Source organism: Mycoplasmopsis fermentans PG18 (assembly GCF_000209735.1).
GTDB classification, from domain to species: Bacteria; Bacillota_I; Bacilli_A; order Mycoplasmatales; family Metamycoplasmataceae; genus Mycoplasmopsis; species Mycoplasmopsis fermentans.
In genome coordinates this window covers 453,837-546,104 of the sequence record NC_021002.1, presented here as the reverse complement: position 1 = coordinate 546,104, position 92,268 = coordinate 453,837, and the positions used below count along the sequence as shown (strand labels likewise).

The 92,268-nt window shown below is 26.9% G+C and carries 85 protein-coding genes, 1 tRNA gene and 1 pseudogene; 58 read left to right on the top strand and 29 right to left on the bottom strand.

The features are described 5' to 3' along the window. The first annotated feature begins 18 nt into the window (after positions 1-18). Positions 19-1,014 (top strand): restriction endonuclease subunit S, encoded by a 996-nt coding sequence (locus tag MBIO_RS02490; RefSeq protein WP_063870548.1) that lies wholly within the window; start codon positions 19-21, stop codon positions 1,012-1,014. On the opposite strand, the gene MBIO_RS02485 is transcribed toward MBIO_RS02490, so the two are convergent. Continuing rightward, entirely contained in the window at positions 976-2,232 is a 1,257-nt protein-coding gene (locus tag MBIO_RS02485) for a restriction endonuclease subunit S (protein WP_158305109.1), read from the bottom strand. The genes MBIO_RS02490 and MBIO_RS02485 overlap by 39 nt on opposite strands. 264 nt (positions 2,233-2,496) lie before the next feature. Here MBIO_RS02485 and MBIO_RS02480 point away from each other — a divergent pair, with 264 nt between their 5' ends. From MBIO_RS02480 to MBIO_RS02450, 7 genes are all read left to right on the top strand, one after another. Then, complete coding sequence (locus MBIO_RS02480) at positions 2,497-3,132, top strand: GIY-YIG nuclease family protein (protein WP_013526923.1); 636 nt, start codon at positions 2,497-2,499, stop codon at positions 3,130-3,132. 372 nt (positions 3,133-3,504) lie between these two features. Next, on the top strand, positions 3,505-3,849 hold the full coding sequence (locus tag MBIO_RS02475; RefSeq protein WP_013526922.1) for a hypothetical protein: 345 nt from the start codon (positions 3,505-3,507) through the stop codon (positions 3,847-3,849). Positions 3,850-4,028: 179 nt separating this feature from the next. Next, the gene (locus tag MBIO_RS02470; RefSeq protein WP_013526921.1) at positions 4,029-5,186 is read left to right on the top strand and encodes a hypothetical protein; all 1,158 of its coding nucleotides are present in this window, start codon (positions 4,029-4,031) and stop codon (positions 5,184-5,186) included. A gap of 42 nt (positions 5,187-5,228) precedes the next feature. Next, positions 5,229-5,903, top strand: a complete 675-nt coding sequence (locus MBIO_RS02465; protein ID WP_013526920.1) for a hypothetical protein — start codon at positions 5,229-5,231, stop codon at positions 5,901-5,903. Between the two features lie 174 nt (positions 5,904-6,077). Then, entirely contained in the window at positions 6,078-6,878 is an 801-nt protein-coding gene (locus MBIO_RS02460) for a Cof-type HAD-IIB family hydrolase (RefSeq protein WP_013526919.1), read from the top strand. A gap of 62 nt (positions 6,879-6,940) precedes the next feature. Continuing rightward, positions 6,941-7,025: transfer RNA gene (locus tag MBIO_RS02455), tRNA-Leu, on the top strand. 175 nt (positions 7,026-7,200) lie between these two features. Continuing rightward, on the top strand, positions 7,201-8,451 hold the full coding sequence (locus MBIO_RS02450) for an ATP-binding protein (protein WP_013526918.1): 1,251 nt from the start codon (positions 7,201-7,203) through the stop codon (positions 8,449-8,451). A gap of 36 nt (positions 8,452-8,487) precedes the next feature. Here the strand turns inward: MBIO_RS02450 and MBIO_RS02445 are convergent, their stop codons facing one another. From MBIO_RS02445 to MBIO_RS04675, 4 genes are read right to left on the bottom strand one after another with little or no spacing between them, the layout of a single operon-like run. Then, a complete protein-coding gene (locus tag MBIO_RS02445) occupies positions 8,488-9,750 on the bottom strand; it encodes an ABC transporter ATP-binding protein (RefSeq protein WP_258408929.1) in 1,263 nt (420 codons plus the stop codon). A gap of 5 nt (positions 9,751-9,755) precedes the next feature. Beyond that, positions 9,756-10,319: an ABC transporter transmembrane domain-containing protein gene (locus tag MBIO_RS05075; protein WP_258408928.1), complete on the bottom strand. Its 564-nt coding sequence runs from the start codon at positions 10,317-10,319 to the stop codon at positions 9,756-9,758. Then, complete coding sequence (locus MBIO_RS04680) at positions 10,319-10,954, bottom strand: ATP-binding cassette domain-containing protein (protein ID WP_129622038.1); 636 nt, start codon at positions 10,952-10,954, stop codon at positions 10,319-10,321. The genes MBIO_RS05075 and MBIO_RS04680 overlap by 1 nt, the downstream gene beginning before the upstream one ends. 12 nt (positions 10,955-10,966) lie before the next feature. Continuing rightward, entirely contained in the window at positions 10,967-12,136 is a 1,170-nt protein-coding gene (locus MBIO_RS04675; RefSeq protein ID WP_015510978.1) for an ABC transporter transmembrane domain-containing protein, read from the bottom strand. A gap of 297 nt (positions 12,137-12,433) precedes the next feature. On the opposite strand from MBIO_RS04675, the gene MBIO_RS02435 reads away from it, so the two are divergent. The 6 genes from MBIO_RS02435 (at position 12,434) to MBIO_RS02410 (ending at position 17,903) form a co-directional block, all read left to right on the top strand. Next, positions 12,434-13,630, top strand: coding sequence for an ATP-binding protein (locus MBIO_RS02435; RefSeq protein ID WP_013526912.1), 1,197 nt, complete (start codon positions 12,434-12,436; stop codon positions 13,628-13,630). Between the two features lie 902 nt (positions 13,631-14,532). Further along, positions 14,533-15,084, top strand: coding sequence for a hypothetical protein (locus tag MBIO_RS05070; protein ID WP_258408927.1), 552 nt, complete (start codon positions 14,533-14,535; stop codon positions 15,082-15,084). Positions 15,085-15,358: 274 nt separating this feature from the next. Then, complete coding sequence (locus MBIO_RS02425; RefSeq protein WP_013526910.1) at positions 15,359-15,661, top strand: hypothetical protein; 303 nt, start codon at positions 15,359-15,361, stop codon at positions 15,659-15,661. Positions 15,662-15,742: 81 nt separating this feature from the next. After that, positions 15,743-16,252 carry a diadenylate cyclase gene (locus tag MBIO_RS02420; RefSeq protein WP_408634334.1) on the top strand — a complete coding sequence of 170 codons (510 nt, stop codon included), beginning with the start codon at positions 15,743-15,745 and terminating at the stop codon, positions 16,250-16,252. 1 nt (position 16,253) lies between these two features. Next, the gene (gene mgtE, locus MBIO_RS02415) at positions 16,254-17,696 is read left to right on the top strand and encodes a magnesium transporter (protein ID WP_013526909.1); all 1,443 of its coding nucleotides are present in this window, start codon (positions 16,254-16,256) and stop codon (positions 17,694-17,696) included. Between the two features lie 9 nt (positions 17,697-17,705). Beyond that, positions 17,706-17,903 carry a hypothetical protein gene (locus MBIO_RS02410; RefSeq protein ID WP_013526908.1) on the top strand — a complete coding sequence of 66 codons (198 nt, stop codon included), beginning with the start codon at positions 17,706-17,708 and terminating at the stop codon, positions 17,901-17,903. Positions 17,904-17,948: 45 nt separating this feature from the next. On the opposite strand, the gene MBIO_RS02405 is transcribed toward MBIO_RS02410, so the two are convergent. Together MBIO_RS02405 and MBIO_RS02400 are read right to left on the bottom strand one after the other, a co-directional pair. After that, entirely contained in the window at positions 17,949-19,268 is a 1,320-nt protein-coding gene (locus MBIO_RS02405) for a C1 family peptidase (protein WP_258408926.1), read from the bottom strand. A 103-nt stretch (positions 19,269-19,371) separates the two neighbouring features. Further along, on the bottom strand, positions 19,372-20,106 hold the full coding sequence (locus MBIO_RS02400; protein ID WP_013354681.1) for a PQ-loop repeat-containing protein: 735 nt from the start codon (positions 20,104-20,106) through the stop codon (positions 19,372-19,374). Positions 20,107-20,395: 289 nt separating this feature from the next. Between MBIO_RS02400 and asnS the strand changes: the two genes are divergently transcribed. The 7 genes from asnS to MBIO_RS02365 all read left to right on the top strand — a co-directional run bounded on the left by asnS (position 20,396) and on the right by MBIO_RS02365 (position 28,848). Further along, on the top strand, positions 20,396-21,754 hold the full coding sequence (gene asnS, locus MBIO_RS02395) for an asparagine--tRNA ligase (protein WP_041594218.1): 1,359 nt from the start codon (positions 20,396-20,398) through the stop codon (positions 21,752-21,754). A 9-nt stretch (positions 21,755-21,763) separates the two neighbouring features. Further along, positions 21,764-22,771, top strand: a complete 1,008-nt coding sequence (locus MBIO_RS02390) for a glycosyltransferase family 2 protein (RefSeq protein ID WP_015510971.1) — start codon at positions 21,764-21,766, stop codon at positions 22,769-22,771. Positions 22,772-22,779: 8 nt separating this feature from the next. Then, positions 22,780-23,430 carry an RDD family protein gene (locus MBIO_RS02385; RefSeq protein ID WP_013526904.1) on the top strand — a complete coding sequence of 217 codons (651 nt, stop codon included), beginning with the start codon at positions 22,780-22,782 and terminating at the stop codon, positions 23,428-23,430. Between the two features lie 12 nt (positions 23,431-23,442). Further along, the gene (locus tag MBIO_RS02380) at positions 23,443-25,614 is read left to right on the top strand and encodes an ATP-dependent helicase (protein WP_015510970.1); all 2,172 of its coding nucleotides are present in this window, start codon (positions 23,443-23,445) and stop codon (positions 25,612-25,614) included. 43 nt (positions 25,615-25,657) lie between these two features. Then, positions 25,658-27,274, top strand: coding sequence for an MHO_4530 family protein (locus MBIO_RS02375; RefSeq protein ID WP_013526902.1), 1,617 nt, complete (start codon positions 25,658-25,660; stop codon positions 27,272-27,274). A 192-nt stretch (positions 27,275-27,466) separates the two neighbouring features. Then, positions 27,467-28,348, top strand: a complete 882-nt coding sequence (locus tag MBIO_RS02370) for a DegV family protein (protein WP_013354675.1) — start codon at positions 27,467-27,469, stop codon at positions 28,346-28,348. 20 nt (positions 28,349-28,368) lie between these two features. Continuing rightward, positions 28,369-28,848: a PTS sugar transporter subunit IIA gene (locus MBIO_RS02365; protein ID WP_013354674.1), complete on the top strand. Its 480-nt coding sequence runs from the start codon at positions 28,369-28,371 to the stop codon at positions 28,846-28,848. A 94-nt stretch (positions 28,849-28,942) separates the two neighbouring features. On the opposite strand, the gene MBIO_RS02360 is transcribed toward MBIO_RS02365, so the two are convergent. The 4 genes from MBIO_RS02360 to MBIO_RS02345 form a co-directional block, all read right to left on the bottom strand. Beyond that, positions 28,943-29,470, bottom strand: coding sequence for a hypothetical protein (locus tag MBIO_RS02360; protein WP_013526901.1), 528 nt, complete (start codon positions 29,468-29,470; stop codon positions 28,943-28,945). A gap of 233 nt (positions 29,471-29,703) precedes the next feature. After that, positions 29,704-30,576, bottom strand: a complete 873-nt coding sequence (gene tsf / locus MBIO_RS02355; RefSeq protein ID WP_013526900.1) for a translation elongation factor Ts — start codon at positions 30,574-30,576, stop codon at positions 29,704-29,706. An 8-nt stretch (positions 30,577-30,584) separates the two neighbouring features. Next, positions 30,585-31,577, bottom strand: a complete 993-nt coding sequence (rpsB, locus tag MBIO_RS02350; RefSeq protein WP_013526899.1) for a 30S ribosomal protein S2 — start codon at positions 31,575-31,577, stop codon at positions 30,585-30,587. Positions 31,578-31,808: 231 nt separating this feature from the next. After that, a complete protein-coding gene (locus MBIO_RS02345) occupies positions 31,809-32,555 on the bottom strand; it encodes a copper homeostasis protein CutC (RefSeq protein WP_013526898.1) in 747 nt (248 codons plus the stop codon). 231 nt (positions 32,556-32,786) lie between these two features. On the opposite strand from MBIO_RS02345, the gene MBIO_RS02340 reads away from it, so the two are divergent. Both MBIO_RS02340 and MBIO_RS02335 read left to right on the top strand, forming a co-directional pair. Next, positions 32,787-34,568 carry a PTS transporter subunit EIIC gene (locus MBIO_RS02340; RefSeq protein WP_015510963.1) on the top strand — a complete coding sequence of 594 codons (1,782 nt, stop codon included), beginning with the start codon at positions 32,787-32,789 and terminating at the stop codon, positions 34,566-34,568. Continuing rightward, complete coding sequence (locus tag MBIO_RS02335) at positions 34,558-35,253, top strand: N-acetylmannosamine-6-phosphate 2-epimerase (protein ID WP_013354668.1); 696 nt, start codon at positions 34,558-34,560, stop codon at positions 35,251-35,253. The genes MBIO_RS02340 and MBIO_RS02335 overlap by 11 nt, the downstream gene beginning before the upstream one ends. 29 nt (positions 35,254-35,282) lie before the next feature. On the opposite strand, the gene MBIO_RS02330 is transcribed toward MBIO_RS02335, so the two are convergent. The 3 genes from MBIO_RS02330 to MBIO_RS05065 form a co-directional block, all read right to left on the bottom strand. Then, positions 35,283-36,077, bottom strand: coding sequence for a MurR/RpiR family transcriptional regulator (locus tag MBIO_RS02330; protein WP_258408925.1), 795 nt, complete (start codon positions 36,075-36,077; stop codon positions 35,283-35,285). 78 nt (positions 36,078-36,155) lie between these two features. Then, complete coding sequence (locus MBIO_RS02325; protein WP_013354666.1) at positions 36,156-36,608, bottom strand: MAG0130/MAG3770 family membrane protein; 453 nt, start codon at positions 36,606-36,608, stop codon at positions 36,156-36,158. Positions 36,609-36,612: 4 nt separating this feature from the next. After that, complete coding sequence (locus MBIO_RS05065) at positions 36,613-37,137, bottom strand: potassium transporter TrkG (protein WP_258408947.1); 525 nt, start codon at positions 37,135-37,137, stop codon at positions 36,613-36,615. On the opposite strand from MBIO_RS05065, the gene MBIO_RS05060 reads away from it, so the two are divergent. Next, positions 37,079-37,240 (top strand): hypothetical protein, encoded by a 162-nt coding sequence (locus MBIO_RS05060; protein ID WP_258408924.1) that lies wholly within the window; start codon positions 37,079-37,081, stop codon positions 37,238-37,240. The genes MBIO_RS05065 and MBIO_RS05060 overlap by 59 nt on opposite strands. 70 nt (positions 37,241-37,310) lie before the next feature. Here MBIO_RS05060 and MBIO_RS05055 read toward each other — a convergent pair whose 3' ends face one another. Beyond that, complete coding sequence (locus tag MBIO_RS05055) at positions 37,311-38,153, bottom strand: potassium transporter TrkG (RefSeq protein WP_015510958.1); 843 nt, start codon at positions 38,151-38,153, stop codon at positions 37,311-37,313. Positions 38,154-38,335: 182 nt separating this feature from the next. On the opposite strand from MBIO_RS05055, the gene MBIO_RS02315 reads away from it, so the two are divergent. From MBIO_RS02315 to hpt, 25 genes are all read left to right on the top strand, one after another. Next, a complete protein-coding gene (locus MBIO_RS02315; RefSeq protein ID WP_041594217.1) occupies positions 38,336-39,013 on the top strand; it encodes a potassium channel family protein in 678 nt (225 codons plus the stop codon). Positions 39,014-39,256: 243 nt separating this feature from the next. Continuing rightward, positions 39,257-39,691: a division/cell wall cluster transcriptional repressor MraZ gene (locus MBIO_RS02310; protein WP_013354663.1), complete on the top strand. Its 435-nt coding sequence runs from the start codon at positions 39,257-39,259 to the stop codon at positions 39,689-39,691. Position 39,692: 1 nt separating this feature from the next. Then, positions 39,693-40,598, top strand: coding sequence for a 16S rRNA (cytosine(1402)-N(4))-methyltransferase RsmH (gene rsmH, locus MBIO_RS02305; RefSeq protein ID WP_013354662.1), 906 nt, complete (start codon positions 39,693-39,695; stop codon positions 40,596-40,598). A gap of 49 nt (positions 40,599-40,647) precedes the next feature. Then, entirely contained in the window at positions 40,648-41,829 is a 1,182-nt protein-coding gene (locus MBIO_RS02300) for an MAG3720 family protein (protein ID WP_013354661.1), read from the top strand. A gap of 36 nt (positions 41,830-41,865) precedes the next feature. Further along, positions 41,866-43,014, top strand: a complete 1,149-nt coding sequence (locus MBIO_RS02295; RefSeq protein ID WP_013354660.1) for a cell division protein FtsZ — start codon at positions 41,866-41,868, stop codon at positions 43,012-43,014. Between the two features lie 164 nt (positions 43,015-43,178). Then, positions 43,179-43,859: a 16S rRNA (uracil(1498)-N(3))-methyltransferase gene (locus tag MBIO_RS02290; RefSeq protein WP_013354659.1), complete on the top strand. Its 681-nt coding sequence runs from the start codon at positions 43,179-43,181 to the stop codon at positions 43,857-43,859. Positions 43,860-43,925: 66 nt separating this feature from the next. Continuing rightward, entirely contained in the window at positions 43,926-45,842 is a 1,917-nt protein-coding gene (locus MBIO_RS02285) for a M13-type metalloendopeptidase (RefSeq protein WP_013526893.1), read from the top strand. 238 nt (positions 45,843-46,080) lie between these two features. Then, positions 46,081-47,790 (top strand): phosphoenolpyruvate--protein phosphotransferase, encoded by a 1,710-nt coding sequence (gene ptsP / locus MBIO_RS02280; RefSeq protein ID WP_013526892.1) that lies wholly within the window; start codon positions 46,081-46,083, stop codon positions 47,788-47,790. Positions 47,791-47,905: 115 nt separating this feature from the next. Beyond that, positions 47,906-49,261: a hypothetical protein gene (locus tag MBIO_RS02275; RefSeq protein WP_013354656.1), complete on the top strand. Its 1,356-nt coding sequence runs from the start codon at positions 47,906-47,908 to the stop codon at positions 49,259-49,261. A 12-nt stretch (positions 49,262-49,273) separates the two neighbouring features. Next, positions 49,274-50,182, top strand: a complete 909-nt coding sequence (locus MBIO_RS02270) for an MAGa7180 family putative nuclease (RefSeq protein ID WP_013354655.1) — start codon at positions 49,274-49,276, stop codon at positions 50,180-50,182. Then, on the top strand, positions 50,160-52,415 hold the full coding sequence (locus MBIO_RS02265; protein WP_041594216.1) for a UU173 family protein: 2,256 nt from the start codon (positions 50,160-50,162) through the stop codon (positions 52,413-52,415). Before MBIO_RS02270 ends, MBIO_RS02265 begins: the two co-directional genes overlap by 23 nt. 295 nt (positions 52,416-52,710) lie before the next feature. Further along, positions 52,711-53,925, top strand: a complete 1,215-nt coding sequence (locus MBIO_RS02260; protein ID WP_013526891.1) for an arginine deiminase family protein — start codon at positions 52,711-52,713, stop codon at positions 53,923-53,925. A 90-nt stretch (positions 53,926-54,015) separates the two neighbouring features. Next, the gene (gene argF / locus MBIO_RS02255) at positions 54,016-55,059 is read left to right on the top strand and encodes an ornithine carbamoyltransferase (protein WP_013354652.1); all 1,044 of its coding nucleotides are present in this window, start codon (positions 54,016-54,018) and stop codon (positions 55,057-55,059) included. A 56-nt stretch (positions 55,060-55,115) separates the two neighbouring features. Beyond that, positions 55,116-56,048, top strand: a complete 933-nt coding sequence (gene arcC, locus MBIO_RS02250) for a carbamate kinase (protein WP_013354651.1) — start codon at positions 55,116-55,118, stop codon at positions 56,046-56,048. A gap of 53 nt (positions 56,049-56,101) precedes the next feature. Further along, a complete protein-coding gene (locus MBIO_RS02245; RefSeq protein ID WP_041594215.1) occupies positions 56,102-57,871 on the top strand; it encodes an APC family permease in 1,770 nt (589 codons plus the stop codon). A gap of 16 nt (positions 57,872-57,887) precedes the next feature. Then, on the top strand, positions 57,888-58,271 hold the full coding sequence (locus tag MBIO_RS02240; protein ID WP_013354649.1) for a hypothetical protein: 384 nt from the start codon (positions 57,888-57,890) through the stop codon (positions 58,269-58,271). Positions 58,272-58,494: 223 nt separating this feature from the next. Continuing rightward, the gene (gene argS, locus MBIO_RS02235) at positions 58,495-60,123 is read left to right on the top strand and encodes an arginine--tRNA ligase (protein ID WP_013354648.1); all 1,629 of its coding nucleotides are present in this window, start codon (positions 58,495-58,497) and stop codon (positions 60,121-60,123) included. A gap of 691 nt (positions 60,124-60,814) precedes the next feature. Beyond that, positions 60,815-61,933: a tRNA 2-thiouridine(34) synthase MnmA gene (gene mnmA / locus MBIO_RS02230; protein WP_013354647.1), complete on the top strand. Its 1,119-nt coding sequence runs from the start codon at positions 60,815-60,817 to the stop codon at positions 61,931-61,933. Positions 61,934-61,942: 9 nt separating this feature from the next. Continuing rightward, positions 61,943-64,564, top strand: a complete 2,622-nt coding sequence (gene alaS, locus MBIO_RS02225; protein ID WP_013526890.1) for an alanine--tRNA ligase — start codon at positions 61,943-61,945, stop codon at positions 64,562-64,564. Continuing rightward, complete coding sequence (ruvX, locus tag MBIO_RS02220) at positions 64,564-64,998, top strand: Holliday junction resolvase RuvX (RefSeq protein WP_013354645.1); 435 nt, start codon at positions 64,564-64,566, stop codon at positions 64,996-64,998. The genes alaS and ruvX overlap by 1 nt, the downstream gene beginning before the upstream one ends. Next, positions 64,991-65,719, top strand: coding sequence for a BC85_0335 family putative methyltransferase (locus MBIO_RS02215; protein WP_013354644.1), 729 nt, complete (start codon positions 64,991-64,993; stop codon positions 65,717-65,719). The genes ruvX and MBIO_RS02215 overlap by 8 nt, the downstream gene beginning before the upstream one ends. Before the next feature lie 517 nt (positions 65,720-66,236). Continuing rightward, entirely contained in the window at positions 66,237-66,728 is a 492-nt protein-coding gene (gene greA, locus MBIO_RS02210; RefSeq protein WP_013354643.1) for a transcription elongation factor GreA, read from the top strand. A gap of 108 nt (positions 66,729-66,836) precedes the next feature. Next, complete coding sequence (locus tag MBIO_RS02205) at positions 66,837-67,508, top strand: deoxynucleoside kinase (protein WP_041594214.1); 672 nt, start codon at positions 66,837-66,839, stop codon at positions 67,506-67,508. Positions 67,509-67,516: 8 nt separating this feature from the next. Next, entirely contained in the window at positions 67,517-68,188 is a 672-nt protein-coding gene (locus MBIO_RS02200; RefSeq protein ID WP_013354641.1) for a deoxynucleoside kinase, read from the top strand. Further along, a complete protein-coding gene (hpt, locus tag MBIO_RS02195; protein WP_013354640.1) occupies positions 68,181-68,738 on the top strand; it encodes a hypoxanthine phosphoribosyltransferase in 558 nt (185 codons plus the stop codon). The genes MBIO_RS02200 and hpt overlap by 8 nt, the downstream gene beginning before the upstream one ends. A gap of 33 nt (positions 68,739-68,771) precedes the next feature. On the opposite strand, the gene MBIO_RS02190 is transcribed toward hpt, so the two are convergent. From MBIO_RS02190 to pfkA, 5 genes are all read right to left on the bottom strand, one after another. Beyond that, positions 68,772-69,509, bottom strand: a complete 738-nt coding sequence (locus MBIO_RS02190; protein ID WP_013354639.1) for a sugar phosphate isomerase family — start codon at positions 69,507-69,509, stop codon at positions 68,772-68,774. A 95-nt stretch (positions 69,510-69,604) separates the two neighbouring features. Then, positions 69,605-70,873, bottom strand: a complete 1,269-nt coding sequence (obgE, locus tag MBIO_RS02185; RefSeq protein ID WP_013354638.1) for a GTPase ObgE — start codon at positions 70,871-70,873, stop codon at positions 69,605-69,607. 314 nt (positions 70,874-71,187) lie between these two features. Continuing rightward, positions 71,188-72,156 carry an ATP-binding protein gene (locus tag MBIO_RS02180; RefSeq protein ID WP_013354637.1) on the bottom strand — a complete coding sequence of 323 codons (969 nt, stop codon included), beginning with the start codon at positions 72,154-72,156 and terminating at the stop codon, positions 71,188-71,190. Positions 72,157-72,342: 186 nt separating this feature from the next. Continuing rightward, positions 72,343-73,167 (bottom strand): Cof-type HAD-IIB family hydrolase, encoded by an 825-nt coding sequence (locus MBIO_RS02175; protein WP_013354636.1) that lies wholly within the window; start codon positions 73,165-73,167, stop codon positions 72,343-72,345. A 226-nt stretch (positions 73,168-73,393) separates the two neighbouring features. Further along, a complete protein-coding gene (pfkA, locus tag MBIO_RS02170) occupies positions 73,394-74,386 on the bottom strand; it encodes a 6-phosphofructokinase (protein WP_013526886.1) in 993 nt (330 codons plus the stop codon). Positions 74,387-74,775: 389 nt separating this feature from the next. Here pfkA and deoD point away from each other — a divergent pair, with 389 nt between their 5' ends. The 4 genes and pseudogenes from deoD to MBIO_RS02150 all read left to right on the top strand — a co-directional run bounded on the left by deoD (position 74,776) and on the right by MBIO_RS02150 (position 78,920). Beyond that, positions 74,776-75,480: a purine-nucleoside phosphorylase gene (gene deoD / locus MBIO_RS02165; RefSeq protein ID WP_013526885.1), complete on the top strand. Its 705-nt coding sequence runs from the start codon at positions 74,776-74,778 to the stop codon at positions 75,478-75,480. A 13-nt stretch (positions 75,481-75,493) separates the two neighbouring features. Beyond that, entirely contained in the window at positions 75,494-76,789 is a 1,296-nt protein-coding gene (locus MBIO_RS02160; RefSeq protein ID WP_041594213.1) for a pyrimidine-nucleoside phosphorylase, read from the top strand. Between the two features lie 22 nt (positions 76,790-76,811). Next, a pseudogene (deoC, locus tag MBIO_RS02155) lies at positions 76,812-77,480 on the top strand (deoxyribose-phosphate aldolase). A 126-nt stretch (positions 77,481-77,606) separates the two neighbouring features. Continuing rightward, complete coding sequence (locus tag MBIO_RS02150; RefSeq protein ID WP_013354631.1) at positions 77,607-78,920, top strand: MAG2810 family protein; 1,314 nt, start codon at positions 77,607-77,609, stop codon at positions 78,918-78,920. A gap of 54 nt (positions 78,921-78,974) precedes the next feature. On the opposite strand, the gene MBIO_RS02145 is transcribed toward MBIO_RS02150, so the two are convergent. From MBIO_RS02145 to trpS, 6 genes are all read right to left on the bottom strand, one after another. Then, positions 78,975-79,256, bottom strand: a complete 282-nt coding sequence (locus MBIO_RS02145) for a Smr/MutS family protein (protein ID WP_013354630.1) — start codon at positions 79,254-79,256, stop codon at positions 78,975-78,977. 2 nt (positions 79,257-79,258) lie between these two features. Beyond that, positions 79,259-79,786, bottom strand: coding sequence for a cysteine hydrolase family protein (locus tag MBIO_RS02140; RefSeq protein ID WP_013354629.1), 528 nt, complete (start codon positions 79,784-79,786; stop codon positions 79,259-79,261). Between the two features lie 95 nt (positions 79,787-79,881). After that, a complete protein-coding gene (locus tag MBIO_RS02135) occupies positions 79,882-80,349 on the bottom strand; it encodes an MAG3450 family membrane protein (RefSeq protein ID WP_013354628.1) in 468 nt (155 codons plus the stop codon). Continuing rightward, positions 80,342-82,090 (bottom strand): threonine--tRNA ligase, encoded by a 1,749-nt coding sequence (gene thrS, locus MBIO_RS02130; protein WP_013354627.1) that lies wholly within the window; start codon positions 82,088-82,090, stop codon positions 80,342-80,344. The genes MBIO_RS02135 and thrS overlap by 8 nt, the downstream gene beginning before the upstream one ends. A 30-nt stretch (positions 82,091-82,120) precedes the next feature. Next, positions 82,121-82,342, bottom strand: coding sequence for a cysteine hydrolase family protein (locus tag MBIO_RS05320; protein WP_408634333.1), 222 nt, complete (start codon positions 82,340-82,342; stop codon positions 82,121-82,123). 11 nt (positions 82,343-82,353) lie between these two features. Further along, positions 82,354-83,355, bottom strand: coding sequence for a tryptophan--tRNA ligase (trpS, locus tag MBIO_RS02125; protein WP_013354626.1), 1,002 nt, complete (start codon positions 83,353-83,355; stop codon positions 82,354-82,356). 151 nt (positions 83,356-83,506) lie between these two features. Here trpS and MBIO_RS02120 point away from each other — a divergent pair, with 151 nt between their 5' ends. Next, entirely contained in the window at positions 83,507-83,881 is a 375-nt protein-coding gene (locus MBIO_RS02120; protein WP_013354625.1) for a PTS sugar transporter subunit IIB, read from the top strand. Positions 83,882-83,935: 54 nt separating this feature from the next. On the opposite strand, the gene MBIO_RS02115 is transcribed toward MBIO_RS02120, so the two are convergent. Further along, positions 83,936-85,120 carry a phosphoglycerate kinase gene (locus tag MBIO_RS02115; RefSeq protein WP_013354624.1) on the bottom strand — a complete coding sequence of 395 codons (1,185 nt, stop codon included), beginning with the start codon at positions 85,118-85,120 and terminating at the stop codon, positions 83,936-83,938. Positions 85,121-85,352: 232 nt separating this feature from the next. On the opposite strand from MBIO_RS02115, the gene nagA reads away from it, so the two are divergent. Both nagA and nagB read left to right on the top strand, forming a co-directional pair. Continuing rightward, positions 85,353-86,450 carry an N-acetylglucosamine-6-phosphate deacetylase gene (nagA, locus tag MBIO_RS02110; protein ID WP_013354623.1) on the top strand — a complete coding sequence of 366 codons (1,098 nt, stop codon included), beginning with the start codon at positions 85,353-85,355 and terminating at the stop codon, positions 86,448-86,450. Between the two features lie 12 nt (positions 86,451-86,462). Beyond that, complete coding sequence (gene nagB, locus MBIO_RS02105) at positions 86,463-87,200, top strand: glucosamine-6-phosphate deaminase (protein WP_013354622.1); 738 nt, start codon at positions 86,463-86,465, stop codon at positions 87,198-87,200. A gap of 90 nt (positions 87,201-87,290) precedes the next feature. Here nagB and tpiA read toward each other — a convergent pair whose 3' ends face one another. Further along, positions 87,291-88,040, bottom strand: a complete 750-nt coding sequence (tpiA, locus tag MBIO_RS02100; protein ID WP_041593979.1) for a triose-phosphate isomerase — start codon at positions 88,038-88,040, stop codon at positions 87,291-87,293. 99 nt (positions 88,041-88,139) lie between these two features. Then, positions 88,140-90,122 (bottom strand): NAD-dependent DNA ligase LigA, encoded by a 1,983-nt coding sequence (ligA, locus tag MBIO_RS02095; protein ID WP_013526880.1) that lies wholly within the window; start codon positions 90,120-90,122, stop codon positions 88,140-88,142. Positions 90,123-90,604: 482 nt separating this feature from the next. On the opposite strand from ligA, the gene MBIO_RS02090 reads away from it, so the two are divergent. Together MBIO_RS02090 and MBIO_RS02085 are read left to right on the top strand one after the other, a co-directional pair. Then, positions 90,605-91,720, top strand: a complete 1,116-nt coding sequence (locus tag MBIO_RS02090) for an MAG5150 family histidine triad lipoprotein (RefSeq protein WP_013354619.1) — start codon at positions 90,605-90,607, stop codon at positions 91,718-91,720. 156 nt (positions 91,721-91,876) lie between these two features. Then, entirely contained in the window at positions 91,877-92,155 is a 279-nt protein-coding gene (locus MBIO_RS02085; RefSeq protein ID WP_258408923.1) for a hypothetical protein, read from the top strand. Positions 92,156-92,268 lie beyond the last annotated feature (113 nt).

Here is a 92,268-nt window from a genome sequence, read left to right as displayed (position 1 = left end):
TTTTATCTATTTATATAAATAAAATATTTAAAACTGTTTATAGAGTCTCCTTATTATCAAATTTTAAAAGATTCTTTTTGCAGTGGAGTAACTCAAAAATCAATTAATGATGAAAAATTGCTAAATATTTTAATTGCTATTCCGCCAATAAATGAACAAGAAAAAATCATTAACAAATTAATATCATTAGATAAATTTATGAAGAAATATTTAGAAAAAGAAAATCAATTATTCAAACTAGATTCTGAAATTAAAGACAAATTACAAAAATCTATCTTACAATATGCAATTCAAGGAAAATTAGTTAAACAAGATCCTAATGATGAACCAGCATCAAAATTATTAGAAGCTATACAAATTGAAAAAAACAAACTAATTAAAGAAGGAAAAATAAAGAAAGATAAACATGAATCTTTCATTTTTCAAGGTGAAGATAAAAATTATTATGAGAAGATTGGTTCGAAAGTAATAAATATTACAAATGAAATACCTTTCGAAATACCAATAAATTGAGCTTGAACTCGTTTTAAAAATATCGCAAATTTGGTATTAGGTAAATCACCAGAAACAAATAATATTAATTATTGAAAAAATGGTGTAATAAATTGATTCACAATTGCAGATATGAAAGATAAACAAATTATTGAAGATTCTAAGAAAAAAATATCTCTCCAAGCAAAAAAAGAAATATTTAATAATCAAATGTCCAAAAAAGGAACTTTATTATTGAGTTTTAAATTAACAATAGGTAAAACATCAATAATTAATCAAGATTCAGTTCATAATGAAGCAATTGTTTCAATAAATTTTTACAAAGATAATAATATAACAAAAATGTTTCTATTAATATTTTTAGGATTATTGATCAATAATTGTGAAAAAATTAATGCTATCAAAGGAAAAACATTAAATAAGGAAAAATTGCAAAAAATGTTAATTCCTATACCCCCTATCAAAAATCAAAATAATATTTTATTAATAACTAATAAAATTATCGATCTTTTTAAGTTTTAAAATGATTTCTTTTTGTTCTTTTATGTTTGGAATAGCCAAAAGTAAATTATTGAAAATGTCTATATTTAAATGTGGTATTGCAGCTCCTTTTTTATTTTTCTTGAATAATTCTTTATAAAATTTTAATAACATTAAAACATATTCCTGATCTATTTTGTTATTTATTTTTAATAGTTTAAATGTACTACCCATATAACCAGTTTGGTCTAGAACAAATGTTTCACCTGAATTCTCACCATCAACCAAAATAACAATATCTCCTTTATTTATTAAAACCCCATTATTAATAATTTTCGGTTTAATAATTTTTCTTAGTACCTTTGCTTCTAGATAAGGGTAATTTCCATTTTTAGAAGCTTCATTTTTTGTCAATTTTAAAATGTTTTTTTGTCTAACCCAAGCCCATTTTTTTGGTATTTCGAAAGGTATTTCATTTGTAATATTTATTACTTTCGAACCAATCTTCTCATAATAATTTTTATCTTCACCTTGAAAAATGAAAGATTCTTGTTTATCTTTCTTTATTTTTCCTTCTTTAATTAGCTCATTTTTTTCAATTTGTATAGCTTCTAATAATTTAGAAGCTGGTTCGTCATTGGGATCTTGTTTAACTAATTTACCCTGAATTGCATATTGCAAAATAGATTTTTGCAATTTATCTTTAATTTTGGAATCAAGTTTAAATAGTTGATTTTCTTTATTTTCATATTCATTAATTAATTTATTTAAATCGTTTCATTTACTTACAATTCTTGACGATTCATTTAAAGAAGGAATTGGCATAAAAAGATTTTTTAAATCGTCTTTATTAAATCCGGCTTGCGCACTTCTTGAATTATTTTTAACTAATGTTTGATAAATACTTGATTTATAAAAAATAAACATAAACTCTTTGTTTATTCAATCATTAATAAACATTTTTTTAACTTTTGCTAAAGCTACATTATAAGCGCCATTTTCTGCAAAAAATACCTTACCAATTGATGCTCCATATCTGGCCAACAAAATATCATTTTTTTCTGATTGTTTAAAAGCAAATTTTGAGGGTATGTAAACTGGATTTGGATTTTCACCATAATCACGTATTTGATAAAGTCTAATATATCCTTGTTTTTCATGTTCTATAAATTTGCTCTTAGGAGGTTGAGAACCACCAATTATTTCAAAAATGTTGTTATGTCTAACTCAAGCTCAATTCTCTGGTATTTCAAAAGGCAATTCTTCAGTAATATCTTTAATATTTTTGCCTATCTTCTCATAATAATGATTATGGTATTAGCCTAAAGCGCTATCGTTTTAACAAAACTTGATATTGAAATGAAAAGCTAAATTTACAAATACTTCTTACTTCTAGTTACAAATACTAGATTATTCATATTTAAAGATATATATAATAGTTTTATAATTCTTTGGATGAAGTAAATACTTTTTAAACCCCACCTTAAGTTGTAAAATTATTGATAATGTTACAAAGGAGATAAAATGCCAGAAAAAGGATATGTTTATGTTTTAACTAACCCAAGTTTTAGAGATGATTGGGTTAAAATTGGTAAAAGCAGTAGAATGCCTGAAGTTAGAGGTCGTGAATTATATAATACAGCTGTTCCACTTCCTTATGAAATCTATGCCACTTTACAAACTGAAAAATATAATGAAGTTGAAAAAATGATTCACAAAAGTATTGATCGAATTTCAAAATTAAGAATAAACAAAAATAGAGAATTTTTTAATATACCACCTGAAAAAGCTTATGACATTTTACTTGATATTAAGGAATTATTAGGAAATGAAGCTAAATTAGAATTAATGGGTGATAATGTCGAAGTACATACTAAAGAAAAAACAAAAAGAGGTGAACCATTTGACTTTTATAGTAGAGGTTTAAAAGATGGAGATGTTGTTTCATTCATAGAAAATTCAAACATAAAAGCAATTGTTGAATCAAATAAAACTGTATATTTTGAAAATCAAAGTTGATCATTGTCTGGATTAACAAGAGAAATTTATACTAGAAAAGGTAAAGTTAATAGTAGTGGAGCTTATCAAGGACCTAAATATTTCCAATTTAATGGTAAAAGGCTTACTGAATTGCCAATAATTGAAGAATGCCAATCTTAATAAAATAATTCAAAGAAATTGTTTAGAATTTTGTGTAAAGTCTCTTTTTATCTCAACAGAAAGGAATTGACTTTACATTAATACCTAATAATATTGTAGAACAAAATAAGATAATGCCTAAAAAACATTATCTTATTTTTAAAACTTACCACCCTCACTTTCGGAAATAATATTTTACATAAATATAACCATAAAAGAGATAAATGAAAATATAGGTAAAAATGACGGAAAAGTCTATAAAGAAGACAAATACTAAAAGTTAGAGACTATTTAACAACTAAATTTCCTAATGTAAACAAGATTGCTGTTTATAGACTAAAAAGCCAAAAAGAAGAATTAAAATTATTTGTTATAAATGGAGAAACAACTTCTTTGAATAATGAATTTACTAATTTTATTTTTAAAGAAAAAATAATTACCAATTTATATGACAATGACAATAAACTCACTAAAGAATTAAAAAATAAAAATATTTGAGATATTTTGAATTACAAAATGTTCAAAAATGTTAATATCGATTTTCTCCCTTATTACATTGTTGATGGCCAAGGTTATAAGAGCTTAATTAGAAAATATCAAGTAATAACTTCTTCTAAGAATGCAAAATTTGAAATAGTCTATGGTTACTTATTACTAGTAGCAAGCATTAACTTAATTTTATTAGATTATTTAAATCAAAATAGTATTAATAATTCTGCTTTTGAATATGAAGTTTAGATCAAGAATACTTCTCATACTTAACAATCAATAGTCTTAAAAAAGATGCACTTAAAAATACAAAATAATATTTTTAGCATATTTTAGAATATCTAGGATATGTTTTTATTGCACAATTTCCAATAATATACATTATTGAATACTCCTTTTATATAATTAAATAGCTAATAAAGGAGATTATGAAATTAGATATAACAATTACACAAATGCAATTTAATGAATATTTATATGATTATAGTCAAGATCAAGAAAAGAAAATTCGTTTAGATGATTGGACTGCTTTTGATGAATATTATTATGAATTATTAAAAAAATATATCAAAGAGAAAGTTACTAATACTAATGAGAAAATAAGAATTTATTTCTTGCCTCGTTATGATAATAAATATTATGCTTTTAGACTTAAATATGAAAGTGAAAAAGAAGCTGAAAAAGAATTAGGCAAAGAAGAATGATTTAGAAACCTAATGTGATTAGAAGATAATCAATTTTCATTTTGAATTTGACATGTAGATTATTATCTATTTTTCGCTAAAGGTTTAAATAATGCTACTAATTTAGAAGCATTTAAAATCTGATTTAATAATGCTAACAAATATGAAAAGAATAAGAATAGTAAAGACAACAATGAAGATAGTGAAGCAATTGATTATTTAATTAAGCATTCATTTTATAAATTTATTCAGTCTTTACAAGACTCAATTGCTAAAGCATTAAATGACAAATTAAATAAAGTGGATATTTTAGTATTCAAAAATAAATATGTTGATTATCAAGATACTGAAAATTACAATTTTGAAACTGTTTCAAATAATAGTTTCCAAAAGTTGGCAAAAGAAAAATATAATGAATTTTTAGCTAAATTTCAAGATTTAAAAATTAATAAAATTTTTGTTAAAGATCTTCAACCTTTTTATTCAAGTAATGACAGTGAAACTATAAAGCTTTTAGAATTTTATATTTATCTTTATAAAGCACTTTATTGTACTTTATCAAACTTTATATCATTAGCGTATAGTAAAGAAGATGCTTTAAATAAATGTATCAACATTAAAGATTATTGTCACGAGTATTGAAATGAACAATTTGTTCCATGTTTTATTTTCAATAATCCCAAATTTGAGTTATTTAGTGATATTTATACTTCTATAACAAAAGTATTACCTTATCTAAATAAAACTAAAGAAATAAGTGATTCTAAAACTAGCGATTTAGTTAATTCATTTAAGGTTGAATCTTATTATGTTTTAGGTTTAACTATTGCATTATTGTCTTATTTAAAATTCTTAACAATTTGTCAAGTTAATAAAGTTATAAAAAAAGAAAAAGAAATTTAATAAAATTTAATTAGATAATATTAATAAGTATAGGAGGTAAATTTGTACAGTTTTGTAAAAAATAAATCTTTAATTAAAAACATTGAATCATTTGGTTCAACTTTGATTAAAGATTTGATCAAAAGAATCAACAAACAAAAATATATTAGAGTTCAAAAAGAACTATTTGGCAGTGGAAGCGAAGAATTAATAGTTCAAAATGATAAAGGCGTAATTATAATAGATTATAACCTTATTGTTTATGCTTTTTTTGAAGGCAACAGTTTATATGACTGTAAAAAGATAAGAGAATTTGTAAAAAAGAATTTTGATGAATCACTAACTCAGCTTGGCTGCGAAATATCAAAAGATCATTCTCTTTCATTAACAGCTGAAAATCTAACAATTGATGATTATAAAGATACTCCTTTTATAATTAATTTAAATATTGTTTTTGAATTTGGACCAGAATATTGAATTCAACTCGCACATTTTAAAAAATCAGATGCCAAAAAAGAAAGATGATTTTGATATAATGTTCCTAATACAAATTCTTTAATGAAAAGAGTAGAAGAATGTAAAGAGTGCGATCTTTGAAAAGACGTTCAAAATATATATTTAGAAAAAATGAATGATTTTTCAAAAATATTTAATAGAAATGCAGATTGATTCTATTGCTATGCTGCTGCTATAACAGAAGTCGAAAATAAAAATAGTGATTATGATGGTGAAGATTAAACTAAAAATAAAGAAAATTAAAATAGTTTAATTAAGCAAAAAATTAATTTTTAAATGAACATATTTTACCAATATATCTATAAAACAGCATTATTAGTCAATGACTGAAAGCTTGGAAATTATAGATATATTTTTTTTGTTTCATATATAAAATCTTTATATATAATTAAAATTATGAAAAAAGAAATTCAAGCTTATTTTATAGATTTAGATGGAACATTATTAGACTTACCAGAAGGTGAAGAAACTCTTTCAAGTGCTAATGTTAAAGCTGTTGTTAAATTAAATAAAACTAAACCAGTTATTATTTCAACAGGTAGAAGTAATAGCGAATTTGTTTTATCCTTAGTTAAATTGTTAAAGTGCCCTTATGCCATTTGTCAAAATGGAGCTTTAATAGTTGATAAGAAAAATAAAGTTTTGGCTAGATATGAGATGGAACAAAATCAAGTTGATGAAATAGTTAAGCTTTTAAAAGAAGAAGAAATGTTTTTTATTTTTAATGGCGAAAATAAAATCTATTGTAACTATGAATCAAGTGCCTACATGCGCCCTTGAACTGCTAAATTAGAAAAATTGAAATATAGTGATTTAGGTCAAAAAACTAATGTAACTAAAATTTTAACTTTTGGTAAGGATGAAATAGCTACTAAAAATTTTAAGAACTTTTTAGCTAAAAAATATCCTTCACTTGCATTTCATATAGTTTCAAAAGGTTACTCAATTGAAATCACACATAAAAATGCAACCAAAGGTAAAGGTGCAGCATTTGTTTGTGACTTATTAAAAATAGATCCTAAAAACGCTGCTCACATTGGTGATAGCGGAAATGATTTAAATGCTTTACCTGAGATAGGAACATTCATTGCTATGGAAAATGCAATGGATGAGGTAAAAGAAGTAGCACATTATATAGGGCCTTCTTTTGAAAATAGTGGAATAGCCAAGCTATTTAAAGATTTAAAAGAAATATAAAAAAAGTAAAAATTTATTTAACTAAAAAGTTAATCTTTTGGTAAAATAAATTTACTTATTATGCCCGAGTGGTGAAATTGGCAAACACGCTAGACTAAGGATCTAGTGCTTAACGGCTTGCAGGTTCAAGTCCTGTCTCGGGCACCATATATTGAGACTGGGTTAATAGCCTAGTTTTGATTTTTATTTTTTTCATAATGAAACTTTTACAAAAGTGTAAAAAATTAATTTTATAATCTTCTTTTTTGTTACATAATAATGTAAAATATATGTAGGAAGAAACTTTTACAAAAGTGTCAAAGTTTCATTATGAAAGGCAATTATGGTAATTAAACGGGATATATATTTAGAAAAACTTAAAGAGATGATTGATATACCTCTTATTAAAATAATTTCAGGCTTAAGAAGAAGTGGAAAGTCTTTTTTGTTATTTAATTTATTCAAGGAATATTTAATAAATGAGTTAAAAGTTGATCAAAATCATATTATTGAAATTAATTTAGAAAATCAAGAAAATCATTCTTATTGTGATCCTAATAATTTTTTGGAATTTATAAAAAGTAAAATTAAAGATCGAAAAAAGTATTTTCTTTTAATTGATGAAGTGCAACTTTTAAAAGATTTTGTGCCTGTTTTAAATCAACTTAATAATAATCAACAACTTAATGTTTTTGTCACTGGCTCCAATTCTAAATTCTTAATTAATGATGTAGTTACAGAATTTAGAGGTAGATCGATTTCGCTTCATGTTTTTCCCTTATCTTTCTATGAAATAGCCTCACACAAAGAATTTAAAAACCTTGATGAGTTATGAAAATCATATTTAATTTATGGAGGTTTGCCATTAATTCAAAACATGAAAGAAGCCAACATTAAAACTAATTATTTGGTAAATGAGTTCAAAAGAACTTATTTAATAGATATAGTTGAAAAAAATAAAATAGAAGATATTGATAACTTAGATGACATAATCAATATTTTAGCTTCTAATATAGGTTCATACACTAATCCTTATAAATTATCATTAACTTTTAAATCAATTAAGAAAACAAACATTTCTGATGCAACAATTAGAAAATATATTGAAAATTTAAAAAATGCTTTCATAATTAATGAAGTCAAAAAATATGATATTAAAGGTAAAAAGTATATTAATGCTTCATACAAATATTATTTTGAAGATATAGGTTTAAGAAATGCTAAAATCAATTTTGCACAAAATGAAGAAAATCATTTAATGGAAAATATCATTTATAATGAATTGCTTTTAAGAGGTTACAATGTTAATGTTGGAATAGTAGAAATAAGACCTAATGCTAATCAGAAAGTTCAATTAGAAGTAGATTTTATTGCTCAAAAAGGTAATCAAAAAGTTTATATTCAATCTTGTTTAAATATGTATGATCAAAATAAAGAAATTCAAGAAAAAAGACCTTTTAAAAACATCAATGATAATTTTAAAAAAATTATTATTACTAAAGATGACCCTATTTTTGATACTGATACTAATGGTTATAAAATTTATGGAATCAAACAATTTTTACTTGATTTAGATATTCTAAATAAAAATTAAAATCAGCTGCAAAAGTATTGCAGCTGACTATTTTTACTAATCAATTTTTGTATCATTTAAACCAAGAGAATAGATTTTTTTGTAGTGTCCATTTTGTTTCATTAATTGGTCATGATTACCACGTTCAATTATTTCACCTTCATTAATAACTAGAATTTCATCAACATTTTTAATAGTACTTAAACGGTGAGCAATAATTAACATACTTCGATCTTTCATTAAGTATTTCATTGCATGTTGCACTTTTAATTCTGTTATTGTGTCAATATTAGAAGTAGCTTCATCTAAAATTGAAATTGGTTTAGAAGCAATTAATGAACGGCTAATAGCAATTAATTGTTTTTGCCCTTCACTTAAATTAGCACCATTTGATTTTAAAACTGTATCAAATTTTTCAGGCATTAAATTAATGAATTCGGCTACTGAAGTTTTTTCAACTATGTCATTAAAGTCTTTATCGCTTATATTTGGATTAACAACAGTTAAATTATTTTTGACTGTATCATTAAAAATATAAGTTTCTTGTAAAATAGTATCAATATAGTTTCTTCAACTTTTACTTTTTGTTTTAAGAATACTTTGGCCATCAATTAAGATGTCGCCACTAGTTGGTACATAGAATTTTGAAAGTAGTTTAGCTATAGTTGTTTTACCACAACCAGTGTGGCCAACTAAAGCTAAGCTTTTACCTTTTTCAATAGTGAAACTAATGTTTTTTAAGACTAACTTATCTGGTTTAGAAGCATAAGCAAAAGAAACGTTCTTAAATTCGATTTTGCCTGTTTTATAGTCTAATTCGTTTAATTTAACTTCATCAAATTGAGGCACTAAAGCTAATATTTTATTAATTCTAACTATTGATCCAAGCCCATGCTGAATACCATTAATTACTTCAAGCAATAACGAAATATTGTCGCTGATTCTAAATAAATAAAGAGTAAATGACATAACCACACCAGCACTCAAAGGTTTAATGCCACCTGTTGGAACTTTGTAGTAAACAAAGGCAGCACTAGCAGCAATTACAATAATTAAATTAATAGTTTTACTAAAATGGAATCAAGGGAAAACAATATTCATTCTAGTAGTAGCACTAGCATCAGGTTTAATTAATGCACGAGAATATTTGTCAAATTCTTTAGCGACATTTTCTTTTTGTTGGTGCAAGTTAACTAAAGGAAAAGCATCCATTATTTCTTCTAAATAACCATTAAATTCACCGAGTCTTTCTTGTTGTTGGATGTAGAATTTTTGGTTACTTCTAATAATTAAGAAAATTACTGAAGCATTAATTGGCACAATTGCTAAATAATAGCTGCTAAAAGTGGAACATAAATAAACATCATAATTGTAATAAAGCTAAATTCAAATATTATTGATATAACTGAAATTAAAATGTCTCAGATTGCTTCAGTTATATTTTGAATATCATTAGTTAATGCTGACATTAAGTCACCAGTTTGTTCTTCTTCATAGAAACTCATTTCCATTTGTTGAATTTTTTGATAGCATTGCAGCCTTAAATTCCGACCAAGGCGAGCACTAAGCTTAGAAACAATAACTCTTTGCGAAATTTCAAAAATTTTTATAAAGACATAAACTAAAGCTAACATTACAACAAAGACAATATAGTCTTTCATTTTAAAATTAGCTAAATTGAAAGTTTTAGGATCTAAAAATTTATCAGTAATAAAACCCATTAATCAAGAAGCAATATTAGTTAAGCTAGCTACTAAAAGACCAAAAAGCACTGTAAAAATTCAAACACTTTTTGAAATTTGAAAATTGCTTAAAAATTTGAAGAAAATTTTAAAGCTAATTTTCTTTTCACCTTTTTGTCTAAATCTTAAATTACTAAATCGAGGCATTATTCACCTACTTTTTGTTCTTGAGATTGTCATATATCTTTATATATAGAACTTGTGTTTAATAGTTGACTGTGTTTACCGCTAGCAACAATTTGTCCTTTATCAAGAACAAAGATTTGATTTGAATCTTTAATTGAATTGATTCTTTGACTAATTACTATTAGAGTGCTATCTTTTAAGTTTTCTTTAATGTTTTGACGTACTCTTAAATCAGTTTCATTATCTAGAGCACTAGTTGAATCATCTAAAATTAAAATTTGAGGTTTTTTAATTAAAGCTTGAGCAATAGCAACTCTTTGACGTTGACCACCACTAAAGTTTTTACCACGTTGATCAACTCTAGCTTCATATTTGTCATCTAATTCTTTAATAAAGTTGGCACATGAAATATTAATAGCTTTTTCAATTTCTTGTTCACTTAATTCATGATTTGAAAAAGTAATATTTTCTTTAATTGAGCCAGAAATAATCATTGGTTTTTGATAAACTTGAGTAACTTTTTCATAAAAGTTATTGGTATCTATTTCATTAATATTGTGTGAGTCAATAATGATTTCGCCATCTTTTTTATCTAGTAAATATTCATGAGTTAAAAGTTTAACAAGTGTACTTTTGCCACTTCCAGTTTTACCTATAATTCCAATTTTTTAGCCTGCTTCAATTTTTAAATTTATATTCTTTAAAGCTTCTTTAGTATCGACCAATTTGCCTTTTTTATAGATAGGATAGGCAAAATTAACATTCTTAAATTCAATAGCCCCACTAGTTACTTTTTTATCACTAACTACAAAAGGAATTTCACTTTTTGAATTCATTAATTCAATATATCTTTTAGCTGAAACACTTGATCTAAATAGTCTATTAATTGTAAAAAGTGTGTTAAAAACGCCCATTGAAATCATGCTTAAATTCGCTGTAAATTGTGATACATCACCAATTAATTTTGCAACATTGTCATCGCCTTTAGAGCCTATTAAATAGGCTACTAGGGCAAAAATAGCTACATTGCCAAAAAGCACAAATCCATTAATTATTGGTCAAGCAAATGAACCAAAAACAACATTTTTACGATAAATAGTAAATCATTCCTGATTTTTATTAAAGTATTTTTCATAACGAGGTTCTTCAAGGTTATATGATTTAATTAAAGCAATAGCATTAATATCTTCTTTTGATAATTCATTAAGTTGATCTAAAATTCAGTTTTCTTTACGATAGTAAGGAAATAATTTAAAAATTGCAAAAACTGCTGCTCCTACTAAAAAAGGAATAATAATGTAAATAGCTATTGATAAATAAACATTAGTTGTGGTTGTAAAAACAAGTCCTCAAACTACAAAGAAAGGTGAAACAACTAGCCCTCTAACAACTACAAATATCACATCTTTAATTTTGTTTAAGTCATTACTAAAACGAGTAATTAAGCTACCAACTGAATATTTCTCTAAATTGCTTCTTGAAAGAGTTAAAAGATGCTCAAACAAATTTTTTCTTAAATAATAAGTTCCATAAATACAAGTTCTAGCAGCAAAGAATGCACTAAGAAAAGCAACAATCATTAACAAAAATGCAAAACCTATGGCCATAATTATTAAATAGATCATGCTTTGACTAGTACCACTAGTTGTTATATTTCAAAATAGTAAACTTACTTCATTCATACTAGTACCATTTTGAACTTTAGCTATCAAAGTAATTAATTGTTTTGTAATAGTAGGATTAAGCATTGATAAAAAAGGTTGTAAGATAGCAAAAAAGGCACTTAGAAAAGCAAAAAACTTAATTCTAGCTGGCATATATTTAAATATTTTAAGCATCTTGACTCCCTTCTATCTTTAGTTAAATTAATGATATCTTTTATTATAAATTTTTTTAAATATTATATTTAATTATTTTTGTAATAAAGAATCAATTTTAAGTTTAGTTTTTAAATTTTTATTTCAAATTTTTAAAAGAGTGATAAATAAAGTAGCAAATAAAGTGATAAATAAAAAATAGCTTTTAATTAAATTATAAGGAGATAAACATGAATAAAATGCCATGAGAGAGTGAAGAAGTTGAATACAAAAAATCAACTTGTGAATTAAAAAGAATCGATTATTTCTTTAACCGCAATGCTCAATAAAAGAGGAACGGGAACAATTTATTTTAGTCTAAAAGATGATCATACAATTGTTGACTTAGATATTTGTAATAAATCCATGAGAGATATTTCTCAAGCTATTTCAAACAATGTTAAGCCAGAAATAATGCCTAGAATTTCGATTGAATTTATTGATAACCAAAATGTAATTAAAGTTGAAGCTGAAGGAGAACAAAAACCTTATTCAGCTTATGATAAATATTATATTCGTATTGGAGAAGAAGATAAAAAACTTAATAGAGATAAATTAGTAGATTTTGTGCAAAAATCAGTTTTTAAAATAAATATTTGTGAAATTGAAAACAAAGATCAAGATTTGACATTTAATAGTTTTTTGCTATATGCTAATATTAAAAATTTAACAGTAAATAAAGATACTTTCGAAAAAAATTTTGATTTAAAGACTAAAAATAATAAATACAATTTAATGTCTTATTTATTATCAAATAATAATGATATTTCAATTAAAGTTAATACTTTTAAAGATAATGATAAAAGTGTTTTGTTGAAAAGAAACGAATATGGAAATAAATGTTTATTTTATGCAATTGAGAGCATTTTAAATTATGTAGGTTCTATTAATGATACTTATGTAGATTTGTCAACTGCAACCAGGAGTAAACAAAAATTATTCGATTTTGAGTGTTTTAGAGAAGCATGACTAAATGCATGCATTCATAATCATTGAGATGAAAAATATCCACCTCAAGTTAATATATTCAAAGACTATATTCAAATAGAATCAAATGGTGGAATTTCTAGAAATATGACTAAAGAGGAATTTTTCAAAGGCGTAAGTAGACCAGTAAATGAAAAATTACAAAAAATTTTTATGCAATTAGATCTAGTTGAACAAACTGGATATGGAGTGCCTTTAATTGTCAAAAAATATGACGAAGAAGCATTTGAAATTGATGAAAATACAATTTGAGTAAAAATTCCTTTTAATCGTAAAGAGTTTAAAAGAATAAATAAAAATGAAAATAAAAAGGATTTAAATGATAATCAAATTAAAGTAATTAAAACTATAGAAAAAGAATCAAATATAACAATAAACCAATTAAGCAGTGCTTTATCTTTAAGTGAAGGCTATATTAAAAAAATTATTAATCAACTTAAAAATAAAAACTTAATTGAAAGAAACTGCTCAAGAAAAAATGGCAACTAAACCATAATAAGTTACAACTTATAATTTATCAATTAGCCTTTTTTATAGATATTTTGTGCAAATTATATAAAAAGTAAAGGCGACTTATTCAATTAGTTTATAATTAGACTATGAAAAATTTAAGCGAGATTAATACTAAATATATTTTAATTTCTTTAATATTATCGTTAATATTATCGTTAATAATTATTATTACAAGATATATTCTAACTATCATCTTTACACTTAAAAAAGATTCAAAAATTCACATTAATTACAATCTTTTCTTCAAAATTTATATATTTTTACTATTAGTTTCTAATTTGCTCATCTTTTCCGTTCTCATTTGAAATGTATTTATTTATTTGAATGACATTTTTTTAAGAACAATTGCTATACTTATATTAAGTGTTTTACTTATATTAAATTTAGTTTTTTGAATAATAAAATTTAGTTTTTTAAAACAAGACAATCAATTATATTTAGAATCAAAAAATAATTTAGAAAACAACGAATTAACAATAAAAATTGCAGACAATAAAAATAATTGCAATTGAAAAATATGAAAAACATTAAAGAGTGCATATACAAGTTTCCAAAAAAAGAATTTTTTTATATTTAAAGAATTTCCGAGAATTATTTTGGATATTAGTATAGTAAAAAAAATTTTGGTAGAAAATAAAAACAATTTATTTATTATTTTTCAATGGAAAAATGAACATTTTAATATTAAATTACAAAACAAATTTAAAATTATAGATTTTATTAGGAATAGTTGTGAAGATATAGAATTTTTTAGTTTTTTTGATGCTTATTGTGAAAAAAATGATGAATCAAATATTGATTTACATGAGATATTAGGCGCGAAATATAATAAAAAAATTTGGTTTTGAACAAAAATAAATAATATTGAAAAAACAAAATTGAAATTGACATTTTATTATTTAGATAGTTTTTGAAATTTTGCTTTGTTCTTATTGCCTATTATTTTAGCACTTTTTTTAAATAATGAAATTCCAGTTCTTAAAACATTTAATAAATGAGTAATTTTATTTTGAATAACTTTTGTTTATCTTACAGTTTCATTTGTAAGAATATTTTTTAAAAAAGATTTGTATTTAAATGAAAGAAAAAAAGAAAAATTAAAAATCGATCCTTTTTATGAAAAAAATCATTTTGATGCAAATTCATATTTAATTGAAAAATTATCGAATTTTAAAAATAATTTTATTTACACAATTTCTATCGTTATAAAAGAAAATTCAGAAGAAAATCAATTATATATAAAGAATATCAAAAAACAGATAGACGAAATTAACAAAAAATTATTTGATAGCGAAAAAACATATTTTAAATTCTTTTATCTAAAAACAATTTTTGTCAAAGCTAAAAAACATTTTAAATTATTTACTAAGAAAATAACAAATAAAAGAAATTTGAAATTAAAAAAATTAAATATTGTTAATGAAAAATAGCTGTTCTCTATTATTTTAAAAGTGAGATCTCTAAAATTTAGTGTCTCACTTTTAAAATAACAAAATTATCAAAAAATATAAAAATAATAAACCTAATTATAATTTGTTATAAAAATATGCCACTAAATTAAAAATATGACCAAAAGTTAAATTAATTATTGAAGCTGTTGAATAAAATTAGTTACTTCCTAACTAATATATTTCACTTTAATGGAATATAATATAAAATATTAATTATTAGTATTAAATTTAATATCAATTGAAAGAGGTGTATATGGCAATTATTGATAGAGATCTAGCAACATGTGCTGAAAGAATTCAAAAAAGAAGAGAATTACTATTAAAACTTTATAATGAAAATCAAGCTGAATTAGCTAATCCAGCTTTGATTGAAGATGAAAAACCTATTACTGGTGAATGCCAAGAATTTATGTGTTTAGTAAATAAACATGAGAAAGAAGATCCTAGAGTTAGAAAGCAAAAAATTATTCTTAAAGTTTTAGGAGCTAGCTTATCAGTTTTAATTATTTTACTTTGCACACTACTAGCTGTTTTAATTTCAAGAGTTTATGCTTAGGAGCAAAATATGTGTTTAGAATCTAAAATCGGTTTTTATGTAATTGTTGCATTATTAGTTACTTTAATTTTAATTTCAATAATGCCACTTATAGTTAATGCAATTAAAAACAAAATGGCTAGAAGTCATTTCCAAAAATTAGGTCAAAGTAGTCAAATTAGATTAATTAACCAACTACGTGAAGCTGTTGAATATTTATCAAAAAATAAAATTGGAGCTTTAATTACAATTGAAAACAATGATAATATTGACAATTTGAGAACTGATGGGGTAATTTTAAATGCTAATATCAGTAGTAGCTTACTTATTTCAATATTCAATAAATATAGTCCATTGCATGATGGAGCTGTAATTATAAGAGATAATAAAATTTATTATGCTTCTACTTTTTATAAAATCACCAGAAAATCAATTGATAATCAATATGGTGCTCGTCATAGAGCTGCTATGGGAATTAGTGAACTTTGTGATGCTACCACAATAATTGTTAGTGAAGAAACAGGGGATGTTAAATTTGTTAAAAATGGTACTTTCTACAACATTCGTCTTGAACAATTCCAAGAACAACTAGTTAAATACTTAAAGGATTAAAATGAGCGAAAGTCAAGAGATTAGTTTGCAAAACGAACTACATGAAATTATTAAAACTAAAAATGTAACTAAAGCCAGAGAATTTATTGATAATAATCCAATGGCTGATGTTGCAAACTTATTAAATGAATTACAGTTAGAAGAACAGCTAACTTTTTTGCCTTTACTTAAAACTAGTGAAGCTGCTGAATTATTTAGCTACCTTGATGAAGAAGTCCAAGCTAATTTAGCTCAAAGTTTTACAGAAGATTGAGGTATGAAACTACTACAAGAATTACAAAGTGATGAACTAGCTGATGTTTTAGAAGAATTACCTTCGAATGTCACAAGCAAAATCTTAGCTTATACACCTCAAGAAAAAAGAGCTGAATTAAATAAACTTTTAAGCTATGAAGATGATGAAGTTGGAAGCATAATGTCAATAGACATTTCTTCAATTGGTAATTCATATACTTGCGAACAAGCTTTACATAAAATTAGACGTGATTATCATAAGAAAAATGCTGAATTAGTGCATTACTATTACGTAGTTAATGAAACAAATAAACTAATTGGTGCTTTAACACTAGAAGAAATAGTTTTTGCTGATCCTAATGCTAAAATTGATGATATTTATAATCCTGTAACTTATGTTTCAGCTCATGATAAAACCGAAGTAGCAGCCCAAGTTTTTAGTGAACACGATATGTCAGTATTACCTGTAGTTAACCATGAAAAAAGATTAGTTGGAATGATTACAAGTGACGACGTTATTGATGTTATTAAAGAAGAAGCTACAGAAGATTTATACAAAATGGCAGGTATTAGTAGCCATGAAGTTAATGAAAGTGAATACTTAAAAACTCCATGATATAAAATAATTAAATCAAGAATTTTATGATTAATATTACTACTTCTTTTTGCCACAGTGACCCAAATTATAGTGTATTTTGGAACATGAACTATTGCTAAAAAAATTAAAGATGTAGCCGAAATTTCATTAGCAACAATTTCTTTTGCAGCCCTTATACCAGTAATTAATAATGCTACAAGTAATAGCGGAATTCAAGCTAATATTTCAGTCAATCGAGCCTTAGCTTTAAAAGAAATAGAACCTGGTGAATATGGTAAAGTTATTTGAAAAGAAACCTTAATCGGTTTTGTCACAGGTTTAATATTAGCTGTAATTAACTTTGCACGTTTAGGCATTTATTTTGCAGCTACAAGAGATTTAATGTCAACTAACAAAATGATTTATTGAGCAATAATAATAGGTTCTTCAATTGCTTTATGATTAGCTTTAACAATTTCAAAATTACTAGGTGCTGCATTTCCAATAATTTGAGCTAAAATTAAAAAAGATCCAAGTTCAATATCAGCTTCATTAATTAATACATTTACTGATATTATCTCTTCATTATTAATTTTTGGATTTGCTTTTGCCTTTTTAATGGTTTTAATTTAGGAGGCTAGAATGATTATACATGCCACTAATTGTCAGTGTCCTGCTTGCATGTTAAAAATAGCAAGTGAACAGATAAATAATAGTGATAATACAACTAAAACTTGAGCTATTGTTTTAATAACTTTAGCAGTCATAATACTTATTTCAATTACTATTTATCTAGCAATTAAACTTAAAAAAGACAAACTTAAAAAAATAACCAATTAAACTATAAAACAGCCTTATTGGTTATTTTTTTATACTAATAATTTATTATGATAAAGGATCTCAAGGCTCTAATTCAATAGCAGGTTTTTCTAAACCTTTAAGAGCAACTTTATCTACATATTTAGGATCTACAATAACTCCAAAAACATATTCATCAAATCATCTATCACTCATTGAGAAGTAACCTTTTTTACCAACATCTTCTCCTCATGAGTTTTCAATTTCTCAATTAATTGGATTATTATCTTTATCTAAATTAACACCAACAATTGTCATAGCATGAGTTTGAACTGAAAGACGATAATTAACTCTATCTTCTTTAGTTAAAGTATTTTTAATATTCAACATTTCTTCATATTCATAAAGATCAATATCAAATATTCCACCTTTACGATCGCTATAAGCATCAACATCACAATCAAATCAAACTGGCTCATTATCTTTTAATGAAGCAATAACAGCTTTTTTAATTACATCCATTGTAACATTAAGTGACTCTAATCCTTTTTCTTCGATAACTGATTTGTAGTATTTAGCTACAAGCAATCTATTTTTAGGATTTTCTTTACGAGGATCATCTAATAAATTAACTTTATTAAGAAAATCTGTACCTACATGTTTTTCTAAGAATTCTAATGGTGTTACATTTTCGATTCTGATAAATTTTTTATATTTATCACGATATTCAAATGAAAATTTTTGAGGAGGTAAACCTAATGATTTAGCATTGATTTCAAAAATTCTTTCAAGAGCTTCATGTTTAATTTTCATTAAAACTTCTTGACTAGCTTTATTTTTAATAGCTTCTCTAATTTCTTTTGTCGCACTAATTAATTGACAATTTAATGCAGTATTTAAACCGTGAGTATTGCTTGAGTTAAATGTTTCAGGCATAACGATTTTAGGAACAGCTCCATATTTTTTAATTAAGCCTGATACTCATTCTCAATATCCACCATCGCTAACACTGCCTTCCATTAAGAAAGCAAAAAGACGATCTTCATATTTTAATTTAGGATTATCAATCATTAATTGTAAAAATGTATTTGATTTTTCTAACTTGTCTCAAAATAAAAAGTAATTTTGGCTAAATTCGAAATTTTCAACATTTAGACTTTTAGTAGCTTTTAATTTAAGCATATTTAGACCTGCAAAAATTCAGCAACGTCCTGAACTTTTTTGATTAGTCATTCCAGCTTTAGCTACTTCTGTATTAAATTCAAAATTATGTTTTGTTTGCATGTCATTGTTATAACTTGCATTGAAAATACCATTTTTAGTAACAGCGCTTTCTATTAATTTATTGTTTGAATTTTTTAAATATTTTTTATATAAATTATTAATTTCTTTTTTATTAATTTGCATAATTGCCTCCATTTTTTTATTACGTTAATCTTTTTTATTTTATACTAAATTAATTTTTTAAAAATAAAAATGAGGCTTAAAAGCCTCATAATCATTTTGAATTTTAGTTATTAGTTTCAATTTGAACTTCTTGTTCACTTTGAACGTTTTTAGCTTTATTTTTGAAATGATAATATAAGTAAGTTTGTACAACATAAACAGCTATTGCTACTAATTGGAAAATTACGTAAACATATCAAGTAGCTGTATTAAATGGAACTACTAGTCCTAAATAAATACATAATAATGCATTTAATACAATTCCTAAATAAAGCATTGGTAAGCTAAGACCATCCGCGCTTTTACTTTTAATTGTTTTCACAATTTGAATTGTAAAAGGTAAAGCACAACAACAAGTTGCAATAACAGACATCGCTATCATTCAACCGTTGTCAGGTCCTAAGTTAGTTCTAGCATTTTTGTTTGCATATACTACAATGAAAAATACTAAACCACTTAAAGCTAAAATTCAAAGTAATGAACCAATACCAATTTTAAAAACTTTATTAGTTTTTTTATCATATATAAAGAATAAAGTAATAGTAAAGGCCATTAAAATTGCAAATGTAACATTACCAATTATATTAACAAGGGGATCGCTTAAACCATAAGTTCCAACCCCATCTTTTAATAACATAGTAAGCACAAAAATAAATCCACCAAAAAAGTAAATAATGAATGTTGAATATGCAACATTTCCAACACTTTTGGTTTTTAGAGTTTGGATAATTTGAGGTATGCAGATTGAAACCATTAATAAACTAGCCAAAGTTCCAAAAACATATTGAGCTATTTCCATATTTTTGTCCCTTCATAAATTAAATAAAATATAAATTAATAATGTACTTAAAATTGCTTATTAGCCTATAAAACAGTATTATTGGCCAAAAAATAATTATTATTTTTTAAATATAAACCTATGCAATTATATAGATAAATTTTTAAATTAAATTATTTTGCAAATTTTTTTTGTTATCAGAACCAACTTTTTGAAGTTTTTTAAACTCATTTAATATTAATATTAATATTCTATGCTAAAATTATTATTAATAAATAATAAATAAATTTAGTATTAATTAGAGGTGGATATGGCAACAAGTGACATAAAAAGTTTATTTGAGAAGAGTAAAGAATTTAAAAACAAAACTTTAGAAATTAAAGCATGAGTTACATCAAATAGAGGTAACAAAAAAATTAGATTTATTAGTATTAATGATGGTTCAACTGTTCAATCATTACAAGTAACTTGCAAAGGCGAAAAATTTGACTTTGACAAATTAGATCAAATTCATTTAGGTGCTGCAGTTGAAGTTAAAGGAATAGTAGCTTTAACTCCTAAAGCTCAACAACCTTTAGAGTTAGTCGCTACTAAAGTTAAATTATTAAGAGATGCTGATTTAGACTTTCCAATTCAAAAACAAGGAATCAATTTAGAAACCTTAAGAGATATTCCTCATGTTAGACATAGAACAAATCTTTTAAGAGCTACAATGTTAATAAGATCAACGTTAGCTAAAGAAGTTAATAAATATTTTGATGAACACGGTTACTTATACTTCAATGCTCCTATTATTACCAGCAATGATGGTGAAGGAGCTGGAGAAACTTTTGTAGTTAATGATGGAAATTCAAAAGATCCTTTTTTTGGGACTAGAAAAGCTACTTTAGGAGTTACAGGACAATTGCATGCTGAAAGTTATGCAATTGGATTTAAAAAAGTTTATACTTTTGCACCTACTTTTAGAGCAGAACACTCAAATACCAAAAAACATGCAGCAGAATTTTGAATGATTGAGCCTGAAGTTGCTTTCTATGAATTAAAGGATGCAATCAAATTAGCTGATGACATGTTAAAATCTGTTATCAAAAATACAATTAAAAAACATCCTGCTGAATTTAAATTTTTAAATGAAACAGTTGACAAAGGTCTTTTAGAAAGATTAAATCACTTTTTAAAAACAAAACTTAGTGTTATTGACTATCGCGACGCAATTAAAGAATTGGCTAAAGTTAAAGACCAATTTGAAAATCAAGATATTGAATTCGGACTTGATTTAGCAACTGAACATGAAAGATATATTTCAGAAAAAATCTTTAATGGACCAGTAGCTGTAATTAATTTTCCAAAAAGTTTTAAAGCATTCTATATGCAACAAAATGATGACAATGAAACTGTAGCAGCTTTTGACTTATTAGTGCCAGGAATTGGCGAATTAATAGGTGGAAGCCAAAGAGAAGTTAGATATGACAAATTACTTCAAAGAGCTTTAGAAGTAGGAATCAGTCAAGAAGAATTGCAATGATATTTAGACTTGCGTCGTTTTGGCGATAGTGGTTCAAGCGGTTTTGGAGTTGGTTTTGAAAGATTAGTAATGTATGTCACAGGTGTTGACAATATTAGAGATGTTATTCCATATCCAAGAACATCTGGAAATATTAAAATGTAAAGGAGTAAAATGAAATTATCAATTATTTCACCAGGAATAAATAGCGCTAAAAGTTTAAAAAATATTTTAGAAGGTATGAAAGATCAAAATAATCAAGATTTTGAATTAATTTTAGCTTTAAGAAACCCTTCAGCTAAAATGTATTCTATTATTGAAAGATATTTAGCATTCTTTGGCACACGTTTAAAATTTATTACTAATAATCGTCAGAGAACTATGCAAAGTGATATAGTTTGTGCTTTTCACTTAGTTAAAGGAAACTATGCCACAATTATTAATAGTGACAACTCAATGCGTTCTTACTTTGCACAAGAATTAACAAACTATATTGAAAAATTTAATCCAGATGTTTTAGAATATCGTCCAAGATTGGTTGGCACAGTTAAATGAAAACCAAACCCAAGATTAGAAGAAGAAAAAGTTTATAACATTCAAGAAGAACATCAAGTTTTAGCATATTCATATCCTTTTATCTTTAATAAAGTTTTCAAAAAATCTTTAATTAACCAATTTTTAAAACACCGTTCTATTGTTGTTAATGATAGTAAGTTTTGTATCGAACTAAACTATTTTATGCTACTTAAAGCACAAAGTTATCTTTATACAAACAAAAGAATTGTTCGCGAATTTATTCCTTCATCAATGTGATTGAATCCTAAAACATTTATTGAACAATTTAAAGCAATTGAAAACTATGTTAAAAATAATAACTTAAAATTTGAGCAAGAAATAGCTTATGCTCGCATGTATTTTCTGCAAATTTTTCTAGGTGCTTTATTAAATACCTGAAGACTAAGATTCTGATCAAAAGATGTTATTAAAGACAGAATTAATTACAATGAAAAACGTACAGATCGTTTTGTTAATGAGCTTTACAAATACTTAGAAAAAGAACATTTAGACAATAGTCTATTCTTTAATACTAATATTTATGTTATTAAAAATAATCCTGAAGCTAACTTTTTAAAAATACTACCTAAAGTTAAAAAATGAGAAGATATTTTGGATGATTTATAGGATTCTAAATGAAATTTCATAAAAATATTAATGTTTGATATCGACTATTAATTAATTTATTTGACTTCGGACTTTTTGTTACTTTAGCAATTTTAAATTATTACTTTTTAATGGTCCATAAAGGTGTTGTCAAGGCAATTAACTTTTATTCTTTTATTATATTTTCAACAGTTATTTTACTTGTGCTATTTTTACTAATTCCATTGTTTTATAGTAGTAGAACAATTGGAATGCTGATTTTTAGAGTACAAATAATACCTGCTAAAAAGATGACTCCTTTAGCTTTAAAATTATTACCTTTAAGAAGAAATGCATTTGCTTTAATTTTCTGATTTTTAATAATTTTAATCCCAATAACACTAGTTATGCCAAATGAATTTAATGACTTTAGTCAATTCATAATTAAAAAACATGAAGGCAATTATCGTTTTCAAATTGCCTCAAAACTAATCATATTTTTATCTGGCTTTTGATTCACTTTAATCTTAATTAATTACATTATGGAAATGGCTTTAAGAACCAGACTTGGACTTTTTGATCGTTCAACAAACACCAGAGTAACATACTTAAAACATTACTCACAATCAAGCTATTTAGATGAAATCAAACTGTTACCATTCAAAAGTAATAATGAAGCTGTAATTTACATTAAAAAATAGGAGGAGACTTATATGAGCAAACGAGATGAAATTTTGAATTCATTAAATGCTGAACAAAAAGAAGCTTTAATGTATTTTGATGGTCCTTTAAGAATCATCGCTGGAGCTGGAAGTGGTAAAACTAGAGTTTTAACTAGGAAGGTGGCTTATTTAATTAATGAACTTGGAATTAGCCCACGTTCAATTTTAGCAGTGACTTTCACTAATAAAGCTGCGAACGAAATGAGCGAACGTGTTAAACAATACGTCGGCGAAGAAGCTAATCAAATCGATATTTGTACTTTCCACTCTTTAAGCTCAAAGATTTTAAGGAAGGAAGCTATTCATGTTAATTTAAGTAATGACTTCCAAATTATTGATGAAACAGATAAGAAGACAATTATTGCTCAACTTTATAAAGCTGAAGGCATTTCAAATGAAGATGTTTCATACAAAAATGTTATGAAGATTTTCTCATGAGCCAAGAACCAAGGCTTTAGTGAAGACGAAATTGTTAAAGAATTAGATGCTAAAGAAAAGCATAGATCTAATGCACTCGTTGGAAAAATTTATTCTAAATATAATCAATATTTAACAAGCAAAAAATGTCTCGATTTTGATGACTTAATTATCAAAGTTAAGGAATTATTTGACAACTTCCCTGAAGTGGCAAAAATTTGAAGTAAAAAATATTCATATGTTTTAGTTGATGAATTCCAAGACACTTCAACTATCCAATATGATATTGTTAAATACTTATCTTCAAATGCTCAATTAACAATTGTTGGTGATCCTGACCAAACTATTTATGGTTGAAGAGGAGCTGATGTTAATTTGATCCTTGATTTTGATAAGGATTTCAAGAATACTAAAACGATTATTTTAAATACAAATTACCGCTCAACTAAAACAATTTTAGATGCAGCTAACAAATTAATCAAACACAACAAAAAACGTTTTAGTAAAGATTTAATAACAAATCGTGAACAAGGAACACCAATAGAATTTATTCATGCTTTTAGTGTCGAAGCTGAAGCTAGATGAGTGGTCCAAAAAATTAATGAATTAAAGAAACAAAAAATTCAGCTTAAAAATATTGCTATTTTTTACCGTTCAAATTATTATTCGCGTCCTTTCGAAGAAGAATTAATTAATGAAAATATTAACCACAAGATTTTTAATGGTCAAAAATTCTTCCAAAGAACTGAAGTTAAGAATGCTCTAGCATTTTTAAGAGTTATCTATGATGGCTCTGATGTTTCATTAAATAGAATAATTAATGTTCCAAACCGTAAAATCGGAGAAGCAACTCTTAAAAAATTACAAGAAGCAGCAAATAATAAAAAATTAACTCTCTATTCATATTTAATTAAATATTACAAGGAATTGCCAGTACCTTTAAATGTTAAAAACAACATTGTTAAGTTTCTTAACAAAATCAACCTTTATCGTCAAGCTTTAAAAAGCAACTCAATTAGTGTTGTTTTAGATAAATTCTTAAAGGAAATTGGCTACTATGAACATATAGAAGAAGAAACCTCACTTCGTGGCACTGCTAAAGATAATGTTGCTGAATTAATTCGCTCAATAGTAACTTGAGAAAAGAAGAATCCAAATAAGAGTATTAAAGAATACTTAGAATCAGTTTCACTACTTTCAGCAGGTGATGAATATGATAACTTTACAAATTATGTAACACTTATGACAGTCCACTCTGCTAAAGGATTAGAATTTGACAATATCTTTTTAGTGGGAATGAGTGATCAAATTTTCCCTAACTATAAATCATTAAAATCAAACTCAGATGATGCTTTAGAAGAAGAAAGAAGACTTGCTTATGTGGCAATTACCAGAGCAAGAAATAGATTATTTATTAGCGATAGTCGTGGATATTTAATTGGTACAGATTTAGAAAAGAAACCATCACGTTTTATTCGTGAAATGGGAATTGAACTTAAAAACTTTATTCTTAAAACAGGTTCTGTTGGCCTTGATTTTGATGAAATAGTTGACGAAAAACAAATAAAAGCTTTGAACAAAAAAATTATAGTAGGTGACATTATTAGCCACACCTTCTTTGGCGAAGGCCAAGTTGTGGCTGTTGAAAACGATACAATTAGCGTTAGATTCACAGGACAAAAAACAATCAAAGTTTTAGCTAAAAATCACGCTTCAATTCGACTTTTAAAAAATAGAGATGATTAACAAATAAACCTATAAAACAGCTATTTTAGTAAAAAGGAGCATTATGGATCAATTATTATTGGGAATAGCAATTATAATAGCATGTGTTATTTTAATAGACATCTTTATTATAGTTTTTATTTACTTAAATCATGTTCATAAAGTCAAAACAAATGGTTTAGCAATCTTTAAATTAGACTTTGGACAAAAAAAAATAATTCGCTTGAGTTCTAAAAGCTTAAGTGGATCTTTAAACATGGACTCACGTCTTCAAGGTCTTTCAGCTAATCAATATGTCGACTTTGATGTCTTTCTTTCTTACTTAGATGAAGAGAGCCAAAAAAACTTGACTGAATATCTTTCACAAAACGACAATAATGATAAAAGATTTAATATTTACTGCAAGATGAGTTCTAAAGGCTATCGAACACATCAAAATGCTCAAGGTTTAAAACTTCTAAACATTAAAATGACTAAAGAAAAAATTCTTTTAAAATTCTTCCCTCTTGGAAATAATCGATACTACTTAACAATCCACTGAAACGCAAGACCAAAAAGAAGTGCTTCAACAACATTTAAATTTATTAAAAAATCTGAAGATTTATATAATGCTTTAAATAAGGAAAAATATATTTTGGCTTATGCTTTGGGCATCAATGAATTTCTCTACAATAATGTCATTAGTAAATCAGACATTGAAGATATTTTGAGAATATTTGAGCTTAATAATATGTTTGGATATTACTACGTTAAAAACGGATTAATATTATTAATCTTTGAAACCAATTCGTCATTCTGGCTAAACCACTACACTAAAAAAGCACTTAAAAGATTAAAATTCTTACATGAAAGAAAAATTATTAATCCATTTTTCAATAGCTTTGCTTTTTTAAGTGTTAACACTTTCAAAAGTGTTGATGATGTTCAAGAATTAGTTGATAAATCAAAATACTTAATACAACACTTAAATAACAAACGCAAATTTGATAAATATTCTTCTTGATTAATTTCAGATACAAAACATGACAACCATTATCAAGAATTTAAATCTATGATGCTTGATTATGAAAAGAAAAATGAATTGCAACAATATATAAAAGAAAACATTCCAATTATTTCATATAAAACTAAACGTCAAAGCAAAGTTGCAATTTTAAAAAATAGAGTCATAGGTTACTCTGACCAAGATTCAGAATTCTTTAATAATGTTTCGTGATATCGTTTGATTTATACCAATAAATGAAACAAATATTTAATGGAAAATTGTGAAGAAGATGAAAACATTATTTTGGAAACAAATGAATATGACTTAATTAATTTAAATACATATGATCGACCAAAAACAACTTTATTAATTAAACCATTACAAAACGGATTTAATTATCGATTAATTAACAATGCTTTTAGTAATTTGAAAGAAGGCATTAACTTAGGTTTATATATCGAAAAGATAAATGACCGTTTAACTAACTATGTTAATATCGGAAATATCAAGGTTTTTGTTATATCGGAAAAGATTTGCAAATACATTGAAAAAGATCAAATTTTATACATAAAACTTTTAAACTTCGTTAAAACAATTAGCACTATTAAAAATCATGTTATTATTTATCAAAACTTACCAGAAGGCTTAGATGAACTTATGGTAAAAACATTAGATGTACAATATGTTTGCAAATAGAAAAAAGATGAACCATGTGTTTTTTCTTTTTTTATTGTTTTATAGGCATTTTAGTCTAAATTAAAAATGTTAAAAAATTAAAATAAAAATGCATAAAAATTAATGATATAATGATATTAAAATTATTTATAAAATTTTATAATTGTATATTATAATAGATAAGTATTTTTATTTAAAGACTGGAGGTCAATAATGAAAAAAATAGGTTTTATTGTTGACGGCTTTATTAGTGAACCGCAAGAACTAATTCTTAAAAAAGGTTATGGTTATTTTCCTTTTTTAACAGATATTGATGGTGTAGTTTATAAAGATGGTATTGACTTAGACCAAGAAGATTTATTGCATAAACTTGATCAAGGAAAATCAGTTAAATCATCTATGCCAAATGTTAAAGCTGTTTTAGATACAGTGGACAAAATGACTAAAGAATATGATGAAGTAATTTACTTCCCAATTGGTTCATCATTATCTTCAAGTTGCAACAACATTGCAACAATTTGCAAAGAATATAAAAACTTTCACGTTTATGATAACTGCTGAGTTGGTGACCAATACAATGAAATTATTAATCATATTAAAAAAGTTTATGAAAAATATCAAACACTAGACAAAGTATTTGAAGAATTAGAATGAATAAAAAACAATTCAATAATTTACGTTTTGCCAATAAAACTTAATTATTTGATTGAGGGCGGTAGAGTTAATAATAGCTTTAAAAAATTCGTTTTAAAAACAATGTCTAAATTAAGAATTTATCCTTATGTTAAGTTTATTAAACAACATGTTTCAACAGCTGGAATAGCTCGTGGTGTTAAGGGTGCAATAATTCAAATATTTAAAAAATTAGGAGCTTTCGTTAAAGCAAAAGATCTCAAAACATTAACAGAAAACTTCAAAATTGACTGAATTCACGGAATTGATGAAGAAGTTAATAAAACTGTTCGTAAAGTTTCAAAAGAAAAAAATATTAAAATAGATACAGAAAGATGAACATCTTCTGCCATCGCAGTTCATACAGGTCCTGAAGCTTTCTCTTTAAGTATCATGCCTAGATTAGAAAAAAGAGAAATTTAATAATAGAAAGAACAACTAAAATGAAATTCAATAATTTTTTAAACAAAAATTCTATTTTTGTACATTCAAATTTTGATAAAAAAGATGATGTTTTGCACTTTTTATCACATCAACTAAATGAACAAAACTTTGTTAGTGATGAAAAGAAAATATATGAAGCTTTTTTATATAGAGAAGAATTAATGAATACTGCAATAGGCGGTGGCATTGCAATTTGTCAAGCATTAAGCTCAACAGTTAAAAAAGACACATTATGTATTTTAACTATGAATAATGATGGGGTTAATGATTGAAAAGCTGATGATGAAAAGAATGTTAATTTAGTTTTTGCTTTAGTATTAAGTAAAAATAATCGTAATTTACAAATTGATACTTTACAAATGATTAGTATTTTAGCTTTAGATAATACTTTGGATAATAAAATTATGAAAGCCAAAAATGCTGATGAAATTTATGAAGTAATGAGTAAATTTAATGTTGATATGCACCAATACGAATAATAGAATTATGAGTCTGAATTAGGCTCATTTTTTTACAAAAAAATATCGCCCAATACCAAAAGCGATATTCAAAATATCGTAGTGTATAGAAAAATTAAAAGTCTTGAACTTGATTTAATTTTCTTTTACATTCTCTAACATCAAAATCATTTAGAGTTGCTCTTCTGCGAATTATAACAATTCGTGGTGCATTGGCTTTAGTTTCCTCGTTAATGTTTTCTGTTATCCTGTTAACAAATTCCAATTGATTTTTTAAGCCTAAATAAGGTAATGCCGGCAATTGATTTAATTTATGTCCCACCTTTTCTATAAGTTCATGGAAATTAATTTTGAAAATTGTGCTTAAATCAATTCCTTTAGCTAATGTAATTGGTTTTTTATCACCATTTTCCATTATGCCTTCCTCCTCATATATTTTAATAAAACGAGGTTCCAATTCATAATTCTTTTCTCATTCTTTTAAACATGAGACAAAATAGACATAATCCTCATCTTGTGCTATTAGCATCATCACATCTGAATATAACTTATCTCCTTTGATCTTTTCGACGAAATCTGATGCTAATAAAATAGGTTTCAATATTGGTAACTGTTCGTTACTCGTCGTTATTTTTGTTTCCATGATTTAATTGTATAAAAGAAAATGATTCCATTTTTCCAAAAAAGTATTAATTTGAAAATTGTGCATAAGTTTTTGTCTATTTTACTTTTTGACCTTTAAATAAGTTTAATTGGTCAAAATCCAATATCAATTTTTATGTTGATTGTTTGTGTATAACTTTTTTGATTTTAAAATAATTTTTAAAAACAAAAAAAGTACCATTTGAAAAGTCAAATGGTAACTTTAAAAAATAATTATTTTTTCATTTGCGCAGCAACTTCTGAAGCAAAGTCACAAGCAACTTTTTCAATACCTTCACCTACACCATAACGAATAGCTGAAACTAATTTACTTTTATGGTTAGCTAAGTATTTATTGATTGTTAAACTTTCATCCATCATAAATGGTTGTTCTTCTAAAGTAACTTCACCAATTTTTTTGTTAAGTGATCCTTGACGAATCATTTCTTGAACTTTTTCTGGTTTTTTGTCAAAGTTTGCTGGAACTACAAATTCATCTTTGAATAATTGAAGTCTTCTTGCAGGAATATCTTTAGCAAAAATAAATTCTGGTTTCATAGCACTTAAGTGCATTGCAACATTTCTTGCACTTTCTTCATGACTACCTGCTACTTTAACAATAGCAGCGATTTGACCATTAACGTGAACAAAGTGACCTAAAATTTCACCTTTTTTAGCTTCAACAATTTCAAAACGACGAAGTGTAATTTTTTCGCCAATTGTTGCTGTTAAATTTTCACATAATGAGTTAACAGTTTCTTTACCATCTTTTAATTTAAGAGCAGCTTCAACTGTTTTAGCTTTAGAATCTAAAATTAATTTAGCAATTTTTTCTACTAAAGCTTTGAATTTTTCATTACGTGCAACAAAGTCTGTTTCACAGTTTAATTCAACCATAACAGCTTTAGTAGCATTAGCTGCAATAGCAACTAAACCTTCAGCTGAAACTCTGTTAGCTTTTTTAGCAGCTTTAATTTTTCCATTACTTTTTAATCATGTAATAGCTTTTTCAATGTCTCAGTTTGATTCTTCTAAAGCTTTTTTACAGTCAACCATACCACCATTGGTACGTTCACGTAATTCTTTAATTAAACCTAATTTATCCATAGTAACTCCTATTTAGTTGCAGTTTTTTTAGTATCTGGTTTTTTAGCAACTACTTCTTCTGACTGTTTTTTGCCTTTTGAAGATTTTTCTTCTTTAACTTCTTGTTCATGATTTTCTGAATGGTGAGCTTTTCTTTCACCGGCTTCATGATTTTCGTTTCTGTTATGGTTAAATGGTCTTCTTACAAAATTGTTTTCTTTTCTTTCACTTTTGAATTCTGGTAAAACAATTTTTTCATCAGGTTGGAAAGCAAAACGAGCTCTACCACCTCTAGCTGTTGCAATAGCATCAGCTAAAATTGTAATAATTAATGTAATACTTTTAGCTGAATCATCATTAGCAGGAATACCAAAGTCTACTAAATCTGGGTTAGCATTTGAGTCTAAAATACCAATAATTTTTACACCTTTTTTACGTGCTTCCTTAACAGCAATTTCGTCATCATTAGGATCTGCAACAATCATAAATGTTGGAAGTCCTTGCATACGACGAATACCTTCAAGGTTTTTGTGAAGTTTGTCTAATTTCTTTTGGAATAAAAGACCTTCTTTTTTAGTGTAACCTTCAAAACCTTTAGCAGCTTTAGCTTCTAATTCTTCCATAGTTTTAACTCTTTTGAAAATTGTTGAAGAATTAGTTAATGTACCACCAAGTCATCTTTCAGTAACATAGTAGCTATTTATTCTTAAAGCATTATCTTTAATTGTTTCGCGTGCTTGTTTTTTTGTACCAACAAAAATAAATGACGCATGTGGATTTTTTGCTAAGAATTTATTCAATAAGTTGTAAATAAATTCAAGTCTTTGTAATGTGAAGTTTGAGTTAATAACATGTACTCCACGTTTTGGTTGTGGTAATAAGAATTCCTTCATACGAGGATTTCACATACTTGCTTTGTGGCCAAAATATGTACCAGCTTCTAATAATTTATCTTTAGAAACGATAAATTTTTTTTCAACTTTTGCAGTTTCTTGAACTGCTGTTTCTTTTTTTTCTGACATATAAAATTTTCCTTTAGTTTGTTATACTTCCTATTATTTCTAACACCTAGCACCCTTTCTCCAGGCACACCCAAGTGAATCCATAATAGTGTGTTTAATTTAAATTTGATCAAATTTGAATTTATAAAAATTCATTATTATTTTATAATAAAAAAACAAAAAAACAAGACTTTTACAAAAATATTTTTTTCTTGTTTTTTGTTGCTTCTTATTTTCAATTTTTATCGCTTTTTAAGCTGCTTTAATCTTATCAATTATTTCAGTAATTTTAGCTACTTCACTTTCAATTTTTAGATGTTCATTTAATTCTTTTGAAGAATAATTTACTTCCTTACTTTTGTCCAAACTACTTGTATTTACTATGCTTTTAGCAGTAAAGTGAATTTCAGTAGCTTTAGTTTCTTGCACTATTTTATCAGCATTATTAGCATTAACTCCAGCTCCTGGCATAATAGTTATTTCGCCATTAGCTACTTTTACTAATTCTTTGATTCTTTCGAGACCTAAATCACAATTTGGTTTAGCTCCTGAAGTTAAAATTCTTTTAACTCCAAGTCTTTTAAGATTTTCTAATTCTTTAAATTGATCATTAACTACATCAAAAGCTCGATGAAATACTATTGGAGTATTTTTAGCAGCTTTTATTACTTTTTTCATAGCTTCTAAATTAATGCTAAAGTCACCATTTAAAATTCCGACAACTAAAGCATCTGCTTTTAAACTGCTAAATACTTTAATATCTTCAATAATATGTTCTATTTCACTAGCACTATAACAAAAATCTCCTGACCTTGGTCTAATCATAACTACAATATCAAGCTTAGTATTTTTTCTCACTAAGTTATATAAACCAACCGAAGGAGTTAAGCCTCCTAACACTAAGTCTGAGCAAAGTTCAACTCTTTTGGCTTTAGCTAAATCTGCATTTAATGCTGATTGATATGAATCAACAGCTACTTCTGTAACAATATTTTTCATGTTGCACTTCCTTATCTTATCTAATTTTATACTAATAAAAAATGAATGCAAAATAAGTGTAAAAAATGTCTTAAAATCCTTTAAATTTGTCTTTTAGGGTGAAAAAAATATACAAAATTTTGGTATTCTTTTGTAAGGATTTTACAAATTAATATTCTTATATTTATATCTAAATATAATTATGGTGAAAAGTGAAAAAAATTCATTTTTCAATAATATGGAGGTTAGCTTATGGATAAAGCTCAAGCTAAAATTCCTAATAAAGAAATTAAGAGCAATCCTAAAAAAGGAAAAATCAAAGATTGATTTCAACAACTAGCTAGAGGTTTAATGTTGCCTATTGCAATTTTACCTATTGCTGGTTTATTATTAGGAATCGGTGGAGCTATTGGTGCAAATACAACTAATAGTGCTGGTCAAACAACTGCTAATATTTTCAAAGGTGTATCTGAAGTTATTTTTGGAAACTTACCTATTTTATTCTGTATTGCCATAGCGATCACATTTTCAAAAGACAAAGGTGGAGCAGGATTCTCGGCTGCTATTGCTTACCTTGTCTTTACTAGTTCTCAATTAGCATTCATCCAATTTGATGGTGTTGATATTGTTAAAAGTATTTTTTGATTCCACAAACCAGTTGCTGGACTTGTAGGAAGTAACTTAGGAATGAAATCATTAAATACAAGTATTTTTGGTGGTATGGTTATTGGAATTGTCACTGCATATACATTTAATTATTTCTCTAAAATTGAATTACCACCTGCACTTTCATTCTTCTCAGGAATTAGATTAGTGCCAATTATTTTAGTACCTATTTCTTTTGGTGTATCTATTGTATTCTTATTATTATGACCATGAATTGGTTTAGCAATTTATGAATTAGGTAAACTAATGCAAAGATCACCAATAGGTTTAGATGGATTTATTTATGGTATATTAGGCCGTGCTTTAATGCCTTTTGGTTTACACCACATTCCAATTGTTTTAGCATATCAAACTGAATTTGGTGGTGTGTTATCTAAGGAAATGATTGATGCGGCTGTAACAGCTGGTAAAATTTCTTCAAAAGTAGCTACTGATTTAAAAAATTCATTAGAGAGTTTTTCTAAAGGAAAAGATGTTATTACTGGTGACCAAAACATCTGAAACTACATTAATCAATTAAATTACAATAGCATTGATAATATTAAATTATTCCCTTGATTCCAAAAAACTCTTGGAGTTAATGCCGGAAGATTTACCCAAGACTATCCAACCTACATTGGAACATGTATGGGTATTGGTTTAGCTATGATTCTTTTAGCTGAAAAAGAAAATCGTAAAAATGTAGCGATAACAATAGGTTCAGCAATGGGTGTTGCATTCTTAACAGGTATTACAGAACCTCTTGAATTTACATTCTTGTTTATTGCTCCTCAACTTTATTATGCTATTTATGTACCACTTAGTGGTTTAGCATATGCATTAATGGAATGAACAGGAGCTCACGTTGGTGTTGGTTTTGCTCGTGGTTTCATTGACTTAATTATTTATGGTGTTATTCCAGTTGCTAAAGGTACTGCATTCTACTTTGCATTCTTATGAGCTCTTGTTTTAGGAGGTGTTGCCTTTGTAACATTCTTCTTCTGAATTAAATATGGCAAAATCGCAACTCCAGGTCGTCTTGGAAATAATATTGGTTTAATTAATAAAAAACAATATCAAGAATTAAAACAACAAGAAGCTGATAGAAAATTAATTGAACAAGCAGGCGGAGAAAAAGTATTTGACGATGCTAATATTGAAGGTATTGTTAATAAATTAGGCGGTCTTAAAAACTTAAACAATGTTTCTGCTTGTGCAACTAGATTAAGAATTGAATTAAAAGAAAATGTTGATATTAAAGCAGAATATTTTGTACCATATGGATCATTTGGTTTAGTTCATGATAATTTATCAGTTCAAGTAATACTTGGCGGAAAAGCAACTGTAGTTGCAAGTAAAATTAACGAAAAATTAAGTGATGAGTCTTAAAAATAATTTGTTTATAGTTTCTTGTCAAGCATTGGAAAATGAGCCAATGTATGGTCCTGGTGTAATCGAAAGAATGGTTAAGTCTGTTTTATTAGGTGGTGCTCAAGGCATAAGAATTAGCCAAAGAGAAAATATTGAACCAGTCTTAAGAATAGTACCTAAAGACATTCCTGTTATTGGTATTACTAAAAAAATGTCTAAAGATTCTGAAGTATTTATTACTCCTGATTTAGATGATTTAAAATTCTTAATTGAAAGTAAATGTCCAATAATTGCAATAGATGCAACTTTAAGAAAAAGACCAAAAGAAAGTTTGGAAGACTTAGTTCAATATTTCAAGAAAAATAATCATAATCAGTTATTAATGGCAGATTGCTCTTCAATTGAAGATGTTGAAAATGCTTTTAAATTAGATTTTGATATTGTTTCAACTACTCTTAGAGGCTACACAAAAGACACATTAAATAAACCTAATAGTTACAATGATTTTGAATTTCTAAAAGAAGTAGTTGAATTAAATAAAAAGTACAAAAAATACATAATTGCTGAAGGCGGATTTAATACACCTGAAATGGTCCAAAAAGCCTATAAAATAGGTGCAAATGGTGTAGTTGTTGGCTCAGCAATTACTAGACCAACTTTTATAACAAAACAATTTGTTGACTATTTAAGCAATAAAAAATAATGATAAAAAAACACGTTAGTAAGATTATGCTAATCGTGTTTTTTTAAATTATTTCATTCATTAATCATCTTTAATCAATTCTTACGATTTAATTTGTTTGGACTGTTTGAAATTAAATGATCTGCAATAATATCAGCTATATATTGTTGAACAATTTTTGAACTTAAAGCATGATATCTTTCTTTTTGTTCAATTGTTTCATGCAATAAAACGTGAGGATATTTATTTTTAAGTGATCTATTTGCAGTTATTAATAAAAATGGAAATTTGTGTTCTAATAATGTTTCACATAAAAACAAAATCTCATTTGTTTTACCACTTTTAGAAAACAAAATAACAGGTGGTTTATTTTCTTTTAATTCATGACTATATAAAGAAATTAAGAAGTTATGAAAATCATTATGGAAGACACTGTAGTAATCAAATTTTTCAATGTTCAAGCTTAATTCTTTAGCACTGATTGAACTTGAACCAATTCCAAAACAATAAACCAGTTTGCTTTTGTTTATTTCTTCACAAATATAATCAATTTCTTTTATATCTAAATATTTGCTTGTTAAATTAATAGCTTCCATATAAGTTTTAGCTATTTTATAAATAGAATTATCTAGTAATTCTTTCGGTATTTTTAAATTTGACAAATAATTATACTTAACATAAAATTGCATATCCTTATAACTTGAAAATCCTAATTTTTTGTAAATTCTAGATAAAACGGCTGTACTTGCAAAAGTCTCGACAGCATTTTTTTCAATTGAGTTTTCTGCAAACTCATTAGGATTTTCATTGATATAATCAATAATTTTTTGTTCAGCATTTGTCATGATTTGTATTCAGACGCAAATAAATTTAATTTCATAATAATTAGATTATATAAAAAAGAATGCAAAATATAAAAACTATTATTTTACATTCATGTAAAAATTGACAAAAAGCTTGTATTCTTCTTTAGTTAAATGCAAAGCTTTCTTGTTAAATATTTTAAAGCCAAAATTAGCATAATTTAATTGTATTTTAATTCACCAATTAGCTTCTTTATAATTTCTATAAATTGGTTTATCTGGCTGTTTTATAGCTCTATAGGTTCAAAATGAAGTGATCATTAAGTAAGTAAAAGGAGCTAAAAATAAGAATCAAATTATTAAAGCTATTGAAGCAACAATACTTAAAGAAATTAAGACTTTAGTTTCATGTTTAAAGATAAAAATAAAGATTAAACATAAAACTATTGTTAGTAATAAAAAGGTTGAAAAAACTGAAACTAATATTCTATATTTTTTATTTGTGCTATAGCTTGCTCATCTTTCAAGTTTTTCTGTTTTTATTCCTAAATCTAATAAATTATTATTTTGCATAATTTTATCCAATTGCTACAGGCTCTGAAATATATTCATATTTGTTAGAATAATTTTTCTTTTTACCTCAAACTAATATTGTGCTACTAATACCAAATTGTCCAATGAACATCAATATACTTAAGAAAACTTTTGAAGCATTATTTAATTTATCAGTAATACCACAAGTTAATCCTGTAGTTCCAAATGCTGAGTTAACTTCAAAGAAAATATGAATGAAATTATATTTGTTTGAATCGATTTGTCCACTGTAATTGTTTAAACTTGACATGGTAATAAATGAAATAAATATTATTAAGAAAATACTAATTGAGAAAACTATTGATGACATTCTAACTGTTTCATCATCAATTCTTCTTCTAAAAGCTCTAACACTTGGTCGACCCATAATTTTTGAGAATAATGATAAGAATAATATTGCCATAGTGGTAGTTCTAATACCGCCACCAGTTGAAGCTGGAGCAGCACCAATGAACATTAAAATTGAACAAATGATTAATGAAGTAGAGGTTAGTTTACTAAAATTAATAGTTGAAAATCCTGCTGATCTAGTTGAAAAAGTTGTAAATAATAATGCTCAAGCTTTTTCTCATTTATTGCCTAAATTCTTATCATCACTTCTTCAAAAATAATTATCATTTTTAAAAGTACCTTCAAAGGAAATAATTAAGATAAAGGCTACTAAAGTTGTGACAAAGTAAGTTATAAACTAATTTTTGTAAATAGTCTTCATTGATATCTTCTTTTACCTTTGTATTTGATTAAGAATCTAAAGAAGTTTAAAATATCATGAATTACAGGATAACCTAAACCACCAATTATTAAAAGAGTCAAGAAAATAATTTGTAATCCAATATTGTGGTAGTAAGGCATAAGTGAATTTTTACCAATAATGTCAAAGCCTGCATTATTTAAGGCACTAATACAATGGAAGAAACCATATCTAAAACTTAGGCCCCAATTTTTATAAGGTGAAATATAATCTCCATATTTATCAAAATCGCTATAAGCTTTTGGTTCATTATAATAGAAATAGAAAGTTAAACCAAAACTAAAAATTATTCAAATAATTAATAAGGTTCCAATTGAGTCCATAATTAATTTTTTAGTTTGACCACTATCACCGCTGCCTCTTTCATGTGACACAACTTCAAGCTCACTTAAAGAATTTCTACGTTTAAAAAAGATTAAATTAATCAAGAAAATTCTTAAGGCAAAAATACCTAATCCTCCTAAAAAGATCAGGATTGCAATTATTGCTTGTCCAAACATATTTCAAGTATTATAGGTTGTCTTAGTGACTAAGCCTGTATCACTGAAAGCACTAGATGTTGTAAAAAGAGCATCTCAAAAACTAACTTTAACACTACTATCTTTATGAGTTCAAGGACTTAAAAGGAAAAGTGTTGCAATAATAACAGTAAGAAGATAAGCTAAAAAGATGTATTTAACTTTGGTGATATTTAATCTTCAAACTCTATAGTTTGCAAAAAATTGTCTAATTTTGCTTTTTCTTCATCAAGCGGCAATTTTTGAATTTTTCATAACATATATTTTAACTTAATTTTAAAATTATGAAATTTATTTATTATTAATAAATAGAGCACTATTTTCTTTTTTATTTAAAAAAGTTTGCCAAATTTTTGGAGTTAAAATATTAGTTATAAAAAAATAAAAATCTTTTATAATTTATAGCATAAGTTAATAAAAACACAAAGGAGTAAATTATGCCTCGTAAAAGAAAAAATGAATATATCTGTGTTATTGGAACAGGGCGTTTTGGTAGTGCGGTTGTAAGCCAACTTGCTAAAATGAATTGTCCTTTATTATTAATAGATAAAGATGAAGAAGTTTTAAAATCATATGATGATTTAGCACAAAAAGTTGTTATTGCTGATGCAGGTGATATGAAAGCTTTAAGAGCACTTAATCTTCAAGAAATTGGAACTGTTGTTGTTGCTGTTCCTGATAATATTGAAATTGTGGCTGCTTTACTCGAATTAAAAGTTAATAATATTATTGCTCGTGCAACAAGTAAAAGACATGCACGTGTATTAAAACAAATTGGAGTTAATGTTATTGTTAGACCTGAATATGAAGCCGGTGTTCGTACTGCTCTTTTAGCAGCTAATCCAAATTTTAGCCGTTATTCTCAAACATTACAAGAAATTGGCGATGGCTTCGTTATGGGTACTACTATTTTAAATAATCCAAAATTAATCAATAAACCAATCAAAGAATTAAAATTCTTTAACTTAGGAATTTCAGTTGTTTTAATTAAGAGAGGAACTGAAAGTATTTTACCTACTGGGGTAACTGTTTTACAAAAAAGTGATCTTATTACAATTCTAGGTAAGGTTGAAGATGTAACCAATGCTTTTGGTTTCTTAAATGTCGAAGACTAGGGAAAGTCCTCCACATATTCTAAAAAATAATTTTTTGCCTAATTTTCACAAAATTTTTGAAGGTTTTATACTCGATAAATGCGTTTTTCAGCGAACATTCGCTGAAAAACGCATTTTTTAGTTATAGCCCCTTCAAAAGTTGCTTGCAAAAGCTGTTTAAATTAATGAAAAAATTCAAATATTTTCTTGCACATGTATTTAATATAGTGTAAAATAGTGGTGGATAGTGGAAGGAAGTGGAAAATGTTTGGACAATACAAAAGAAACATTGACGACAAAAAAAGATTAGCTTTACCATCTAAATTGCGTGACGATTTAGGAAGCAAAATTTATTTAACTGTCGGACTTGAAGGCATTGTTGAAATTAGAAGCGAAAAAGAATTCAATAAATTCGTTGAAGTTCTAAATCAACAAAACTCTTTTGATACAAATGCTCGTTTTGTTAGAAGATTTTGATTGAGCAATACTCAAGAAATTGAACTTGACAACCAAGGACGTTTCGTTGTTCCAAAACAATTCCTCGACAAAGCTGCTATCCAAAAAGAAGCCATTTTTGTAGCCTCAGGTAATCTTGTAGAACTTTGAGGCAGCGAAAAATTTGATCAATATTGTCAAAACTTTAATGACAGTGACATATCTTCAGCAGCACAAAAAATTCTTGAAAGAAGTGGTAAATAAAATGGAGAATCAACACTTTTCTGTTTTACTGCAAGAGTCTATTGATGCCCTTAATATAAAACCAGATGGTATTTATGTTGATTTAACTTTGGGCATGGGTGGACATTCTAGCGAGATTTTAAAGAGACTTGACACTGGTCGTTTGATTGCTTTTGATAAGGACACTTTTGCGATAGAAGAAAGTCGCAAACGTCTCAGCCAAATAAAATCAACTAATTTTCAACTAATTCATTCTGACTTCAAAAATATAAAAAGTGAATTAGATAAATTGAACATTAGCCAAGTAGATGGAATCATTGCTGATTTAGGTATTAGCAGTCCACAAGTTGATAATGATGAACGAGGTTTCTCTTATAACAAAAATGCACGTCTTGACATGCGCATGGATCAAAGTCAAAAGCTTGATGCCTACTATGTAGTTAATAATTATAGTGAAAGTCAATTGGAACAATTATTAAGAAACTACGCTGAGGTAAAACTTGCTCGTCAGGTTGCGAAGGCCATCATTAGTAAGCGGCCAATAACTACCACTTTGGAATTAGCTCAAGTAGTGCGAGATGCTTATCCTGCAAAATTAGTGAAACTAAAAAATCCTAATAAAGCAGTGTTCCAAGCTATCCGTATTGAAGTTAATAATGAATTTGATTCCCTTAAGCAAATGTTACAAGATGCTATTGAACTATTAAAACCTAATACTTCTTTAGCCGTTATAACTTTTCATTCATTGGAAGACAGCATTGTTAAACATTTTTTTGGTTCACTAATTAAAAGTAAATTACCAGCAAAAATGCCAATTAATGAAGAGAAGCAATATAAAGTAAAAGTATTTCTTCCAACCAATAATGAGTTAGAACTTAATAAACGCTCTCGTAGCGCCAAGTTAAGAGTTTTGAAAAAATGCTTTTAATTTTTTTAATCTATCTTTTTTTGCTAAAAAGACTATTTTGGAGGTAATTATGAAAAAAATTTATGTAAATTTCTTTCTTAAAAAAACTAGACTTGATGTGACAGTAGTGGAAGATATTAATTCTAAATATTTTCCAGTTTTTCAAACATATCTAGAAACCAAAAACTTTGAAGCGAATAAGATTAAAGAATTTATTACGAATTTCAAAAAATATTTGAAATCTAAAGTTGCTACCAAGAAAAATGATGTAGTTAAATATTCTTTTATAGTTAAAGATAGTTTATACAAAAGTTTAAAATTTGTTAACCAAACTTTGACTTTTGATGTTCCAAGTAATACAGTTGATCAACAAGTATGAAAAGAAGTTAAAAATAAACTTGAAGAACAAAAAGAAAGTTCAACATACGAATTGATTAATTCAAACATATATTTATATGAAACAATTAACAATGATGTTGTTAAAAGCTACAGTACTTTTCCTTGAAACAAACAAGCTCTAAAATTAAATATTAATCAAGGACTTTTTGTTATTACAAAAGATACTTGACTTGCAAAAATTATTAACATTATTAAAGAATGTAATTTGAAACTTGATGCTTTACTTTTAGAATCTCAAGCTCTTAGTGCAAATTTAGAAGAAAAAGATAAAGCTAAATACTTATTCCACTTTGACTGAAATGCACTAGTAGTAAATGGCTCTATGAATGCTAAAACATTTTTCTATGAAAAATCTAACATTGACTTTAAAAACTTTGTTAATTATTTATCAAAAGAATTAAATAAAAGTAAAGAAGATACAATTTTGTTACTTGAAGCTGTGGTAGCTAATTGAAAAGTTTACCAAGTTTTAAATGATGAAACTGAAGGCTATAAAGCTTATAGACTAGTGATTTCTTTATTTGACCAAGCTATTCATAAAGTTAAAGCGTTTTTAGACCAAAATAATCAAAAAGTTGATGAGTTGGTTTTAAACTGCAAAAACTCAGAAATCTTTATGGATCGTTTTAACAAATTATATCCCGAAATGAATGTTGCAATTCTAGACGATAACGTCTCAACTTTATTCAATATACCTAATAGCCTTTTAGGCATTATTAATTTACTAAATCCTGAAAAAATCAATTGTGAAGACATGGTTAATACTTTGAATAATTTACCAGAATACAAACCAAAAAGTTTTTGAAACAAATTATTCTCATGAATATTGCCATCACAAAGAGCTCAAAAATAAGACAAAATTAAATAAAACAATATAAGGAGGTTGCCTATGGACTTAAATGCTGAAGATTTGGAAGTTAAACTAAAAGTCATTGGTGTTGGTGGTGCAGGTAATAACGCCATTAACTTGATGCTTGATGAAAACTTGCCAAATGTTGAATTACTAGTTGCTAACTCAGATCGTCAAGATTTGGTTAAAAGCTTATGTCCAAATAAAATACTTTTAGGTGATTCTACCAGAGGCTTTGGTGCTGGTGGGGACCCTAAAGTAGGACGTGAGTGCGCACTAGAAAGCATTAAAGAAATTCAAAAATCATTAGAAAACACAGATATTGTTATTATTTCAGCTGGCTTAGGCGGCGGAACAGGAACTGGAGCAGCACCAGTGATTGCCGAAGCTGCCAAAAAGATGGGCATTTTGACAGTGGCAGTAGTAACCACTCCTTTTGAATTAATTGAAGGAAAACATAAAAGCTTAATTGCTCAAGAAGGCTTGAAAAAATTAAGTGAAGTTGTTGATAGTTATATTGTAATTTCAAACCAAAAATTGGTTGAAAATTACAGAAACTTACCAGTTCAAGAAGCTTTTAAAGTTTCTAACTATACATTGAAAAATTCAATCAAAATAATTCGTGATATTATCTTTGAAACTGGGTTTATTAATTTAGATTTCAATGATTTACGTCAAGTTTTATTAGATGGAAAAGAAACAATTATAGGAATTGGTAATGGCTTTGGCAAAGACCGAGCTATTAAAGCAGTTGATGATGCTTTAATGACTCCACTTTTTCAAAGTGAAATTAAAAATTGTCAAAAAGTTGCTATTTTATTTCAGTGTGATAAAAGAGCAAGTTTAGATGACATTGAAACAGCAAAAAATCGAATTGATGAGTATTTAGCAAATAACCTTGAAGCTCAAACTTTTATCGGACTTCAATATATCGATACTCAAGATCGTGAAGAAATATTCAGAATTAGTATTATTGCTTCAAATCTTAATGCAAATGTTTCAACAAATACTTATGCGGTACCAAAATTATTGCAAAGAAATGTTAGTGAACATTATGAGCAAAATATGCAAAATACATATACACAAATTAATGGATCACATCATACTCGTATAATGAGTTATACTGCTCAAAACTATGAAGATGAAAATGAAGATGTAATGCCAAATTTCTTTGATGAAAATCATTAATAGTTAAAGTTGTATTTTATAAATTAATAGAAAAGAAGGGGGTTATCTTAATCCTCTTTTTATTTTTTTGCTAAAATATTAATATAAATTAATTTAAAAATTAAAAATATAATTTTACTTAAATTGCTTTAAAACAGTTGTTTTAGTTAAATGAAAGGAATAAAATGCATAGATTTTTTGTTACTAAAAAAAGTGATCAAGATCATTTTGAACTATCAAAAGAGATATTAAATCACATCAAAGTTGCACGTGTTGAAAAAGATGAATTTTTATGTAACTATCAAGACATTTTTTATAAGTGCAAATTAGAAAATAATAAAGCTTTAATTATCGAAAAATTAGATATAAATCATGAATTTAATAAGCCAATTATTCTTGCTGCACCAATTATTAAAATTAAAAGATTCGAATGAATTTTGCAAAAAGCTACTGAATTAGGAGTTACTACAATTATTCCTTTTGCCTCTAAATATACTGATGCAAAAATCTTAAAATATGAATTCAACAGTAAGCAAAATAGGTTTAATGAAATCATTAAAAATGCAGCTGAACAAAGCTTTAGAAACATCATTCCTTATTTAACTAAAATTATGAATTTAGAAGAAATTATTAAGACTTATCCTACTATGCAAAAGTACTTAGCTTATGAAAATCAAGACCAAAAAAATAACATTATCACTTATCCAACTAGTTCAATTTTAATAGTTGGACCTGAAGGTGGTTTTAGTCCTGAAGAAATAGAATTAGCTAAAGAAAACAATATTAAAATTACTTCATTAGGCAAAACAATCTTACGTGCTGAAACAGCTTGTTTGTATATGCTAGCTAATATCAAAGAAAAATAATAAAGCAAATATATTAATTAAAATCTTTTATTAAATATAATATTAGATATAGAAATGGAGAAACTAATGAAAAAAAATAACATTAAAGATGATTTATATTTTGCAGTCAATCAAAAATGATTAGAAAAAGCAAAAATTCCTGGAGATAAAAGTGCTACAGGAGCATTTTTAGAAATTCACAACCGCAATGAAAGAATTTTAAGAAAGATGGCTAGTGATTTAGTTAGAACTCGTGATGCAGGTGAATTAGAAGTTGGAGCAATTTTAAACTTCACAAATCTTTATTCAATGGCTAGTGATTTTACTTTTAGAAATAAATCTAAAGTTAAACCACTTAAACCTTACTTAAATAAAATTTGAGAAATGCAATCATGAGATGATTTAATTGAAAACTTTGATTTTTATCAATTAAGAAAATTCCACTTGCCTTTTGATTTTGAAGTAATGCAAGATTTTAAAAATACCGAATTACAAACTTTAGGTTTTAGTGGACCAAGTTTAATTTTGCCAGAAAAATCATATTATGATGACAATCATCCAGCTAAACAACCGCTTTTAGAAGTATTTAAAAACATGTCAAGAAAATTATTAGCTGCTTATTTTAAAGATAAAAATAAAATTGAAGATATTATTTCTAATACATTAGAATTTGATAACTCATTAGTTAAATACACAATGAGTGCAGTTGAAAGTGCTGACTATCCCTCTTTATATAATCCTTTTACAATTGATGAAATTAATGAACATTCAAAAGTTTTTGATCTTAAAGAAATAGCAGAAAGATTAATTAAACAAGAAGTTAGCGAAAAAGTTGTTGTAATTTATCCTAAATTTATGAAAGGTTTAAATAGCTTATATAACTCAAGAACATTTGAAACATTTAAATGCTGAATGTATCTTAGAAACTTAATTAGATTTTCAAATCTTTTGGACAATAAAACTAGAATTACTGCAGGAGAATTTAACCGTGCAGTAAGTGGAATTGATAAAGCTTCAAGTGCAGCTAAAAGTGCTTTCTACTTAGCTTATTCATACTTTAAAATTCCTTTTGGTTTAAGATTTGCACTTGAAAATTTTGGTCCTGAAGCTAAAAGAAATGTTGAATATATGGTTCAAAAAATGATCAAAATTTATCAAGACCGTTTAAGAAACAACAGCTGACTTTCACAAGAAACTAAAGATAAAGCCATTGTTAAATTAAATGCTTTAGGTGTTCATGTTGGCTATCCTAGTGAACTTAGACCTTTTTATGAATTAATGGTTATAACTCCATATAAACATGAAGGTAATTTAGTAGTTAATGCATTAAATCTTAATGCAATTGAAAGCGAATATAACTTTAGTCAATACAAACAACCAATTAATAAAAATTTATGAGGTATGTCACCTGCTGAAGTGAATGCTTACTATAATCCTTTTATGAATCATATAGTTTTCCCTGCTGGGATTTTAGCAAAACCATTCTACTCATTAACCCAAAGTTCTTCAGCTAACTATGGTGGAATTGGAGCTGTTATTGCTCACGAAATTTCACATGCTTTTGATAATAATGGAGCTAAATTTGATGAAAAAGGTAATTTAAATTCATGATGAAAAGATGAAGATTTCAAAAAATTCAATAAGCTTTCACAAGCTATGGTTGATCTTTTTGAAGGCCAAGATTCAGAATTTGGTAAATGTAATGGTAAATTAACTGTATCTGAAAATATTGCTGATGCTGGTGGAATTAGATGTGCATTAGAAGCTAGTCAAAAAGAATTAAATCATTCATCAAAAGAATTCTTTACAAACTGAGCTACAGTTTGAAGAGCTAAACAAAAACCTGAATATGCTAAAATGCTTTTAGCTGCTGATGTTCATGCGCCTAAGGATTTAAGAGCAAATATTCAAGCTAAAAACTTAGATGAATTTCATGTAACATTTAAAACAAAACCTAGTGATAAGATGTATTTAGCACCTGAAAAAAGAGTCAAAATCTGATAATAATTCGCGTAAGCGGATTTTTATTTTTCACTTTTTCAAAATTAACAATTTAAACTAAAAAAACTATAAAACAGGCTTTTATGAAAAATTTAAAATGTAAAATGCTTTTAAAAAAAATGTGTTTTGCTTGTGGAAATGATTACCTATTTAATTTTTATTAAGATAGTTAAAAAGCCATAAAAGACTTTATGTTTATATAATTAAATTACACACATATTTAAATAAAATGGAGGTCAAAATGACAATTAAAGGAATCGGAGCAAGTCGTGGAATCGCGGTTGCAAAAGTTTTTAAAATTGAAGAACTACCAGTCAATATTACTGAAAAAGCTAAGGATGCAGATCATGAATTAAAACTATATAATGATGCTGTTAAAAAAGCTGGTGAAAAAGTTGAAGCTACTAAAAAATTAGCTAAAACTCCTGAACAAGCTGCTATTTTTGATGCGCATTTACAAATTATTAATGACCCTTGAGCTTTAGAAACAATTACAGGTAGAATCAAAGACAATAAAGAAACAGCAGAATATGCTACAAAAGCTTTCTATGAAGAAATGGCAACAATGTTTTCAAATATGGACGATGCCTACATGAAAGAAAGAGCTGCTGATGTTAAAGATGTTATGAAAAAACTTCTTTACATTTTAAATGACATTGAAGAACCTGATTTAACTGCTATTGATAAAGAAGTAATTATTGTGGCTTATGATTTAAGTCCTTCTCAAACTGTTCAATTAAATAAAAAATATGTTAAAGGTTTTGCAACCAACATTGGTGGACCAACAAGTCATACAGCAATTATGGCTAGAAGCATGAACATTCCTTCAGTAGTTGGAACAAACAATGTTTTAGAATCAGTTAAAAATGGTCAAACAATTATTATTGATGGAATCAAAGGCGAAGTAATTGTTGATCCTACAAAAGAAGAATCAGAACACTATAAAAAAGAAGAAGCTAAATACATTAAATATTTAGAAACAATTGCTAAATACAAAGGTAAAAAATCAATTACTAAAGATAAACATCATGTTGAATTAGCTGCAAATATTGGACGTCCAAAAGATGTTGATGCAGTTATTGACAATGATGCTGAAGCAATTGGGTTATTCCGTTCAGAATTCTTATACATGGATAATGAACACTGACCAACAGAAGAAGAACAATTTGCTGCTTATAAAGAAGTAGTTGAAAGAATGAAAGGTAAAAGAGTTGTTATTAGAACACTAGATATTGGTGGTGATAAAACTCTTAAATACTTTACATTCCCTCACGAAATGAACCCATTCTTAGGTTATCGTGCAATAAGACTTTGTCTTAAAGAAATTGAAATCTTTAAAACTCAACTTAGAGCTTTAGTTAGAGCAAGTGCTTATGGTAAAGTTGCTATTATGTTCCCAATGATAACAAACATTCCAGAATTCTTGCAAGCTAAAAAACTTTATGAAGAAGCTTATAGTGAAGTTAAAAAAGCAGGACACAAAATTGCTCCTAAAAAGGATATTGAAGTAGGTCTTATGATGGAAACCCCTGCTGCTGCTGTATTAAGCGATCAATTCTGTAAATATGCAGACTTTGTTTCGATTGGAACTAATGACTTAATTCAATACTCAATGGCTGCAGATAGAATGAGTGAAACTATTTCATACCTATATCAACCGCTTAACCCTTCTATTTTAAGATTAGTAAAAATGGTTATTGATGGTGCTCACAAACATGGTAAATGGGCTGGTATGTGCGGTGAAATGGCCGGAGATAGACGCGCATTGCCTTTACTTTTAGGTTTAGGTTTAGATGAATTTAGTATGTCTGCTGGTAATGTTTTAGCTTCAAGAGAATTGGTATCTCAATTAAGCAAAAAAGACATGGAAGAATTGGCTGCTCAAGCTATTGAATTAGATAGTGAAGAACAAGTTATTAAACTTTTAAATAAAGCTTTAAAATTAAAATAATTTAAATTAGTCTACCTTAATGGTAGATTTTTTAACATATGCTCATATATGATTATTTATTCCATTATCATTGAAAAATACTATTTTATAGTATTATTAGTAAAAAAGGAGACATATGAGCAATATAAACGGAACAATTAAAAAGACTTTTATCGAAGTTATTGAAGAATTAGAAAATAACCCAAGTATTTTTTCTAAAAAACAATGTTATGAAACACAAGGCTACATATTTAATAAAAGCTTAACGGCTGATAAAGATAATAATCAATTTATTTCTTTAATAGTTGGAGATGAAATTGATACTAATGATTTCTTTGAACTTAAATTCTTTTATTATCCAAAAGATAAAAATAAAACTGATAAAGAAAAATCATATTCTGTAATTAAAAAAATATTTGGTTTCAAAGTACAAACTAAAACTAAACAAGAAAAACAAAATGAAGCAAACAAAAGACAAAACGATTTAGTTAAATATAGTTTTGTTTATACAGTTTCAAAAAATAAAAATTGACATAAAATGCCTTATAAAGCTATTATTCAAAAAATATCTGAATGTGAAGAAAATAAAACAAATGTAACAAGTGTTAAAGAATTAGAAAAAATTAATGTTGAAGATGTCATTAGAATCGACGATGAATTTTTAGATCAAAAAATATTCAACAATAAAAACTTCTTATTTTTCGATTTTGAATCTAGATTAACAAAATTAAATGATAAAGTGGCAATTAGTTACTATCCAGTTCAATATTCTTCTTTTATATCAAACTTAAACAATAAAGAATTTAATGAAAAAGAAAGAAAAAACTTTTACAAAGGTGTAGTTAAAGACAACCGTAAGTTTTTCCAAATTGATGGTTTCATTTTAGATCAATATAGCAATATTTATCAAGATCAAAGTCAAAATTTAATAACAAGAGAAGAAGTTCAAAATATTTTAGATGCTAACAAAATCTTAATTTCTTATGGCATTAAAGCCGATTTAAACAACTTGAAAAAAATTGTAGGTAAAAAATATGTTGAAAGTCGATTAGTCAATTATATTGATGTTTGCAATTTTACAATGATAATTAAAAAATTAATTAGTAAAGAAAAAGAAACAATGTATAGACAAACATTATTTAATGTGGCAAAATATTTTTGTACTTATGATGATGCTTTACTTAGTGAAGAATTAAAAGAAGAATTAAAAAATAAAGATAAAAAAATAAATATACTTTTTCAAGAAGAATATAAATTTGAAAAATTGAATATGCATGATTCATTTGAAGATTCAAGAATCTTAACAATTCTTTGAAATAATGTTGTTCATCGATTTTTACAACGAGAACTTTGCAATAATTTATTTTATAAAAAATCAATAGATGACAATGATTCTAAAGTTGAAAAAAGAATAGAAACTTTTAGAGACTTAATTTTTGCTATAAAATATTGATTAGACAAAATATATAAAGAAGAAAATTCAACAAACTAAAAGGAGATAAAAATGAACAGAGTTAAAAAATTAACAAAAAGAAAATTCTATAATGGACAAGATTACATTTTAGATGAAAGAAAACAAACAATTAAATTAACAACCAATTTTCATAACACACTTTTAAATAGTTTAGGAACTTTTAATGGTTTCAAAAAATTTGGTGGTAGCTCAATTGGTAACGTCTTAGAAACAGATAGCTTCAAAAGTCATTTCCAAGCTTTTTGTTTTATGTCAAGATTAAGTATGCCAGTGTTACAAACTAAATATATAGATGCCGGGGTAGCTATAGAACCTAAAGTTTTTGAACTTATGCAAAATAAATTTAATGAAATGCATCAAAAAGATATTAAAAGAGGTAAAGTTAGTGCTGATAGTCAACCAACAAAAGTAATTCATATTGAAGCAGCAAATGTCGGATATGACTATTTTAAAGGCAAACACGACATTTTAGGTGGTGTTCCTGATGGTCTTATTCCTTCAAAAAATATTGTAGTTGAAGTTAAAACTGTTCAAGAAAAGAAAAAGGTTGATTGAGATGCTCCCAATAATAAAGTACCTCTTGATTACAAAAAACAAGCCCAACTTTATGCTTATTTATTAGGCTATGACAAATATATGATTGCAGCTGCATTCTTAAAAGAAGAAGACTACGCCGATCCTGAAAACTTTCCAATTAATGAAAGATATTTTGCAACTTATCCTTTTAAAGTTGATAAAAAAATGGCTGAAGATGATGCAAATACCATAATTGAATTTTGAAAAAGATATTCACAATTGGGTGAATCTCCTAAATACAATTTAACTAAAGATCGTGATTTAGTTGATTATTTAAGATGCCATAATGAAGCTGAATGAAAAGAATTGTTTGATCGTTGAAAATCATTAGGAAAAGTTGATGAAGATTATGAATTCAATTAAAAAAATAATTAATTTTGGCCAATATTACAAATTTTTTGTTAAGCAAAAATACTACATTTGACACAATCTTTTAGATAGTGATTTAGAAAATAAAGATGCTAACAACTTTTCATTGCCTTTAATTAAAAATTATCATTCTTTAAACCTTGCTCAATTTAGCGATGATGAAAGTGAAGAAGGTGAAGAAGAAACATTTTGAAGTGATTTTGTTTATCAAGCAGAAAACACTCCTTGAGACTTTAAAGGAGCTAATTTAATAGCTTATGATAAGATTGAATCTCAATATATCGACTTCTTAAAAAATAACATTTGAAAAGTCCAAAACAACTATGAAACAGCCATATTCAAAAAAGTAGCAGACGTTAAAGAAGCTACAATTAACACACAGGAAGCTTTAAAAGACAGCAAAATTAAATACATTATTAATCCTGTTTTTTCTTTTAAAGCTTTAAGCAAAAATAAAGAAGAATTTACAATAAAAGCCCAACCTTTTGCTTATGATAAAGTTAATAAAATTATTTATTTTAAAAGAATGAATTCTAAAACAACTAATAAAGATTATTTAGAAGCTAATTACTTATATCAAGTAGCTAAAAAAGCCAAAGTTGAAGTTAAAAAAATTCAAAATATTATTTTTGATGACTATACTCAAAATGGTTTTGTTTTTAGAAAAGATAAACTAAACTTAAGATTAATTGAAGCTTCAAGTTGTGGTAAAAACAAAATGGACAAAAAGGCTTTAAGAAGTGATCTTGGTTACACAATTAATGATGGTTCTTATTTTGCTTCAAAAAATGAAGCTAATGTTCATGGAGATTACCTTTTTGCCGCACTTCAAGAAGATATTTTCACTCAACCAAGTGCACGCAAAATGCCAAAAACTTCTTTAGAATTTATGAGCAAAGATCCAAGAAGTAAATTTGGAGACTTTAAAGAAGTAATAAGTAAAATTGTAGAAGCTTATTATTTAACTAAACCAACATTTTCATTTGATAATCAAATTATGTTGCCGGATTCAGATATGTTTTATGGTAAAAACAAAGATTTAATGAATAAAGTTAGAGTAGCTGTTACACCTCTTGAATTACAATATTCTCCTGCTGTCAAAAAATGTTTAAAAACTTTTGATCAAGAATACTTAAATCAATTTTGAGAAAAAGTTAAGGAAAAAAGATCATTCCATAATAACTTTTCATCTTTTGTTTTAGAAATATTATCTTTATTACACCAAAAAGACAAAAGAATTATTTGATATGACTATGAAGGTCTTAGCTCAGTATTTCCAATAATTGACTACTTGAATCCTTATATTCAAATCACTCACCAAGTTTCAATTATTGAAACAATTAATGGACAAATAACAAATAAAAATAATATTGTTAAAGACCCTAAAAATATCACGATTTATGATCTTCTAGACAATATTATTGCTGTTTATTCAAATAAAGCTGACTACTACATTGTTTATAACAAAGGTTATGAAAATACCAGAAACAATGAACTTATAGAATTAGCTAAACTTTATTATGCTGATAGTCAACATAAAAAAGACATGGAACACTATTTATCTATAAATAAGCTCGATATGGAAAAATTAGAACAATTAATTACTTATGTTAATGAACATACTATTGACTTATTAGATTGTTTTAAACCAATATCTAAGAATAAATTCGATGAACGTTATGGCATGGATGCTAATAAAAATTATTATGTTTTTAAAACTAATTATGTCCCTCAAGCTAAATTTCATAGTGAAAATTTAAATAAAGAAATTTTATATACTTCAGTTTCTAAAAATAGTATTCCTTTTAACGTTGAAAATTTAGCAACTTACTATAAAGACGAAAGATTTTCAACTTTCATTTATGAATTATGAGGCAAAACCAGTATTAAAAAAATTGAACACATTATCACTGAAAATAAATTTAAATTAAGACATATTATTAAACCTTATAAAACTCTTGAAATCCAAAATGGATCAATGGCTTTAGAAGAATCAATTAGTCGTAAATTAGGCATCATTGGTGACAAAGCTTGAGAAGCTAAAATTGAATATTTAAAAGAATACTGTGAAAATGATGTTATGGCTATGATTATGACATATGATTTTATTATGGAAATAGTAGCTAGTGTATTTCCTAAAATTTACGAAAACGAGTATAAATTAAAGGAAAACCAATATTATGATTTTGATCCTAATAGCTTAGAATTAGTAATCAAAAACAACTAATATACAAATAAGAAGACATAGATATCGAATAAATATCTATGTTTTTTGCTTTTTTATTGCTTATTTAATACTTAAAAATAGAATTAATATTATTATATGTATCAAAATGTGAGAAAATTTCCATAACTAACACAATTTTGCCTTTTTAACCTATTAAAAAATTATAATTTATATGCAATGACTAACGTATTATATCTAAAAGAAATATAAGCTACGCTTACAAATCATTGCAAAAATTGATTTATTAACAAATATGTTAATATTCATGAAAATTTATTTTATCGGGAGATTAATTATGAAAAAAATTAATGTTTACAGTGAATACGGAAAACTTAAGGAAGTACTTGTTCACACACCTGGAGACGAAATTAGGCGCATCGCGCCTTCTCGCCTCGATGAACTATTATTTTCAGCAATTTTGGAACCAGATTCTGCAATTGCGGAACATAAAAGATTTGTTCAATTATTAAAAGATAACGGAATTAAAGTTATTCAATTGGACGAATTATTCGCTAAAACTTTTGACTTGGTTAGCGAATCAGTTAAGCAATCATTAATTGAAAGATGATTAGATGAATGCGAACCAAAATTAGATGCTACATTAAGAGCTAAAGTAAAAGAATACATTCTTGAACTTAAAGCTAAATCATCTAAAAAAATGGTTAGAGTTATGATGGCTGGTATCGACAAAAAAGAACTTGGTATCGAATTAGATAGAGATCTTGTAGTTGACCCTATGCCAAACTTATACTTTACACGTGATCCATTTGCATCAGTTGGTAATGGTATTTCATTACACCACATGAAATATGTCACAAGACAAAGAGAAACAATATTCTCAGAATTTATCTTTGACAATAACCTTGATTACAATACAGTACCTCGTTGATTCGACAGAAAAGATGAAGGAAGAATTGAAGGTGGAGACGTATTTATCTACTCAGCAGATACATTAGTAGTAGGCGTTAGCGAAAGAACTAACAAAGAAGCTATTAACGTTATGGCTCGTAAAATAGCAGCGGACAAAGAAGTTAAATTCAAAAGAATTTATGCAATCAATGTTCCTCCTATGCCAAACTTAATGCACTTAGATACATGATTAACAATGTTAGATAAGAATAAATTCTTATACTCACCAAACATGTTATCAGTATTAAAAGTTTGAAGAATCGACTTAAATGACCCTGATTTTGTATGACACGAAATTGAAGGTTCATTAGAAGAAATTCTTGAACAAATTATTGGTATGAAACCTATCTTAATTCCTATCGCAGGTAAAGGAGCAAGTCAATTAGATATTGATATCGAAACTCACTTCGATGGTACAAACTACTTGACAATTGCACCTAGTGTTGTAGTTGGATATTCAAGAAATGAAAAAACTGAAAAAGCTCTTAAAGCAGCTAAAGTTAAAGTTTTATCATTCGAAGGAAACCAACTTTCATTAGGCATGGGTTCAGCAAGATGTATGTCAATGCCTCTTATTAGAGAAGACATTAAGAAAAAATAAATCATAGTGATAAAATTTTATCAGCTCAATTTGCGCCGTAGTGCCAATTTAGCAAAAAAATAAATTTATTAATTAATTTAAGGAGAAAATATGCCATTAAACTTAAAAGGTAGGAGTTTAGACTCAGCTCTAAATTTCACTACAGATCAAATTAATGCACTTATTGACCTTGCTATTGATTTAAAAAGATCAAAAAGACAAGGGTTACATGCTAACAATCGTCCACTTGTTGGAAAAAACATTGCTATCATGTTCCAAAAAGACTCTACTAGAACACGTTGCGCCTTTGAAGTGGCAGCAGCTGACTTAGGAGCATCTTGCACATATATCGGACCTGCAGGTTCTAACTTTGGTAAAAAAGAATCTATCGAAGACACTGCACAAGTTTTAGGAAGATTTTATGATGGTATCGAATTCAGAGGATTCAAACAATCTGATGTTGATGCGTTAGTTAAATATTCTGGAGTTCCAGTTTGAAATGGACTTACAGACGCCGAACACCCAACACAAATGTTGGCAGACTATATGACAATTAAGGAATTCAAAGGTGATCTTAAAGGCAAAAAAATTGTCTTTGCTGGAGACATCAAAAATAATGTTGCTCGTTCAATAATGATTGGTGCTGCTTTTACAGGAATGAACTGTGTTCTATGCGGACCTAAAGAACAAGCAAAAATTGTAAAAACTGGAAAAGGTTACAAAGAAGTTTACGAAAAATGTCTAGAATTATTCAAACGTAATGGTGGATCAATTACATTTGAAGACGACAAAATCAAAGCTGCTAAAGATGCAGATGCAATCTATACAGATGTTTGAGTATCATTAGGAGAAGACTTCTCATTATTTGAACCTCGTATCAAAGAATTAGGAGCATTCCAAGTTGATATGAAAATGATTAAAGCTGCAAAAGAAGACGTTATCTTCTTACACTGCTTACCAGCTTTCCACGATGACCACACATTATTCTCAGCTGAAATCAAAGAAAAATTTGGTAAAAAATACCCAGTAGTTGCAACTGGAGCTATGGAAGTTACTGATGAAGTATTCCAATCAAAATGCAACAGATCAATTGATCAAGCTGAAAACCGTTTACACACAATTAAAGCTGTTGTTTTAGCAACTATTGGTTACTAATTCTCCCAATAGTCTTATAAAACAGTACAATTACTAAAATTTAAAAGATTTAAATTATGTCAAAAATTGTTATAGCTTTAGGTGGAAACGCTTTAGGAAACAATCCTGAAGAACAAAAAGAATTAGTTAAATTACCTGCTAAAAAAATAGCAGATTTAGTTAAAGAAGGTCACCAAGTGCTTGTTGGTCATGGTAATGGTCCTCAAGTTGGAATGATCTTCAATGCCTTTGCTGATGCAAAAAAAGTTAATGAAAAAACTCCATTAGTACCTTTTGCAGAAGCAGGTGGTATGTCTCAAGGCTACATTGGTTATCACATGCTCACAGCGATAACCAATGAATTGAGAAAGAAAAAAATTGAAAAAGATGTTTTATACTTTTTGACTCAAACAATAGTTGATGCTAAAGATAAAGCATTTAAAAACCCTACAAAGCCAGTTGGTCCTTTCTATAAAACTTTAGAAGAAGCTGAATTGGCTAATCCTAATTCAACCATTAAAGAAGATGCTGGTCGTGGTTTTAGAAAAGTTGTTCCTTCACCACTTCCTCTTGACTTTATTGGAATGAAAACAATTAGAAAAACATTTGACGCTGATAATGTTGTTATAGTTGGTGGTGGTGGTGGCATACCTACTATCGACGAAAAAGGACAATATAAAGGTGTTGATGGCGTTATCGACAAAGATTTCGCTTTAAGTAAATTGGCTACAAAAGTTGAAGCAAACTTATTTGTGATTCTTACAGCAGTAGAACATGTTTGTGTTAACTTTGGTAAACCAAACCAAAAAGCTTTAAAAGAAGTAACTGTTTCTGAACTTGAACAATACATCAAAGAAGAACAATTTGCTCCAGGAAGTATGCTTCCTAAAGTTAAAGCTGCTATTGCTTTTGTTAACGAAAATCCAAAAAATGTAGCTGTTATTGCTGACTTAAACAAAGTATCACAAGCTATCGAAGGCAAAAGTGGTACAAGAATTATCAAAGGATAATTCAATAAATAAAAAATAAAACTTTATTAAAAAACTAAAAAGGAAATTTAATAATGGAAGAAAAACAAACAAAAGAAAAGAAGATTTCCTTTATAGCTGCTATGTTGATCGTTATAGGTGGATCAATTGGTGCTGGTATCTTCTTTAAATCAGGTGCTGTTTTAAAAAGCTCGCACAGTAGTTTGATTCTAGCCATTTTCTGTTGAATAATTGCATCATTTGCGGTTATTGCAATGGCTTTATCATTGATTGAAATTTCATCAGTTAAAAATGACAACTTGTCACTTATGAGCTGATGTAAAGTCTTTAACAGCAAACGGATTTTCCGCGCTTCAAAAGACTTTATGACCTATATCTATTTACCTCTTACATACTTATTTATGCCTATGTATGTAATCATGTCACTTCAAGATGGTGTTGGGGCATTAATGAATAAAGATGCTTTAACATTCGGAACAAATGCTGACTGACTTATTTGATTATCAATTAGCTTATTAATGACTGTTTACTTCTTAACAGTACCTGCAATTTGATCAAAAGTTGGTAGTGTTCAAAACATTGTTGTTTTAAGTGTTAAATTTATACCATTAGTATTTATTACTATTATGGGATTTGTATTAGCATTCACTGGAAATGGTGGTTTAAACGAAGTTAACTGAACAATGCCTGCTCCAGATCAAACATTTGCAGAAGCAATTAAATCAGGTAAAAGTGTTACTGCTTTACCTAAATTAGGAGCTGGTCTTGGTGTATTCCTTGCTGTTGCTGCTATCTTCTTTGCTTATGATGGATTCTATGTCGCTGCTGGAATTCAAAGTGAAATGAAAGAACCTAAAAAGACTCCTTTAGCAATTTTCATTGGTTTAGGAATCACAACCTTAATTTACTTAATTGTTGCTATTTCAATGTCACTTAACGGTGGATCATTCTTTGGCTTCAATGGATACATGAGTAGTTTATTCAAAAATGAAAAAGCTGGTCGAATTGTTTTTGGTTTAATTAACATTTGTATTTCAATTGGTGTTCTAGGTATTATTAATGGTTTCTCAATGTGAGCTCCTCGTTATGTAGAAGATTTATTAGCTACAGGCGACTTACCATTCTGAGAAAAATGACACAAAAAATTAAATCCTAACAAACCATATGTTGGTATTATATACTCACTAGTAATCACAATTCCTGTTGTTATTATCTTTACTACAATTGGTGCTTTAGCATATATTGCTGATAACTCAGATTATACAATTTATAGTAGTGATGCGCATCAATCAATGGCAAGACTATATGCCTTCTGCGACTTGATGGCTAACTGAACAGCTTTATTTACATTCGGATTTATTGCTGTTGCAATTTATGGCGGAATTAAAAATAGAAAAACAAACAAAATTGAAATTAAAAATAAGAAAAAATACTTCTTACCATTTGCATGAATTTCAGTTATCTTAGTTGGATTTAGTTTAGCTGTAACTATTTTAGCTCCTATTACTGATATGTTCTTACTTGCAGGCGTTAACAAAGATTATGTTGACTATTCAGTAGACAGTAGTCTAGGAAATGCAACACTTGAAGAATATGTAAAAGCTATTGATGCTTCAAGAGCTGAAATGTACAAAAACTTAATTATTTCTAGAGTTGCATTAGTATGTGTATTAGGAATATTTGCAATGTTAACATTCCTTCCTGCAGTTATTGAAGATGCAATTAACAAGAAAAAATATGGTTCTTTAGAAACTTATGAAGAATACAAAGCACAAAAATTAGCAGAATTGTCAAAAGAAGAAGCTACTTTAACTAAACAAAAACCAGTTGAAGTTCAAGCTTAATTTATAAGGAGAAAGTATGTTTAAGAAAAAACTATTAATATCAAGTTTAGCAGTTGCTTCATTTTTACCTGTATCAGTTGTTTGTGTCTCTTGTGGAGATGGTAAAACTGATGAAGAAAAATACTTAGAAGCTGCTAAAGTTAAATTTGAAAACATTAAAGCATATTTAGCCAAAATAAATGACTCTTATGAAGAGTATCAAAAAACTACAAAAATAACTGATTCTGCAATTATTGCTAAAAGAGATAAAGCTAAAAAACTTGGCGAAAAAATGAAATCTGAAAATTACTACAGCGAATTAATTAAAGACAAAAAAATAATAGAAATAAATACTATTTTAAATGACTTATGAAATGAAGTTGAATCATATAAAGATGCAATATTGAAAGATTACTTTTAATAAGTAACATCAAAAAAACTTTTCATTCAATTAAATTAAAAGAAAAACTTTGCACATATAAAAATCTCCATTATTTATTGTGTGAAGTTTTTTGTTTTTTCAATTAACCTATAAAAAAGCTTAATTAGCAAAAACAACCTTAAAAAATACTTATTTTTACAAAAAAATAAAATATTAAAATAGGCATATATTTTAACTATTAATTTGTTATAATATTGACATTATGGATAAAAACATTATTAAAAGCAAAATTATTAAAGAATTAAAACCAATTTTAAACAAATTAGGGATTGAAAAGGACGATCTCTTAATTGAACCTAAAGTCAAAGCCGATTTCGCTTCTAACGTTGCATTAGGAAACAAAGGCAAAAATCCTATGGAACTTGCCAAAAAAATTGTTAAAGAATTAGAGCCTAAACTAACTTCATTAGGTCTAAAAAGTGTAGAAATTGCAGCTCCTGGATTTTTAAACTTTTACATTGATGATCAAACAATTATTAAAAGTTTGAACCAAATTATCAAACAAAATGAAAACTTTGGTCGTGGTAAATTAAAAGGAAATCTAAACATCGAATGGGTTTCAGCAAACCCTACTGGATACTTGCACATTGGTCATGCACGTAATGCTGCTATTGGATCAGCACTATACAACATTTGTACTTTCGCAGGTTTAAATGTTTTACGTGAATATTACATCAATGATGGTGGTAACCAAATTAACACTTTAGCTCAAAGTATATTTGCAAGATATAAACAATTTTATGAACCAGATTTCCCTATGCCAGAAGACTGCTATGGAGGTCAAGACATTGTTTGAAATGCTGAACAAATTAGAACAAAACATGGAGATAAATTTAAAGATCTTAAAGAATTAAATGATGAAGCTTTAAAAGTATTTAAAAAAGAAGGTGTGGCTAATTTCTTAAAACAAATTAAAGTTGATCTTAAAAAATTTAAATGTGGATTTGATATTTGATTTAGTGAAAAAACTTTATATGCAAACAACAGTAAAAGAATTTTAGACACAATTAAAAAACTTAAAAACCATTTTGAAGCAGATGGTGCTACATGACTTAGAACAACAAAATATGGTGATGATAAAGACCGTGTTGTAATTAAAAGCAATGGTGATTTTACTTACTTTGCACCAGATATTGCTTACCATGACAAAAAATTCAAAAACTCAGGCAAAGATCCAATTATTATGAACATTTGAGGCGCTGACCACTTAAGTTACATCACTAGAATGAAAATAGCAATGCAAGACTTAGGTTACGACCCAAACAAATTAATTGTTCTTTGTTTACAATTAGTAAGACTTATGAAAGATGGTCAAGAATACAAAATGTCAAAACGTAAAGGTACAAGTTTTTGATTAAGAGACTTTGTTGACCTTGTTGGAGTAGACAGTGCTCGTTTCATTCTTTTAGATAGAACATATAATTCAAAACTTGACTTCGACATTAACATTGCAACTTCAAAATCAAATGACAACCCTGTCTTCTTAATTCAATATGCAAATGCTCGTTCATACCAATTGCTTAAGAAATCTAAATTAGATGTTTCAAAACTTAAAGCAACAAATATTGACAACGAACTTGATAAAAAATTAGTTTCGACATTGCTTGAATTTCCAGAAGTTATCATTAGTTCAGCAACTAAGTACTTAACACACTTACTAACACAATACTTAATTAGAGTTGCCAAAGAATTTAACTCATGATACTCAAATACAGAAAAAATTATTGGAAGCAAGAATGAAATGAATTCTTTAACTATTGCTCGTGCTGTTAATATTGTTTTAGAAAACGGATTAAGACTTTTAGGTGTTAGTTCAAAACACAAAATGTAATTCAAAATAATTTTAGGAAGTACTCAATAGTGCTTCTTTTTTATAATTCTAATTCGCTATTAAAGAGTCAAAAAATTATGTTTTTTTAATAGATTCAGAAAAAATAATAATTATATTTTGATTAAAAATAGAAAGGGACAATAAAAAACTAAATTAAAAATAGGCAATATTAATTAACTTAAACTTATATATCAACTGTTTGAATGTTTAATTTTGATTGTTTTATTTTTTGATTAATATTGATTTGAAAAATATACTCAAAATTGTCCAATTTAACTATAAAACAGTCTATTTAGTAATTTTATTAGATATAAAATTCTAATAACATTTAAAAGATTTATTTTAAAAAAATTAATACAAAAATTAACTGATGAAGATGTTAATAGAAACAGAGTAAAAATGGCTTCATTAAAAGATATTTTAAAATAAAATGTTAAAGATAGCTATGATGAGTTTGCTCAAGTATTTACTATAGAAAATAGCGGAAAAGCTTTATCGAAAATGAAATTCACAATAAAATTATAGAAATAAAATAAAATGCTAAAAACTAAACAAATTACCCACCTAGGTGAATTGAAGGATAATTATAAGACACACACTTGTGTGGTTTTATTTGACATTTCTTAAAAAATGATTATTAATATAAAAATTAATAATATAATTAAAACTAATATTTAATATAAGGATTAATATGCATAAAAAGAAAGTTATTTTAGGAATGTCTGGAGGAGTAGACTCTTCAGTAGCTGCATATTTATTACTTCAACAAGGTTATGATGTTGAAGGTCTTTTTATGCGGAATTGAGATTCATATGTTAATAATGATTTTTTAGGCAATGAAAATATTAGTCAAGATATTTGCCCTCAAGAACAAGATTATCAAGATGCTTTAGCAGTAGCAAATAAATTAGGTATTAAGCTTCATCGTGTTGATTTTGTCAAAGAATACTGAGATAATGTTTTTGAAAACTTTATTGAAGAATATAAAAAAGGTCGAACACCTAATCCTGATATTTTATGCAATAAATATATTAAATTTGATGCTTTCTTAAAATATGCTTTTGAAAAACTCAATGCTGATTATATTGCCATGGGTCATTATGCCAAAGTTAAGAATGGTAAACTTTATCGGGCGAAAGATCAAAATAAAGATCAAACATATTTTTTAGCTCAATTAACTAATCAACAACTAGAAAAAGTTTTAATGCCTCTTGCTGATTATCCTAAAGAAGAAATAAGAAAAATAGCTAAAAAATTAGACTTAGCTACAGCTACAAAAAAAGATTCAACAGGTATTTGTTTTATTGGCGAAAGACATTTTACAAAATTCTTACAAAACTATATTCCAGCTCAAAAAGGAAAAATATTAGACATTAAAACTAAAGAAGTTTTAGGAACTCATGATGGTTGTTTCTATTACACTATCGGTCAAAGAAAAGGATTAAATTTAGGCGGCAAAAGTGAAGCTCACTATGTTTGCGGTCATGATGTCAAAAACAATATTATTTATGCTGCACCAGCTAGTGATCCTAGTTATTTAGAAAGTAATATGCTAATAGCTTCAAACTTATGTCTAAATCATCATCGCTTTAATAAAAACAAATTAAGTGCTAAATTTAGATATCGTCAAAAAGATCTTAAAGTTAAAGTTGAATTCTTAGAAAATAATAAAATTAAAGTATTTTATCCATCAAAAGCTCAAGCAGTAACCCCCGGTCAACAAGTTGTTTTATATGATCAAGACAAGTGCTTAGGCGGAGCAATAATTGAAGAAATATACTTAAACAATATTAAAAAAGATTACATTTAGGAGATAACTATGGAAAAATTAACATCAAAAGAAATTAGAGAAAAGTGACTAAGGTATTTTGAATCAAAAGGTCACTTGCGTGTTGAAAGCAAATCATTAATTCCAGTTAATGATCCTTCTTTGCTTTGAATTAACTCAGGTGTAGCAACACTTAAAGATTATTTTTCAGGTAAGAAAAAACCGCCTAGAAATAGATTAACTAACAGTCAAAAAGCAATTAGAACTAATGATATAGAAAACGTTGGTGTAACTTCAAGACACCACACATTTTTCGAAATGTTAGGTAACTTTTCAATTGGCGATTACTTTAAAAAAGAAGCTATCGCTTTTGGTTATGAATTCTTAACTAATGAATTACAAATAGACCCTAAAAAACTTTACATGACTTATTTTGCAGAAGATTTGGATACTAAAAAATACTGAATGGAACAAGGAGTTGAAGAATCACACTTAATTCCAGGAACTAGAGATACAAACTTCTGAGATGTTGGTAGTGGACCTTGTGGACCCGATACAGAAATCTTTTATGATAGAGGACCTAAATATAACAAACGTGGTTTAGAGTTGCTTAAAAAAGATATTGAAAATGACCGTTACATCGAAATTTGAAATATAGTTTTTAGTCAATTCAATAATGATGGTGAAAATAACTATACTGAATTAAAACAAAAAAATATTGATACTGGTGCAGGACTTGAAAGAATTGCTTCAATTATGCAAGATGCTCCAACTAACTATGACAGCGATCTTTTTATTAACATAATTAAAGAAATAGAAAAATATGCCACAGTTAAATATGACATTGATAACTACTTTAAAAAAGATAAAAAGCAAACTGAAATCAACACTAACTTTAAAGTTATAGCAGACCACATTAGAACAGTGGTTAATGCTATAGCTGATGGAGCTAAAGTTTCAAATGTTGGCCGTGGTTACATTATTAGAAGACTTATTCGACGTTCAATTTACAAAGGAATGCAACTAGGAGTTAAAGGTCTATTTTTACATAAATTAGTAGATGTAGTACAAGATTCATTACCTTATGAATATGACAAAAAACCTGTTGTAGTAGCCATTAAAGAAGAAGAATTAGCTTTCCATCAAACTATTGAAAAAGGTAAATTATTACTTGAAAAATTTATGGATAATAAAACTAAAATTTTCTCAGGTGAAGATGCTTTTAATTTACTTGAAACTTATGGCTTTCCAATTGAGTTAACTGTTGAAATTTTAGCTAAGAAAAATATTAAAGTTGATCTTAAAGCTTTTGAAGAAGCTAAGGAAAGACACGCCAACTTAAGCAGGGGTGAAAAAGTTAACGGAATGGATAAAGTAATTAACTCATTAGCCTTAATTAAAGGCAAAATCGGTGAATTTATTGGTTATACAGACTTAGAAAGTAAATCAAAAATTCTTAAACTTTTAAATAATGAGGAAGAGGTAAAATCATTAAATGGTGAAGGTTATTTGATCTTAGATAAAACACCTTTTTATGCTACTAGTGGTGGTCAAAATCATGACCATGGTTTCATTTTACAAGGTAAAAATAAAATCAAAATTTTAGATGTTTTTAAAGACAAATTTGGTAACCATATTCATAAAATTGAAGGCAAAATTAACAATAAGGATACTGTCGAATGTTATGTTGATAAAGAAGTAAGAATTGGTATGGCTCGAGGTCACTCAGCAACTCACTTATTATTCCGTGCTTTAGTTAAAGTACTTGGACCTCATATTGATCAACTTGGTTCAGATATCACCGAAGAACGTTTAATATTTGACTTTCCAGCTGATGAAAAACCAACTGATGAACAAATTAAAAAAATCGAAGACATAATGCATGGTTGAATTAAACAAAATGTTGAACGTGAATATATTGTAACAAACATTAAAAAAGCCAAAGAAATGGGCGCAATTATGACTATTGACGAAAGTGAATACATGGATCCTAATAACATTCGTATTGTTGACTTTAAAGGTATTACAAAAGACCTTTGCGGTGGTACTCACTTAGATAGAACCGGAATTTTAGAAGACTTTAAAATTACTAAAGTTGAGAAAAAAACTGCTGGTGTATTTAGAATAAGAGCTGTAGCTTCTCATAAATATGTTAAACAATATTTAACAGAATTAAATCAAAGTTTAAAAGAACAATTAGATGCTTTAGTTAAAAAAGCTCAAAGCTTTGATAGTAAATATCAAATTAAATTTACACCTAATAAAGATGTTGAAATTGAATGTGCAAACATTAAAAAAACAATTGATAAAGTTCATGAAGATATCAAAGAATTAATCAAAAACAAAAGCAATATAACCTTTGATTTTGATAGTGTTCAATTAACTAAAAACAAAAAATACCCTTATTATTTAAACATTGATTTTGATAGTTCCCAAGTTAAAGTTGCTGCTGCAACGCTTAGAGAAAAATTTCCTGAAGCTATAATTGTTTTAGGTGCTAAAAGTAATAATCAAATTCTTTTATGTGTGGCCGCTAAAGTGCTTGATGCTAACAAATTATTCCAACAAATAGCTTCAAAAACCAATGGTCGTGGTGGTGGAAGTTCAATTATTTCAATGGGTAAAGTTGACTATACTAAAGATCTTGAAAATATTATTAAGGAACTTATTTAATGCGAGCTTTAGCTCTAGATTTAGGCACTAAAACTTGCGGTTTTGCAATTAGTGATGAAGGCATGATTATAGCTAGTGCACTTGAAACATTACATTTTGAAGAAAATGATTTTAATGCAATTATTGAGCAAATCAAAATTTACCAAAAAACATATAAAATAGATAAATTGGTATTAGGAAAGCCTTTAAGATCTAATAATACAAGTAGTGAAAGAACAGTGCTTTTTGAATCTTTTGCTCATAAACTAAAAGGTATTTTTAAAGACTACAAAATTTATCAAGTTAATGAATATGGAACTACTATAGCTGCTACTAATATTTTAAAAGAAGCAAAACTTTCTATTAAAAAAAGAAAAGCTCATAAAGATACTTTGTCAGCTGTTTTAATCTTGCAAGAATTTTTAAATTATGGAGGTGTAGAATTACATGATTAGTGCTGTAATCAATTTAAGTAAAGGTGCAAAAATTGGCTTAATTGTTTCTGCTATTGTTTTTGTGATTATTGCCTTTATAACTTATATTATTTTACTAGTTAAAACTAGAAAAATTCGTAATGAAATAAATACCAAAGAAGCTCAAAAAGCTCATGAAGCTATTTTGAAAATCAGAGGTGAAGAATTAGGAGAATTCCCTAAAGAATTAAAAGAATTTTTTAAAAGTAATCTTGATGATTATGATTTAGAAAACTTTATTAATACTATTTATTTAAATGATGTTCAAGAGATTTTACTTGTTGGAAGTAAGTTAGAATATCCAACAGCTTTATTTAAAAATAAATCACAAGCTCAAATTTGTTTAGAAAAACAAAACATGAATGTAAGTTTATGAAATAAAGCTGTTTTAGAATTACCTAAATACTTTAAAGATCAACCTTCATTTATTAATGTTAATGAATTAAAAACTCAAGATAAGAAATTCAAATTGATTTTTTCAATTAATTCAACTGAAACAAATCAAGAATTATTTGACAAATATTATCCAATGTTAAGTGAAAAAGGGATGCTTGTTGTATTACAAAATTCAAATACAAAAAGTGGTTATAGAGTTTTAACTAAACATTTAAAACTTAATAAAATTGTTTATGAATTAAGTTATGTAAAAAGCGGATTCTTATATATAGTAAAAAGTAAAACTGAAATAAAAAATGAAAACTAAGGACTTTTTTGTAACGAAAATGTTCTTTTTTTAACAAAAACTAAACTAAATAATTAATTTATTCATTATGAAAGCAACAACAATAATCAAAAAAATTCGCGAACATACTTCAGGCATTTTGAAATTGGATGATGTAATTTGAAGTTTTTCGAATGGGAGTTAAAACCCTTAATTCCTGAAATATCTTATTTTGTTCAAAAAATAAGAACTTTACTCGAAAAATTTTTAAGTCATTTATATTCTTCGACTTTTGCTTCACTTAAGTATTCAACTTTCATATTCATTCCTTTCTTATGCATAATTAATATTCTATATTAAAAATCTTTTTTCTATATAAAGAAGAAAAAATTCCACTTAAATATTTAATTAAATTTAGATCACTAAAAAGTTGATTTTTTATCGATTATTTATCGTTTTTTAGCTTTTCTCAAATAATGGACAAAAAATAAATTTATTTTATAAAATAAAGCTTAATATATTGTAAAATAACTATTATTAAACATATAAGGAGGGATAGATGGCAGGTAAAAAGCAAGAAAAAATCATATTAGCTAAAGAAACATTAGAAAAATATCAAGCAGAATATGAACACTTAATTAAAGTTGAAAGACCTGAAATTCAAGCAGCTTTAAAAGAAGCTAGAGCACAAGGTGACCTTTCAGAAAACGCTGAATATGATGCAGCCAGAGATCGTCAAGGTATTGTTGAAGCAAGAATTGTTGAACTTGAAGGCATTTTAGCAAATGCTGAAGTTATTGAAACAAACCAAAACAAAAAAGGTAAACTAAAAGCAGGTATCGGAGCAACAGTTAAATATCTTAACTTAAAAACAAATAAAGAAATTACAGTTAAAATCATGGGTATTCATGATTCTAATCCAATGGAAGGTAATATTTCTAATGAATCACCAGTAGCACAAGCTATCATGGAAGGTGATGAAGGCGCAACAGTTGAAGTTGATGTGCCTAATAAATACAGTATAAAAATCTTATCAATTCAATACAAATAGTTGACTATTCAATTGATTTCATTTAAATGATTAATACATGAATCAGTTTTGTATTGTTTTTTTATTAACTTTTTAGACTAAAAACAAATAAAGAAAGAGGTAATTATTATGGTTATAGGTATAAGCGGAATGATTAGTAGTGGTAAAAGCACACTAACAAGAAATTTAGTTAAACACTACAAAAATTCAATGATGTTAAAAGAATATGAAGAGGACGATGATGTCTTCAATACATTCTTAAAATGACTTTATGAAAAACAACCTAATTTAACAATTGGTTTTCAATCTTATGTAGTGGAAAACCACACATCTAAATTAGCAGATTGTTTTAAAAAATTTAGCGAAAAAGGCTATAAATACAAGGATAATCACATATTTTTAGATCGTTTTAGTATTGAACATTACATTTTTGCTAATGTTAACTTAAGAACTAAAGGTAAAAAATATTTAGAAGGTTATGATGCACTTTTCTCTCATCTTATTACTAAAGATGAAACTCCAGATTTAGCAATTTTTCTAGATATGACTTTTGACACTTTCAAGAAAAGATTATTTGAAAGAGGTAGAGAAGTTGAAACTGAAAACTGAAATAAAAACAAAGATTACTTTAGAGAACTTTATGATCTTTATAAACCATTATTTATTAAACAAGCTAAAAAATATGATTTAAACTATGTTATTATTGAAACAGATAATTTAACTGAAAAACAAGTTTTTGAAAAAGCTGTTGAAGTTATTAACAATTACGATTTCAGTAAAATGGAACGTTACAATAAATAGGACTTACAATGATTATTGGTATAAGTGGCATGATTGGCAGTGGTAAAAGTACACTTGCTAAAGGCTTACATAAACATTATAAAAAATCAGTTTTATTAGAAGAATTTCAAGAAAATGACCCAGTTTTTAATACATTTTTAAAATGAATGTATGAAAAACAACCTAATATTCACATTGGTTTTCAATCATATATTATTGAAAGCTTATCAGACACATTTAAAAAAACAGTAGCTAAATTTAAAAATAATAACTTAAATTTTAGAGACAATCATATCTTTTTAGATCGTTTCAACATCGAACACTATGTTTTTGCTGTTGTCACTTTAATGGATAAAGATCCTAAATATCAAGCAGGTTTTGATGCTATGTTTGAAAAAATAGTTGATCCTGAAGATAATCCGGATTTGGCGATCTTTATTGATATTGATTTTAATGCATTCAAAGCTCGTTTATTAGCTCGAGGTCGCGCTTCAGAAGTTGATAATTATGCTCAAAATGAAACATACTTTAAATTACTTCATTCTTTATATAAAAAGCTTTATATAAGATTAGTTGAAAAATTTAAGATACCTTATGTTATCATTAATAGTAATAACAAAAGTGAAAAAGAAGTTTTACAAGAAGCTATTAATATAATAGATAGCTATGACTTCTCAAAATCAAAGAGGTATAATGAATAAGCAAAATATTGACTATCGAATTAAAAAGGTTTTATATACTCAAGAAGAAATTGAAGCTAAAATCAAAGAATTAGCAACTTGAGTTAATCAACAATACAAAGACTCAGACAATTTAATCATTGTTGGTCTTTTAAAAGGATCAATCCCATTTTTAGCTCAGCTAATAAAAGATATAACTGTTGACCATGTTTTAGACTTTATGACTACTTCTAGTTATGCAGGAGCAGGCAATAGTAGCGGTAGTGTTAAAATCATTATGGACTTGGCTCAAGATATTAGAAATAAAGATGTTTTAATTGTTGAAGACATTATTGATTCAGGAATTACACTTGATAAAATCAAGCAAATTCTTTTATCTCGTAAACCTCGTTCATTTAAAATAATAACTCTTTTAGACAAACCACACAACCGTAAAGTTGAATTGAAAGCTGATAAATCAGCCTTTATCGTGCCAAATGAATTCTTAGTTGGTTTTGGTTTGGATTATGATGAAAAAATGAGAAACCTCCCTTATATTGGAATTTTTGATAAAAAATATTTAAAAAAATAATGACAGTGTAATGCTGTCATTTTTAAATCAAATTTAGTTTTTCTTAATAGCTAATCCCGAAGGAGCATCAGCAATTAAAGTTGCATCATTATGTTGTATTAACATTGAAGCTGCAAATTTAGAGTTTACTGTTTTAGTATTCATTAATTTAAAAATTGTGTTGCTTTTATCAAGTCCTAAAGCAATAACTAAAATCTTTTTCGAGTTAAATAATGCACCAGAACCAATTGAATAAATTTCAAGTGAATTAAGTTGATTATTTCTCTGCATGATTTTAAAGTTGTTTAATAAATCGTTATTTAATCAAAAATTTGATGTGTAATCTGAGTTGTAATTCTTAAATTTATCGATATAACCTAGCTCACCGTTTTTGCCCAAAAACACTATAGACAAGTCGAATGCTTTATTTTTGAAAATAAAGGGATCATATTGTTGATCTTTTGTTGGAGCGAAAGTTATAGGAAAGAAAATTTGATTAGTTGGCATGTTAATTGGCGCTAAAAGATTCTTATCAAAGAAACTATAAACAGAAGTAATTGTATTTTTTGTTACATTTGCAATTTCTTCAGTTAAAAAGAAATTAACTTTATTAAAACTGTATTTTCCTTTTTTAACATCATTAACAATTTGACTATAAATTCCTCTAAAATCATCAGTTGCATTAATCGCTATATTTGAATTAGGTTTCATAAACAACTGATTTTCAATAACTTGTGAAACATATTCACAAATATCAGAATAATTATTCATACTTAAATATTTGATTGCCATAGGACTCCTTAAAATAATTCTATAAAATTATATTACATTTAAAATGTTTTTAATTTTTAATACTATCAATCAATTAAACTTAATTAAAAATTTATCTAAAATTCGCCATCTCATTCGAATTCATAATCTAAAATTCGAACAGTATCACCTGGTTCAATTCCTTTTTTAATTAAATCATCTCATACACCAATTTTTTTGAGCATATTATTAAATCTAATCAAATTATCATAAGAAATTAGAGGGATTTTTTCATAGATTTTTTCAACTTTTGGCCCACTAACTTCAAAGAAACCACGATATGGATTTGCAATAGTGAAATCATCTTCAAGTTTAATTTCAACCATTTCAACTTCTTCAACTTCAGCTACTGGAGTAGTTTTATTTGCTTCAATAACTTTTCAAAGCTCAGCTTTTAATTGATCAAGGTTTTCTTGCTCTAAAGCACTAATTACTATAACTTTAACTTTAGGATATTTCTTTTTAAACGCTTTAAGATGATCTTTAAAATCTGGCATATCACTTTTATTAGCGACCACAATTTGTGGTTTATTTTCTAAATGCATGCTATATGAAGCTAATTCATTATTAATAGTTTCATAGTCTTCAATTGGATTTTTTTCACTTAAACCAAAGTCAATAATATGAGCTATCACACGACATCTTTCAATATGTTTTAAAAATTGAAAACCCAAACCTTTACCTAAACTAGCACCTTTAATTAATCCTGGTAAGTCAGCTACAGTAAATGAATTATCAAAATATCTAACCAATCCCAATTGAGGAACTAAGGTTGTAAATTCATATTCAGCAATTTTTGCTTTAGCGTTACTAATTACTGAAAGTAGTGTACTTTTACCTGCACTAGGTTTACCAACTACACCAACATCCGACATAACTTTAAGTACAATATGTGCTTCAAATTTTTCGCCTTTTGTACCATTTTCGCAAATTCTAGGAGCTGTATTTCTAGGGCTTTTAAATTTCATATTGCCACGGCCACCTTGGCCACCTTGAGCTACTAAATAATTTTTATTAGGCTCAATAATATCAGCTACCACTTTATTATTTTTATAAACAACAGTACCAAGAGGAACTTTAACATAGGTGTCTTTGCCAGCTGCACCATAAAGATTTTTAGGCCCGCCATTAATACCATCTTCAGCAGTTATCTTTTTATTTCCATATAAATTAAGTAAAGTGTTTTTTCCTAAATCACCTATAAAATAGATGTTTCCGCCTCTTCCACCATCTCCTCCATCTGGTCCGCCTTTGTCAACATGAGCTTCACGACGGAAAGAGATCATGCCATCTCCACCTTTACCAGCTTGAAGAGTTATTTTGATTTCATCAATAAATCTTGCCATAGTTCCTCCTATATTAAATTAAGTTTTTTAATTATATATAAATAATTATTTTTCTAATAAGAAATCACAAATACTTTTTATTTGATACCATCTACATTGTCAATGTCAATATTTTTAGTGCGATATAAAATAAATTTTGGATAATTATTTTTTAATTTTAAAAAAGGTTTAATTTCTCTTTTTAAAATGTCAAAATTTTCTAAATTATCAACTACTTGAACATAAAGTTCTTCACCATATTTCGAAGCCGCAAAATCTATTTCTAAGTTTTTGGTGATTAATTGATTATCTTTATTTTTTTCTCTAACTTTAATTTAACCAATATTTACATCATAGTTTCTTATAACTAGTTCATTGTAAACAATGTTTTCAATTGCATGTTCGATTTTAATATTGTTGTAGCCGATTCTTGAATTTCTAATTCCTAAGTCATAAAAATAAATTTTGTTTAATCTTTTGATTATTCTTTTTCCTTTTAAATTAAATAGTTGTACTAAATCAATCAAATATGTATGAGATAAATTTTTAAGATATTTATCAATAGTAAAGTAGGCTATATTGTTTTGTTTTAGTGTTTTATATGTATTACAGATATTTAAATTGTTAGTTAATGAACCAACATTAGAAGTTAAAAAATCAACAAATTCTTGTAAGTATTCATCACTTTTTATTTTATTGCGTTCAACTATATCATTAATATAAGTAGTTTCAAAAAGTTCTTTTAAATATTTCTTTTTGCTTTCATAATTTAAATTAACTAAAAAAGGCATACCACCAAAAGTCAAATATTCTTTAAAAACTTCATCGATGTTTAATTCTTTTTTAACACTGTAAAATTCTTTGAATGTTAATGGTCTAACTTTGATTTCTGTAGCTCGACTACTAATTTGAGTTTCAATATCTCTTGATAAAAATTTAGAATTACTGCCAGTAATATAAAGATCAACATTTTTAATATTTAATAAATAATTAACTGAATCTTCAAAATTTTTAACATTTTGAATTTCATCGATTAAAACATAATATTTGTTTTCATTTATTATTTGTTCTTTAATGAAGTTTAAAAGATTAAGACTTTTTCTTAGTTTTTTATTTTCCTCAAGTTCTAAATTTATTTGAATAATATTTTGACTCAATACTCCAAGTTTTAACAATTCAGAAGCAAAAAGATTAAATAATAAAAAAGTTTTGCCACTTCTTCGAGGACCAGTTACTATTTTTACAATGTCTTTATCTTTTCATTCTAAAAGACCATTTAAATATTTATCTCTTTCAATAGTCATAGTCAACTCCTTATATTTATATAAGAAACTATACAATTAATTTGTCATAATGACAGACTTTTTTAACAATTTTGATTAATTTTTGATTAATTTTGTAAAAAAAGTATGTAATATTGCAGGTTTTTTGACAAATTTGCTTATTTTTTATTAAAAATATTCAAAATATTAAAAAAACTAGTACACTGACTAGTTATTTCTCTTGTTAAATTTTTCTAAATAATCCATAACAGCATAACCTAAACCATGTTCTTGAACGGCTTTGGTTATAAAGTTAGCTTTATCTTTAACTTCATCTTTAGCATTATCCATAACATAAGAATAGTTGAATTTGTGGAACATTGAATAATCATTTTCACTGTCACCAATAACCATAACTTCTTCTGGGTTATATCCTTTTAATACATGTTTTAGAAGTCAAAGAATAGCATTTCCTTTTGAAGCTCCTTTAGAAATAATTTCAAGATTCATATGTGTCACAATTACTTGGCAATCAAGTTTTTCAAGTTCTTTAATTAAATCGCCAACATTTGGAGTGTTTTCAAAATAAACTTCAATTTTGGCTACTTTTTTAATGTCTTTTTGATCTTCATATAATTCGAATTGTTCAAAAGTTTCATAACGATAATAAATTTTATTTAGGAATTCTTTATCTGCTTCTTTAAATACATAAAAAACATCACTACTTCAAGCAGCAGCTGAAACTTTGCTTTCTTTAAAGAGTTTAAAAATCTTTTTAACTACGCTTGCTTTAAGATATTCTTCATGTAAATATTTATTATGTTTGTAATCATAAATTTGTACACCTGAAGATCCAATCATATAATCAGCATCTACTAATTTTGCAAGTTTTAACATTCTTGGACAAATTGGATTACCAGTAGCAATATTAAAACTTAAATTATCTTGTTTAATGATGTTTAAATTGAAGTTTGATACATAACAATCACGAGCATAAAGTGTACCATCAACATCACTAAAAACTATTGGTTTTTTATCTTCTTTTTGACTCATAATTTGCCCCTTTCTCTAAATGCGCCTATATAATAATAATTTATTATTAAAAAAACAAAAACATTTTTTTAAAAATCTTAGTTTAAAGCAAATAGTGTAATTTACCAAAAACATTGTTTTATAGGTTTATTATTCAAAAAATAAGCTTAAATATTTTTCTAAAAAAAATAATGAAAAATTTGCTTAAAAAATTAAAATAATGCCAAATAAATGACATTATAATTGATTAATCTAAACGGTTTAATTCATTAAATTTAATTGCTTTATTTCTAACTTTAGCTTTAGATTTATTAATCATACTTAATGCTTCTGAGATTGGTGAAGCAACAATATCATTATCAATAATTCCAATAGCCACACCGCTTTTACCTTCAAGTAAACATTCAACAGCTTTAATTCCAAAAAGTGAAGCTAGAATTCTTTCTTGAGCTGAAGGATTACCACCACGTTGAATGTGTCCTAAAACATTAGGTCTAGTTTCTCATCCTGTTGCTTTTTCAATGTCTTTAGCTAGTTGTTTAATGTTATATAATTTTTCACTAACAACTATTGTAATATTTCTTCTAACAGGTTTAGCATTTGTAGTTAATTCAACACAAGTTTTAACTATTTCTTTTTCATCAAGACGGTATTCACTTGTTGCAATAACTTCTGCCCCTGTTGCAAGTCCTGTGTGTAATGCTAAGTCACCACAGTTATTACCCATAACTTCAATAATCATAATTCTTTTATGACTTGCTGCTGTATCTCTAATTTGGTCAATACATCTAACAACTGTATTTAAAGCTGTATCATAGCCAATAGTAAAATCACTTGAAGCTATATCATTATCAATTGTCCCTGGAAGTCCAATAGTTTTAATTCCTTTTTCATGTAATAATTGTGCTCCTGCATAAGAACCATCACCACCAATAACTATCAAAGCATCAATTTTACGTTTGTTTAAATTTTTAATAGCAATTTCACGAATTTCTGGATCTTTAAATTGAGGATACCTTGCTGAATAAATACAAGTGCCTCCACGACTGTTAAAGAAATCTAAATCAATTTTTGTTGAAGGCACAATATTATCATCAACTAATCCTTTGTAACCTTCATATACTAAAAATGTTTCAATTCCACGACTACGAGCCATTTTAGCTGCTGCTCTAATTGCACTATTCATTCCAGGAGCATCGCCACCTGAAGTTAGAATAGCAATTCTCTTAATTTTTTTCATAATTCACCTCGACAAAAAAAGTATCTAAATATCTAACTAATTATATAAAAAGTAGTTTCTAAATAAAAATATTATTTAGCCTGATAATTAACAAATATGAAAATATTTTTATTTTTGTATTTTTTAGGCAACTAAAATATGAAAAAATGACACCTTTAGCTTAAAAAAATCAAATAAATAGCTCTAATAGTGATATTTATATATTTTAAATTTAATATATGTTAAAATTATAACCGGATGTTTAATATAGAAAATATTAAGCTAAATCGCTAATACTACTTAAATCGCACTTTATCAGATTTCTATTAGTTGATGTCCAATAATGTACTTGAAATTAAATATAAACCAAACTTGAAAGTACTTATTTAACATTAATTTAAGGAGATTTTATGACACCACACATTAATGCCAAAGAAGGTGATATTGCTAAGACAGTTTTAATGCCAGGAGATCCTTTAAGAGCTAAATTTATTGCTGAAACATTTTTAGACAAAGGATATAGACTTGTTAATACTGTCAGAAACATGTACATGTATACAGGTACATATAAAGGTCGTCCAGTAACAATCGCTGGAAGTGGAATGGGTTGTCCATCAATTGGGATCTATTCATATGAATTATTCAAATTCTACAATGTAGATAACATTATTAGAATCGGTACAACTGGTTCATACAAAAAAGAAATCAAACTATATGAAACGATTTTAGCAACTGAAGCTTATGCAGATGGTGCTAGTTATCGTCGTTTAGTTTTAGGAGACAAAAGCCATGTAGCTTTACCTAGTGCTAAATTAAATAAAGAAATTGAAAAAGTGGCTAAAAATTTGAACATTAAATTAACTTTAGGCCGTGTACACTCTTCAGATGTATTCTATTCATCAGTTCCTCTTCAACAAAGAATCGATGAAACACATGCGCTTTGTGTTGAAATGGAATCATATGCTTTATTTACTAATGCTGAAAAATTAGGTAAAAATGCAGCATGTCTTTTAACAGTTAGTGACAACTTAATTACAAATGACGAAACAACACCCGAAGAAAGACAAACAGCTTTCAAAAACATGATGGAAATTGCTTTAGGTGTTGCAAAATAAGGGAGGTTAAATAATGCGTGTCGTTGATTTAATCGAAAAGAAAAGAGAAGGTAAAGAATTAACAACTCAAGAAATTGAATTCTTAATTACTTCTTATGTATCAGGTAATACACCTGATTACCAAATGGCTGCTTTTATAATGGCAGTTATGTTCCAAGGAATGGCAAAAAAAGAATTAGCAACTTTTACTAAAACCATGATGCACTCAGGTGAAGTTATTGATTTAAGTGAAATTCCAGGGATTAAAGTTGATAAACACTCAACAGGTGGAGTTGGAGATAAAACTACTTTAGCAGTTGCTCCTATTTGTGCCGCTTTAGGTGCTCCAGTAGCGAAAATGAGTGGTAGAGGTTTAGGCCACACTGGTGGAACAATTGATAAACTTGAATCTATTCCAGGATTTCATGTTGAATTAACTGAACGTCAATTTATTGAACAAGTTAAAAAACATAATATTTCAGTTATTGTTCAATCAAAAGAATTAGTACCAGCTGATAAAAAACTTTATGCTTTAAGAGATGTTACTGCTTGTGTTAACTCAATTCCTCTTATTGCTTCAAGTATTATGTCTAAAAAATTAGCTACAGGTTCAAATGCTATTTTATTAGATGTTAAATGCGGTAAAGGCGCCTTCATGAAAAATGAAGACCAAGCTAAAGAATTAGCTAAAACTATGATTTCAATTGGTAAAGAATTAAACGTTGATGTTCGTGCAGAAATTACCAACATGAACCGTCCAATTGGTTGTGAAATTGGAAACAAAAATGAAGTTTTAGAAGCTATTTGAACTCTTCAAGGCAAAGGTCCAGAAGATTTCAATGAATTAGTTTATTCTTCATGCGCAACTATTTTAGAACAAGCCAAATTAGTTAAGTCTCATGCTGAAGGGCTTAAAAAAGTTGAAGAAGTTATTAAAAATGGCAAAGACCTTGAAAAATTCTATGAATTTGTCAAACTTCAAGGTGGTGATGTTAAAGCATTACAAGATCCTAAATTTTGAAGTCCAAAACATTCTTTAGATATTGTTGCTGCTAAAGATGGTTACTTAGATATTTTTGACTCATTAGTTTTCGGTATTATAGCTATGAAACTTGGCGCCGGCCGTGCTAAAAAAGAAGATAGTATTGACTTTGAAGCAGGAATTACTCTTCACGCTAAAACAAATCATAAAGTAACTAAAGGGCAAAAACTATTTACTCTTTATTCTTCAAATCCGATTGACAAGAATTTAGTTAAAGAATTAGAAACAGGTTACAAAATTGGCAATTCAAAAGTTGAAAATAAGATTATAATTGCTAAGTTGAAATAATAAAAAATTAGGAGAAAAAATTATGCAAATTAATTACAACAAAATGATTGATCACACTTATTTAAAAGCTGATGCGACAAATAAAGAAATTGATAATTTATTAGATGAATCCAAGAAATATGACTTCAAAACTGTTTGTGTTAATTCATCATGAGTTGCATACTGCAAAGAAAAATTAACTAAAACAAACATTGGAATTACATCAGTTATTGGTTTCCCTTTAGGTGCTATGCTTACAAGTGCTAAGGCATTTGAAGCTAAAGAAGCTATTAAAGCTGGTGCTGATGAAATTGACATGGTTATTCAAATTGGAAAAATGAAAATGGGTGACTATGACTATGTTTTAGAAGACATTAAAGCGGTTAAAAAAGCATGCGGCAAACATGTTTTAAAAGTTATTATTGAAACAGCTTTATTAACAGAAGCTGAAATTAGAAAAGCTACTGAAATCGTTATGGCTTCTGATGCTGAATTCATTAAAACTTCAACAGGTTTCTCAACAAGAGGCGCAACACTTGAAGATGTTAAAATCATGAAAAGTGTTTGTGGAGACAAATTATTAATCAAAGCTGCTGGTGGAATCAGCAACAAAGATGACATGATCAACATGGCTTAAGCTGGCGCAAACCGTTTCGGAACAAGCCGTTCAGTTGCCATTGTTGAAGGTAAATCTTCAAAAGAAGGGTACTAAATATACATTAATAAAATTACCATTTTTGACTTTTGCTTAGGCAAAAGTTTTTTATACTAAAAACAACAAAATAATAAATAAATTAAATAATTAATATTATAATAATACGTATAGAAATGAGGTCAAATGTCAGTATCAAATAAGTTAATTTCAAAAGAAGCTTTTATTCGTTCTAAACGTCCAACAATAAACAAATTAACTACTCAATTAATTAATAATTATTATGCTGATAAAAAGAAAAGCAAAAGGATTAATTGAGCTAAAGGCGGTTTATGAAGTGGCGTTGGAATATTTTTATTAGGTCTTTTATTATTAATAACAACCATTGCCCTTTTTGCTCTTTACTTTCGCAAAAAAGAAACATTTTTCGAAAACAATAGTGAATGATTCTTTGGCATGCTATTTGGTATTTCATTAACTTTAACTATCCCTGGCTTAATTGTTCTTTTAATAGGACAAAAAGCTAAAAAATATGTGCTGAAAGATGTTATTACCAAATTTGATAAATATAAATTAATCAAAAAATTATTTAACTTCTTTACTCTTGGTTACAAAGAAAATATCGTTGATGAAAATAACAAAATTCACAAAAATTATGACTTAATCAATTTTTATAAAAACACACATAATTTCAAAAATTTTGAATTTGGTTTTGCTCCAATCCATAAAAAATATGAACAATATGAAGCTTTAACTGATAACCAATATTTAAAGATGCAAAATGTTTACTACGAAGGCAACATTTGACATGATTTAGCCTCAATTAATCATAAACTTAAGAAACAATTAATTAAAGCTAAAAGCAGAACATATGGACAATTAATCGAACAAAAACTAAGTGTTAAACGCTTCGGAATTGCCGTTAAACTTAGAGAACTAAATCCCGAAGTAAATGTGTCATTCTTTGATAAAGATAACTTCTATACACCAAGTGATTACACAAGCGTTGAATTACCAAAAGCTTACGAAAAACTTTTACTTAAATCAAATAATCATGCTGTTTTAAAAGCTTGATTAGATCAAAAAAATAATTTAGAATTCTTAAATGAAATTTTCAATGAATTGACTATTAGCCAAATTAGTGTTCCTAACACTAAAGCGAATAAAAAATATTTATTAAATAATTTATCATTCTTAATTAGAAATACAGAAGCATTTATTTGATTTGACATTCCTTTTGAATTAATTGATTTAATCTTTGAAGCCAAAACCATTAATAAAGAAGATATTATTGAAACCTTAACAAATAAATTAATGGATGACTTTTATTTAATATACTTAGCTTTACAATTATTAGTTCCTTTTGGACTTGAAATATCAGTCAAAGAAGAAATTGTCAACAAGCCTTTAGAAAGTGATTTAACTTTTGAAGGTGAAAAAGAACAAAATAAAGATAATAATCAGGAAAATAATCAAACACAATCAAAAAATAGTAAATAGCCTAACAAGCTATTTTTATTTTGCTTTTTAATTAAATAAAAAGAAATCCCACTTTTATTGGAACTTCTTTTGATATTCTATATCTGAAAAATTATCATCGTTTTCATCTTCATTATTATTAAAAAAATAAACAATTACCATTGGTCCTTCTTCAATATAAGTTAAATTTTCAGATTCTAGTAATTCTAGAGTTCTTGCTCTGAGAGCACCACTACCATAACCAGTTATTATTTCTAAAGAAGTAAGTTTTTTCTCTTGGGCTTCACTTAAAGCTAAAATAACTTTTGAAGTAGCTTGTTCAACATTTAATTTATGTAAATCAATTGTTTTAGTCATAATTATTGAATTTCAATGCCTGCATTAGCCATTAAGTTTAAGGTGAAATTGTGAAATTGTTGAGCATTATGTCCTGGAGCATCAAATGTGGCAACAGCATCTTTTAAAACAATAACTTTTTTATCAATTCTATTTTCATTTAAATATGTTTTTAAACTCAAAGCAAATTGTAAAACACAAATATCTGTGCAACAACCAGTCAAAACAAATTGATCATATTTTTCAATTAGTTTTTTGTCAAAAAGATGAAATGCATTAGTTGAATTTTTTTCTAAAACACTTTTAACATAAGGTTTTAATTCCTTAACAATTTCAGCCTCTTTTGTGTCTTTAAGGCAATGAAGTGGATATTGTTTCATCTCCAAATCAAAAGTATTATGACTATCGCAAATAAATAAATTGTCTTCTTTTTTATTGTCTTTTAATACTTTTTCAATATTAGGTATTATTTTTTTAACTATTGGACTTGCCAAAGCGCCTTCATTGCAAAAACCTTCAAGCATGTCAATAACACAGATTATTTTTTTCATTACTAAACTCCTCTACTAATTAATAATATTATAAATTAGTTTTATTTATTGATAATTTTTTTATTAGAATTTACCTATAGTACTGTTTTATAGTATTATTTGTTCAAATCCTCAATTTCTTTTTTAAGTTTTTCTTCTTCTAATTGTTTAGCTTTTTTCTCCATATTATCTTCAATTTTACCTGTTGTAAAGTTAACTATTAAAGTAATTACAACTACTACTGCAATAGCTACTCCAACACGAGCATAAATATTAAATTTAGATATGTATGAAGTTAAAATAATTCACAAGAAAACTGAAAGAATTGGAATATTAAAGTTATAACTTCTAATATTTAAAACTTTAAAATAATGAAGCAAAATATTTAATCCTATTATTAAAAGTGAATAGATAACAATTACCGAAATACAAATTGCTAAATTTGTAATTTTTTGATTATGATAATCAACAGTTGCAAATAATCATCAAACAAAAGGAAAAACAACACAAAAGAGCAATGTAAATAATACATTGACTAATGGTCTTCATGTTTTAACTTCTTTTTTCTTTTGTTTACTATTCATAGTTATTTCTTAATTTTGTAAGAATGTTGATAAATTCTTCAACTGTCACAGTTTTTGTATCTTCTTTACCATATTCACGATAAGAAATTGTTTTGTCTTTTTCTTCATTAGCCCCCAAAATCACTTGGTATTTTGATTTTGACATTTGAGCCTCACGAATTTTTTTATTTAATCTTTCATCACGATCATCAATCTTGACTCTGAAATTACAATTTCATAATCTATTGAAAATATTTCTAGAGTAATCTAAATTTTCATTTAAATTAACAGGGATAATTGTAATTTGTTTTGGCGCTAATCAGAATGGTAAGTTACCTTTAGTTTGTTCAAGTAAAATAGCAACAAATCTTTCATAAGTTCCGATTAAACCACGGTGAATCATAACCGGTCTTGCTTCTTTACCATTTTTATCTGTATAAGTAATATCAAAGTTTTTAGGTTGTAAAAAGTCTAATTGTATGGTTGAAACAGTAATTTCATGGCCTAGTGCTGTGTCAATTTGAATATCAATTTTTGGTCCATAAAAAGCAGCTTCACCAACAACGGTTGTATACTTAACTCCCATATCATCAAGAGCTTTTTTAAGCATTTTTTCAGCGCTATTTCACATTTTATTGTCATTAAAGTATTTTTCTTTGTCATTTTTATCACGAAGTGAAAGTGAAATATAGCTAATATCAATATTGAAAATTTTTAATGTTTCTTCAATTAATTGATACATACTTTTAATTTCTTGTTCAATTTGATCTTCTCTAACAAATAAGTGACCTTCAGTTAAAAGCATTCCTCTAACACGTTCAAGTCCTGTTAAAGCACCTGATTTTTCATAACGATAAAGTTGACTTTGTTCTGAATATCTAATTGGTAAATCACGATATGATCTTTTTTCTAAGTTATAACACACAATGTGGTGAGGACAAGTCATTGGACGAGGAATCAATCTTTCGTTTTCAATAACTAATGGTGCAAACATATCATCTTTATAGTGAGCTAAATGACCACTGGTTTTGTATAAGTCTTCTGAACCAAAGTGTGGAGTTAAAACTTCAGTAAATCCATATTTACGGTCCATTTTTAATACTAAGTTTTTAATTTCATTATGAATGTACATTCCATCTTCAAGTCAAATTGGAAAACCTTGGCCGCATAAAGGATGCATAGCAAAAATTTTCATTTCTTTACCAAGCTTTCTGTGGTCTCTTTCTTTTCTATCAGCTAATATTGCTAAATAGTTATCCAATTCTTCTTTTTTGCTTCAACTTGTTCCATAAATTCTTGTTAATTGGATATTGTCACTGTTACCTCTTCAGTAAGCTCCAGCAATACTTAAAAGTTTAAAGTTTTTAATAACTTTTGTACTTTCAACATGACCACCAGCACATAAATCTTTAAATATTATTTCTTTATTAAGAGGATCTTGAAGAGCATAAAAAGTAATCTTTTTGCCTTGTGCTTTTAATTCATCATATAGTTCTTTTTTATATGGTTTGTTTTTAAAGTCATAATCTTTTTCAGGAATTTGAATAGTTACCAGATTCCTGCTTGCTAATTTTTTCATTAACTTTTCAATCTTACTTAATTCATTAACACTTAAAGGTTCTTTAAATTCGAAATCATAGTAAAAACCTTCTTCGGTTGCAGGTCCAAAACCTAATTTAACTTCTGGATAAAGTTTTTCAACTGCGGCACCTAAAAGGTGACTTGTTGTATGATTAAGTAACTTGTCTACTTGTATTTTCATATATACCTTCTTTTTTCTAAAACAACTGTTTTATAGTTGAATAATGTTTTCTTTGCCTATTGCTCTTGATAATGTTTTAAGAGCTGCTTCATGAGATTCAGGACCGCCATTTGAAGCACAATAATTGCTTAAAACTATTGGTCTAATCCTTTTTTCAAATAAGTTTACTGCTGTTGCTTGAACACAACAATCTGTGTCTATTCCACAGATATAAATTTCTTCAGGTTTAACACTTTTGTAATATTTTTTTATCTTTTGCCATTTTATCTATACCCCATTTTCTTCATCAAATCTTCAACAATAGGTTGACAGATTGCTTGAGCTTTTTGTGCGCCTTCGGCCACAACTTTATCAACCATTTTGGTTGCTTTTGCATAATTAGCTTGAATTTTAGTTAATTCATCTTTGACAACTATTGCTACAGCACTCTTGAATTGAGCATAGTCTTTGTCTTTAAATTCTTTTTCTGCTTCTTTTAAAGTTTTATTAGTTAGTGAAGCATAAATATTTAATAAGTTTAATACTCCAGGTTTATCTTCCGAAATGTAAACTTTGTTTTCACTGTCTGTGACGCTTTTCATAATTTTTTTGTAAGCAACTTCAGGATCATCATGAAGATAAATTGTTGCTTTAGTGCCTTTGTCACTTTTTGACATTTTTTTAGTTGGATCAGTTAGTGACATAATTCTAGCGCCTACTGGAGGAATAATTCCTTCTGCTAACTTAAAGTTCGTTTTATAATCACGGTTCAATCTTTCTGCTATAGTCCGTGCTAACTCTAAGTGTTGCTTTTGGTCTTCACCAATAGGAACAAAGTCAGGATTATAAATTAAAATATCTGCTGCCATTAAAACTGGATACATTAATAAGCCAACTGGAATTTTTTCTGTACCATTAGCTTGTTTTGACATCTTTTGACTTTTGTCTTTAAATTGAGTCATTCTGCTTAATTCACCAATTGATATTTCAGTAGTCATAAGTCATTGAGCCAAAGTATGTTCAACAACATCACTTTGGTAAAATATTGTGCTTTTTTTAGGATCTAAGCCACATGCTAAATACATTGTTACTATTTCTCTTCTTGCTTGGTATAACTCTTTAGGATCAACATAACCTGTTGTTAAAGCATGTAAATCAGCTACAAAATAGTAAGCTTCATCATAATTTTCTTGTAATTTAACAAAATTACGTAAAGCTCCAATGTAATTTCCTAGGGTTAAATCACCTGTTGGTTTAATACCACTTAATAATCTTTTTTTGCTCATAACTACCTCTTTTTTTATTTAAGCATATATAACTATTTTTTATTTTACAACAATTTTATTATCTTTGTAAAAGATAAAGAGAAATGTAATAAATTAAATTTAGTTCAAAGTTATTAATTTGCTTTTAAATTTTATTTTGTATAATAAAAATATGAGTAAAAAAGATAAATTTTTAGTTGTTCTTTTAACCATTGTAACTTTAGGTTTTTGTTGATTATATTGACACCTAAAAAATAAAAAAGAACAAAAGATTAAAAAAGAAGGAGTTAATATTAAACTACCTTCAAATATCAAAGTTGTTGAATTAGTAGACAACCTTGGTGGCAAAGAAAACATAGAAGAAGTAAATGCAAGCATTTCAAATATTAAAGTTTTAATCAAAGATAAAACATTAATAAAAATGGATAAATTGCAAGATACAAAATTCATTACAGGAATTATGATTAGCACTAATAAAATTTCATTAGTTATTGGTGATTATGCACGTAAGTTAGCTCTTGAAATGAATGAATATTTAGAAAAGTAAAAATGCGTTTAAGCCTATAAAACAGAGCTTTACGCATTTTTTATTATTTTTAAACTATTTATTTTGAATAGCTTCTACACCTGGAAGTGCAATACCTTGTAAGAATTCAAGACTTGCTCCACCGCCTGTTGAAACATGTGAGAATTTGCTTTCCATTTTAAGTTTTTGAACAGCAGCAACTGAGTCACCACCACCAACAATTGAGTAGCAACCTTTTAATGCAGCAACAGCTTTAGCAACTTCTAAAGTACCTGTTTTGTAGTTTTCAAATTCTGTAACACCCATAGGTCCATTTCAAACAACTGTTTTTGCGCCTTCTAAAGCAGATACGAATTTTTCGATTGATTTAGGTCCTAAGTCAAGTCCATCGTAATTGTCATCAATGTCTAATCCATAAACAACTGGTTCTACATCGGCAAATTCTTTTGCACATGCATGATCAACCGGTAAGATGATTTTATCTTTGTTTTTCTTTAAGAATTCTGTAGCAAAAGGAATAAATTCATCTTCTACTAAGCTTTTACCAATTTTGTATCCTTGGCTTTTTAAGAATGTATATGCCATTCCACCACCAATAATCATTTTGTCTACAAGTGGAATTAAGTTTTCTAAAACTTGAATTTTATCACTAACTTTAGCTCCACCAATAATAGCTACATAAGGTTTCTTAGGGTTTTTGATAGCTTTAGTTAAAGCATTAACTTCTTTTTCCATTAAGTAACCAATAGCACTTTCTTTAATGTTTGATGCAATACCAACATTAGAAGCATGTGCTCTGTGAGCTGTACCAAAAGCATCATTAATAAATACATCGCCTAATTCAGCTCAGTATTTTCCTAAAATAGGATTGTTTTTACTTTCAGCTTTTTCGTTTAAGTCTTCATAACGAGTGTTTTGAACTAAAATCACTTCGCCTGGTTCCATTTTAGCAATTGCTTTTTCTAATTCAGCGCCTCTAGTTGAGTCAACAAAAAGTACTGGTTTTTTAAGTAATCTGGCTAATTCATTAGCTACAGGTAATAAGTTGTTTTTAGCTTTATCTTCTTCACTTTTAACGCGTCCTAAGTGAGAAAATAAAATTAATTTTCCTTTTTCCTTGATAACTTTTTCAATTGTAGGTAAAGCAGCTACAATTCTCTTATTTGATGTAATAACACCATCTTTAAGAGGCACATTAAAGTCAACTCTCATTAAAACTTTCTTGCCTTTTAATACTAAATCGTCAATAGTTTTTTTCATAAATAATAACTCCTCAATTATTTAAAAGATATGTTTATATTATAAACAATTAAATGCTTTATGTACATATAAATAGAGGAAAAAATAAAAATTTGTGAAAATGAAACCTTATTGAAAAGGTTTTTCAAAAATAAAGCAAATAAGTGTAATTTATTTACCATTTTTTGCTTTTAATTTAGGCAAAAAAAGTTAAGTAATATAATTAAATTATTAAAAAACAAATGAGGTAAAAATGCTAATAAAAAACGTTAAAATAGTTAATCACAACCAAATTATTGAGTGTGCTGACATTGAGTTTAGTAAAAAAATTACTAAAATAACTCCAACTAAAAATAAGGCTCAATATTTATTAGTTCCAGGCTTTATTGACACTCATATTCATGGTTTTATGAATAAGGATGTAATGGATAGTAGTGCAGCAGTTGAAGATATTAGTTTAAATTTAGCTAGAAATGGAATTACTAGTTTTATGCCTACAGCAATGACAGCAAGTTGAGAAAATATTCAGATTGCTTTAAAAAATATTGCTTTAGCAAAATGTCAAGGTGCTAAAAACATTGGTATTCATATTGAAGGTCCTTTTATTGGAGAGGCTAAAAAAGGAGCTCACAAATTAGAATGATTAAGAAGAGCAACTAGAGAAGATATTTTAGAAATGCTAAATAGTTCAAATCATCAATTGAAAAAAATTAGTTATGATCCTTTAATGGTTGAAGAAAAATTAGTTCCTTTTATGGTTCAAAATGACATTATGCCTTCAATTGGTCACTCAGCTGCAAGCTATGATCAAGCTATGAAATACTATGATTTGGGTTCAACTAATACTTGTCACTTATGAAATGCTATGAGTGGAATTGATTCAAGAAAACCGGGAATCTTAGAAGCTTCATTAGAAAGACATGATGTTTATAGTGAATTAATTGTTGATTTTCATCACATTTGTCAAGAAAGTATAGTTTTTACGCTTAATCATAAAGATATAAACCACTTAATGTGTGTTAGCGATGCAATTCGACCTGCTTATGGACCTGATGGTAAAAGCATTTCAGGTGGAATTAATATTGAAAAACATGGTTTAACAATTTATTTAGAGGGCACAACAACTATAGCTGGAAGTGGAATTTGCTTACATGATTCATTTAAAAATTTAGCTTCATTAGATTTAGATTATCGTGATATTGTTAAATTAACTTCATATAATGCAGCTAAAGCTCATAATTTAAAAGATCGAGCACAAATTAAAGCAAATAAATTAGCAGATTTAGTTTTAATGGATTTAAAAACTTTAGATATTAAAGAAGTTTATATTGATGGGCAAAAAGTCAAATAATAAGGAGTAAAAATGAAAGTATATATTGAAAAAGATGCTTTAGCAGTAGCACAAAAAGCATTAAGTTTAATTAAGAATCAAATTACTAAAAAAGCAGATTCAAGAATTTGCTTTGCCACAGGTTCAACACCTTTAGATTTATATAAATTATTAATTGAAGATTATCAAAAAGGTAAAATTGATTTTAGTAAAATGGTTACTTTTAACTTGGATGAATACCTTGGATTAGATTTAAAAAATGAACATTCTTATCATTATTTTATGGATCATAATTTGTTTAATCACATTAATGTTAAAAGAGAAAATATCAATTTTCCTGATGTCATAAAATATGAAAAAGAACATCAAAATGGTAGCTATGAACAAGTAATTGAAAAACTTGGAGGTATTGATTTTACTATTTTAGGTATTGGCGAAAACGGTCATATTGCATTTAATGAACCAGATAGTCAAGAACAAGATATTACAAGAGTAGTTGATTTAACTGAAAGCACAATTAATGCAAACAAAAGATTTTTTGCTAGTGAAAAAGATGTTCCTCGTAAAGCAGTAACTATGGGAATAGGAACTATTTTAAAAAGTAAAAAAATTATGTTATTAGCAACCGGGCCTAAAAAAGCTCAAGCAATTTATGATACTTTACTTAAACCAGTAAATTCAAATTGTCCAGCCAGCTTTTTACAAAATCATAAAGATGTAACAATTATTGTTGATGAATTATCAGCGAAATTAATCAAAAATAAAATTTAATAATTTCACTAATAACACTATAAAACAGTTGTTTTAATACAAAATCGCAATTAAAAAAGTCCTTGCAAAGAGGGCTGTTTTTAATCTAAATTATTTGCCTAAAGTAATAAGTTTAATAAATGAATCAACATTTAAACTTGCACCACCAACTAAGAATCCGTTGATGTCTTTTTGTGCTGCTAAATCGCTAATATTTTTAGGATTTACACTACCGCCATATTGAACAACTAATTCTTTACTTGTAATTGAGTGAATGTATTGGCAAACATCTTGAGCAATTTCAGGAGTTGCAACTTTACCTGTTCCAATAGCTCAAATTGGTTCATAAGCAACTATAATTTTTGAATAATCTAAATCTTTTAAACTTTCTTCAATTTGTTTTTTAACAATTGCTTTTGTTTGACCTTTTTCATATTGTTCTAATGTTTCACCAACACAAATAACTGGTGTCAAATTGTATTCAAGAGCTTGTTTAGCTTTTAAGTTAACTAACTCATTTGTTTCGTGATGATATTGTCTTCTTTCTGAGTGACCTAGAATTACATAGTTAACATTAAGATCTTGTAGCATTGAAGCGCTAACATCACCTGTAAAAGCACCATTGCAATTTTGACTAACATCTTGAGCACATAGTTTTAATTCATTAACTTTGTTAATTTGATAAGCTGATAAATTAGCATGAGGTATTGCAACAGCAAATTCATTTAGTTGACTAATTGCATATGCTTCTTTGTTTTTCTTTAATTTTTTGTATTCATCTTTAAAAGATAAAATAAAGTCCATGGTTTCTGTAAAATTTTTGTTCATTTTTCAGTTACCAATAACAACATATTTTCTTATATCCATAATAACTCCTAAATAATTGATTAAATTATATAAAAACTCAAAGTATTTTAGTTAAATACTCAAAAATTATTTTAAATATTATGAAAATAATAACTATTTTAACATTTCATTAAATTGTTCTTCATTTATTATTGCAATATTTAATTTTTTAGCTTTATCTAATTTGCTACCTGCATCTTCTCCTACTAAAAGAAATGACGTTTTAGAAGAAACTGATGAAGATACTTTGCCTCCATTAGCTTCAACTAAATCAACATAGTGATCCCTTGAGTTTGATAATTTACCTGTGATAACAAATGATAAATTAATTAATTTTTCACTAGCAACTGTAGCAATTTTTTGATAATTAAATATCTCATCAAATTTTCTTAAAAGTTTAACATTTTCTTCATTTTTTAGATATTCTTTTAAGCTATCTAAAATTTTAGGACCAATATTATTTATAGCTGATATTTTTGCCAATTCATCTTTTTCACAAATTAATTCGTCAAAATTATGATATTGTTTTGAAATTAATTTTGCAGCTCTTTCACCCACATGTTTAATACCAAGAGCAAATAAAACCTTACTAAAAGTCGAGTCTTTTGCTTTTCCAATATTAGTTAATAAATTGTTAACTTTTAACTCTGCATAACGTTCAAGTTTTAATAATTCATCTTTATGTTTATGTAAATTAAAAATATCTTCAATGCTTTTAACTAAATTGTGTTTATAGAAATCTTTAACTGTGATTAATCCTAAACCTACAATATTTAACGATTTTCTTGAAGCAAAGTGATAAATTGCATTAATTGTCATTTCAGGACAATTTTTGTTAACACAAAATTGATCAACATTATCTTCAATTTCGACTAATACACTGCCACAAGAAGGACATTCTAAAGTTTTACCAAAAACACCTTTAGACTGTTTTTTAACTAAAGCTAAAACTTTAGGAATTATTTCACCAGCCTTAACTATTTGAACTTGATCATTAATGTTAATGTTTAAGTCTTCAATAAAATTATAATTATGAAGAGTTGCTGCTCTAACTATTGTTTGATTTAATTCAACGGGTTCTAAACTTGCAACATAAGTAATTTTGCCAGTACGACCCACTGTGGTTTTAATATCTTTAATAGTACTAATTGCTGTTTCAACTTCATATTTAAAAGCAATTGAATGTTTTGGAAACTTAGCAGTTTTACCCATTTTATTTCAATAGGTTAAATTATTTAGCTTAATTACTAAACCATCAGCATCATAATTGAGTTTATTTTTCATTTCAGCAAAAAAACTAATTGCTTCTTCCAATTCTTCAACTTCAACTACTTTATGATATGGATTAGTGGGTATATTTAATTTTTGAAAGAATTCTAAAGCTTGTTCTTGAGTGGTAATATTATGTTTTTGAGGCTCAACTAATTCATATAAAAAGGAAGCAAGTTGTCTATTTTTAACAATAGTAGGATCTAATTGTCTTAAAGTCCCACTTGCTGCATTTCTTGGATTTGAAAAAGGTTTTTCGCCTGCTTTAATTAAATTTTCATTTAATCTTTGAAACTCAGCTTTAGGTAAAAATACTTCACCTCTAACTTCTAATTCAGCATCATAATTAATTATTTTTGGTATTGAAGCTATTTGATAAATATTTTCAGTTACATCTTCACCCTCATGACCATCACCTCTTGTTAAAGCTTGGTTTAAGAAGCCATGATTATAATGAAGTGAAATTGAAAGACCATCAATTTTAGGCTCAATTGAAAAATTGATGTCTTCAATTGGAACTAATTTTTCAATATTATTGACATATTTTTCAATTTCACTATAGTCATATGCTTTAGATAAAGAAAGCATTGGTTTTTGATGAACTACTTTTTTAAATTTATTATCAGCAAAAGATCCTAATTTTTGAGTAGGACTATTAACATAAATAAATTGAGGATATTTTTTTTCTAATTGTTCTAATTCTTGTAAAGCTTTATCATATTCAAAATCGCTAACACTAGGATTATTATCTTGATAATATTCTTTATTTCATTGGTTTAATTTATTACTTAATTCAATAATTTTCTTTTTAATATCTAAAGCATTCATAGCTCTCCTTATTTATTAATTTGTTAAATTATATAATAAAAAAACAGGCGTTAACCTGCATTATTATTAATATAATATTTTGTTTAAAACACTAAAGTGCAGAGAAGCGTGTTTTAAATTTTTAACCTTTACATAAAAAAATAGACAGAAAAAATAAAGGTAAGTAAATGTGATGAAAAAATAGAATAGAAAGGGTATTAAAAAAATGATAAATAATTTTGTAAATTAAATAGCATACTCCGCACGCTTGTTTCAATTTTTCTTTAAGGGAAAAAAGAAAAATTAAATCGAATTATAATACACAGCTCATTTCTAATTTTTTTATAAAATTCGAACCTGTGCTTGTGTAGACAGCTTATTCAAGGCTGCAACTATATTTTAACACCTTCAAAGGCAAAAATTTCTTTTTTGCGTTTTTTTGAGTGATTAATATATAATAAATGTATAAAAAATACTAATTTTTAGTGTAGAGATGAGTTTTTATGAATAAATCATTCATCAAAAGAAAAAAAATATTACTTTATTTGTTGCCTACAATAATAGCACCAAACTTAATAATTTCAGCGGGTTGCACATTAAATTCAACAAATAAATGATCAAAAAAAAATATTCATAATAATCCAGTTGTCGATAAAATCGAAAAATATTTAGACTTAATCAATAAAGCTAGAATTAATTTGTCTTTTGAATATGACAATAATGTTTTGTATGACAAATCATTAGATATGACATTATCGAAAAATCAAGAAAACATAGCTCAAATATGTGACATGATGGATATGATAATTGGCAGCAGTCAAACCGGAATAATAAATAGTGATAATGTTGAATTAAATACTTTAATGAAAGAAGTTGAATCAGCAGTTAATTTTAAAGACAAATTGAGCTTTTTTACAAGTCAAAGTGGAAAAGACAAATTTTACCAATTCTTCGATAAAATGCTTTATTTAGCTTTAGATGTTAACGCTCAAATATTCAATGATTCAAGATTATTAGATGGTTTAACAGAAGACGATGAAAATCAACAACAAAGAAGTAGATTCTATATTCTTAAGCATAAATATTTTGAAAAAAATAAACAAATTTTAAATGAAGACTGAGAAACTGTTTTGAGTACGGACTATAAATCAATTTCAAATATTATTGCTAATTTACATCCAAAAGCTTGAAAAGAAAAAGGCAATCAAGAATTAGTTTCAAATTATAGTAGTTCAAGTAATAACAGTGGTCATAATCACTCACATGCAATTGGAAATATGATCTATGAGTTATACAATGTCATATTAACTTTAAGAAAAGAAATTAAAGAAAACTTTGAAAAAGATGTTCTAGTTATTGAAGAAGAACTTAAAAAAAGCGGTCATAAAAAATTAGCAGAAATATGAGAAAAAGCAAAAAATGATTTTACTAATTTTATTAACAAAATCCAAGATGACAACTTTTTAAATGCTGGTTTTAACTATGCTGAAGATGCTAAAAGAAGATGTCAAGAAGCTGTTAATGTTTTACAAGAAATAACTAGATATACAATTGGCAAAAGTAAAATTAAAGACATTTTTGTAGCCATAGATTTAGCTGATGGAACAAAACTTGAATAAACTGGTATTTTACCAAAACAACTATAAAACAGATTAATTTAAAAAACAGGTCGGTGCTGTAAACTAATTGTGGGAATGAATTTAAATGAGAGAACAAGCATAAAGCTTGTTTTTTTCTTCTTTCTATCAAACTAAATATAGAAAGGAGGTGAAATTATGTCTTATACAGGAAATTTTGATACTTTTTCAACATTCTTTCAAAACTATGGATTAAATTATGACAAGTTAGAATCAGAAAAAAAACAAATAATAATTAATAAAAAATTATTACCAGAGAAAACGGCAAATTCTAAAATTTCTGAAACTAAAACTGAATCTTTGTTCAAAAAGATTAGTTCAAAATCTTTATTTGAAAAAATGTGAAAGAGTAAAAAGTATTTAAATTTTGCTGATAAGGCATTGATTTTTTTATTCACTCTATCCAAATGAAAATAACCATATCAAAACATTTTTGATGATTACTACCAATGAATTCAAGGTAGTTTCTATGATTATATCTTTTTATAAATCCGGAGCTTCAAAAAAATTGCACATTAACAGTAAATGAA